Genomic DNA, 111910 nt, shown 5'->3' with positions numbered 1-111910 from the left:
GCGCTGTGCTCTTTCCCAATCCTCCGAGAACAGCGGTCTGGCCAAGATTTCTTGATCAATCGTCATCTGAACCCCCGCCCAGCTGACGTTCAAGCGACTGACGCACAAGCCCGATCACATATGGAAGGTCCTCGGCCTCAGACAGTTTTACCTCGGAGTTGCCGTTCCCCCAGCGTCCGACGCCGGTCACATCCACCACCATCTGTCGTGGGTCCGAGAGCTCATGCGGGTCGATGTTCAGCGACAGCCGCAACGCCTTGGCCTGCGGTACCACATCAACAAAGTTGGTCTCGGCTTTGTAAGCAACATACAGCTTCAAGAACTGCTCGGTGACACAGGCGTCCAATGCCTTCACCTCACGGCGGAAATCATCGAATAGCTGGCGCATCTTGCCGCTTGTCAGATGGGGGTGATCGTCGATCGAATAGTCCGTCGTTGCTTCCTGGGGATCCTGGTAGGTTTCCAGGATGTCCTGGGGCAGATCAGGTGATGTCCAGACACCTGCAGCGTGACGTGCCATTCTGTCAGCTCGTGCCTTGATCTCCACCTCGTTCCAGGTGTCGAGCTGACCAAGCCCCTGATTGACACGCAAGGGGCTCTCCTTGAACCCGCCCTCCATGTCTCGTTTCACAGTGAAAGGCTTGTCGCTGTATTCGGAGTTGTATCCAGTCAGAGTGAGGTTGCCGAGCGTATGCAGCCATTTTTCCTGCACGGCCGCCCATCCGTCCCCAAGTGCCTCCCGCCATTCCCGAGACAGGTTTTCATTCTGCGGCAGGATGTGTTCAATCGTGTAATCGTCGACGGTGACACGTTCTTTCCGGCCATGGTTCTCGAATTTCCGCAGCCAGTATGACCGGTTGCGGAAGTTGTAGAGATCACGTTCCTGAATGCGGGCGATGAATTCCTCGTCGCGGGGAAAGCGGCGGTAGGATCGCATCCGCAGGAAATGTGCTTTGACGCTTTCCAGATATCGATCTTTCTTCAGCTCCCGCCCAAATGTCGCGAAGGTTTTGTTCAGCGAATTCGTGGGAACAGCACAGATGGCCCGGCGGAATACATAGGCTTCAACCAGCCGGATAATCTCCAGAAAATCGGCGGCAGCGATGAGGCCCTGATCATAGTCACGGTAAACTTCCATCAAGAAGGGATAGGCAACATCGACCTTGAGTTCCCGGAGATCCTTGAAGGCCAGCCCAAGCGATTTGTCTTTTTCCTGCCCCAGAACCAATGCCCCATAATACCGAGAGAACTCCCAGACCTCGCGGACCAGCTCTTCGACATCCCGACCTTTGGTGGTCTGTTCGTGCGAATAGGCCTTGTAGGCAACGTAAACATCGCCCTGCCGCGGGATCGCCCCGGTGACAATCGTCAGGTAATGACGCATGAAGCTGTCGAAATGGGCGACATAAGCCCCTTGACCAAAGCCTTCCTCCATCTTGCGCCAATACTGCTCGTAAAGCCGGGTCTGCAACTTCGGCTCCAATCCCATCAGCACGAAATTGCGGATCAGATCGGCCTGTGACAGCTCCTTTCCGGTCGAGTTCATGCTTTCAAAGATCAGCTGGGGGTTATCGTGTTCCCGGCTCAGGGCGACATCGACGATCATCAGCTTGTTCAGGCCCGCGCATATATCGGTAGCGGCCTCCGGGTCTTGTTCCAGCCATTTCAGGAACAGGCCGAAATTCTCTTTGACCCGCAAGGATACCGCATCGGGAAGGTCATGCCCCGCAACAAGGGCATTCAGCGTGATGCGGTCGGTCTTTGACAGTAGCAGCTTGAACGCCCGTTCCCCTTCTTCATCGGGATCAAGCAGATAGCGGTTGCGGATCTTCTTGGCGGAGAAACCGTCAACCGGTTCTCCGTCCTTGATCACCCGGGACAGGGCCGTCAGCAACAGCGTGACCGAGGTCAGACGCTGCTGGCCGTCGATCACCAGTTGCGGCGATCGGCTGGTGTTGGTGGACAGGGTTTCTTCCACATAGACGACCGAGCCAAGGAAATGCACTGGAATATGGGCGCTGCGTCCGGCCCGGCGCACATCATCCCAAAGCTGACGGCATTCCTTTTCGGTCCAGCTATAGGTGCGCTGGTAGATCGGGATCACGAATTGAGGTGATTTGTATATGAAGGGTAAAATGTAGGCCTGTGTTGCTTTCATACCTGCATCTCCTCTTTTGCCAGCTCCGGCCAGCCCTGCGGGCAGGAGGGCCAGGGCAGCATGCGAGCATCAAAGGCCTTCTCGGTGTGGAGCTTGTCGCGGGAAATGGCGGGGCTGGTCATGCTTTTCTCTCAATTACTTTTCTGACAAGGGCGTGCAGGTCGCGAAGATCACGTGCCGCTTTTGGAACGACGTCGATATTCTCGAACGGGGTTCCATGTGCGATGTCGTTTCGAATATTTCGAATTTCACGCAGGCTCGGAACGTGGAGACCTGCAAGCCGACCATGTCGCTTCAATCCCTCGAGAAGGGCGAGCTTTACCCCAAAAGAAAGGGTCAATACCGGCGAACCAAGGTTATCGCGATTGGCCGCCCGCTGCAGACCGGTCTGAATTTCTGCGGCTATTTTGCCTTTAGGGTCATAGACTAATCCTACCCATTCCGAAGGCTCGGGCGCCAGTCGATCAAGCAGACATGCAATGTCTTCTTCCAAGTCGGTCAAGGCCGCGAATAAAGCGATCCGAACAGGAAGCCTCTGCAAATCGTAAATGGTGACGAGGCCGCAAACCTGAGACCCACCGCCGTTCGTAACAAGGGTCAAATCATCCACACGGCCTGCAGAGGCGAAATCCAGAAGGGGCAGCGTTTCGGTAATCGCGTCCCCTGTATAGTCGTTCATCTGCGACAACACTTTCTGACGCATCTGGGCGGGCAGAACCTCACGTCGGTCAATAGTCCCGATGACCTCTGCCGTTATGTCACGCGGATCGTCTCCATCCACAACCGGGAGAATATCATATATATCAGGCACATCCTGAAAGGCTTCGTCTATGCTTTGACCTTCAAGGGCGCAGATAAAGGCCTCTCGCCCGGTCATGATCTGGGACACCGTCAATTGCGCCTGCAATGACGAGTGATCCTGCATGCGATAGCTGTCAACCGATGTAACAGGAGCATTCATCCCTGGATCTCCTCTCCGATCCGCCGCGACCCTTCCTGCGAGCCGTCGAGCCGATAAAGCATGTGGAAATTAAAGGCTTTCCCACTGTGGCGCTTCTCGCGGGAAATGGCTGGGCTGCTCATGACTCAATCACTCTCGAAAATTGTTCTGCATGGAAAGAAAGGGCTGCTGGAGCAAGTTTATGATCCACAACGCGTCCTTGCAGTTTTGCGTAGATGGAATTTTCGAGCTTGGGGGACACCAGGATTTTCCCGGTGACAGGGTCAAGGCCGAGAAGGAAGAGATCAAAAAGCGCATGCACATCACGCCGCAACAAAAGGCTGTTGTCAGGACGCTCGAATTGCGGTTCTCCAGTATGTGGAATCACGTGAGCTGCCTCCAGCACTTCGAGCGTGCTTGTCTTTGTAAAAACGCAGCGACCATTATGCCTTTCTATCGCAGCTTCCCTGAAAGCTGCCTGCCCAGGGCGTATTTTGGCCAGCGCAGATTTGCGTTCTACAATGGCCGCTTTAATATTTTCCGAGCTTTGGAGGAGAGCTTCTGATATCGGGTCAATGTCCGTGCCCAACCGCAAGCCGCCCGCAGTTTCGATGAGCGCCTCAATCGTGTGGATATCGTCTTCTCCAAGTGCCCAGATACGCTCGAGGCGATATCTTTTAAGTTCATTGACAAGCCTTGAAGACGGAAAGGCCGCATAGGCTCGGTTCATGCCGATCCAGTTCTTCAGGATCGCCAGATCGGATAGCTTGAGACGATATCTGTCGGTTTCAGGTTCGATCAGACTGATCGTTGCTACAGCTGTCAGGCCGCCGCCACGGCTATCCTTGCCGTTCTCGTTCACCCAGATATAAACGCGATCACCTTGTTCAGGCTCGGGGCCATTCTTTCCATCTGCGTATGTCGATGGGCTGGGTGTGATGCGTTTGGTGAAGAAATCCCCGTGTGCCCAGTCTTGAATGGAACTTGGAATATTGATGCCGCCGGGGCAACGGGTGTCACCATTGATTTTCAAGATGAAGGCGCTCATCCCTGCATCTCCTCTTCGATCTGGTCGAGGGTGGCCGAGGTTGTCCCGGATTTGCCATAGGTTTCCACGTCGATCTGGCCGGTGACGGCGGCGGTGATCAGGGAGGCGCGGTACTCGCGGAGGCGGTCGATGGAAAGCTTCGTTGCTGAGGCCGTCTTTTCTGTTAGTTCGAGGCGATTGGATAGAGTGACCAAACATTGCTGCATCTCCTCCAATGGCGGAATTGCGATTGGAAACCTCTCGAGGTTGGTCTTCGAAATTGAAGCGAGGTTTGTCGATTGATTTGAGTGCAGATAGAAAAAGTCGCGAGCATACCGAGCGTTAGTCGCGAGCGAAATCCACTCAGAAAAACGGATGTCTTTCGGGCGAACGAAAAATACATGATTTTGCGTGATGCAGGTTTCAAGTGGAGCATTCCAAACTGCGCCCCTTCCCAATTTATCATTATCGCCCCCCTCGTTCATAAGAACATCCCCAAGTTTCAGAGCGTATCGCTTTCGCTCCTTTTCAGTAGCTTCAATCTCCGCAACGTCAGATAGGTTCAACCATCCAGCCTGGACATTCGCAACACGAAGATATGGTGTGGGATATGTAGTTTCCTCAGGATCCAATTTTCGACCCAATGTGATACCGCCGAACGCATGTGCAAGATGCTTTAGCCTCCAGACCCTCCAGCCAGCTGGAATTCTGGGAATATATTTTGATCCAGTGTTTACCAATTTTGCTTCAGGATCTAATCCAACTGTGACAGCTTGAGAGATTACAGCGAAACGGGAGTCGGTTAATACCGCAACCAACCGTTCCTTCTTGGCGATCAGGTCATCAATCCGGGCTGTCTCGCGGTCGAGGAAGGCGGCGATCTGTTTTTGGGTGGGAAGGCCGGGGACCGGCAAAACTAAATCAGCAAATTGCTCATACCTTACGGACTTACCATCTCGGATTCCGGTAACAGCAGTTTGCAAAGTCTGGATGAAAACTGCCGACTTAAGCAGATACTGGAAAAAGTCAGGGTTCACTTTGTCAGAGGCCATCATGACTGTATAGGCCGGGCTTATACAGCCCCGATACCAAGCACGTTCGATCCCCCCTTCAAATGTGCGCAGGCTAATAACGAAATCATCTTTTTCCACGTGAATAAAGCTCTCTGTCCCAGAAAGAGCCGCTGTGGCACGTGTATCTGAAAGTTCGTTATATTTTTCTTGGGGAATCACCCCATAAGCCTGACTTGCAGTTAATTGAATGTCTGTTGGGTCTGATTTTTCTCGGCGTGGCCTGAAAAGGAAGCGGGCACGGGATGAAGGCCATGATGGATTTGCATGAACGGCTTGAAAATTGGTCACGCCACCACCTCTTTCAACAGCCCCGCAATCTCCGCCTCCAAGGCTTTTAATTCCGCATCGATCTCGGCCAGCGGACGGGGCGGGACGTATTGATAGAAATAGCGGTTGAAGTTGATCTCATACCCCACGCGGCCCACCTCGCCATCGGCGGGGTCGGTATGGGTTTCATCCACCCAGGCATCGGCCACAAAAGGGCGCACTTCCCGTTCAAAATAGGTTTCCCAGTCCTCGTCGAGCGGAACGAGTTCATGATCCCGCAATTTCGGGTCAGGTTCCGGGCGGCCCTTGGCGTCATGGCAAATCTCGGCCTCGGGGTCGGATTCTGACAAGGCATCGATCATGGCTTTTTTCAGGGGGGCAGGGATCTGGCGACCGAACAAACCGACCAATTTGTTGAACACCGGCATGAACTCTGCCCTGTCCATCCAGACACGATCGCCCAGACGCTTGATCAGAAGCTCAACGAATTCATCCTTCCGCTCCCCAAGATCGCCGAACCGGTTGTGAGCCTGAATTTTGCGGATTGCATCTGACGTGACCTCAAACCGCAACCGCAAAGGCCGCTCCACCCGGATTTCACGGTAGCCAAAGGCGGTGGTCGGGAAGATCTTGGACACATCGCCATAGCCCGCATCGCCGTTCAGGAACTCATCATAGATGCGGACGATTTCGGCCCGGGCCTCATCCGGGATCAGGCGGCGTTTCGACCCGAGGGATTTGCGCATGGGTTGCCAGAATCGTTCGCTGGAGGCATCGATCAGCTGCACCTTGCCACCGCGCTCCGCGTCCTTCCGGTTCGACAGGATCCAGATATAGGTCTGGATGCCGGTGTTATAGAAGATGTCCGTAGGCAGGGCGATGATCGCCTCGACCCAGTCGTTTTCCAGCATCCAGCGGCGGATTTCGCTTTCGCCCGACCCGGCACCGCCGGTGAAAAGGGGCGATCCGTTCATGACAATGCCGATCCGCGATCCGCGTTCATCGTCCCGCATTTTCGAGATCATGTGCTGGACGAACAAAAGCTGCCCGTCCGAAATCCGGGGCAGACCGGCCCCGAAGCGGCCATCATGTCCGTCGTCTTCCGCCTCTTTGCGGATGGCATCGGCATATTTCTTCCAGTCCACCCCGTAAGGCGGGTTGGACAGCATGTAATGGAAGGTCTCGTGCTTGTGCTGATCGTCGGTCAGGGTATTGCCATAGGCGATCCGGGAGGCGTCATGCCCCTTGATCAGCATGTCGGATTTGCAGGTGGCGAAGGATTCACCGTTCAATTCCTGGCCGAAAAGATCGACATGCAGGCCATCATTGGCCTGCCGCATCGCCCATTCCGCGATGGACAGCATGCCACCGGTGCCGCAAGCGGGGTCATAGACCCGCCGGATGATGCCCTTGCCCGCGAGGGCCTCTTCATCACAACCGATCAGCAGATCCACCAGCAGGCGGACGACCTCCCGCGGGGTGAAATGTTCCCCGGCGGTTTCGTTCGACATTTCCGAGAAGCGGCGGATCAGCTCCTCGAACAGATAACCCATCTCGATGTTCAGAACCTTGTTCGGGTGCAGGTCGATTTGGCAAAAGCGGTCGAAGACCTGCCACAACAGGCCCTTGTCATCGAGATCCTTCAGGATTTCGGTGAACTTGAACTTCTCGACGAAGATATCCCGCACATTCGGGCTGAACCCCAGCAGGTAATCGACCAGGTTTGCCCGAAGATGGCCGGCATCCTCGCCCTTCATCTTCATGAAGGTGAACTCACTGGCGTTGTAAATCTGGCCCCCCGCACCGGCGATCGCAGTCAGGATGGCCGCCCGGGCCTGTTCGTCGGTTTCCTCGGGCAGATCGGCAGCGGTTGCGACAACTTCAGCCTTGGTGCGCTCCAGCAGGCAGTCGAGACGCCGCAAGATCACGAAGGGCAGGATGACCTTGCCGTATTCAGATTGCTTGAAATCACCACGCAGAAGCTCTGCAATGGACCAGATGAATGCGGCGTTGTTGTTGATTTTGTCCTGGCTCAAGGCCGGTCTCCCAATTCTTGCCTATCTATCGGCTGTTCCCGTCAAAGTAGTCGGGATTGCGATCGAATGATATATTGCGGTTGACGAAAGTTGTGGATTGCGAAGCGGTTATCCCGTTGATTGTCCCAGAGTATCGTGCGGCCAATGGGCCGCCCGAAGATCTGCGAGTTGCGCCTGCAAGGCGTCGATCTGATCGTGGACTTGCAGGCGATTTTCGAAGGCGGTCGCGATCTGTGCCTCGGTCACAGCATCGGGGATGGGGATCGGCAGCTTCTTCAGATCCTTCATGCCGAGGCTCAATATTCCTACGCCACCTGCGAGAGATTTCAAGAATTGCTGCATCGTGGAGTTGGACAGGTATTCGTAAAGAGCGAGGGGGCTGATTGGGCACCGCGGCTTTCGGCGCAAGATCATCATGGATTGCCCGGCTGTCCAAATCTCTCGTTCGCCCGCATCCGGGACGTCATGCGAAACCAATCCGACTGATCCAATCGTGCCTTTCACACAGAGTACAAGATCATCGCATCGGAGCTGCTGGGAAACTGCCCGTTGGTATTTCGCCCGGTCGACCCGCACTTTGCGAGAGGGCTGCTGGATGAACCCACGCGGGCCGATATCTGCCGGGGCGCATTCCAGCAAACTGAACTCCGCATCAACTGAATCTGTCAGGCTGACCGGCCGAACGAACTCAACCAGATCAGACAGTTCCGCAACATCCGATGTCGACAGAAGTGCATCGATCCGGCTGCGGGGGCCGATATTGAGGTAACGCTCTGGCATCAGAACGAGATTACTTTCCATGATTTCCAGGTGCGGCACGTCTCGCAGCAGATTGCCCGATCCGGATGGTTCGCAGGTCATTAGATTGGACCAGTTCACGCCATCCCGGATATCGGTACGCCCCCTGCGACCGGTGATCGCGACATCCTGATGGCCAAGATCGATAAATCGTACAGAGTTATGCTGCCGCCCCGAGCCGTCGATGACCAGCAGATTGCCTTCAACTCTTGTGTCAGCAAAGGCCATCCCGGCCGGAACATTCATGACGCTCATGAGGCGACCGCTCTCCATGAGGTTCTTGCGCATGATCGGTTCGGATCCGACCGTGCGAAACATTGCGCTGTCCGATGATAGGACAAGCGCCCGGGCCGAAGACTCTTCGATCACATGGGCGATTGACAGGTTTTCTACGCTGAGACGCACGGACTTGTCATCGGAAACCCCCAATGATGCTGCCAGTCCACGCGGCACTTCCTGCGTGCCACGCATATCCGCACCGAATGGCGGGAGAATGACCTCAAGCTCCGCGGGTGTGCTTGAGCTAAGCCAAACGTGATCCAGATTGAGCGTCACATCGCCAGCAAGACCCAGAAGAACCAGCATCCGCCCCATCAAGTCGATGTCGTTGCGGTTGGGACTGCTGTAGGTCAGGCGTGCTGGAATTTCCTTGGTTTTGAGAGCATGCGCATAAGCCAAGCAGGGCCGAAAGGAGTGACTGTAACTGAACCGGACCTCGCGAGCACCTTCAGCAAGGTCGAGAAGGTGATCGCAGGCCGACTTGCCCATCCAGAAGCCATTACGGTATCCATTTGGCTGGTGATCCAGTAAAGCGCAGAGCGTCTCAAATCTGACCTCGCGACCGGCCTGCAGAAGTTGCACTGATGCCCGCTCGAAGATGGGCGCCAGCCCAAGCTTGTCGGCAGTCCCCATCCGCCTGAGGTCAAGACTTGCTGGGTCCGGTACCGAAGCGGCAACCGCGTATTCAATCAGCGTCAGAAAGGCCTGTTCTGATGGAAGGTCGCGAGCAGCCTGATCCAGTATATGAGATATGTCCATCAGAACCCTCAAAAGTAACGTCTACTTATTCTGGAGTACTCGAGATGATTTTGCCAGCTCAACTTGAGAGAAATTCGAGAGTTTTGTGATTTACAAACAAAAAAGCATCAATTGCTTTTTTGTTTGTAACAAGTTTAACGTAAATCAATTGGCGCACGGATACAGCCAAAAGCCCAGTGCTTACATGTAGGTAATTGTTATATTTGACTATTTCTGTGAGTAAGAAGGGGCGGTGGAGTGCAGAAGCCAAAGGTGTCCCCATTATCTCTCAATGAACGCTTTACGACTTGTGTTTAATGTTTGCATTTGGCAATTATTAAGCGTAGCGATTCGATTTCGAGATCGTCACAGTATTATTTTGCCATGCCTGTGGGAGAGACCAGATGCCGAGCCGGAAAGACACTTTGCACATGGTTGCGCCCTATCTTGGGCAGACCTTCAACTCTCTTGATGTGCTTGATCGCAGTCTTGCAGATAGGAATGTTCGGGCGCCTTTGCGGCGTGGCCGCTATCCGACAATGATGACCGCATATGACATCGCGTTGCTTGCAATGGTGTCCGTGTCCAGCAAGTCAGTGAAGGATGTTGCGGCAGATGTTTCGGAGGTCACCAACCTTCCGCTACGCAGTGGTTTACGCGAAAGCCGAGACTATGATCAGCTTGTTGCAGGCGTCGAATATACACAGGATGGTCCTCGGTTGACCCCACAGGGAATTTTGGAAGGATCGATGTTCCAGCTTTACCCCAGGGACATCCTGCCAATGGCCGCCAGCTTCGGACAGTCACTCGCACTTCTCATCGAACATCTGCCGGATGTGAAAAACTTGGACGCCAACGAGTTCAGCATCGAAATCCGCTGGGCACCGATCTCGGCGTACATCCAGTTCAAGCATGAGCGGTACAGATATCGACTGTTGTTTGGGGCAGAAGGTGGACAGAACCGAATGATGCCCGTGCGTTCGGTCACTTACAGGTTGCCCTTGATGCAGCGGCTTGCCGAAATTTATCGGATGACGACCATTCCCGCAGATTGGAAACCTGACGAATCGATACCGGAATCAAAGGGGTGACGGGGCTTCAGCAAGAGAAGTGAGGTGACTTACGGATGGATATTTTTGGGCCTGCCGCCTTTGCATTTCTTTCTCGCAGACTGCCAACTTTGCGAGAAACGGGACCTCTCATGGGGCAATCGCAAGCCATTGTGTTTCCGCGAGACAGTGGACCCATGATGTCGTGCGCCTTGGCTCAATAGTCATGCCGGAAATCATGTCGCTGCCAATTCTCGCAAGTGCATGATTTAAAACAAAATTTATTCAATATTTCCAGCTTTTCTGGTAGAAAAACTCGACCGGACTGCCCCGAGGAAGCAAAGGAACGACCTATGAGCGAGTAAAAAAAGAAAACGTCCAATCCGCGCCAACGGATGGACGTCTCCCGGACGGTTCGAAAACCACCCTTCTTCATCTGCTTTGATATCACGTGATGTCCCAGCATTCAAGGTTTTCCCCGTCCATCACCAGCTTTCCCTGACCTGTTTTCACAGGAACGGGAAAGGTCTGCGCAGGTCAGTCGATAACGGGTCTTGCCCAACCGATGATGTCGACCGGTTTCGTTGCCGACCGAAGCAGCAAGACGGATCAAAAGAGAACAATGGAATAAAACTATGGACGACCAAGAAAATCACTTGCGGAAAGTGCCAGCGAAAAGCCGTGCTGTGCGGGCGATTCCCAAGGCATCGAAGGGCCATTTTGTTGGAGAGTTGGTGTTTAATCGCGGTGATCATCCACAGCGGTTAGGCTTTGCCAGTCTTCATGAATATCGTGCGGCTTTGTGTTTGATCTACCGGCCGGATTTCCTGGACCTGGAAGAGCAACTTGCACCGCTGTACTTTTCTCTTCCTAATGGAAAACCAAGCAAACACTTCTTCGATTTTCGTCTTACCCAAAAGGGCGGGAGAAGAATCTGCATTTCTGTGAAGCGGGAGTGGGTTGCAAACACTTACAAATACCGTTCGTTAATCAAGTGTGTGCAAGAGGCAGCATGTGGAAATATTTGCGATGCAGTCATTACGATCACTGAACGAAATATTCATCCCATCCGCCTTCAGCATGCAGAATTGTTTCATGCGGCTCGAGATCCAGAACCTGAACTGGATCAAGATATCATCGCAAAGCTCCGTGAGCATGCGGGGCCTGTCTCGATCAATGAATTTCTGACGGAATCCAAGATTGGCGGCAAGGGCTTCTTCAGCGTTGCTCGTGCCATTCGATTTGGCCATGCGAAATTATTTTCATTTGAGAACATTACCGGAAAAGCCCTGATCGTAGGGTGTGAGGCTGCGTAATGGCAGTATCGTTAAAACACCGTGAGAAGATTATTCTCGAAAAGGGCTGTGATTTCTTGATCGGCAGCCGGGCTGGACGTGTGTTGGACCTGCGGCCAGAGGGTTACCTGATTTTCTGGGAGGCCTGGGCACATCCAGACACCGGGGAGGTTATTTCCTCTGATGCGGGAGTTATGTCTTATAAAGATATTGTCATTGAGGACAAAAATGGCACGCTTAAGATCTTAAATCGCCCGGGCGCTCAAATCATCGATCGCGATCGCGATCGAGTACGTCGTAGTCAGCGTACATTGGATGAAATCGCACGCATGCGGTTCAAAAAGCAATTCGTCCTCGCTGTCCATGATCTCTTGGACAACGGTGAGATGAAGCTCACTCGAGATGACTTTTGCCGGATGAGCGTCTCAATCGTAGCCCAAGGCACCCGGAGATACACCGAATATCTTGCATCAATGTCGATGCGTGAAGTCAAACGCGGTGGCGCAAAAGTTGTTAAAAGTAAGGTCGACCAGCAGCGTAGCATTGAGTTTCATCAAGGCTTCAAGAATGGTCAAACTTTTTGGAAGTGGTATCAGCAGTGGCTTGTGAATGGGGAAGAAGGGCTTTTCGATAAGTATCGTAATTGCGGGAAATATGGTCGATACTCGGATCTGACCGAACTTTTTTGTCAAAGGATCATGGATTCCCTCTGGGACCAGGAGCGTCCGACGATCAAGTCTATGGTTGAGAGTGTTCAGGCCGCAATTGATGCTGAAAATGAACGTCGAGAGCGTCTGCCGATTCCTGCCGGAAAACTCCCCATGGTTGGGTATGATTATGTCTTGGGTTTGATCAAAAAATACGCACCGATCGATAGTGCGATCCGCCAAAAAGGTTGGGATCAAGCATACAAGGATATGCATTCCATTGGTGTTGGGGTCGAAGTTTGTCGTCTTCTACAACGAGTGGAAGTTGACGAGTATACTGCGGACCTGTTCGTCCTTTTCGAGAGAACCGGGCTTTTCGATCATCTGCCAGAGGCTGTTAAAAACCTTTTGCAGCTGGACGGCTCGGCAAGACGCTTTACGCTGTCAGCGGCGATCGACGTTCACACAAGATGCCTTCTTGCCCTGCAAATTGTGCCCGCCGGTATTGAGAGCCCGCTCCGCCATACCCTCGAAATGATCTACACGGACAAGTCACCGATTGCCGACGCCGCCGGCGCCAAGTTCGGATGGCCCATGGCGGGCGCTCCCGAGTCAATCGTTCTTGATCGAGGCGCTGGTTATATCACCGATGACGCGTATGATATCCTTGCCGATCTAGGCATTACCAACCTTGGTGCCCCGGCCGGCAAGCCATGGTTGAAACCCTTCATCGAGCGGGTTTTCAGGACGATCCATAGTGATCTTCTGCTTCGTTTTTCCGGCCGAGCCTTCAGCAATGTGGTTGAACGGGGCGAGAACGATGGTGCAGCTCGTGCCACTTTGACTTTGGAAGCTTTTCTCGGCTGGCTGGTCCGTTGGACCGTAGATGCCTATCATACCCGGTCACACACGGCTTTGGGTATGTCCCCGGCGCAGGCCTGGGAAAAGGCGGCCAAGGAGTGCGCCCCGCGATTTTTGAGCAGCGGCGAAATGCGTGAAGTTTTCGGCTCTCGGACAACCAGAAAACTTGGACGGCAGGGCGTTCTGGTCGAGCATGTTCAGTACCAGAATAGCAAGTCCATGAAAATGTTGGCGACGCTTGGTGAGGTCGATGTCGAGGTGCTGCGCTGGCACGGAGATATCGGGACTATCAGTATCAGGGCCAATGGTGGGCAATGGGAGGCTGTCACAGCGGCTAATTCTATGTGGATCGGCAAGACAGGTAGCGAACTCCAGGCTTGGTTATCTGAACGCCAAGGACAAACCGAAGATGAACGGATTGCTCGGCGAAACTTTGTTAACAATGTGAATTCGGAGTCTATCCGTTTGAAAAAGCTGGAGGGACTCATTTCATTACCCAAGTCATTGCCGGATCACGAACACGATTCAAAGCGTTTCTCACGCTTCGCGGATACGGCCGAACGTCGGCACGAATTTGGTCCCTTCGACGACGTTCTGAGTGAACTTGATGCCGCACCCGATGTCGATCACCGCTTTACGGGCGGGGCTGAGGGAACACCTGCTCCGTCCCCTGACGGCTCCGCAACAATTTCTGACGATGATTCAATGGAGTAGGGAGATGACCCAAGAAGCAGAGCTTCAAAACATGACAATTCCACAAAAGCTGAATTGGCTTCAGGATCGATATTGGCGGTTCGGTCAGGATGAGGCTTTTGAAGACCATCTGCGGGATCTTTATGACGTAGATGACAACGGTCTGATGACGGCCAATCCCCGCCGAGATCCACTGACCGACGAGACCGCTGGTTTGATGGTTCTGGGGGGGACTGGAAATGGCAAGTCCGCAATGCTCAAGCGGGCGTTGCGTGCCAATCCAGTCTTAACCGAGTTCAGCGTTGAAAATCCGGGTAACACCTTGTTCATCACCGTGCCGCCGGAGGCAACAATCAAAAAGGTTGCCGAGATCATTCTAGAGAAAACTGGCTACACAAAGATTGACAGAAAGCTGCGTGCTGCTGACGCATGGGAAATTGCACGGCACCGTTTTGGGTTGGTCGGGATCAAAACCCTTATGATTGATGAATGCCATCATATCCTTCGTGCAGGTCCTGGCCGTGACGTCCTGGCTGCAATCCAATCGCTGAAGCATATCATGCAGTCCAAGCCGGGGGTCGCCTTGGTTATTGCAGGTGTACCCAGTCTGCAGCAGGCGATCATGTCCGAACCTTCGGGCGAAACCTATCGGCGGTTCGGGGAATATCACCTTTCACGCATTCGAGAAGGGACCCGCTCTGCAGAATTGTTCGCTGTGAATTTCGCCAAATCAGCCAATCAACTTGGAATTCATGTGACCGAGAAGGATGCCTTTGTTGAACGTGTCCTGTTCGCACAGGGAGGCGAGGTCGGGCTTTGTGTCGCCCTTGCAAAAGACATTCTACGAGATGCAGTCATTCGGAAACTCGATGTGCTTTCCCTCGAACATGCGGAGCGTGTCTACCTGAAAAAGAACGGCGATCGCTCCGTCACGCCATTTGCGTCAAGGGCATGGAGCAAGGTGCTGGAAGATCTTCAGTCAATCGGGTGGGGGCGGTGATGGACTTGTGGCCGCGCCTTCCCATCGACACTGAGGAAACGTTGCTGTCATATGCTGACAGGTTGTCTGTTATGCACACCGGCCGCGGCATGCCGCGTCTGCTCGCGGATCTGGGCATTCACAAGGAACATTTCATTTCGGGTCGGCCAGATGCGATCAGGCAACTGGCAGCCGCCATTAAGGTTGCACCGAAATCCGTGGAAGATGCTTCCATCCGCGTTCTGCAGCGCACTGGATTGTTTCGGGGCGAGGCTATCTCCAAGACGTTCTTGTCGCCCCGCACCGCAAAGTACTGCCCCAAGTGCATCGAGGAAGACGGTGCAAGGCATGATCGAAAATTTCGTTTGATCTGGGGCTTTCGCCACGTCGCCCGGTGCCAAAAGCATGGCCTTTGGCTTGTGGAGGCACCTGTCAAGAACGCTATCGACATGCGTTGCGGTATCGGCGGTGCCCCACTTGGCCCAGTGAGCCAGGCCCACGATCATGCGCCAGAATATCTCGGTTGGTTGCTGACCCAGATTCATGTGGGGCGAGGTGCGCAAGAGGCGTGGCTTCACGGCCAAACACTGGAACAGGTCCTTGCAGCATCGGAGATGCTGGGTGCTGTTCTCGAATATGGGCATGGCGCTCGCGTGACGAAACTGCTGCCTGCGCAGACAGAGGAGGTAACGGATATTGGCTTTTCAATCTACAAGGAGGGTCCGGATGCAATTACAGAAGCTTTGGACACCATTCGCAAAACTTCCCCTGCAACTGCGGTTCAGGCTGGCCCTTTGGCATTTTATGGTAAACTTTATGACTGGCTGGATCGCCGCAGCAATGCGATCGATCCTGGGCCGATCCGCGATATCTTGCGTGATCACATCGTCAAGCATTCCGCTGTCGAGCCTGGAACCAAAGTTCTGGGTGTTGCGATCACAGCACGACGCTATCACACGCTCTACAGCTTGTCAGCTGCCGTCGGGATTGAGCGGCCGCGACTGTCTCGTTTACTTCGAAAGCTTGGGGAAATCCCAGAGACGGCAGGAGAGGTTGAAGCGGGCAACATCGTGTTTGAAGCGGTCAAGACGGTTGACCTTATCAACGCGTTCAAGACGTCAATTCCACTGGACTCTGTCCCCGGCTATCTGGGTGCAAGCAAACGTCAAGTCGAAACCCTATACCGGGAAGGTATCATTTATCCGGTTGTGCCCCGCACAAGCCGGGGTTCCGTCCGGCAAGTTGTGTTTGCAAAAGATCACCTAGATCTGCTGCTCGCGACAATCAACGCCATCCCTGAGTTGCCACGAGAGGTGGACGAAGGCTCGTGGCATTCGGTTTCATATGCTTGCCAGCGAGGGGCTGGCAAATTTGAGTATGTTTTTCGCAAAATCCTTGTGGGCAAGGTCAAGTGCTTCCGCGACCCGGCTCATGATGGGATCGGTGCGATCCGTCTAGATGTAAACGGACTGCTCCGGCGAAGATTGGCAGCCTGAAGTTAATCGAGATTGTTGAACACCAGCCCGCTTCGGCGGGTTTTTTTTATTGTGTTTTCCTGACCTTCGCGGCATCTTTGCCCCGATCCGGTGCAATCTTTGCCCCCAGATCGAAAAAGCCAAAAATAAGGTGTTGATTTCATTTGCCTTTTCAGGACACTTCGTATCAACTTAAGCCGGATTTACACACGTTTCGTCTGATCAGGTTCACACCGCCCCGGCCCCAGAGCCGGGGCCTCTGCGCTGACCCGGCGAGGTCCCGGATCAAGTCCGGGACGGGTGCGGTTTCGATAGGGTGTAACGTGCTTTAAGCAGCCAGCCCCGGCACAGAACGCGAAACGCCCCGGAAATCTTCCGGGGCGGTTTCGTTTTCAGCGTTGATCCTGAACTCAAGCGGCGCGGAACAGGTCCGAGCGTGCCGCAAGATCAGCCACCAATGTGTCGCGCTTAAGACCAAGGGCTGCAAGCCGCTGATCGCTCGCCATTGACAGCGTTTCAACCTCATGGGCGAAGCGGTTGGCGGCAACGACCGACTTGAAGAAACCGTCGATCAGGCGCAGCGGCGCCAATACAAAGCGCCCGACATTCCCAAACCCCGGTGCCGGAACATTACTGTGGGACGAATAGGCCATAACTGTGCTCTCCTGAGAATGCCGCATCTGCAACATAATCTATGTTGCGGCGCAGCATTTTTCCATACCACAGTATGCAAACCCGCTCTGCGCGGGCGGCATGGCTGGCGATGTTTAAACCTCTCCAACCCGTGCCGCGCGCCCACCGCGGCGCTTGCGCAGCAGGGAGGCACGGTCGGGCAGCGCCTCCATGATCGCGCGCCGCTCGTCCGGGGCCATTTTGGTCCAGCGGGTGATCTCGTCGATCGAGCGAAGGCATCCCGTGCAAATCCGCGCCTGCGGATGCACCACACAGATTTTCACGCAAGGGCTCTCGACTTCATTGCGTGCCCATGGGCTTTCATCTGTCATGCTCTGCCCTCATATGCCCCATCCGGTCCAACACCCCTTGCAGGATATAGGCCGCCGCGATGTTGTCGATAACCTGCATACGACGCTTTCGTGTCGCATCCGCCTCCAAAAGCGCCCTTTCCGCGGCAACAGTCGACAGCCGCTCATCCCAATAGCCAATCGGCACCTCTGTCAGGCGAGCCAAATTGCGGGCAAACGCGCGGGTGGATTGCGCGCGCGGCCCCTCGCTGCCGTCCATATTGCGCGGCAGGCCAAGGATGATCCCGCCCACCTCGCGCCCCGCCACGATCTGCAACAGACGCGCGGCATCGTCGGTAAACTTCACCCGCTTCACGGTCTCATGCGGGCTTGCCACCGACCAGAGCCGGTCTGACAGCGCCACGCCAATCGTCTTGGTGCCCAGATCAAGGCCCATGATCGCCCGCCCCTGCGGCAGGGCTGCGGCGAACGCTGCGATCTCCTCAAGGATCATTCCGCGACGCCCGCGCTTGCCGCAGCAGCGCGCACCACCGCCAAACGCTCTGGCGCATCTGCAAAGACCGCCTGCGCCTCGGTCCAGACCTCTTGCGCCTTATCTTGTTCCCCCAACACGCCATAGGCATTGATCAGCCGCGCCCAATCCTGCTCGGTGCCGCCCTGCGTGGCCAGCCGCTGCGCAAGGCCCGCCACCATGCCGCGGATCATCTCTTGCTGCGCTTCCGGGTCCATATCCTGTGCCGCAGCGATATCCGCCGCCGATGGCCCCGGCGCATTGGGCGCGTCCTGCTCGGGCGGCAGCGTATACCGCACCCCGGCGCGCCCCGCCAATTCCTCGATCTGCGCCCGGATGGTGGGCACCCAAGGGGCCTCTGGCGTGCTCTCGTTCAGCAGCGCCTCCCATAGGCGGAACGCCGCATCGGGCCGATCCACCTGCATCATGTAGAGCCCAAGGTAAAACCGCGATGACGGCTCTCGCCCATCCCGCTCCAAGGCCGCGCGCAACGCTGTCTCCGCCTCCGACGACACATAGCCGCCGCTGGCATTGATCATCAGATCCGCCAGCATGGCATAATCCGCCGCACTCGCCGCCTCACCCTTGACCGCAATCAACTGCGCTTGCGCCTGCCGCGCCGCCACCAGATTGCCCAGCGCCGCCTCGCTGCGCACCAAGAACCGCAATCCTTGCTGATCCTCGGGCCGCTCTGCCACGGTCTTGCGCAACTGCTCGATCAGCTTGATGTAATCCTCGTTCGTGCCCTCGGGCACCCCGGTCTCGCCGGGGCCAAATCGCTCCTCTGCCGCCGCCTGATCCAGCCGCGCCGCCCGCGCCGCATCCGAGGCCGCAATCCGCGCCGCCATCGGCAAATCCTGATAGCCCGGCGCGCCGATCCTGTCATAGATCAGAACACCGCCGCCCGCGATCACCGCCACGATCACCCCTGCCATGATCACGCCCGCGCCGCGCGGCTGCCCCCCGCTTTCGCCGCCCTGACGCAATTGCGCATCCGCCGCCAGCACTTTGCGCGAAATCTCGGCCCGCAGCCGCTCGGCATCCTCTGCCGCGATCACGCCGCGCGCGGTGTCGCGCTCGATCTCTTTCAACTGATCCCGGTAGACCTGCAAATCATAGGCGGCAGGCGGCGCTTCGCCGATCCGCCCGCGCAGCAGCACAAGGCCCAGAACGGCACTCACGCCAATCGCCAAACCCGCAACGATGATCCAGAAACCCATGTCTTTTCCTTCTATGTTGCTCTCATGTAACCGCCCATGCGCCCGGAAAAAAGGGCCAAGCCGTCGCATCCGCGCGCCCAGCCCGCGCCCCGATGTCGCAATGTCGCTATTGATACCGTTTCCGCCGCCCGGAGTATCCTTTCAACCGGCCAGCTGACGCATTACGGTGCCAGTCGCATCCAAGCCCGAATCCCGCCAACTCCAGAGAGCGCGCATGAAACACTATTCCGCCTTTGCCGTCGCCCGAGAGGCCCTCCGCTACCACATGGGATGGGAGCGCGCTTGGGCCTCGCCCGAGCCGAAAAAGAAATACGATGTCATCATCGTCGGCGCTGGGGGTCACGGCCTCGCCACCGCCTATTACTTGGGCAAGAATTTTGGCATCACCAATGTCGCGGTGCTGGAAAAGGGCTGGCTTGGGGGCGGCAACACGGGCCGCAACACCACCATCATCCGCTCGAATTACCTGCAAGACCCCTCTGCCGCGATCTATGAAAAATCGCGCAGCCTGTATGAGACCCTCTCGCAGGACTTCAACTACAACATCATGTTCAGCCCCCGTGGCCTGATCATGCTGGCCCAGACCGAACACGAGGTGCGCGGCTACCTGCGCACGGCCCATGCCAACGCCCTGCAAGGCGTCTCGACCGAATTCATCTCGGCAGCCCGCGTCAAAGAGATTGTCCCGATCATCAATCTCGACGGGCCGCGCTATCCGGTGCTCGGCGGCCTCTATCAGGCGCGCGGCGGCACGGCACGCCACGATGCGGTGGCATGGGGCTATGCCCGCGCCTGTTCCGCCATGGGCATGCATATCCTGCAAAAATGCGAAGTCACCGGCATCTCGCGCGAGAATGGCCGCGTGACGGGTGTGACCACCAATCGTGGCGACATCGGCTGCGATAAACTTGGCATCGTCGTCGCGGGCCACTCCGGCCACCTCGCCGATATGGCGGGCTTCCGCCTCCCCATCGAATCCGTCGCCCTTCAGGCGCTGGTGTCGGAACCGATCAAACCCTGCATGGATTGCGTCGTCATGGCCAACACCGTGCATGGCTATATGTCGCAATCCGACAAGGGCGAAATGGTTATTGGCGGCGGCACCGACGGCTATAACAACTACACGCAGCGCGGCTCGTTCCACCATATCGAGGAAACCGTGCGCGCGCTCATCGAGACCTTCCCGATGGTCGCCCGCCTCAAGATGCTGCGCCAATGGGGCGGCATCGTCGACGTCACCGGCGACCGCTCGCCGATCCTCAGCAAAACCCCGGTCGATGGCATCTTCATCAACTGCGGCTGGGGCACCGGCGGCTTCAAGGCCATCCCCGGCTCCGGCTGGGGCTTTGCCGAACTGATGGCCAAGGGCCACTCGCCCCTCTGCGACGAATTCGGCCTCGACCGCTTCTATCAGGGCCGGTTCATTGATGAATCCGTCGCGGCAGGGGTGGCGCATTGATGGCTGAGGTGAGCTTAGAGGACTTTGTTTACGAAACATTGATGGCAATCTCGAAGGCAGTCTCGAGAGCGCAAGATGATAGTAAAGAAGCCAACGCAATTCCAATAGCTTTGCATTCTGTAGGTGCCAAAGAGGTCGAAAAAGGCGAGCAACTAGTTTCGTTTTCAGTGAGCGTGCAAGCCGAAGGAAAAAAGGGAGCAAAAGGCGGAGTGAATGCGAAAGCTAGCATGATTTCCGTGGTGACAGGAAAAGTCAGTGCTGAAGGGCACATCGAAAAGGCCAATTCCCGTCTCCACTCCATTGAGTTTGCCGTGCCAATGTATTTCAACTCCCGTTGGCAGAAGAAGGATGAATCCAAATGCTGATCCTCACCTGCCCCTGCTGCGGCGTAACGGGCGAAGAGACCGAATTCCACCAAGGCGGCGAGGCGCATCTCAAGCGCTTTGGCCCCGGCTCGGCGGACGATGACTTCCACACCTATATGTTCGCCAAGGAAAACCCCAAAGGCGCGCATTTCGAACGCTGGCGGCATAACAACGGCTGCGGCAAGTGGTTCATCATGGCCCGCGATACCGTAACCCTCGAGGTCTACGGCAGCTATCCCGCCCAGACCCACGAGCCGCCCCAGCATATCCGCGATGCGATCACCGCCAAACGCCCCGGCTGGACATGGCGCGACTTCGCATGAGCCTTCACCGTTCCAAACATACTCACAACACCACGCCCGCACCGGGCACGAGGGTTTAAGACATGAGCACGCGTCTGGCCAAGGGTGGCCGCCTCCTCGACAAGGGCCGCGCCCTTCACTTCACCTTCAACGGCAAACGCCTCAAGGGCCATGCCGGCGATACACTCGCCTCGGCCCTTCTGGCCAATGATCAGATGCTGGTCGGGCGCTCGTTCAAATACCACCGCCCGCGTGGCATCGTGGCAAGCGGTGCCGAAGAACCCAACGCGCTCGTCCATCTGGGCGAGGGGGCCCGCATGGAGCCCAACCAGCGCGTCACCACGACCGAGCTTTTCGACGGTCTGACCTGCACCAGCCAGAACCACTGGCCCAGCCTTGAGTATGACATCGGCGCGGTCAACACGCATCTCGCGCGCTTCCTGCCCGCGGGCTTTTACTACAAGATGTTCATCCACCCGCGCCCCTTCTGGAAACATGTCTACGAGCCGTTCATCCGCCAATCGGCAGGCTTGGGTAAGGCCACCAACCCCGGCGATCCTGACCGGTATGAGCATTTCTATCACTTCTGCGACGTGGCCGTGATCGGCGGCGGTGTGGCCGGTCTGCAAGCGGCAGTTGCCGCAGCCGAGGCCGGGGCCAAGGTCATGCTGATGGAACAAACCGCCCATTGGGGCGGCCGCGCGCCGGTTGACGGCGGCGAGATTGACGGCCAGCCCGCCGACGACTGGATCACCGCCACACTCGCCAAACTGCGCGACATGCCCAATGTCACCCTGCGCCTGCGCTGCATGGGGGCAGGGGTCTATGACCACGGCTATCTCTTGGGCTACGAGCGCGTGAATGACCACGCGCCCAGCACCGATACCCCCCGCCACCGCCTCTGGCGCATCCGCGCAGGCCAAATCATCACCGCCACCGGCGCGATTGAACGCCCGCTCAGCTTTGCGGGCAATGACATCCCCGGCGTGATGCTGGCCTCTGCCATCCGCGATTATGCGGTGAATTACGGCGTTTCCATCGGCGACCGCACCGTGGTTGTCACCAATAACGATGACGCCTACCGCACCGCGATCACGCTCAAGAAATTCGGCCTCGAAATCCCCGCCATCCTTGATGCCCGCCAATCGGGCGGCGGCGCGCTTGCGGCAGAGGCCCGCGCGCTTGGCATCCGGGTCGAAAACGGCAAGGGCATCGCCAAGGTCAAAGGCGGCAAGCGCGTGACCGGCGTCGCCATCTGCGCCCAAGCCGGCGAAGGCGCTGTGCTGGAAGAGATCAAATGCGACGCGGTCGCCATGTCCGGTGGCTGGTCGCCCGTGGTCCATCTCTGGTCCCATTGTGGCGGCAAACTCCTCTGGGATAGCGCGCAGGCGCATTTCCGCCCCGACCCCGCCAACCCCCCGCGCGGCGCGAAAGGAGAGGCGTTTGTGGTCGTCGCAGGCTCGGCCAACGGCAACCTTGATCTCGCGGCCACGCTCACCGACGCCGACACCGCAGGCAAGACGGCAGCGGCGGCCATGGGCCACAAGCCCAAATCTACCAAGGCCCCCACCGCCACCGCCACAGATGAGGCGGCACTCGAGGCGGTCTGGCTCATGCCCCAAGGCGCCAATATCAAGCTGCGGATGAAATCTTGGCTCGATTACCAGAACGATGTGAAAGTGTCCGACGTCCAGTTGGCCGCCCGCGAAGGCTACGAATCCGTCGAGCATGCCAAGCGGTATACCACGCTCGGCATGGCCACCGATCAGGGTAAGCTCAGCAATATCAATGGCTTGGCGATCCTCTCGGATGCCCTTGGCCAGCCCATCCCGCAGACCGGCACCACCACCTTCCGCCCGCCCTATACGCCGATTTCCCTGTCGGCCATCGCAGGGGCGGCGCGCGACGCCGTGTTCCAGCCGATCCGCAAAACCCCGATCCATGGCTGGCACGAGGCCAATGGTGCGCATTTCGAACCCGTCGGCCAGTGGCGACGCCCCTATTGCTTCCCCAAGGGCGAGGAAACCCACCGCGACGCCGTCAACCGCGAGATCAACCAGACCCGTGCGCGCCTTGGCCTGCTTGATGCCTCCACCTTGGGCAAGATCATCGTCAAAGGGCCGGACGCAGGCCGCTTCCTCGACATGCTCTACACCAATGTCATGAGCAGCCTGAAGCCCGGCAAATGCCGCTATGGCCTCATGTGTAATGAAAACGGCTTCCTGATGGATGACGGCGTGGTTGCCCGCATCGACGAAGACACCTTCCTCTGCCACACCACCACCGGCGGCGCGGAATCGATCCACGGGCATATGGAGGATTGGCTGCAATGCGAATGGTGGGATTGGAAGGTCTACACCGCCAATGTCACCGAGCAATATGCGCAAATCGCCGTCGTCGGTCCCAAGGGCCGCGAAACGCTGGCGAAACTCACCTCCGATGATCTCAGCAATGACGCGCTGCCGTTCATGGGCTGGGCCGATCTTACGCTCGCGGGCATGCCGGTGCGCGCCTATCGCATCTCCTTCTCGGGGGAACTCAGCTACGAATTGGCCGTTCCCGCCAGCCACGGCCGCGCCCTCTGGGATGCACTCTTAGAGGCCGGGGCAGAGCATAGCGTAACGACCTATGGCACCGAAGGCCTGCACGTCATGCGCGCCGAAAAGGGTTTCATCATGATCGGCGATGAAACCGACGGCACGGTGATCCCGCAAGACCTGGGCATGGGCTGGGCCATTTCCAAGAAAAAAGACGACTACCTCGGCAAACGCGCGCAGGAACGCTCGCATATGGCCGATCCCAACCGCTGGAAATTGGTGGGTCTGGAAACGCTCGACGGCTCTGTTCTGCCCGATGGGGCCTATGCCACCGCCCCCGGTCACAACGCCAATGGTCAGCGCATGACCCAAGGCCGCGTTACCTCGACCTATTTCTCGCCCACCCTCGGGCGCGGCATAGCCATGGGTCTGGTGCATAACGGCCCGGACCGCATGGGCGATGTGCTCGATTTCCCAAAGGTGGACGGCGGCATCATCAAGGCCAAGATCGTCGATCCGATTTTCTTCGATAAGGACGGGGAGAAACAGAATGTCTAACGCCGTGACCGCCCTCAACGGGGCCAACTATCAGGGCCTCGCCACCATCGCGGATCAGGGCCTGACCGGCATGATCACCCTGCGCGGCGATCTTGCCAGCGCGGGGATCAAGGCTGCGGTCAAATCCGCCACCGACCTCGATGTTCCCGCCCAGCGTCAGGCGCTGATGGGCAAGGGCACTGCCGCCCTCTGGATGTCACCCGACGAACTTCTGCTTCTGTGCCCCTACGCCGAGGTGAGCACGCGAATCGCCGGTATCGAAGCCGCGCTCAAGGGCCAGCATTTCCTTGCCGTTAACGTTTCGGACGCCCGCACCTTCCTGCGCATCTCCGGCAGCGGCGCGCGCGAGGTTCTGGCCAAGCTCTGCCCGGTCGATCTCTCGCCCGAGGCGTTCACCCCCGGCATGTTCCGCCGCACCCGCATGGCACAAGTGCCGGCCGCCTTCTGGCTGGATGAAACCGGCACATTCCACCTGATCTGCTTCCGTTCGGTCGCAGACTACGCCTTTGAACTTCTCAAGGTCTCGGCCCAACCGGGCGGCGAGGTCGGGCTTTACGCCTGACCAAGCCTTCCTGACTGAAAAACTCCGATATACGGGGTTGACCTTTGCCGGGTCGCCCCACCATGTAGGGGCATCGGAACGAGAACCTCAACAAACAGGGGGCCCAAATGGCTTTTGAACTTCCCGACCTTCCCTATGCCCATGACGCGCTGGCCGCTCACGGCATGTCTGCTGAAACCCTCGAATATCACCACGACCTGCACCACAAGGCCTATGTCGACAACGGCAACAAGCTGATCGCGGGCACCGAATGGGATGGCAAGTCGCTCGAGGACATCATCACCGGCACCTATGACAAATCCGCCGTGGCGCAGTCGGGCATCTTCAACAACATCAGCCAGCTCTGGAATCACAACCAGTTCTGGGAAATGATGAGCCCGACCAAAACCGGCATGCCCGGCGAATTGGAAAAGGCCCTGACCGAGAGCTTCGGTTCGGTCGACAAATTCAAAGAGGCGTTTTCCGCCGCCGGTGCCGGTCAGTTCGGCTCGGGCTGGTGCTGGCTCGTCAAAGACGCGGATGGCGCACTCAAGGTCACCAAGACCGAGAATGGCGTCAACCCGCTCTGCTTCGGCCAGACAGCGCTTCTGGGCTGCGACGTGTGGGAACATTCCTACTACATCGACTTTCGCAACAAGCGCCCGGCCTATCTGACCAACTTCCTCGACAATCTGGTCAACTGGGAAAACGTCGCTTCGCGGATGTGATCGACCTTCAGTCTTACGCCAAAGCCCCCCACTCCATCGTGGGGGGCTTTTGCTTTTGAAGGTCCTGAAACACCGCTACGCATCCGTTCCCGCGCGACTGGCACCGAAGGTGCCGCGCGGCTCCCGCCCGTGGTGTTAACCGCCTTTAAACATCCCACTGAAGTTAGGGGGCGGTGCGCTCAATCTAGAACACACTCGTCCCGGGCTTGACCCGGGACCTCGCCGAGGCGGGGTGGAGGCCCCGACGCGATGTGACTCCGATCAGACCCAACGTTCTCTAAGGCGCAGGGCCGCGCAAACCGGACTCTGCCGCCAGACCTTACAAAATCACCTTACAAACCTTACAGAGCTTAAGGTTTGCCCTTGCCCCCACCCGCCACATGCGGCAGCACTCGGGCAACGGATCTGAAGGACGACATCACATGCGCGAGGCGACCAAGGGTATTCTGGCGATGGTCGCCACCTGCAGTGTCTGGGGCCTCTCGGGCATCTATTACAAGCTGCTCGATCATATTCCCCCCATCGAAATTCTCGCCCACCGAACCCTCTGGTCCTTCATCTTCTTTGCTCTCGTCCTCTTGGTGCAAGGGCGAATTTCCGTTTTGCGTCAAACCCTTGGCGCTCGAAAATCGGTGCTTTTGATCGGCTTTGCCGCGCTGATGATCTCGACCAATTGGTTCGTTTTCATCACCTCCATTCAGATCGGCAAAGCGGTCGAAGCGTCTTTAGGCTACTACATCTTCCCGCTCGTCGCCGTTCTCTTGGGGGCCATCGCCTTTCGCGAACGCCTTGGAAAGGCTCAGCTTTTTGCCGTGGCCCTCGCCGCGACGGCGGTGATCACGCTGACCATCGGTCTTGGCGTCCCGCCTTGGATCGCGCTGATACTGGCAATCAGCTTTGGTTTCTATGGCCTTGTTAAAAAAGGGCTTTCTGTCGGCCCCGTGGTCTCGGTCACCGCCGAGGTGCTGTTGTTGTCCCCCATTGCCTTGGGCGTTCTGTGGTGGTTCCATTCTGACGGGCACGGGGCCTTTGGCACCAATTGGCACGACAGCCTGCTCTTGGCCTTCTCCGGCATTCTCACAGCCTCGCCGCTCATCATGTTCAGCTATGCCACCAAACGCATCACATTGGCCACCGTCGGGCTGGTTCAATACATGAACCCCAGCCTGCAATTCCTTGTTGCAACACTATTATTTCGCGAAGCCTTCAGCTTCTGGCATGCCATTGCCTTTGGCATGATCTGGTCTGCTTTGGCGATTTACACCACCGCCAGCCTCCGTCAGGACAGGGCGGCGCGCAGGGCGATCCTTAAATCCTGAGTTGTTTCAAGGCTCTGGACAAAGGATTTCACATTCTCACCGGCGAAACCCTGCGCCACCACATGATCCAGTATCTGCATCAAGGGTGTCCAGTATCCATTTGTGTTTAAAATGAAAATCGGCTTTTGATGCAATCCAAGCTGACGCCATGTCAGCACCTCGAAAAACTCATCCAGCGATCCCGCGCCACCGGGCAGAACCACGATGGCATCAGAATTCATGAACATCACCTTCTTGCGTTCATGCATGGTCTCGACCACAATATATTGGGTCAGATCCCGCTTGCCGACCTCCCAAGACACGAGATGCGCGGGAATAACGCCAAAGGTTTCACCGCCTGCGGCCTGAACCGCGCGCGCCGTGGCCCCCATCAAACCGACATCCCCCGCGCCATAGACAAGCCGCCAGCCCTCTGCGGCCAACATCTGGCCCACGGCATTTGCTTCTTGCATATATATAGGGTCGTGGCCGGGACGTGCGCCGCAAAAGACACAGACAGAACGCGCGGCCATGAAATCACTCCGGGCACATGCAGGGTTGTTTTGACCCGTGATAGCCTTGTTGCTATTCTCGGACAACCGGCCAAGGCGCCGCGAGAGGGGGATTTTTAAAAATATGAGCAAATTCGGTGGCTTAGGCACTGGATCGGTTATGGGGCTCGGCGGATTGGCCGTGGTCGGCGCTGTTATTGCGGCTCTTTGGTTCCGCGCTCAACCCGCGCCCACCCCAGAAACACCTCCCGTGGTCGAAACGGTCGAGGCCCCAACCCCCGCGCTGCCTGATCCTGCCCCGACCCCGCCCATGCCCGAAGCACCGACCATCGACACCTTCCGGTTGGAACCCGGCGGCCAGATGATCATCGCCGGTCAGGCAGAGCCGGGATCACAGGTTTCGATCCTTTTGGACAACGTCACGATCGGCTCGGTTCTCTCTGATAATGCAGGGAAATTCGTGCAGTTCCTCGATCTGCCCGCCAGCACCGCGCCGCGTGTTCTCTCCCTGCGGACGCGCTCGGAACCATCGGGGCAAGAGCTTGCGTCGCAAGATGAAATCATCATCGCGCCCACTCCCGTTGACCGCGCCGAGGCTTCGGTGCCCGTTGCGGCCCCGTCTGTAAGCTCCGAGGTGCAAGCCGTTGCAACCGAAGAGAATTCTTCGCCCCCACTGGCCGAGTCACAAGACGCTCCACAACCCAGTCAAACCGTGCTTCTCACCGATGAAACCGGTGTGCGCGTGTTGCAAACCCCCTCTGCGGAAACCCCGCCCGATGTCATGTCAAATGTCGCGCTCGACGCGATCACCTATTCCCCCGATGGCGATGTCGAACTCTCAGGCCGGGCGCAAGGTACTGGATTCGTTCGGATTTATATTGACAATGATCCGGTTGTGACCTCTCCAATATCCTCCGCAGGGGATTGGGCAACTGCCTTGCCCGAGGTTGATACCGGCGTCTATACCCTGCGCGTCGACGAGGTTGACACCACAGGTGCGGTGACGTCGCGGGTGGAAACCCCCTTCAAGCGCGAGGATCAGGATGTGCTGACCGCCGCCCAAACCGCAGAGAGCACACCAATCCGTGCGATCACCGTTCAGCCCGGCTCAACCCTCTGGGCAATCTCCCGCGAGGCCTATGGCGAAGGTCTGCTCTATGTCCGCGTGTTTGAGGCCAATCGCGACCGCATCCGCGATCCCAACCTCATCTACCCCGGCCAAGTCTTTGCCTTGCCACAATAATCCTTTCTGGCAATCTCCCCGCCTCAGGGCTATCTCTCCATAAGGGATTGAAAAGGCCAGCCTATGCGCCACGCCAGAATTACGACATCAGACGCTCCTGCAAAGGGCTGGCGCACTATTCGCCGTGTCGCGCCCTATCTCTGGCCTGCCGATCAGCCTTGGGTCAAACGCCGTGTGGTGTTCGCGCTGATGGCTTTGGTGGTGGCCAAATTGATCGGTGTCGGAACCCCGTTTTTCTATAAAGCCGCAGTCGACATGCTGGCCGGAGAGGGACAGTCCGCTGCCTGGATGTTGGGGGCCGGGGCGGTTGGCCTGACCGTCGCATATGGCATGGCGCGCCTCATGACGGTAAGCTTTCAGCAACTGCGCGATGTGATCTTTGCCCGCGTCGCACAGCGCGCCCTCCGCGCGCTTGCCCTCAAGACGTTCCAACATATCCATGCAATGTCAATGCGTTACCACATCACGCGCAAGACGGGTGGCCTCAGCCGGATTATCGAGCGTGGGGTCAAAGGGGTCGAGTTCCTGCTGCGGTTCCTGCTCTTTTCCATCGGACCTCTGGTGCTGGAACTGGCACTTATCGGGATCGTTCTCGCGGTCATTTTTGATATCTGGTATCTGGTTGTGGTCGTCGCCGTGATCGGCACTTATGTCGCCTTCACCTTCAAGGTCACGGAATGGCGCGTCCGCCTGCGCAAAGAAATGAACGATCAGGATACCGACGCCAACCAAAAGGCGATTGATAGCCTGCTGAACTTTGAGACCGTCAAATATTTCGGTGCAGAACGCCGCGAGGCCAACCGCTACGATGCGGCCATGGCTGGCTATGAGAAAGCTGCGCTTCAGACCTCTTACTCATTGGCCTTTCTCAACTTTGGGCAATCCCTGATCATTACGGGCGGGTTGGTCATCGTGATGGTCATGGCAGCGGTGGGGGTTCAATCGGGCTCTATGACCGTCGGCGACTTTGTCATGGTCAACGCCTATATGATCCAGATCACCATGCCGCTCAACTTTCTGGGCACCGTCTATCGAGAGATCCGGCAAGCTCTGGTCGATATGTCCGAAATGTTTGATTTGTTAGAGCAACAAGGGGATGTTGAGGATAAGTCTGGTGCAGATGTTCTAAAAGTAACAGGTGCCGCAGTTCGATTAGAGGCGGTAGATTTTGGGTATGACACCAATCGACCGATCCTAATGGGCGTTACGCTTGATGTTCCGGCGGGGCAGACGGTTGCGGTGGTTGGGCCCTCTGGATCGGGCAAGTCAACCATCGGGCGTCTTCTTTTCCGCTTTTACGATGTGCAGGCGGGGCGTGTTCTGATTGATGGCCGGGACGTGCGCGATGTCACGCAAGAAAGCCTTCATGCCGCTATCGGTGTGGTGCCGCAGGACACGGTGCTCTTTAACGACACCGTTGGCTACAACATCGGATATGGGCGCGCCGGGGCCACACAGGCCGAGATCGAAGAGGCCGCGCGTGCGGCCCAGATTCACGATTTTATCGCAAGTTTGCCCGAGGGTTACGCGACGCAAGTGGGGGAACGCGGCCTCAAACTCTCGGGCGGTGAAAAGCAGCGCGTGGGAATCGCGCGCACTTTGCTTAAAAATCCACCAATCCTGCTGCTGGACGAGGCGACGAGCGCGCTCGACACTCAGACTGAGCGGGAGATCCAAGGGGCTTTGGCGCGTGCGGCCGAAGGGCGCACCGTGATCATGATTGCGCACCGCCTGTCCACCGTCGCCAATGCGGATAGAATTGTTGTTCTGGATCAAGGGGTTGTTGTCGAGGAGGGGACGCATTCAGACCTCTTGGCACGGCAGGGGCGCTACGCCGCGCTCTGGCAACGGCAGGCCAGTGAGGATGCAGAAGAGGCGGCCTGAGCGACCTGTCATCGGACAGTTACTTTGTCCCATTAGACATCCCGTCATGAAGCGCTACATATCGCACTTGTCAGGGTGCAATGACGATATATAGTGAAGTGAGGACGGGGTCAGGTGCCCGCTCTGGCACCTGCGCCCCCAACGACCGGGGTGAGAGGACAGTCAGTCAGATGGACGGCGATTTCAGGACCGAATTTGTAAGAGAGCCTGCATCCTTGCGGCATTTCCCGGCACTTGTGCTGAATGCGGATTATCGCCCGCTCTCTTATTACCCGCTGTCGCTCTGGACTTGGCAAGAAGCGGTCAAGGCCGCGTGGTCCGACCGGGTGGATATCGTGGCCGAATACGATCACTGGGTCCGAAGCCCAAGCACTGTGATCCGCATACCGTCGGTTATTGTGCTGAAAGACTACGTAAAACCTCAAAAGCGCGTGGCCTTCACGCGCTTTAATTTATTTCTGCGCGATGACTTCATGTGCCAATATTGCGGCTCCAAGGGCGATTTGACCTTTGACCACGTCGTGCCACGCGCGTCCGGCGGGGTTACAAGCTGGGAAAACGTTGTGGCGGCCTGTAGCCCGTGCAACCTGCGCAAAGGCTCCAAAAGCCTGCGCCAATCCGGCCTAAGCCTGCGCAAACCGCCGCGTATGCCGGGGGCAGAGCAGTTGCGCAATCAAGGGCGCAAGTTCCCCCCGAACCACTTGCACGACAGTTGGCTCGATTACCTCTACTGGGATGCCGAACTCGACGCTTGACGCGGGTTCTTTGTTTACTGGCCAACGCTTGCATCTTGCCCCGGTCCCGGCGCAAATATGCGCCCAGAGGCGACGGTGGGGCAAAGGCCCCAAGGGAGAGCAGGATGATTCCGGTCAGAGGATATGCGGGTGCCAAGGTTGCGGTGCTAGGGCTTGGACGTTCCGGCCTATCGGCGGCCCGTGCGCTGCGCGCAGGCCATGCCGAGGTGCTGGCCTGGGACGATAGCGAAACCGCGCGCGACACCGCCGCTGCCGAGGGGTTTGCCATCGTCGATCTGGCGCGTGCCGGTGCGTTTGACGGGGTGGCGGCGCTGATCGTCAGTCCCGGCATTCCGCATCTCTATCCCGTTCCCAACCGTGTCATTGCCGCAGCACAAGAGGCGGGCGTTCCGGTAGACAATGATATCGGGCTCTTTTTTCGCTCGTTGGCCACGGACGATTGGGATGGCTTTGACGTGACGCCCAAGGTGATCGCCGTCACAGGAAGCAACGGCAAATCCACCACTTCGGCCCTCATTCACCATGTGTTGACCGAGGCGGGACGGGCGGCGCAACTGGCGGGCAATATCGGGCGCGGGGTGCTGGACATTGATCCGCCCGAAGACAGCGGCGTCGTGGTGCTCGAACTGAGCAGCTATCAGACCGATCTGGCCCGGGCGCTGACGCCAGATGTGGCAGTATTCACCAATCTTTCGCCCGACCATCTTGATCGTCATGGCGGATTGGGGGGCTATTTTGCCGCCAAACGCAGGCTCTTTGCCGAAGGAGGGCCGGACCGGGCGGTGATCGGCGTCGATGAGGCCGAGGGGCGCTATCTGGCGGGGCAGATGGCCGAGGGGCCGAATGATGACCGCGTTATCCGTATTTCGGTGGATCGCAAGCTGAGCGGTTTTGGCTGGTCGGTGTTTGCGCGTAAGGGGTTCCTCAGCGAATATCGTCATGGGCGTCAGGTGGGGTCGATCGACCTGCGTGAGGTCAAGGGCCTGCCGGGATCGCACAATCATCAGAATGCCTGCGCCGCCTATGCGGCCTGTCGAACCTTGGGTCTGGCCCCCCGCGTGATCGAGGCGGGATTCCACAGCTATGCCGGTCTGCCGCATCGTAGCCAGCGGGTTGCGGAAAAAGATGGCGTCATCTTTGTGAATGACAGCAAGGCCACCAATGTCGACAGCGCGCTCAAGGCGCTCTTGGCGTTTGACAATATCCGTTGGATCTGTGGCGGGCTCGAGAAAGACGGCGGATTGGGCGGGCTAGCCCCCGGCCTTGCGCATGTGCGCCGGGCCTATGTGATCGGACGCGAGGCGGCGCAGTTCGCCATTGGGTTGGGGGCTGTCGATACCGAGGTATGCACCACGATGTCCGAGGCGGTCGCCCGCGCTGTCCGCGATGCAGAGCCGGGGGATGTGGTGCTCTTGGCACCGGCTGCGGCGAGCTTTGATCAATATGACAATTTCGAAAAACGCGGCGAGGATTTCATGGCGCAGGTGCATGCGCAGCTTGGACTAGGGGCATGATCCAGCTCGATCATCTGGCGGTCGCAGCAGAGAGCCTTGAGGCGGGGCGCGCGCATGTCGAGGCGGCGCTTGGGCTGCGCTTGCAGCCCGGTGGCCAACATGCGCATTTCGGCACGCATAACCTCTTGTTGGGATTGGAAGAGGGTCTCTACCTTGAAGTGATCGCGATTGATCCGGACGCCCCTGCGCCAGCATATCCGCGTTGGTTCGATCTGGATCGTTTCAGCGGCGCGCCGCGGCTTCACAACTGGATTTGCGCGGTCGAGGATCTGGAGGCGGCGCTGATCCAATATCCCGGGGCGGGACAGGCCGTGGATCTGGCGCGGGGTGATCTGCGGTGGCGCATGGCGGTGCCGGATACTGGCGTGCTCCCGATGGACAATCTCTTTCCGGCGTTGATCGAGTGGCAGGGCTTGATGCATCCGGCGACCCGGCTTGCGCCCTCGGGTGCGCGGTTGCGACGGTTGGTCGTTTCACATCCAGAGGCGGCGACATTGCGTGACATGATAGGAGCGCAAGTGCGGGATGCGCGCGTGGTGTTCGAGCCGGGCACCGCTGGTCTGCGGGCCGAAATTGAAACCTCCCATGGTGTGAGGGTGCTGCAATGATCCTCAGACAGGCAGAGCCGCGCGACATTGCCCCTATCCTAGCCTTTTGGAACCCACTTATTCGTGACACCTCGGTCACCTTTACTACCGTGGAAAAGACACCCGAGACATTGGCGGCTGACATAGCCAGCCGGGGCGCTGCGTTTCAGGTGGTTGAAAAGGCGGGGGCGGTGCTGGGTTTTGCCAGCTATGGCGCGTTCCGGTCGGGGCCTGGTTATGCCCATACCGCCGAACATACCGTCATTCTGGCACCCGAGGCACGTGGGCATGGTGTCGGGCGCGCACTGATGACGCGGCTGGAAGACGTGGCGCGCACAGCAGGGCTGCATGTGCTGGTCGCAGGGGTCAGCGGCGAGAACGTAAGCGCCATCGCCTTTCACCGGGCTATCGGTTTTGCAGAGGTGGCGCGTATGCCCGAAGTGGGGCGGAAATTCGGGCGCTGGATGGATTTGGTACTTTTGCAAAAGACCCTGTGACGGTTTGCACTGACAGGGCCGGTGAATGGGTCTAGGGTAACGCCCATGTCGATCTGGGTCCGCATCTCCGAAGCCCTATCGGCCCTTGCCAATGGCGAGGGCCTGAGTGCTGTTTTCGACCGTCTTCGCACGCCACCAGAACGCAGCGTGGCCTTTACCATCGCGGTGATCGCACTCTCGGCCAAGATGGCCAAGGCAGACGGGCAGGTGACGCGCGACGAGGTCACGGCGTTTCGCGAGGTGTTCCAGATTGCTGAGGCGGATGAGGGAAACGCCGCCCGCGTCTTCAATCTCGCGCGGCAGGATGTGGCCGGGTTCGAGGACTATGCCCGTCGCATCGCGCGCATGTTCGAAGGCCAGCCCGGAACGCTCTGTGACCTGATGGAGGGGCTCTTTCACATTGCCATGGCAGACGGGGTCTATCACGCGAAAGAGGATGAATTCCTCGCGCGCGTGGCCGAGATTTTTGCGCTGCCCGCGTCGTCTTTTCGCACGCTGCGGACGCGGTTCGTGCCAGATGCCACACCCGATCCATGGTCTGTTCTGGGGGTGACCCCTGACATGCCGATGGAAGACGTGCGCAAAGCCTGGCGGGATTTGGTGCGAGAGAGCCACCCCGATCGCATGCAGGCGCGCGGGGTGCCACCAGAGGCTGTTCGTCTTGCAGAGCGGCGTTTGGTGGACATAAACCGCGCTTGGGAAGAGATTAGGGAGGCCCGCACTCATGCGGATCGCCACCTATAACGTTGAATGGTTCAACGCGCTCTTTGACGATCAGGGCCAACCCCATGACGACGGCAAGTGGTCAGCGCGCTATAATGTGACACGCCGCGACCAGCTTGCCGCGCTTGGGATCGTGTTTACCGCTCTGGATGCAGATGCGGTGCTGGTGGTTGAGGCGCCGGATGACAATGGTCGACGCAGCACCGTCAAGGCGTTGGAGAGTTTTGCAAAACTGATGCAGCTTCGGGCGCGGCGGGCGCTGATCGGCTTTGCCAATGACACCCAACAAGAACTGGCGCTGCTGTATGATCCGGACGTGCTGACTGCGCGGCATGATCCGCAAGGTGCGACGACAGCGGGCGGGGATATGCCACCGCGGTTTGACGGGGTGTTCCGGATTGACCTAGACATCGACGATCGCGCGGATCGGGTCGAGTTTTCCAAACCGCCGCTCGAGGTGGAATTGACCACGATCTCGGGTCGGGTAATCCGCCTGATCGGGGCGCATCTCAAATCCAAGGCCCCCCATGGTGCCGTGGGGCGCGATGAGGCGATCCGCATCGGGATCACCAATCGCCGCAAGCAATTGGCGCAGGCGGTGTGGTTGCGTCAAAGGATCGAGGCCCATCTTGTAACGGATGACTCGCTGATTGTGCTGGGGGATCTCAATGATGGTCCGGGCCTTGATGAATACGAGCATCTTTTCGGGCGCTCGTCGGTCGAGATTATCATGGGCGAAGGGCAAGACGCAGCTGCCGCGCTCTATGATCCGCATGCGCGCGGCGCGCTTTTGCAGCGGTTTGGGGTGGTCCATACCTCGGCCAGGTTCTACTTGCGCGACCAGCGTCGGTATATGCAGGCATTGCTGGATTACATCCTGATTTCGCCTGATCTCATGGCGCGCCGGCCGGTCTGGCGCATCTGGCATCCGTTCGATGATCCGGTTTGTTGGGACAACAAAGAATTGCGCGATGCCCTGCTCATGGCGTCGGATCATTTTCCTGTCAGTCTCGATCTCGAATTGTGATCTTAAATTCGACACTCGGAGCGATTATATGATCTGTATGAGACCGCTAAACATGATCCGAACCGCCTGTCTGATATCCGCGCTTGCGGTATCGCCTGTTGCCGCGCAGGACGCGGCAGAGGAAGAGGGGCGTTCCCTGATGGAAGAGGGGGCGCGCCTTTTTTTCGAGGGAATACAGCGGGAAATGGGACCGGCACTTGAGGGGCTTCGTGAGCGCGCCCAAGAGATGGAGCCTGCTCTGCGTCAGTTTGTTGAGGAAATGGGGCCCGCATTGCGCGACCTGATGGGCGAAATCGGCGACCTCAGCGCCTTTCATGCGCCCGAAGTGCTGCCGAATGGTGATATACTTCTGCGTCGCAAATCACCGCAGGACTTGCAGGATACGCCCGCGCCAGAGGGTGAAATCGAACTGTGATCGCGCTATTTCGGCGTTTTGATCACGATGCGCGCCGAAAGTGTTGCGGCGAGCGAGGCAAACCGCGCCTGCGCCACTTCGCCAAAGAGTGGCACCGCCTCTGCCGATAGGCGTAATTCCAGCACCTTTTTTTGCGGAAACCACCGCAATTCCCCAAGTTGGGCATTGCGCTTGAGCCAGAGCATCGCGGCAAAGCGCATGGCCTTGCCGAGAACTTCGGCTTCGTGACGGTCCTTTTCGGTAAGCAGACCGTCTAAATCGGCAAAACGGCTGCCTTCGCGTTTGTTTGAATAGCGGTGCAAAAGGGCAAGGCCCAGATACACCCTCTCGGAGTGTTTGAGCCCGCCCAGATTGGCGCGCGTGGCATTGTCGAAACAAACCTCGGCCCGGTAATCGGGATGGGCGCGCCAACTGACATCATGCAAGAGGCAGGCCGCGCGGATCAGGCGACGGCGCTCGGGCTTGGCAGACTTAAAGAGCGGCAGGATGAAATGATAGATCACCTTGCCAAAACCGGGCAGGCGCGCATCCTTTTGTTCGGCGAACCGACAGGCTTCGATCAGGGGGTCACGGTCGCGCAGCATCTGCGGCATCTGCTCGTAAAGCAGACCCTCGCGGATACCATAGCTCGATACTGCGATGTCACGCGGCTTGAAGGTCTTGACCAACTCTCCCAGAACTTCGATCGCCTGCGGCACTAGCTCGATCCGCGCCATAGACACGCCGGATTGCGCCCGGAGCGTTTCGAGGTCCAGCTTTTCAATGTATTTTATCGTCGCGCGCACGTCAGCCGGGGTCATGCGGTATTCATGCAGCACATGCAGCGGGTATTTGCGCCGCACCATGTCAATTCGGGCAATCGCCCGCCACGACCCGCCCACCAGAAAGAGGCGATTCTTTTGCTCGCCCAGTTCAGCGCGCATCGCGGTCAGGGTCTTGCGAATATAAGCACGGCGTTCTTTCTTGCCGCCCTTGAGGTCGCGCAGTTTGAGAGGGCCAAGCTGTGCCGACACCCGAGTGCCCACGGTGCCGCCATTGATTTCGGCAAGCTCCATGGACGAACCGCCGATGTCGCAGACAAGGCCGTAAGAGCCGGGCCAACCCAAGAGCACGCCTTGCGCTGATAGTCGTGCCTCTTCGCGCCCGTCGATGACCCAGAGTTTGAGGCCCGTTTCCCGCTCGACATCGGCGCAGAACTCTGCGCCGTCGCTGGCCTCGCGCACGGCGGCGGTGGCGACAATAACGAGGGGTCCCGTGTCCATTCCCTCGGCCAGCATCTTGAACCGCTTGAGCGCCTCTAGGGCGCGCTTGCGCCCCGTTGGGTTTAGCCGACCGCTTTCAGACATGCCTGCGCCAAGGGCGCACATGATTTTTTCATTGTAAAAATAGGCAGGGCTACGGGCGGCACCGTCAAAAACCACAAGGCGCACGGAGTTGGAGCCCACATCAACCACGCCCACGCGGCTAAGCGCGCGCGCCGTTGGGCTATCGAACAGGGGGCGGCCAAACGGGCCGCCGTCGGGTTCTTTTGGATCGTTGGTGCCGTCCATGTCCGTCCCAGTCTTTCGCGCCCCCTCTATGCGACAGAGGCGCGCGTGGGTCAATCATCCGTGTGCGTCAGCTTGGGCACATCTGACGCCCCGGCAGAACCCCGGCCCGACAAAGAGGGGTTTTCCATAAAGAAGCGATGGCAGTTAAATGCAAACGTGCCCTCGATCGCTGGCGGACGAGAAAAGCTGCCATCGGGCGCCATGACCCAGCTTTGCGCCACATCCGCCATATTCGCGGCCATGACCTGACTGACGATCTGTGCTTTGACGGTCGGGTTCTCGATCTCGACCAGGGTTTCCACCCTGCGATTTAGATTACGCCCCATCCAGTCGGCTGACGAGATGAAGACACGCGCCTTCTTTGACGGCAGTCCCGCGCCATTGCCAAAACAGACGATGCGAGAATGTTCGAGGAACCGACCAATGATGGATTTTACCCGGATGTTGCTGGACAATCCCTTGATCCCGGGGCGCAACCCGCAGATGCCACGCACCACGAGGTCAATCTTGACCCCCGCCTCAGAGGCGGCATAGAGCGCGTCGATGATATCGGGCTCAATCAGCGAATTCATCTTGGCCCATATCGCAGCCGGTTTGCCTGAGCGGGCATGTTCTGCTTCGCGATCAATCAGTTCCATCAGGCGCGGTTTGAGCGATTTCGGCGAGATGGCGAGATTTTCAAGCCCCTCCGGCTCTGCATAGCCCGAGAGGTAGTTGAACACTTTGGTCGCGTCGCGTCCCAGTTTGGTATCACAGGTGAAAAAGCTAAGATCGGTGTAAATGCGTGCGGTGATCGGGTGATAATTGCCGGTACCGTAATGGGTATAGGTTACCAGATTGTCGCCCTCGCGGCGCACGACGGTGGAAATCTTGGCATGGGTTTTGAGGTCTATAAACCCATAGACCACATGCGCCCCCGCACGTTCCAGCCGCCGAGATTGCCGGATATTCGCCGCTTCGTCGAACCGTGCCTTGAGTTCGACAAGCGCGGTGACCGATTTGCCATCCTCCGCCGCCTCGCAGAGCGCCTCGACAATGGGCGAGTTCCGAGAGGTGCGATAGAGCGTTTGCTTGATCGCGACAACATCGGGATCGTGCGCCGCCTGCGTCAGGAACCGCACCACCATGTCAAAGGTCTCGTAGGGGTGGTGCAACAGCATATCTTTTTGCCGGATCGCCGCGAACATGTCGCCGCCGTGATCCTGCACCCGTTCGGGCACTCGCGGTGTAAAGGGCGGCCACAAAAGATCGGGGCGCGAGTCGAGCACCAGTTCCTTGAGATCGGCCAGACCGATCATACCCTCGACCTCGACCACCTCTTCCGGGATGACATGCAGTTCCTGCATGATGACGCGGCGCAGATCCTCGGGCGCATTGGCCGAAATCTTCATGCGGACCACTTCGCCACGGCGGCGGCGCTTCAACGCCACCTCGAACTCGCGCACGAGGTCTTCGGCCTCTTCCTCGACCTCGAGATCGCTGTCGCGTAACACGCGAAAGGCACAATGGCTCTTGTAGCGATAGCCGGGAAAAAGGCTGTGAAGATGCAACAAGAGCAGCTCTTCTAGGGGCAGAAACCGATACGTGCCCTCGGGCGCGGGCAGGGGGACGAACCGGGCGATCTGTTGCGGGATCGGCAAGAGTGCTTGAAGTGGGCGTTTGTCTGCCTTGCGTTCAAGCTGAAGCGCCAAACTATACCCGAGATTGGGGATGAACGGGAAGGGATGCGCCGGGTCAATCGCCAAGGGTGAAAGTACCGGAAAGGTCTTGTTCAGAAAGACATCGGCGAGATACTCCTGATCTCCCTCCTCAACGGAGCTGTGATCGAGGATCGAAATCTTTTCGGCTTCCAAATCGCGGCGGAGCGTATCGTAGGTCTGCTGCTGAGATGCGAGCAGCCTGCGGGCGTTTTCGTTGATCAACACAAGCTGCTCTGCCGGCGATAAACCATCCGCCGCCGGGGTTGTGTTACCCGCCTGCGCCAACTCCCTTAGACCGGCCACGCGCACATTGTAGAATTCATCAAGATTGGTGGCGGAAATCGACAAAAACCGCAGCCGTTCCAACAAGGGAACGCGGCTGTTTTGCGCTTCTTCAAGAACTCGCCAATTGAACCCTAGCCAACTGAGTTCACGATTAAAAAAGCGCCCCGGTCCGTGCAGGTCCAGATCGGACAATTCGACAGCTTCGGGCGTGGGATGTTTGAGAAAATCTGCTTGGGTCATGGGGGCCTTATGGCGCTGACATGTAACGGAACGGTGACGTAGCGTGGCGTTAATGCGCCAATTTGTCCAGCACTTGCGAGGCGAGTACACGGGTGATTGCGCGGCCTTCCGCGAGTGCTGCCGCATCGAGCGCCGCGACCACCTCGCGTGCTGCGTCAAACGAGCGATCCATCCGCCGCGCGAGATAGGGGATCGTGTCCGGGCTGGGGGCAATCTGGCGGTCGGCAAAGAGCTTGGTCAGCACGGCCGCCAAGAGCGTATCATCTGGCGTGCGCAGTTGGGTAAGCATCGTGCCCTGCATGCGGCTTTGCAGATCAGGCAATACGAGCGGCCATAGGTTCGGTGGCTGCCTCGCTGTCAGCAACAGCGAATGCCCCTCGGCCAATACGAGATTGTGGAGATGGAAAAGCGCCTCTTCGGAGGGGCGATCCCCTGCTATCTGATCGGCATCCTCAACCACAATTGGGCGGCTAGCGAAGTTCGGGATATCTGCCTGAGCTATGTGCTTGGCGGCGATCATCTGAGCTCCGGACAGGGCTGCCCAGACATGCGCCAGATGGGTCTTGCCCGCCCCCGAAGGTCCGGCAAGAATAAGTTTGCGTCCGGGCCAACCTTGCCAGCCTTCGATCATAGCCACAGCTTCGGCATTCGCGGGTGACACAAAGAAATCCTCACGCCCCAGTGCGGCGCGCACCGGCAGGTCAAAGCTGAGTTGGCGTGGCATCATTCGCGATCAATGCTTTCCAATCCGCGATAGAGACGGCTGTCGCGGTATTGTTCCAAAGCAAAGCGGGCAATGACACCAAGCGATGCCGCGACCGGCACAGCAACCAGCATGCCGACAAAGCCAAACAGCGCACCAAAGGCCGAGAGCGCGAATATGAGCCATACTGGGTGCAGGCCCACCGAAGACCCCACCAGCTTGGGTGTCAGGAAATTCCCCTCGATCACCTGTCCCGATACAAAGACGGCAGCCACCAGACCAACGCTGACCCAATCCCCCCAGAACTGGAACAAGGCAAGACCCACTGCCAGCACGCCGCCGACGATAGACCCGACATAGGGAATAAAGGTGATCAGGCCTGCAATCGCCCCCACCACAAGGCCGAACTGCAGCCCGACAAGCATCAGGGCAACGGCGTAATATGTCCCTAAGATCAAGCAGACCGTTCCCATCCCGCGAATAAAGCTCGCCAGAGTATTGTCAATCTGCCCCGCAAGACGGCGGATCACCGGCGCATGGTCGCGCGGCAAGAGATGGTCAATCTCGGCGATCATATTATCCCAATCATAGAGAAGATAAACGGCCACAACGGGAACAATCACCAAAAGGATCAAGATGTTGACCATAGAGGCCGCAGAGCTGAGCAAGGTTTCCAGCAATTGCCCGCCGCGTTCGCGAATGGTTTCGCCCAAGGACAGCAGGGTCTTGTTCAGCGCCGAGTCTGGCTCGAACAGGGCGGGAAAGTGAGTGCTGAGAAAGCCGTGCAAATCGCGGGCCAGTTCCGGTGCCACATTGAATAGCGCCACCGCCTGATTGACGAGGCTTGGCACGATCAGCAGAACAATAACCACAAACGCGAGAATGGCGATCAGCGTGATGACCACGACCGACGCTGCACGGCTGAGGCCCATTCGCTCGAGGCGATCTGCGACTGGATCAAGGAAATAGGCAATTGCCCCGCCGAGGACAAAGGGCAAGATCACATCCCCCAGAAACCAAAGCAGCACAAAAAACACGGCCGTAGCCGCGCCCCAGTATTTCATTTGTTCCCGGACGGGGAGCGCCATGGTTCGCCTCCTGATGCCCGCCCTATGTCATGGTTTGGGCGGTAGGTTTCAAGGGGAAAGGCAGGGGGGGCGAAAACCCCGGATGCTGTGTATCGCGCCGTGTTGGGCGCGATACATGTGTGGTGGGAGAGATAACTCTCTGTCGGTCGCTGCAGTCGCTCAGGCGAGAACGATATTGGATGCCGACTCGCGGCCGTCGCGGCCTGCCTCAATGTCAAACTTGACCTTTTGGTTGTCGGCAAGGCCGGTCAGGCCTGCGCGCTCAACCGCGCTGATGTGTACAAAGACATCCTTGCCGCCGCCGTCGGGCGCAATGAATCCATATCCTTTGGTGGCATTGAACCATTTCACGGTGCCAGTCGCCATCTTACTGATTCCTTCTGTAACTGTTGCCCGCGGGAGTGCGGCAACCCGGCAAAGTCATACAAGATCGAGTGACTGAGCCGAAAAGGACAGATGGTCGATAGTTGTAGCGTCGCACGGGGAAATATGCAGTTTCCCCGTGCAAAAATCAAGATTACAGAACCGTGACGACCGTACCGATTGGAACGCGATCATAGAGATCCTGCACATGCTCGTTGATCATTCGGATGCAGCCATTCGAGACGGATTGACCGATCGACGATGGCTGCGTGGTTCCATGGATGCGGTAATAGGTGTCACGACCATTCTGGAACAAGTAAAGCGCACGAGAGCCTAGCGGATTGCCAGCACCGCCGGGCTGGACATAGTCATTGCCTTTGAAACGGCCATAGGTGCGCGGATCACGCTCAATCATCTCATCGGTGGGGCGCCATGTTGGCCATTGTTTCTTGACGGCGATGGTGGCGGTGCCGGTGAATTCCAGCCCTGCCTTGCCCACGCCTACGCCGTAGCGGCGCGCGCGACCGGGTTCTGTCACGAAATAAAGAAAATGCGCGCGCGGCAGCACAATAAGCTGGCCGGGTTGATAGACGGGATCAAACGCCACCTCTTGTGGCAGGAATCTCGGGTCAAGTTCAAAGGCATTGGCAAGGGATGCGGTGCCCAAGACGGCAAGGCCGGTGGCCATGAATGTGCGGCGATGGATCATCAGAACCTCCTGAAATAATGCCTCGGTTATACGATGGGTCGCAGCGGCGTTAGAAATCAAAACGCGCAGAAGCCCCGCGTTCTAACCAAAACTGTTGCACTCGGGTCGCGCACACGCCCTGAACACTGGTGGGATGGCTGGAACGAGAAGGTGAAAGCTGGCGATAGATGGGTGCGTGATCATCAAGTTTTGGCATTGGCGACGGGTCTTGCAGGGAGCCGCAGCGACCGGCCCAGTTATGTTGATAGCCCAAGTCTGCGTTCGCGGCGGATCACGGCGAGGATCGTCGCAATCGCCGCTAGCGCCGTCGACAGCATCAGCCCCAGCAGGGCAAAGGCCCCACTGCCGGGGGTCAGCATCGTTCCTGCGATCGCCGAGAGACCTGCCCCGATGCCGATCATCAGCGCGCCCGACAGGCCGCTTGCTGTGCCTGCGAGGTCAGGACGGATCGAAAGGGCACCAGCAGTAGCATTCGGGATGACCATGCCATTTCCAAGCCCCATGAATGTCATGAGCCCAAAGAACGTGAGCGGTGTGCCAAGGCCCACAAGGAACAGCATAAGATTGAGAGCTATGCCGCCTGCATTGAACAGTGTGCCCCAAAGCACCATGCGGTTGATGCCAATTCGGGTGGAAAACCGCCCTGAGACGAAATTGCCAAGGAAATAACCAATCGCCGGAGCACCGAACAATAGACCGAGCGTAGACGGGGGCAGCCCGAACACCCGGTCTCCTACAAAGGGCGCACCGCCCAGATAGGCAAAGAATGCACCTGAACTCAGCCCCGCCGCTAACGCATATCCCCAGAACCGGCGCGAGGTCAGAAGAGCTGGATAGTCACGGAACTGCTGCATCAAGGTTCGGCCCGACAGCGGCGCTGTCTCGCCCAAATCTCGCCAGCAGACGAAGAAAAGCGCAGCCCCCAGAACGAAAAGCGCCCAGAAGTTCGCTTGCCAGCCAAAAGCCTCGTCCAAGAGCCCGCCAAAGGCCGGGCCGATCATCGGTACCACCGCCATGCCCATGGTGACGTAGCCGATCATCGATGCGGCGCGGTCTTGGGGCACCATGTCGCGCACGATGGCACGAGATAGCACCATGGCGACCACCACGCTTGCCTGAACCATGCGAAAGGTCAGAAACACCGTGATATTCGGAGCAAAGATGCAGCCCAAGGTGGCGACTAGAAAGAGGCCAAGACCCCAGAGAATCACCGGTCGCCGCCCCCATCGATCCGAAATCGGCCCCATCAGCAGTTGCAGCCCGGCATTGACCCCAAGATAAAGTGCCACTGACAACTGGATCAGCCGGTATTCGGTGTTGAAATACGCGGTCATCCCCGGCAGGCTGGGGAGGAAAATGTTCATGGCGAGGGCCGACAGCCCCGCCAACAGGATCAGTGTCGTGATATGCGGCGGGGTGGTGCGGTCGAGATACTTGGGTGTCTGAACGCGGGTCATGCGGCATGGCTAGGAGTGACCCGCGGGGAAGTCCATGAGGCAGAGCGAAAATTCGCAAGTTTACAGATTTCCAAATTATGCTTTGCGATGATTTGCAAATTTGCCCGATTCTGCTTTGAGCCACTCCTCACAAACTCTATGCTGCGCGCAACATCGCAAGGGGAGTGCCATGAAAGACATCCTTCAGGAATTGGAAAATCGCCGCGCCGAAGCCCGTAAAGGCGGTGGTGAGCGCCGTATCGAAGCCCAGCACGCCAAGGGAAAGCTGACAGCGCGCGAGCGGGTCGAATTGCTGCTCGACGAAGGCAGTTTTGAAGAGTTCGACATGTTCAAGGCGCATCGCTGTACTGATTTCGGCATGGAGAAAGAGCGGCCCTACGGCGATGGTGTCATCACCGGGTGGGGCACGATCAATGGCCGGATGGTTTACGTCTTTTCCCAGGATTTCACCGTGTTCGGTGGGTCTTTGTCGGAAACTCATGCCGAAAAGATCTGCAAGATCATGGATATGGCGATGCAGAACGGCGCGCCTGTCATCGGTATCAACGATTCGGGTGGCGCACGGATTCAGGAAGGTGTTGCAAGTCTTGCGGGCTATGCCGAGGTTTTTCAACGCAACATCATGGCCAGCGGTGTGGTTCCCCAGATCAGTCTGATCATGGGCCCTTGCGCGGGTGGCGCGGTCTATAGCCCGGCTATGACCGATTTCATTTTCATGGTGCGCGACAGTTCCTACATGTTCGTGACTGGCCCTGATGTGGTCAAAACCGTCACCAATGAGGTGGTTACGGCCGAGGAGCTGGGGGGCGCATCGACCCATACACGCAAGTCGAGCGTCGCCGACGGGGCCTTTGAAAACGATGTAGAAGCCTTGGCTGAAGTTCGGCGCCTTGTGGATTTTCTGCCGTTGAACAACCGGGAAAAGCCGCCGGTGCGGCCCTTCTTCGACGAACCGGGCCGGGTTGAGCAAAGCCTCGATACGCTGATCCCCGACAACGCCAATACGCCCTATGACATGAAGGAATTGATCCTCAAGGTTGCGGATGAGGCGGATTTTTACGAGATTCAGGCCGAGTTCGCCAAGAATATCATCACTGGGTTCATTCGTCTTGAAGGGCAGACCGTGGGTGTCGTGGCCAACCAACCCATGGTGCTGGCCGGTTGCCTCGACATCGACAGCAGCCGCAAGGCTGCGCGCTTTGTCAGGTTCTGCGATGCCTTTGAGATTCCGATACTTACTCTTGTGGATGTGCCCGGGTTCCTGCCGGGGACAGGGCAGGAATATGGCGGTGTAATCAAGCATGGCGCGAAACTTCTGTTTGCCTATGGCGAGGCGACAGTGCCGAAAGTGACTGTCATCACCCGCAAAGCCTATGGTGGGGCCTATGACGTGATGGCCTCCAAGCATCTGCGCGGTGATTTCAATTATGCTTGGCCAACGGCAGAGATTGCGGTCATGGGGGCAAAAGGTGCCACCGAGATCATTCACCGGGCCGACCTTGGATCGCCAGAAAGGATCGCGGCGCATACCAAAGATTACGAAGCCCGCTTTGCCAACCCGTTTGTGGCCGCCGAGCGTGGCTTTATCGACGAGGTGATCCAGCCGCGCAGTACACGCATGCGCGTGAGCCGTGCCTTTGCATCCCTGCGCAATAAGAAACTGAGCAACCCATGGAAAAAGCACGATAACATTCCGCTCTGAAACGGGCGAGAATTGGGGCCAGATGAAGCACGGAGGGCAGGATGGGGCGCAGCCGCTGGCATGTGATCGAAGACGAAGATGGCGCTCTGACGGTGACGCGGAGACTGCCTGTGCGCTTCGATTTGGCGGTGGAGACCATTCTGGATGGAACGACTGGGCGACGGAGACTGGCGCATTTGGTGCGGCAAGATCTGTGGCGGTCGCTGCAATCGCTGCGCGGCTTTGCCCCAGCCGTGCGGGTGTACCGGGATGGGGCGGTGATGCAGGTGCGGGCTGGAGGGGCCGTGGCCGGGCGGTTTGATCGCGCCGCATGCGAGGCGTTGATTGCCCGTGTGCTAGAGGATGCGGCGAATCGCGCGCGCTGGACGGCGCGGCTGTGAGGAGACGGGTGAGACATGCTGTGGCGCTAAGCGTCGGGTTGGCTCTTGCCCAAGGGGCGGCAGCGCAGGAGGAGGCGCTGCCGCTACCCTCGGGACTGACGGCGCAAGTTCAGGAGGTGCTGACCGACCGTCCGGGTCTGGGCCTGACCTATCGCTTTCGTTTTGTGGCTGAAGGATTCGCTGGGGTTGGTGACAGCGAGGCGGAGTTGGAAACGGTGCTGGCCGATCTTGTTTGGCTATGCGAGAGCTACGCCTTGCCGCGATTGGCAGTAACCGGGCCTGTGCCCGCACAGGTTGTTATTTCATTGGCGGATCGACCGTCGGAATTCGGGGTTTTCGACCCTGATGTCACTCAGGTCTTCGAGGCCTACAGGCCGCAGGAAGGCGCCTGCATCTGGGAGATGTTTTAATGAGAACGCAAAATCTTGCGCCACGAAATCAACGCCTTGGAGGTACTGAGGCTTTGGGGACACAGCCGCACGGGATTGGTGATGACAGATGTTCAAATCCTGAAATTTCCGATAAGCTGCGTCGAGGTTGCACCCAAGCGACCTTTACCTCGCCCTTGAGACGGGCAGGGACAACGTGTCCTTGCGCGTCTCTTCATGAAGTTACGAGAGACAGGAGAAATACATGTCGAAGAGCCTTAAGAGCATTCTCGCAATCGGTTTCATTGCCGTTGTCGCAGCATGCGCACAGCCTGCCGAAGAAGAGTTCGTTGTGGTTGAGCCGATCACAACCGAGCCCGTTCAGACCGGCAAGTACAAGTAAGCCCATTGGGCTAGGCGCGGGACGGGCTCAAGGGTCCGTCCCGCCCACAAGACCATATACCGCGTGGCGCCTCTTTGGTTCGGAGGGCGCAACATGTTGAAACATCGCGGTTTTCCCGGTCGTCTACCAAGCACGGACTTTCAATTCACAATCAGACGCGCGAATGCCAAAGGGGCCACTCCCTTGGTTGCGCGTGAGCGTTACCGCGACCGTAAGCCTGCTGATAAACGGGCAGACGCGGCTTTTGTGCGCGCGATTTGGGAGTGTTTTGGCGAAGAGCCGTTTGAGCGCGGCAATCTTGATGCCGGGCGGTTAAGCTGGCTTTTGGGCCGCGAGGTCAAGCCGGTCGATGACCCCTTTGATCCCACAAGTTACGAGGCACTCTTGGTCTTGGACCTAGATGTTGCGCGCGAGTCATTTCCCGAGGTGTTCGTGTGACCCTAGCGCGCCCTCATCACCCCAGGGCGAGGACCCCGCGCTGCAGGATGCGCGGCGTTCTGCCTAGAGGCATTGAAAATCGGCAAAGCTCTGCTCATGCGAGTATCGCTGCGAGACTGTGTTTGGCCTGTGGATCGAATGCAGGCAGAGTGACCTTAGTGGCGGGAGTCCTTTCCCCAGAGGTATTGACATTGCGTCGGTCCTGCCGCCCTTCCCCCTGGGGGCGATCCTGTACGGGCGTGCATGGATCGCCCTCTTTTTCTGTTGAACATTCGATACTTGCGGTTTCCGGCGCAGATGGGCGGGGGTTCGCCGATGGTGTGTGGAGACGATGCAATCGCTTTGACGCGGCCCGCTTGGTGACGTTCTATGGCGTGGATTTTTCATGCGATCTGACAAGAGGACATCCCATATGCAAAGACTTCGAACACATCTCCTGCCGCGTGGCCTTGCTCCGACCCTTGGTGTTTTGGCGCTTGGCGCTTTGGTGGCCTGTGGTGACACGGTTCCAGAGCAGGCGCTTATCGGCGGCGGTGCGGGCGCTCTTACAACTGCGGTGGTTGGCGGCAGCGTCATCACCGGTGCCGCAGTTGGGGCCGCGGGCAACGTGGTCTTTTGTCAGGCCTATCCGAGCCGCTGCTGATGATCTGAGCCCGAACCGTTCTGCGAGCGGTCTGCCAGCCATCCAAGACCAGTTATTTAAAACCACCGGTGCGTTTCGCGCCGGTGGTTTTCTTGTTGTGCCAGAAGAAATCCGGCGCGCCGCCTAAAGGCCGCGCCGATAAGAGAGGAAGGGACGGAAGATGTTCAAGAAGATATTGATTGCCAACCGGGGCGAGATCGCCTGTCGCGTGATCAAGACCGCGCGCAAGATGGGGATTGCGACGGTGGCGATCTATTCCGATGCGGATCGCAACGCGCTGCATGTGCGCATGGCCGACGAGGCGGTTCATATCGGTCCGGCGCCTGCGTCCGAGAGCTATATCGTGATCGACAAGGTGATGGCCGCGATCAAGGCCACCGGGGCAGAGGCGGTGCATCCGGGCTATGGATTTTTGTCCGAGAACCCCAAATTCGCGCAGGCGCTGGAAGCGGCAGGCGTGGCCTTTGTCGGGCCTCCCGTAAAGGCGATTGAGGCGATGGGGGACAAGATCACCTCGAAGAAAATCGCGCAAGAGGCAGGCGTTAGCACCGTGCCCGGCTATATGGGCCTGATCGCCGATGCCGAAGAGGCGGTGACCATCTCAAATCAAATCGGCTATCCCGTCATGATCAAGGCCTCTGCGGGCGGCGGCGGTAAGGGGATGCGCATCGCTTGGAATGACGAGGAAGCGCGCGAGGGCTTTCAAAGTTCCAAGAACGAGGCGGCGAGTTCTTTTGGTGATGATCGCATTTTCATTGAGAAATTCGTCACCCAACCGCGCCATATTGAAATTCAGGTGCTCTGCGATACCCACGGTAACGGCATCTATCTTGGCGAGCGCGAGTGCAGCATTCAGCGCCGGAACCAGAAGGTGATCGAAGAAGCGCCGAGCCCGTTTCTTGATGAGGCCACACGCCGCGCAATGGGTGAGCAGGCCGTGGCACTCGCGCAGGCGGTGGGTTACGCCAGTGCAGGCACGGTGGAGTTTATCGTGGATGGACAGAGGAATTTCTACTTTCTCGAAATGAACACGCGCCTCCAGGTTGAACATCCTGTGACGGAATTGATCACTGGCGTCGATCTTGTGGAACAGATGATCCGGGTTGCGCATGGCGAGGCGCTGAGCCTCAAACAAGCGGATGTAAAGCTGACAGGCTGGGCGATGGAGAGCCGTCTCTATGCCGAAGACCCGTATCGCGGGTTCCTGCCATCCATCGGTCGTCTAAGTCGGTATCGCCCGCCCGAGGAGTTGGCGATGGACGGTGCTGTGGTGCGCAATGACACGGGCGTGTTCGAGGGCGGCGAGATCAGCATGTATTACGATCCGATGATCGCCAAGCTGTGCACTTGGGGCCATACCCGCGCCGAGGCGATCGAGGGCATGCGCGTGGCTCTGGACAGCTTTGAAGTTGAGGGCATTGGGCATAACCTGCCGTTCCTGAGCGCCGTGATGGATCATCCGCGCTTTGTTAGCGGCGATATCACCACGGCCTTTATCGCCGAGGAGTATCCCGAGGGTTTCACTGGCGTAACACTGCCGGAAGAGGCGCTGCGCGCGATTGCGGCAAGCACGGCGGCGATGCATCGGGTGGCTGAAATCCGACGTACGCGGGTATCGGGGCGGATGGACAATCACGAACGCCATGTCGGTGAAGACTGGGTTGTGTCCTTGCAGGGCAAGAGCTTTGCCGTGGTGGTGGCGGCGGATCGTGAGGGGGCGACCGTGCGCTTTGAAGATGGTGACACCCTGCGCGTCACTAGCGACTGGACACCCGGCGATCAACTGGCGCGGCTTGATGTGGATGGCCGGGCGCTGGTGCTCAAGGTCGGAAAAATCAGCGGCGGGTTCCGCATCCGCACGCGGGGCGCCGATCTCAAGGTCCATGTGCGCACGCCGCGTCAGGCGGAACTGGCCGCGTTAATGCCCGAGAAACTCCCACCTGATACATCCAAGCTGCTGCTCTGTCCGATGCCGGGGTTGATCGTAAAGGTCAATGTGGCAGCGGGCGAAGAGGTGCAGGAGGGGCAGGCACTCTGCACGGTGGAGGCGATGAAGATGGAAAACATCCTGCGCGCCGAGCGTAAGGGCGTGGTGGCAAAGGTGAATGCGGGGCCGGGTGACAGCCTTGCAGTCGATGATGTGATCATGGAGTTCGAGTGAGGGAATGCACCTGACCCTGCGCCATGACCTGCGGCTGCTTTCGTGCCTTGCTGCTATCGCTGTCGTTGCCGCTTGTGCGCGTGACGCAGAGGCGGCGCAGCGCGGGCGGCTGGCAGCGTGGTTTGCGTTGGGCGAAACCGTGGAATTTGCGGCGACGATGCAGTGTGCCGTGGGCCTCTATCGCGTAACGGATGGGCGGATCAAGGCAGCGATGCCCGTGGTCGGGTCAGCGTCAGAGATGGCGCGCGCCCTCGCCGCGCGTGGTCAGGCGGCTTGGATCGCGCCGGGGCTGGCCCCCGATGCGGCCATGGTGGCCATGGCCAATTTCGACCGGCCTATCGGTATGGCTATGCGACGCGCAGGCCTTGAGGCGCGCGCCTGCATGGAAGCGACAAGCGAGAGCGCCTTTCATCACATCTTGGGTCAGCCGGGTGCCGTGATGGCATGGGAGGCGCATGTGGGCGCGCTCATGCTGATGGACCCTGCCACAGGGCTTTTGATTGTGGCGATTGGGGCCGGATGATGGTGTGCGAGCATCAGCTATCGCCCGGACGCTCCCGCAGTTCCTGTTGGCGCATTGGCAGTTTGTCGATGGTGCGGACGATCTCGCGCACATGCCAGGGCGCGGGCTTGCGCAGGTATATCACCCCGTCCTTGCCGATAAGCACAAGGCCAAATCCACGAGGGCGCAGCATCTTGCGCAGGTCCGAGCGCGCGTCAGGATCAGTGTCGGTGATCACCACCACATCAAGCGAATTGAGCACATCAAGCCGCTGGGTGATATACGCCATCTGTTCAACATATCGCGGATCGGCGGGCGTATCGGCAAAAATCACAAGTGGGCGCTTGAGCCAGAGAAAATCCTTCAAATTGACAGTATCTGCCGAGAGGATCGAGGCAGACGCGGGGCCCGTATCGCTGTCCTGCGCGGTCGCTGGCAGCGCGATAAAGAGAGCCAAAACAAGGGATAAGATCGTTTTCATGGGGTCTCCTGTCGGTCAAGATATAGGCTGGATGACGACGATTGCGAAGGGTGAATGGCAAGCGCACGGAAATTTTCCGAAGTTAAGCGCATGGTCAGGAATGGCAGGCAGGATCGAGACCAATCGTTTGCGGTCGCAAGGGGCGGCCAATCGAAAGGTCAGACCTGACATGGACATCATCCTGCATCTGGGCGCGCATCGCACCGCCTCAACCTCGTTTCAACACTATATGCGCGCCAACGCGCGTACTTTGGCAGCGCAAGGCCTGTGCTATTGGGGCCCAGAGGTGACACGGGACGGTGTGTTGAGTGGGGTCATCCCGGCATCGGGCCTTGCCACTGCCACCCAACAGTTGGACCGCGCGCGTGGGCGTATCGCCCTTCGACTTGAAGAGGCGCGCACGCAGGGCATGACCCGTGTGTTGATCAGCGATGAGAACATGATCGGCTCAACCCGGCGTAACCTGCGGCACGCGCGGCTCTATCCCGGCATTGGCGAGCGTGTGGCGCGGTTCGCCCATGCTTTTGACGGGCGGATCACGCGTGTGGCGCTGTCCGTGCGCGGACAGGATAGTTGGTGGGCGTCGTCGCTGGCCTATGGCGTGGCGCGGGGGCACGGTGTGCCGGGGGTCGATGACCTTGACCGGCTGGTGACGGTCAACTGGCATTGGCGCGAGGTGATCACTGATCTGGCCTGTGCGCTGCCCGGTGTCGATCTCGTGATCCTTCCGCATGAGGTGCATGCTGGACGCCCCGAGGGGCGGCTGCGCGCGATAACCGGGCTTGCAGAGGTGCCGGTCAAGGCGGCGCGGCTCTGGCTCAACCGCGCGCCGGATCTGGCGGCGTTACGCCGTGCTGTGGCCGCGCGTGGCGGCGATTTGACACAATTGCCCGAGTGCGAAGGGCGTTGGCAGCCCTTTGACCGGGCACAGCGTTTGGCCCTGCAAGAGGCCTATGCCGACGATCTCTTCTGGCTTTCGGCCGGGGCAGATGGGGTGGCGCGACTATCAGAAGAAACCGGATCAGATGAGGCGGGGAAACACCTGCCCTCTGGCCAGATTGGAAGAGGACATCGGAATGGCGACGAAGAAAGACGATTGGCGTAAACTCGCGGCGGCTGAGCTGCGGGGGCGCGCACCCGAAGACTTGACGTGGAACACGCTCGAGGGGATAGCGGTTCAACCGCTTTATACCGCAGAGGATGTGGCGGAGCTGCCGCATATGGGGAGCATCCCCGGAAAGGCGCCCTTTACGCGCGGCGTCAAGGCCACGATGTACGCAGGCCGCCCCTGGACGATCCGGCAATATGCCGGGTTCTCGACAGCCGAGGAATCGAACGCCTTTTACCGCCGCAACCTTGCAGCCGGACAGCAGGGGGTCTCGGTCGCCTTCGATCTGGCCACGCATCGCGGCTATGATAGCGACCATCCCCGCGTCGAGGGGGATGTCGGCAAGGCAGGTGTGGCGATTGACAGCGTCGAGGATATGAAAATCCTCTTTGATGGCATCCCGCTCGACAAGGTTTCCGTGTCGATGACGATGAACGGCGCTGTGATCCCGGTTTTGGCCAGTTTTATCGTCGCCGGAGAAGAGCAAGGCCATGATCGGGCGCTGCTCTCGGGCACTATTCAGAATGACATTCTCAAGGAATTCATGGTTCGGAACACCTATATCTATCCACCTGCACCCAGCATGCGGATTGTGTCGGATATCATCGGCTATACAGCCCAACACATGCCAAAATTCAACTCGATCTCGATCTCGGGCTATCACATGCAAGAGGCGGGCGCGAACCTTGTGCAGGAATTGGCCTATACGCTGGCCGACGGGCGCGAATACGTGCGTGCAGCCATCGCTGCGGGCATGGATGTAGACAGCTTTGCGCCGCGTCTTTCGTTCTTCTTCGCCATCGGCATGAACTTTTTTATGGAGGCCGCCAAGCTGCGCGCTGCGCGCCTGCTCTGGCACCGGATCATGACCGAATTCGGTGCCAAGGACGAGAAATCCAAGATGCTGCGCACCCATTGCCAGACATCCGGGGTGAGCCTTCAGGAACAAGATCCCTATAACAACGTGGTGCGCACCGCCTACGAGGCGATGAGCGCGGTTCTGGGGGGCACGCAGTCGCTGCACACCAATGCCCTGGATGAGGCGATTGCCCTGCCTACAGATTTCAGCGCGCGCATCGCCCGCAATACGCAGTTGATCCTGCAAGAAGAGACCGGCGTCACCAAGGTGGTCGACCCGCTGGCGGGGTCTTACTACGTCGAGAGCCTGACGCATGAGTTGGCCGAAAAGGCCTGGGCCCTGATCGAAGAGGTCGAGGCCATGGGGGGCATGACCAAGGCGGTGGAATCTGGCATGCCAAAGCTCCGCATCGAAGAAACCGCGGCGACCCGGCAGGCCATGATCGACCGGGGTGACGAGGTGATCGTCGGCGTCAACAAGTATCGCAAGGACAAGGAAGACCCGATCGATATTCTGGATATCGACAACGACAAGGTGCGCGAGGCGCAGATCGCCCGGTTGGAGCGTATCCGCGCGCAACGCGATGAGACGGCTTGTCAGGCCGCCCTGAACGAAATGACGCGCCGTGCGCGTGAGGGCGGCAATCTGCTCGACGCAGCGGTTGAGGCAGCGCGTGCGCGCGCCACGGTAGGAGAGATCAGCATGGCACTGGAAAAAGAGTTTGGACGGCATCGCGCCGAGGTCAAGACTTTGGCCGGGGTTTACGGTGCCGCCTATGAGGGCGACGCAGGCTTTGCCGCCATTCAGAAATCCGTCGAGGATTTTGCCGAGGTTGAGGGGCGCCGTCCGCGTATGCTTGTCGTCAAGATGGGGCAAGATGGGCATGACCGCGGTGCCAAGGTGATTGCCACCGCCTTTGCCGATATCGGGTTCGATGTGGATGTGGGCCCGCTCTTTCAGACGCCAGAAGAGGCGGCGCAGGATGCCATTGATAATGACGTACATGTGGTGGGCATCAGCTCTCAGGCGGCGGGGCACAAGACATTGGCACCGAAACTGATCGCGGCGCTTAGGGCGCGGGATGCGGGCGACATTATCGTTATCTGCGGCGGGGTGATCCCACAACAGGATTACGATTTCCTCAAGAAGGCAGGGGTCAAGGCAATCTTTGGTCCAGGCACCAATATTCCTGAGGCAGCCAAGGATATTCTGCGGCTGATCCGCGAGGCGCGCGGATAACGGCAGGGCGCTGCAACAAACGGCAAGAAAAACAACGACCCCGTGCAGACATGCGCGGGGTCAAGTTCTACATAATACCCGGAAAAAAGGTTTCGCCCGGACGCGAGAGCGACCGGGCGACAACACTTTGCAAGCTCTGGAGGGAGGCTTAGCCCAAAACCGAGAGAAGTGCGGAAATGATCCAGTACCACATCACAACGCCGAGACCGACCATGGGGGCAATCCACCATCCACTGGGGAGATGGAGGGGGGTATTGGCGTCTTGCCCAAACCGATGCGTATCGTTCACTGTCATTTGCGGTGCCAACTGTTTCATTTCCGTATCTCCTGGCAGCCTTGGAAGTACAACCACAATCCCATGATCTGACTGAAATAGAAAGCGCGCGAAGGTATTTGCGAGGGGGCGAAAGAGAGGGCTGGTATCCAAAGATAGCGGCGTTGAAGGGGTTCAGTCATCGCCAAAGAAATCATCCTCTGCGTCTTCGCCGCTTCCCAATTCGCTCATCATCATGGAAAGAGCGCCGCCTGCCAGATCTAGACTGACGAGCTTGGCTGTCTTGGCGGGTTTTGGGGGTGGTGCGGGTTCTGGCTCTGGCTCCGGCATTGGTTCCGGCATCGGTGGGGGCAGCTGTTCGGGTTCGGCTTTGACCGGCGGGACGGGTTTGTGCGGGGCATCGAGAGCCTCTTGCAAGAGGCGCAGGCGCAGGCGCATCGCGAGCGCGCGCTGCACCGGATTGCTGGTTTGGGCGTAGACGTTGTTTGCGAGGGGCAGGCTCTCGGTGGCGGGAAGGATCAGCAGGCGCCCCAGCACACGACTAAAGCTTCGGGGCAGGGTGAGCGACTTGCGCATGGCGGGGCGGGCGGCGGTCTCTGACATCGGCGTTCCTTGGTTTCGGGCGGGTTGGCACCAGAATTGCAGGGATGCGGGCAGGGCCGGAGCATCCACGATGCACGTCACCCTGCAAGGACTGGACCAACTGCGCTGACCACCCGGGAAAGGATCTCGCGCCATGACAGATGCGTTCCGCGATCACCTGAGCCTCTTTGCCTCGGCTCTGAACCTGCGCGAGCAGCGTGGCGCGATGCTGGCCTCCAACATCGCCAATGCGGCGACTCCGGGCTTCAAGGCGCGCGACATGGATTTCGAAACGGTGCTGAATGCTGAAACTGGTGGCGGTGCCCTCGCCACCAGCAACGGCCGCCATTTCGCAACCAGTGGTCCAAATGCGGGGCAGGCGGGATACCGCGTTCCGGTCAATCCTTCGCTCGATGGCAATACGGTCGAACTGGCTGTGGAGCAGATGGAATTTGCGGAAAACAGCCTGCGTTACCAAACCAGTCTTACGCTGCTCAACCGGCGGATTTCTGGTTTGAACACGGCGATCAAGGGAGAATAAGCCATGATGATCAAGAATATCTTTGATGTCGCCAGCTCTGCCATGTCGGCGCAGATGGTGCGCTTGAATACGGTGGCCTCCAATATGGCCAATGCGCAGGCGGTGAGCACCACCAAAGAAGAGGCCTATCGCCCGCTGCGCCCGGTGTTCGAGACGATCTATGCCGATCAGACCGGCCAGTCTGGCCTTTCGACCACGCATGTCACCGACGTTGTTCAGCTTGATCGAGAGCCTGTGCGTGCCTACCGCCCCGATCATCCGATGGCCGATGAAGAGGGCTTTGTCTACGAATCCGTCGTCAATCCAGACGAGGAAATGGTCGAGATGGTCGAGGCCAGCCGCCAGTATCAGAATGTTTTGGAAACCGTCTCGACCCTGCGCACGCTGATGGCACGCACGGTCATGATGGGTCAGGGCTAAGGAGCACTGCAATGCCTGAAGTCAATACAGCAACCGGCGCAAGTGCCACGTTCACGGCCGCCGCCGCCGCCAATTCCGCCCCAACACGGACAGGCAATGGCGATCTGGGGCAGCAGGATTTTCTGGCGCTGATGACGGCGCAGTTACAGAACCAAGACCCGTTCGCGCCAATGGAAAATGGCGAATTCCTCGCACAGATGGCGCAATTTTCGACCGTGGCGGGGTTGGACCGGGTGAACACCACCTTAAGCGATATCGGCAGCCAGATCGGGGGCAATCGGATTGCGACCGCTTCGTCGCTCTTGGGGCAACAGGTTTTGGTGCCGGGTTCGCTCGCGCGGCCAGATGCGTCGGGCGGGGTGCACGGTGTGGCAGACCTTCCAGAGGCGGCAAGTGCTGTCACAGTGATCTATTCCAACGCCGAGACGGGCGCGGAACTCCACCGAAAAGATATGGGCGCACAGCCTGCCGGGCTGATGGGCTTTGACTGGGACGGCCTGCCGCCTGAGATCGTCGCCGCGCGCGGTGCGGTGCGGGTGGCGATCGAGGTGGATGGCGACACACCGGCAGAGCCCTTTGTCTATGCCCGGGTTGTGGGGGTGCAGATGCCCGAGGGCGGGCAGGACATGACCCTCAGGGTCGAAGACTATGGGCTGCGTAGCAGTCTCGAGATCACCGACATTCGCTAATCCCAACCAACACCAGACCCTTCAACGACCTGACAGGACCAGATTCATGAGCTTTCACACTGCACTTTCCGGGCTGAACGCCGCGCAGACCGACATTTCGGTGACTTCGAACAATATTGCCAATGTGGGCACCCTCGGGTTTCATGGCAGCCGGGCGGAATTCGCCGATATCTATACCACCAGCCCGTACAGCCGCCCTGCGTCACAGATTGGATCAGGCACCGAAGTCAGCCGGATTGGTGTAGATTTCAAACAGGGGTCTTTGACGGCGACCGGCAATGTGCTGGACCTGTCTTTGCAGGGGCCGGGGTTCTTTCAGGTCCGCACCGGGCCGGATGCAGGGGCCGATGCGGGCTATACCCGTGCCGGTGCCTTTGGCATGAACCGCGAAGGGTTTGTGACCAATGCGGCGGGGCATTTCCTTACGGTCTTCCCGACCTCAGAGAATGGCGACACGCTGTCCACTACACAGACGCAACGCCTGCAGATCCCGCAACAATTCGGCACGCCTCAGGCGACGACGGCCGTTGATCTATCGTTCAACCTGTCGCTGAGCAACAATGGTGGTCTGGGCGCGCAGGCGGCCATTCCTGCCGCTGCCTTTGATCCAGCGGATCCAACGACTTATGCTGCGACCACGCAAATCCCGGTGCTGGATGCTGCGGGGCGTGCCGTGCCGGCGCAAGCCTATTTCGTGATGTCCGATGCGCCCGACGCGCTGGATGGCGGGTTGGCCTATACGGTGCAACTGGTGGTCGACGGCGTTATCACCGCCCCCACCAACCCGCTGGCCACATTGTCTTTTGATGCGGGCGGCGCGCAGACCGGCGGTCTTGAGGCGATGAACTTTGATTTTGGGGAGCAGGCGCTGTCGCTTTCTCTTGGTGGCTCGCGGGTGTCTGAGGGCCCGTTTGGCGCGATTGCTGTGTCACAGAATGGCACCCGCCAGCTTGACCTGTCCTCGGTTGATGTGCGTCAGGATGGCACCGTTTGGGCCAGCTATGGTGCCGAGACTTCGGTTGCAGTCGGTCAGGTTGCTGTTGCGAATTTCTCGGATATCCAAGGTCTTGGCAGCATCGGTAGCGCGACTTACCGCGCCTCGCGAGAATCCGGTGACGTCCGTTTGGGTGTGCCGGGGACAAGTGGCTTTGGTGCGATCAGGGCTGGCTCGGTCGAACGCTCGAATGTCGATCTGACTGAGCAATTGGTCAACTTGATCATGGCGCAACGGAACTATCAGGCCTCTGCCAAAGCGCTCGAGACCAACGGAACCTTGGCCGACACGGTTCTGAACATCCGCAGCTAACGCAAGGCGCCTCCATGGACCGCATGATCTATACCGCGCTCAACGCATTGGGCGTCAATCGCGACAGTCAGGTGGCGCAGGCGCAGAACCTCGCCAACCAGACCGTTCCGGGTTATCGCCGCGACCTGCCCAACGAGGGCGGGGTGCGGTTCCTCGACATGATGGAGGGGTTGACCACTCGTGCCTTTCAGGTCGAGACCGGGCCCGCCGGGTTCTCGCAGGAAACGGGCAGGCTCACCCGCACCGACGAGGAACTGGATGTGGCGATTGCGGATCGGGGCTTTTTCTACGTGATGCCCGAGTCCGGCGATCCGGCGCTCAGCCGTCGTGGCGATCTGCGGCGTGATACGGATGGCACGCTGCGCAATGGTGCGGGCGATGCGATGCTGGGTGCGGATATGGCCCCGCTTCAGGTGCCCGCTTATCGCAATATCCGGATCACGGATATTGGCGAAATCTACATACAGCCGCTTGATGATCCTGAGGGTGATCCGGTCTTGGCCGGTGTGCTGGCCACCGTGATCCCGCCTGAGGATGTTGCGCTGACCAAGGGTGCAGACGGTCAGATCCGAACCGTGGAGGGCGTGTTGCCGCCGCCCAATCAACAGGCGGAGGTGTTGCAGGGCACGCTGGAGAGCAGCAACGTCAACCCGGTCGAAGAGCTGCTGTCGACGATGCAGATGCAGCGGAATTTCGAATTGGGTATGCGCATGGTCCTGACTGCGCGCGAACTGGATGAAAGCGGCGCAAGGACAATGCAGGCCCCCGAAGGCTGACGTTGAATTGCGCGCGGGCTTAGCCATCCCCGGCTTGAGCAATCGCTTTGCCTGCAGCCCAACCCGACGACCATGCCCATTGAAAATTGTAACCGCCAAGCCACCCGGTGACATCTACGGCCTCGCCAATGGCATAGAGGCCGGGCATGTGATTGGATTCCATTGATTTTGACGAAATCCCGTTAGTGTCGATGCCGCCCAAGGTGACTTCGGCGGTGCGATAGCCTTCGGTGCCGGTCGGCTTCATCTGCCAGCCGCGCAACGCCCCGGTGATCTCGGCGAGCCGCGCGTCGGAGTGATCTGCGAGATTGCCCACAAGACCCAAGCTCGCCGCCAGATGCGTTACCAGTTTCGCGGGTAGGTAATGGCCAAGGTCGGTTGTGATATTACGGCGGCCTGCGGTCTGACGCTGCTGGCGGAGCATGTCATAAAGTCTGGCGTTGGGATCGAGATCGAGGGTGATCGCCTGCCCCTCGCGCCAGTAAGAGGAAATTTGCAGGATGGCGGGGCCCGACAGCCCGCGATGCGTAAAAAGCGCCGCTTCATCAAAGCTGACCCCATCGCAACTGGCCCGCACGGGTAGGGCGGTGCCGGAGAGTGCGGTAAAAGGGGCGTCGGAAAAGGTGAGTGGTACAAGTGCCGGGCGCGTTTCGGTGATTTGGTGGCCGAATTGGCGTGCAATGTCATAGGCCATGCCCGTGGCGCCCATCTTGGGGATGGATTTGCCGCCCGTGGCCAGCACGAGGTTGCGCGCGGAGACAGTCATGCGCCGCCCTTCGCGGTCAAGCGTGGCGTGAAACCGGCTGCCGTCATGGCTGATGTCCGACACATGCGTTGAAAGCCAAAGATCGGCCCCCGATTGACGCAGTTCCTTGACCAGCAGCGTGACGATCTGTGTGGCCTTGTCGTCGCAAAAAAGCTGGCCAAGGGTTTTCTCATGCCAAGCGATGCCGTGACGCGCGATGAGATCAAGAAAATCCCACTGGGTATAGCGCGAGAGGGCGGATTTACAGAAATGCGGGTTGGCCGAGATGAAATTCGCCGGTGTCGTGCCAAGATTGGTGAAGTTGCACCGCCCACCACCTGAGATACGTATTTTCTCGCCCGGTGCGCGCGCATGGTCGATGATCAGCGTGCTTGGCCCGGCATGGGCCGCGCACATCATGCCGGCGGCCCCGGCCCCAAGGATGAGCGTGTTGCAGTTGTGGCGCATGTGCGTGGCTCTGACGCGAAAAGCCGCCGATTGGCAAGGGGATAGTTCTGGTATTAAGGCGAAAACAGCGCTAGAATATGTGTCAGACCCCGAAAAGGGGCGCAAGATGCATGAGGCGGCAGGCAGATGACAGAAATGGTCTATGGGGCTGTGCCCCTGCGGGACGCAGAGCCCGTCATTCCCAAATGGTGGCGCACGATCGACAAATGGTCGCTGACATGCGTCTTGATCCTGTTCAGCATCGGTATGTTGTTGGGGCTGGCCGCCTCGCCACCGCTTGCTGAAAAGAATGGGCTTGGCGCGTTTTACTACGTGCAGCGTCAGGCGCTCTTCGGAGGCATGGCACTGGCGGTGATGGTGCTGGTGTCGATGATGCGCCCGGAAATGGTGCGGCGCATGGCGGTTCTAGGGTTTCTCGCTGCCTTTGCCGCGCTGATGGCGCTGCCGTTTCTGGGGACAGACTTTGGCAAGGGGGCGGTACGGTGGTATAGCCTCGGTTTTGCGTCGGTGCAGCCGTCGGAGTTTCTCAAGCCCGTATTCGTGGTCGTGGCCGCTTGGATGATGGCGGCAAGCCAGCAGGTGAATGGGCCGCCGGGTCTGAGTTGGTCGTTTCTTTTGACCCTCGTGATCCTCACCTTTCTGGCGATGCAGCCCGATTTCGGGCAGGCCGCGCTTGTTCTCTTTGGCTGGGGCGTGATGTATTTCGTGGCAGGGGCCCCGGTGACGTTGCTTTTGGGGATGGCAGGGGGCGTGGTGCTCGTGGGTAGTTTCGCCTATGCCAATTCCGAGCATTTTGCGCGCCGGATTGACGGGTTTCTCAGCCCTGAGGTCGACCCGACCACACAGCTTGGCTTTGCCACCAATGCGATCCGTGAAGGCGGTTTCTTCGGCGTGGGCGTGGGAGAAGGGCAGGTCAAATGGAGCCTGCCGGACGCGCATACGGATTTCATCATCGCGGTCGCCGCCGAAGAATACGGGCTGGTTCTGGTGCTCTGCATTATTGCGCTTTATGCCAGCGTCGTGGTGCGCTCGCTTTTGCGCCTGATGCGGGAACGTGATCCCTTCATCCGCCTTGCGGGCACCGGCCTTGTGGTGATGTTCGGGGCACAGGCGATGATCAACATGGGCGTCGCCGTGCGCCTTCTGCCAGCCAAGGGCATGACCCTACCCTTTGTCAGCTATGGCGGTTCGTCGGTGGTGGCGGGAGGGATCGCCGTGGGTATGCTTTTGGCCTTTACCCGAACGCGGCCTCAGGGACAGATCGGGGATATCCTGCGGGGGCGCTCATGACTGCGCGACAGCCGCTGTTGATCATCGCTGCGGGCGGCACGGGTGGACATATGTTTCCCGCGCAGGCCCTGGCCGAGGTGATGCTGCGGCGTGGTTGGCGGGTGCGATTGAGCACGGATGCACGCGGTGCGCGCTATGTTGGCGGCTTTCCTCATTCGGTCGAAATTGAGCAGGTGGCAAGCGCCACCTTCGCGCGCGGCGGCCTGCTCAACAAACTGCTGGCACCGTTTCACATCGCGGGCGGCGTGTTGGGGGCAAGCCTGCGGATGATGCGGGACAAACCGGACGTGGTCGTGGGATTTGGCGGCTACCCAAGCATTCCGGCGCTCACGGCGGCGTGGCTGCTGCGCCGTCCGCGTATGGTGCATGAACAAAATGGGGTGCTTGGTCGGGTCAACCGGTTCTTTGCGCGCCGGGTCGATGTTGTTGCCTGTGGCACTTGGCCCACCACCCTGCCCGAGGGCACGCAGGCGGTGCATGTGGGCAATCCGGTGCGGGCCGCGGTGTTGGAGCGGGCGGGCGCGGGCTATATCGCGCCGGGCGATTATCCAATGTCGGTGCTGGTGATTGGTGGCTCACAAGGGGCGCGTATCCTCAGCGATATGGTGCCAGCCGCTGTCGCAGCACTGCCGGAGGCGATCCTGCGCAATGTCCGGGTCAGCCATCAGGCGCGCGAGGAAGATATGGACCGCGTGGCGCGGTTTTATGCCGGGGCGGGGATTGATGCCGATGTGCAGCCATTTTTCCGCGATGTACCTCGCCGCATGACCGAGGCACAATTGGTGATCAGCCGGGCGGGCGCGTCGAGCATCGCTGATGTTTCGATCATCGGGCGGCCTGCGATCCTCATTCCTTATGCTGCTGCCGCTGGCGACCATCAGGCTGCCAATGCTCGTGGTCTGGCGGCGGCGGGTGGGGCAATCGTGATCCCCGAAAGCCGCTTGACTGAAACGGTGCTGCGCGAGCAGATCGGTGCTGTACTGGGCGATCCGACCGGCGCGTCGATGATGGCGCAGGCGGCGTTGAGTTGTGGCATGCCGGACGCCCCCCAACATCTGGCCGATATGGTCGAAGACCTTGCGAATAAAGGGCAAAAGCAATGAATGCAGCCACCAAGCTTCCGACTGATATCGGCCCCATCCATTTTGTCGGGATCGGCGGTATCGGGATGTCGGGCATTGCCGAAGTGTTGATCAATCATGGCTACCAGGTTCAGGGGTCTGACCTCAAATCCACGCCGATCACCGTGCGGTTGGCGGGCATGGGGGCTACGGTCTTTGAGGGGCAGCGCGCCGAAAACCTCGAGGGTGCTGCGGTGGTGGTCATCTCATCTGCCATCAAGCCCGGCAATCCTGAATTGGACGAGGCGCGCAAGCGCGGCCTGCCCGTCGTGCGCCGCGCCGAGATGCTTGCCGAACTGATGCGGCTCAAATCCAACATTGCGGTGGCGGGCACCCATGGCAAGACCACGACGACAACGCTGGTTGCAGAGCTTTTGGTCAAGGGCGGAATTGATCCCACGGTCGTCAATGGCGGCATCATCCATGCCTATGGCAGCAATGCGCGCATGGGGCAGGGCGAATGGATGGTGGTCGAGGCCGACGAGAGCGACGGCACCTTTAACCGCCTGCCGGCGACCATCGCCATCGTGACCAATATCGACCCCGAACATATGGAGCATTGGGGCAATATCGAGCGGTTGCGGCAAGGCTTTTACGACTTTGTCAGCAATATTCCCTTTTATGGGCTGGCGGTCTGTTGCACCGATCACCCCGAGGTGCAGGCCCTTGTGGGCCGCATCACCGACCGCCGCGTGATGACCTATGGGTTCAACGCGCAGGCCGATGTGCGGGCGGTCAATCTGCATTACGAAAAGGGTGTCGCGCATTTCGACGTGGCGCTTCAGGCTGAGGGGCGGATGATCGAAGGCTGCACCCTTCCAATGCCCGGCGATCACAATGTCAGCAACGCGCTGAGCGCGGTTGCAGTGGCGCGGCATCTGGGGATGAAAGGCGATGAAATTCGCACCGCTTTGGCAAGTTTCGGAGGCGTCAACCGGCGCTTTACCCGTGTGGGCGAAGTGAACGGCGTGACCATCATCGACGATTACGGCCATCACCCGGTCGAGATTGCCGCTGTGCTGCGTGCGGCGCGGCAGGCCACGACGGGGCGGGTTATCGCGGTACATCAACCGCATAGGTACACCCGGCTTTCGAGCCTTTTTGACGATTTCTGCGGTTGTTTCAACGAAGCCGATGTGGTGGCCATCGCCGAGGTCTATGCTGCGGGCGAAGACCCCATTCCCGGGGCCAGTCGCGATGATCTGGTGGCGGGGCTGATCCGCCACGGCCACCGCCACGCCCGTGCCATCCGCGACGAAGACGATTTGGAGCGTCTGGTGCGTGAGCAGGCGGGACCAGGGGATATGGTTGTCTGTCTTGGCGCGGGCACGATCAGTGCTTGGGCGAATGGTCTGCCAGCACGCCTTGAAGGGTTGGGATGACGCTCTCTTTGGTTCTGGCGTGTTGTTGGGCAGTCGCTGCGAATGTGCTGGCGATGCTGCCTAGCCGCAACAATTACTGGCGGCGGGCCTATGTGCTGATGGCCCTTGGTGTGCCGATCCTTGGCTTTGTCACGTGGCAAAATGGGCCGTGGGTTGGCCTATTTGTCATGGTTTGCGGGATGAGCGTGCTGCGATGGCCGGTGATCTACCTTGGGCGGTGGATGCGGCGGAAACTGGGGTAGGGAATGCGCAGGGCTTTACCTTGGGCGCGGCAAAAGGCAGAAGCGCTGTCATGATGACGATGCCACAGACACGGGGCGCGCTGACGCCCGACCGGCCCTTGGCTGACCTGACCTGGCTGCGTGTGGGCGGGCCTGCGGATTGGTTGTTTCAACCGGCAGATCTTGACGATTTGGCAGGGTTTCTTGCGGGGCTTGACCCCAGCCTGCCGGTGTTTCCCATGGGCGTGGGCAGCAACCTGATTGTGCGCGATGGCGGGGTGCACGCGGTGGTTATCCGGTTGGGGCGCGGGTTCAATAGCATTCGTGTTGAGGGCAGCCGCGTGATCGCCGGGGCTGCTGCCCTTGATGCGCATGTGGCACGGCGGGCGGCGGAGGCGGGCGTTGATCTGACGTTCTTGCGCACCATCCCGGGGAGCATCGGTGGCGCGGTGCGGATGAATGCGGGCTGTTACGGGGCCTATGTGGCCGATCATCTGATTGAGGCGAAAGCCGTGACACGGGGCGGCGAGGTGGTGACCCTCGCGCATGATGCGCTGCACTTCGCCTATCGGCACAGCGCTGTTCCTGACGGGTGGGTGATCGTAGAGGCAACCTTTGAGGGGGGCTTGGGCGATCCGTCGGCGCTGGAGGCCAAAATGGCCGACCAAATCGCCAAGCGTGACGCCACGCAGCCGACGAAAGAGCGCAGCGCAGGCAGCACTTTTCGCAATCCGGCGGGATTTTCCTCGACCGGGAGGGCGGATGACGTGCATGATCTGAAGGCGTGGAAAGTGATCGACGAGGCGGGATTGCGCGGCACACGGCGCGGTGGGGCGCAGATGAGCGAGATGCATCCCAATTTCCTGATCAACACCGGTGGGGCGTCTGCCGCCGATCTGGAAGGTCTTGGCGAAGAGGTGCGAAAAAAGGTTTTTCAAATGCGTGGAATAGAGTTAGAGTGGGAAATCATGAGGGTCGGCGAACCGGCTCCGGGCGCAAGCCCACAGGCAGACTAACAAAAACAAATCGACAACAGGGCTGGTGAACCAGCCCGGGACATTGAGGCACATGGTGGTTGGTTCGAGCAGAACAACCCCGAAAGTGGCGGTGATCATGGGCGGCCCCTCAGCGGAGAGGGACGTGTCGCTCTCTTCAGGGCGTGAGTGCGCCGTCGCATTGCGGGAAGCAGGGTTTGAGGTGGTTGAGGTGGATGCCGCGGCCGACCTCTGCACATGTTTACAAGCGATAAAGCCGGACGTGGTATTCAATGCCCTGCATGGGCGTTGGGGCGAGGATGGGTGCGTGCAGGGGATGCTGGAATGGTTGCGCCTGCCTTACACTCATTCGGGCGTGCTGTCCTCAGCACTTGCCATGGACAAGGAACGCACCAAGGCGGCCTATCGCGCGGCTGGCCTGCCGGTGGTCGAGAGTGTGCTGGCGCGGCGCGATGAGGTGCGCACGCGCCATGTCATGCCCCCGCCCTATGTGGTGAAACCATGTAACGAGGGCTCTTCCGTCGGCATCTATCTGGTTGAGGCGGGCGCCAACAATCCACCCGCCCTGTCCGATGACATGCCCGAGGTGGTGATGGTTGAGGCCTATGCGCCGGGGCGCGAATTGACCACGACGGTGATGGGCGACCGTGCCCTGACCGTGACGGATATTCTGACTGATGGCTGGTATGACTACGACGCCAAATACAAACCTGGTGGGTCGCGCCATGTGGTGCCCGCTGAAATTCCGCAAGAGATTTTTGATGCCTGTCTGGATTATGCGCTGCGGGCGCATGCGGTGCTGGGGTGTCGCGGGGTCAGCCGCACGGATTTTCGTTGGGACGCGGCGCGTGGGCGTGATGGGTTGATCCTGTTGGAAACCAACACGCAGCCGGGAATGACCCCCACGTCGCTCGCCCCGGAACAGGCGCAAGCGGTCGGCATTACCTTTCCCGAGTTGTGTCGTTGGATGGTGGAGGATGCGTCATGCAACCGGTAATTCCGCGCGCTGATCCTGCGCCGTCGCGCATGTCCTACCGTCTTCAGCGCCTGATGCTGACGCCGCTCTATCGGCGTCTGATCCGGTTTGGCTTGCCGATACTGGTGGTGGCGGGGATCGCCGGCGGATATCTCAGCAGCGAGACGCGGCGCACCGCCCTTGTCGAGCAGGTTGCCGAAATCCGCCACCAGATCGAAACCCGCCCCGAGTTCATGGTCAATCTGCTATCGGTCGAGGGCGCGAGCACCAGCGTTCAGGAGGATATCCGCGAGATTTTCCCCTATGACCTGCCCGCGAGCTCGTTTGACCTTGTGCTCGATGATATCCGCGTGATGATCGAAGAGCTGCCGGCGGTCGCGCGCGCCGAAGTACGCATCCGTCAGGGCGGTGTTCTGGTCGCCGAAATTACCGAGCGGGTTCCGGTCGCTCTTTGGAAAACGCGCGACGCGCTCAATGTGATCGACATCGAAGGGCAGGTGATCGGCGTGGTCAAAGCCCGCGCCGAGCGTGCTGACCTGCCGGTGGTGGCGGGTGATGGAGCCCCGGATCAGGTGGCTGAGGCGATTGAACTTCTACGGGCGGCTGTTCCGCTTGGCATGGACCTGCGCGGTCTTGTGCGGATGGGAGAGCGGCGGTGGGATCTGGTGCTGGCGGATGGCAAACGCATCCTGTTGCCCGAAACTGGGGCGGTGCGCGCTTTGGAGCGTGTGATCGTGCTGCACGGGGCGCAGGACATGCTGGGGCGTGATCTGGCCTCGGTCGACATGCGCATTGCCGCACGCCCGACAATCCGCCTAAACGAGAATGCCATGGAAGACTGGTGGACCATAACACAGATGAGTTTGGGGACGAACTGAACCATGATCGAGCTCTACGAATCCCAACGGGCGATGCGCAACATGCGCAAGGCGGCGATGCAGCGGGGGGTGGTCGCTGTCTTGGATGTGGGCACCTCCAAGATAGCCTGCCTTGTATTGCGCTTTGACGGCACCGAGCGGCTGCACGAGGCCGAAGGCATCGGCCGGATGGCGGGACAAGCTGGCTTTCGGGTGATCGGTGCGGCCACGACACGGTCGCGCGGGGTGCGCTTTGGCGAGATCGACGCCATGGCCGAGACCGAGCGCGCCATTCGCACCGCCGTTCAGGCGGCGCAAAAGATGGCCAACATTCGTGTTGATCACGTCATTGCCTGTTTTTCGGGCGCAGGGCCGCGCAGCTATGGGTTGGCGGGGCAGGTCGAGCTTGAGGGCCATACCGTCAGCGAGCAGGACATCAGCCGCGTTCTGAGCGCCTGTGATGTGCCAGATTTCGGCGAGGGGCGTGAGGTGCTGCATGCGCAGCCGGTCAATTTCGCCTTGGATCACCGCAGTGGATTGATTGATCCGCGTGGGCAGATGGGGCAGGTGCTGGCCACCGATATGCATATGCTGACCGTTGATGGTGCGGCGATCCAGAACCTTGCCTATTGTGTCAAGCGCTGCGATCTGGAACTCGCAGGGGTTGCCAGCTCTGCCTATGTGTCGGGCATTGCCGCTTTGGTCGAGGACGAGCAGGAGTTGGGCGCGGCCTGTATTGATCTCGGTGGCGGCACCTCGGGCGTGTCCATTTTCATGAAGAAGCATATGATCTACGCCGACAGTGTGCGGATGGGTGGCGACCACGTCACCAACGACATTTCCATGGGCCTCCAAGTGCCGCAGGCCACCGCCGAGAGAATTAAGACCTTTTATGGCGGAGTGGTTGCCACTGGAATGGACGACCGCGAGATGATCGATATCGGTGGTGATACCGGCGATTACGAGCATGATCGCCGCCGCGTAAGCCGGGCCGAATTGATCGGCATTATGCGCCCTCGGGTCGAGGAAATTCTCGAAGAGGTGCGCGCACGGCTTGATGCGGCCGGGTTCGATCACCTGCCAAGCCAGCAGATCGTGCTGACCGGCGGCGGTAGCCAGATCCCCGGCCTTGACGGGCTGGCCAGCAAGATATTGGGACAGCAGGTGCGGCTTGGGCGGCCTTTGCGGGTGCATGGTCTGCCGCAAGCGGCAACCGGTGCAGGCTTTGCCAGTGCCGTGGGCATGTGTCTCTTTGCGGCCAATCCGCAAGACGAATGGTGGGATTTCGAGATTCCGGTGGATCGCTATCCGGCGCGGTCGCTCAAGCGGGCAATGAAATGGTTTCGGGACAACTGGTGATCGCAAGATATGGCGTAGTCGGCGAAATCCCGCGAAAAAGGCTGGAAATATGACCATATTTAGTGGTCAAAACGTGTTTTTTAGGTGACGATTGGGCTAACCATCGGTAAGAATGGGCGCAATCAGGCGGAAAACAGCCCGCGAATGTGGGCATCAGGACAGGCGGACAAGCTATGACACTCAACCTCACTATGCCCGGACATGACGAGCTGAAGCCCCGTATCACCGTTTTCGGTGTGGGTGGGGCGGGTGGCAACGCCGTGAACAACATGATCGAAAAGCGTCTCGATGGTGTGGATTTCGTGGTGGCCAACACAGATGCGCAGGCCCTGAGCCAGAGCAACGCAGAGAGCCGCATCCAACTGGGTGTGAAGGTGACAGAGGGTCTGGGTGCAGGCGCACGGGCTTCTGTCGGGGCCGCCGCCGCTGAAGAGAGCATCGAGCAGATCGTTGATCATCTGGCTGGTGCGCACATGTGCTTTATCACTGCGGGCATGGGCGGCGGCACCGGAACCGGTGCTGCACCGATCATCGCGCAGGCCGCGCGGGAATTGGGCGTGCTGACGGTGGGTGTTGTCACCAAGCCGTTCCAGTTCGAAGGCGCCAAGCGGATGCGTCAGGCAGAAGAAGGCGTTGAGGCGCTGCAAAAGATGGTCGATACATTGATCATCATCCCCAACCAAAACCTGTTCCGTCTGGCGAACGAAAAGACGACCTTCACCGAAGCGTTCAGCATGGCCGATGACGTGCTCTATCAGGGCGTCAAGGGTGTGACAGACCTGATGGTGCGTCCGGGCCTCATCAACCTCGATTTCGCCGACGTGCGCGCGGTGATGGACGAGATGGGCAAGGCGATGATGGGCACAGGCGAGGATAGCGGCGAAGATCGCGCCATCCAGGCCGCCGAAAAGGCGATTGCCAACCCGCTCTTGGATGAAATCAGCCTGCGGGGCGCCAAGGGTGTGTTGATCAACATCACGGGTGGGCATGACCTCACGCTGTTCGAGTTGGACGAAGCCGCCAACCGTATCCGCGAGGAAGTGGACCCGGATGCCAATATCATCGTGGGCTCGACCCTTGATCCGTCGATGGAAGGCTCGATCCGTGTCAGCGTTGTGGCAACGGGCATCGACGTAAGCCAGGTGGCCGCCGATCTGCCAGTACCGCGCCGCTCGATGGCGCAGCCGCTCAAGCAGCACGTCAGCGCCGAGGCTGCCCCGGTGGCCAAGCCCGAGCCTGCACCGGTCGCCGCGCGTGTGGCAGAGCCGGAGCCGTCGCTCTTTGCCGCGATGGAGACGCAGCGCGCAGCCGCCGAAGATCAGATGGAAGATATTTTCGAAGAGGAAATCGCAGAAGACGATCTTCCGCCGCCTGCCTATCAACCGCGCGTCGAAGAGTTTGCGCGCAACACCTATGACGATGAAGACGAGCTCGAAGCCTACCTTGCGCCGCGTGCACCGGCCCCCGGCACCCCCTCGCCCGAGGCGCTCCAACGGTTGCAGGCGGCTGTCGGTCGTGCCCCGGTACAGCCTCAACAGCGCCGCCCCGAGCCCGAGGCACGGGCCGCAGAAGAGCGTCCGCGCTTTGGCATCAACTCGCTCATAAACCGCATGACCGGCCATTCTGCCGAGCCAGAACGTGCGCAGCCTGTCGCGCGCCCGAGCCGCCAACAGCCAACCATGGGCGGCGCACAGCCCCAGCAGGCCCCGGCGCGTGCCCATGACGAGGACGAGCAGATCGAAATCCCAGCCTTCCTGCGTCGTCAGGCGAACTGATTATCGTTTCAAGCCAAATGAAAAAGCCGCCCATTTGGGCGGCTTTTTTGTTTCATTTCGGTTTGGTGCGTCTCTTCACATCCGCAGGAGGATCTTGCCGTGGTGTTCGGCGGCCTCCATCAACCGATGCGCTTCTGCCGCCTCGGCCATCGGCAGGACGCGGTGCGTTACCGGGCGCAGCTTCTGAGCAGCGAAGAGGGGCCAAACCGTCTCGTGCAGGGCTTCGGCCACTTGCGTCTTGAAGCCTTCGGGGCGCGAGCGCAGAGTAGAGCCGGTATAGCTCAGGCGTTTGAGCATCACAGGCATCAAATCAATCTCGACCTTTGAGCCCATGTTGAATGCCAATTGGATGATCCGGGCATCGTGCCGCGCGGCTTTGATGTTTCGCGCTACATAATCTCCGCCTATGATATCGAGGATGATGTCGGCCCCGCCAGCCTCGCGAGTGAGAGCGACGAAATCCTCGGTGCGGAAATTGATGGCTCGGTCTGCGCCCAATTCGGTCACGAATTGCGCCGCTGCGTCATCGCCAATCGTCGTCAGCACCGTGAGGCCCATAGCCTTGCCCAATTGAACTGCGGTTGAGCCGATCCCACCTGCTCCGCCATGCACAAGGAAAACGCCGTCCTTGGGCAGATTGTGCCTCAGAAACACATTGCTCCAGACGGTAAAAAAGGTCTCGGGCAGGCCCGCGGCCTCGACCTCGTCCACACCGTTCGGGATGGGCAGGCAATGGCTCGCGTCGACCGCCACAAATTCGGCATAGCCCCCGCCGTTGGTCAGGGCGCAGATGCGGTCTCCGGGGTGCCATTTGGTGACACCCTCGCCACAAGCAACCACTTCGCCAGAAACCTCAAGGCCAAGGAGATCTGACGCGCCCTTGGGTGGAGGGTAATGCCCGCGTCGCTGCACAAGGTCCGGACCGTTGACGCCAGCGGCGGTGACGCGGATCAGAACCTCGCCTGTGCCGCAGCCGGGCAGGGCGCGCGTGCCGGGGATCAGAACCTCGGGGCCACCGGGGGCGGTCATTTCGATAACGCGCATGGTTTCGGGCAAGGCGCTCATCGGGCAGCCGCCTTTTGCGGTGTCTTGGCGCTCGCGCGCGCTACGGCGGCCACCACGTCATCGGCATGGGTTGCAATCTCGACCCCGGCACCGCGCAGACGCGCGATCTTATCCGCTGCCGTGCCACCGCCCAGAACCGAAAGCGTGCCAGCATGGCCCATCCGCCGCCCGCGCGGCGCATGGCGTCCGACCACAAGGGCAACGACGGGCTTGCCATAGTCCACCGCTTCGAGATACGCGGCGGCCTCTTCTTCGCCGCGCCCGCCAATCTCGCCGATCATAACGACAGCCTCGGTCTCTGGATCGTCACGAAATGCCTTAAGACAGTCGACAAAGCCCACGCCATGCAATGTGTCACCCCCAATGCCCACGGTGGTCGATTGTCCAAGCCCCGCCTTGCTACATTGTGCAAGGATTTCCGAGGTAAGCGAGGCCGAACGCGAGGCAATACCGATATGGCCCGGCATTGCATTCACCGTCGGCATGACGCCGATTTTGCATTGGCCCGGCGTCAGGATGCCCTGCGAGTTGGGGCCAATCAATATGGTATCGGTGCCCGCAAGCGCCTGTTTGACGCGGCTCATGTCATGTTGTGGCACGCGCTCTGTCACGCAGACGACTACGCTGACCCCGGCCTCGATCGCCTCGATCATCGCGGGTCCAGCCTGAGGTGCGGGCACGATCACGAGGCTGGCGTTGGCCTGTGTCGCTTCAACCGCCTCGCGCACGGTGTTGAAAAGCGGCAGGCCCAGATGCCGCGCACCGCCCTTGCCGGGGCGCACGCCGCCCACGCAGGTGGTGCCATAGCGCGTCGCCTCATCGGTGTAGAAGGTGCCGGAGCGCCCGGTCATGCCCTGAACAATGAGCCGTGTTTCGGAATTGACAAAAATCGCCATCAGCGCGCCCTCCTCTGGCCTGCCAGCTCTACTACCCGTCCAACCGCAGCCGACAGCGTGTCGCAGCTCTCAACCGGCACTTTGCGTTCGCGCAGGATGCGGTGGCCCCAATCGGCATGTTTCCCCGAGATATAGGCAATCACCGGCAGCTTCCGCGTGGCTTTAGCATAGGCAAAGTTTACGCCTTCGGCTACCGTATCGGCAGAGGTCATGCCGCCGCCGTGAATGGTGAGCAGGATCGCCGATACTCGATCATCGGCGAGAAGTATTTCGACCCCGCGCGCCACATCCATACTGCTCGCGGTCGTGCGGATATCCATGAAGTTTGCAGCCTTGCCGCCAGCGTCTGTGATCATGTCATTGGTAGCAAGGCCAAGCCCCGCGCCATTGGCAACAACGCCGATGTTCCCTTCGAGCCGTACAAGGTTGATATTGTGTTTCTGCGCGGCCAACTCATCCGCTGGCGCGGGACGATCCGCGACCATGGAGGCGAATTCGGGGCGGCGAAAGCCGGCGTTTGGATCAATCGCAACCTTGGCATCCACGGCCATCCAGCGGCCATCGGTCGTTCGGGCAAAGGGATTGATTTCGATAAGTGTCATGTCGTTTTCGGTAAAGGCGAGGCGGGCGGCAAAGATCGCGTCGATGGCCGCGTCTTGCGCTTCGCTGATCCCCACACCAGTCAGAAAGGTTGCAATCTTGGCGCGCGCCTCGGGGCTATCCGAAGGTAGCGGGCAGCTTTGAGCCGTGTCCTCGTCCATGCGGGCGCGCTGCTCGAATTCCACCCCGCCCGCACCCGAGGCCAAAAGCATGGGCTGCCCTGTTTCCGGATCAAAGGCGATGGCGACGAAACAGCTTTGTGCGATGTCAATCGCCGCCTCGATCTGCACGAGGGTTACGGTCTCTCCTGCCGGTCCGGTCTGGTCTGTTACCAGGGTCGATCCAAGTAGGCGGCGCGCCTCGTCAGCCACCGCAGAGGGCGTAGCGGCAAAGCGGATACCCCCAGCAAGCCCGCGCCCACCTGCGCCAATCTGGGCCTTCACCACGTATTTTCGCGCGTCAATTTCCTTGCACAGGCGTTGCGCTTCGTCCGGGCTACGCGCGGGACGCCCGTCGGGGGCAAGCACGCCATATTGCGCGAGCAGCTCTTTAGACTGATATTCGGCGAGAAACATGGGATGTGCCTCCTGTTCGGCTATGGTTCTTGGTATACCAGGTGCCAGGTCTAGTCAACGGATGCCATTCCATTCTGGGGACCGGCAGGCGGTTTCGGCCAGGATCTTTCCTCGTGCCGGTCTACCATGCGCTCGCCCTGCTCATTTGGCAATTTCTTGCAAGGTCAACTGTTCTACGGTGCGTTGCAACGCATCAAAGCCATGGCTTGCCCCTTTGACAGGAACATATGCGGCGGGAAGTCCACGCGCCTTGGCGGCGGTGACGAATGCTTCTGAGAATTCAGGGTAGGTATTCGTGTCCTTATCGCCCACGACCGCAAAAATACGAGTGCCACGCGCGATGGAACCGACATAGTCAGAAGGAGAGAGGCTGTTTTTCCAAGCGGATTTGCCACGTTTGGCACGCCATGCGGGAATGTTGCAGGGGCAGGAGACAAGAATCACGCTGTCTAACAGACCCGGATACAGACCGGCAATCGCCCCAAGTTGCGCGGCCCCGCCTGAATGGCCTACGCCGATTACCTTTGATGCTCCGACGGTTTTTGCAAGATTCTGGATTGTCTGTGCCACCAGTGCATTATTCTGCTTGGTGTAGTGATCGCTGCGCCCGTTGTTGGAGCCGGGGGATTTCTGACCCTTTTCACCCGTGTATCCGGGCCTTATGAGAGCAAAGACACTGGCCCCTTTGCCTTGCTTTGCGACCTGTTCCGCGAAATCATAATGATAGGTGGCTGGCCCGCCCTTGCTGACATCGCCGTGAACCACGACCACGAGAGCGCGGTTGCCTGCGCCAAACATCTGACCGTTCAGAGGCCCGGGGGACTGGGCCATCGCCATATTGGCGAGGCCCAGAACCAATAATGCACTTAGACGGAACAATGAGAGCGGTAGCGGCATGGTGAATTCCCTTCACGTTGTGCATGCGCTCCCATTGTTACCGGTCTTAAGTGATTCAGCCAATCGCCTTGAGCACGGCCTCGCCCAGCCCAGCGGGGCTTTCGGCGACGGTGATGCCGGCGGATTTCATGGCTTCGATCTTGCTCTCGGCGTCGCCTTTGCCGCCCGCGACGATGGCGCCGGCGTGGCCCATGCGGCGGCCCGGCGGGGCGGTGCGCCCGGCGATAAAGCCTGCGACAGGTTTTTTACGCCCGCGTTTGGCCTCGTCTTTCAGGAACTGCGCCGCCTCTTCTTCCGCGCTACCGCCGATTTCGCCGATCATGATGATCGACTGCGTTTCGTCATCGGCGAGGAACCATTCCAGCACGTCGATATGTTCGGTGCCCTTGATCGGGTCGCCGCCGATGCCGACGCAAGTCGACTGGCCAAGGCCCACATCCGAAGTCTGCTTGACCGCCTCATAGGTCAGCGTGCCAGAGCGGCTGACCACGCCCACAGAGCCGCGCCGGTGGATATGGCCGGGCATGATGCCGATCTTGCAGGCGTCGGGCGTGATGATGCCGGGGCAGTTCGGGCCGATGAGGCGCGATTTCGACCCTTCGAGCGCGCGCTTGACGCGCATCATGTCCAAAACCGGGATGCCTTCGGTGATGCAGACGATCAGCTCCATCTCGGCATCAATCGCCTCGAGGATACTATCGGCGGCGAAGGGCGGCGGCACGTAGATGACGCTCGCATTGGCCTCTGTCACATGCTTGGCCTCATGCACCGAGTTGAACACGGGCAGGTCGAGATGCGTCGTGCCGCCCTTGCCGGGGGTCACGCCGCCGACCATCTTGGTGCCGTAAGCGATGGCCTGTTCGGAGTGAAATGTGCCCTGAGAGCCGGTAAGGCCCTGACAGATCACGCGGGTATGTTTGTCGACGAGGACTGCCATTTTGTTTGGCTCCTGAGTTCTGCGGCGGGGCCGCGTTAGGGTATGGTCGGATGATCCGGGGCTCCGCCCGTTCGCGCCTCAAACGCTCCACCGGAGCGTTTGCCGGGGCCAAGGCCCCGGACCGGCGCTCACCCCTTGACGGCCTTGACGATCTTCTGCGCGCCGTCTTTCAGATCATCGGCGGCGATGACGTCGAGGCCGGAGGTGTTGATGATCTCCTTGCCCTTTTCGACATTGGTGCCTTCGAGACGGACCACGAGCGGCACTTTCAGCCCCACCTCTTTGACCGCAGCCACCACGCCCTCGGCGATCACATCGCAGCGCATGATGCCGCCGAAGATATTGACGAGGATGCCTTTGACCTGCGGATCAGAGGTGATGATCTTGAAGGCTTCGGTGACCTTTTCCTTGGTCGCCCCGCCGCCCACGTCGAGGAAATTGGCGGGCTCGGCGCCATAGAGCTTGATGATGTCCATCGTCGCCATCGCCAACCCCGCACCATTGACCATGCAGCCAATCTCGCCATCGAGCGCGATGTAGTTGAGGTCGTATTTCGACGCTTCCAGTTCCTTGGGGTCTTCTTCCGAGGTATCGCGAAGTTCGGCGATATCGGCGTGGCGGTAGATCGCGTTGCCGTCAAAGCCAAGTTTGGCGTCGAGCACCATTAGATTGCCGTCGGTGGTAACGATCAGCGGGTTGATCTCGAGCATCTCCATGTCTTTTTCGACAAAGGCACGGTAGAGCAGGCCCATCAAAGATACGCATTGTTTAACCTGACCGCCGGTCAAACCAAGCGCAAAGGCGATGCGTCGTCCATGATAGGGCATGTAGCCTGTGGCGGGATCGACAGCGAAGCTGAGGATTTTCTCAGGCGTTTCTGCGGCGACCTCTTCGATATCCATGCCGCCCTCGGTCGAGCAGACAAAGCTGATGCGGCTGGTCTGGCGGTCGATCAGCAGGGCAAGATAGAGTTCGCGCGCGATGGCCGAGCCGTTTTCGATGTAAATGCGGTTGACTTGTTTGCCCTCAGGTCCGGTCTGATGCGTGACAAGTGTACGGCCCAGCATGCGCTTGGCCTCTTCTGCCGCCTCGTTCACAGACTTGGCAATGCGCACGCCGCCTTTTTCTCCGGCACCCGCCTCTTTGAACTTGCCCTTGCCACGGCCACCGGCGTGGATCTGCGCTTTGACCACCCAGACGGGGCCATCGAGCGCACCAGCGGCGGTCTTGGCCTCTTCGCCGCGCAAGACGACCCGGCCCTCACTGACCGGTGCGCCATAACTGCGCAACAAGGCCTTTGCCTGATATTCATGGATGTTCACGCTCTTCCTCCCTTGGATAATACGACCGCGGCCGTCATTTGATCAGTGGCAACAGTTTCTTGAAGGCCGGTGTTCCAGCCTGGCCCAGCCATTCGAACACGACCATTTCCGTGGTGGCGATACCTGCACCCGCTGCGCTGAGCCGCGCGATGCAAGCATGTTCACTCTCCAACGTGCGTGAGGCGGTGGCATCTGAGACAACAAAAACCTCAAATCCCTCTTCGATCAGGCTTGCGGCGGTTTGCAGCACGCAGACATGCGCCTCCATTCCCGCAAGCACGGCTTGTTTGCGGCCAAGGGCGCGGAAATGCGCTGCAAAATGGGTGTCTTCCATACAGGAGAAATGCATTTTGCTGAGGACGACGGCATCTGGCCCCGGTTTGAGATCCGGGACGGTGCGACCAAGACCTGACGGATATTGCTCGGTCATCACCACGGGTACAGCCATTTCTTGCGCGCAGGCCATGAGAGTGCGCGCATTGCGAATCGTGCGCGCCGGAGCCTGCATGGCGGGGACGAGCCGCTCTTGCATATCAATGATCACAAGCGCGCTGTCGGCGGCACGGATAAGCATGATCGTCCCCCTGATGTCATCCACAAATGTGGTGTTCATTCTTGTGGTATTCCAAATACCACAGATGATTTTGCCCAGCAACCCAGCAATTTTCAGGCGTGATCCGCAGGTTTCAAGCTAAGACAATGCAAGACCCGGTGATGCGGTTTCATTGTGCGATACGATGCTGCAGTGCGACACGCGCGATGTGATTCGGTGAGAGTGGGCATCCTCTCTAGATTGCAATAAAGTTAACAAAAAACAAATATAATCAAATATTTATCACTGCTTCGATAGGATTGAGCCGTCGTCGATGACCGTTAGATCCGCACGCCTGAATTCTGCTTGATAAACAAGGCTGTCATGGTCATTTCCGGTGAGTCATGCTGCACCTGCGGCGACGAATCTTGGAAAAATGATTTGCCCGACCTGATATGCTGGTCTATGGTATACCACAGAAATGAGCATGGCCGCCGAAGGGCGCGGGCGCATTGGAGGGATAACATGAAGCTACGCCCGATCGCGTCGAAATTCACGCTCAAGGATCATGTTTACGACCGTCTGCGCGAGGCGATCCTAGAGATGGATATCTACGATCAGAACGCAGAACTTCGGTTGGACGAGCGTTCGTTGGCGGAGCAACTGAATATTTCGCGCACCCCGCTACGGGACGCGATTGCGCGGCTTGAATCTGATGGGCTGGTGACGGTGGTCCCGCGCAAAGGTGTGTTTGTTCAGCGCAAGAGTCTGGAAGAGATCCTGGAGATGATCGTGGCCTGGGCGGCGCTTGAGAGTATGGCGGCACGGCTTGCGGTTGATAATGCGAGTGACACAGAGATTGCGACACTGCGCAAGATCGCCTCGAAATACAATGACGAGCTCTCCGCGACGCGGATCGCTGAATATTCTGACGACAACCTAAAGTTCCACATGCACATCTTGGAAATTTCGCATTGTGGCTTGCTCAAGACCATGGCGGAGGGGCTGTTTCTGCACATCCAAGCGGTGCGGCTTCGGTCTATGTGGGAGGGTGATCGCGTCAAGCGATCGGTTGTCGATCATGCTGAAATCATCGAGGCGTTGGAGCGTCGCGATGCCGAGGAGGCCGCTGAACGGGTGCGGGAGCATACGATGCAGTTGCATCAGCACCTTCGCAGAACTTGGGGCCGGCTGGAATTGACCCGCAACGCTGCGGCGAACACGGGCTGAACATCATCCTCACACCCGGCAGCATAGACGGGGTGAGACAGATTTGAAACGGGAGGGAAACCATGGCAGTCGCCAGCGCACACGTAGCACATAGCAAGGCACCTGAAGGGGATATCGAAAATCTCACAGATGGGTTTCACCTGCTGATTGATGCACTCAAACTCAACGGGATTGAGACGATCTATAACGTCCCCGGCATCCCGATCACCGACCTTGGCCGCTATGCGCAGGCACAGGGAATGCGGGTGATTTCCTTTCGGCATGAGCAGCATGCGGGCTATGCCGCGTCGGTTGCGGGGTTCCTCACGAAGATGCCCGGCGTATGCATGACAGTGTCTGCCCCCGGTTTCATGAACGGGCTGACCGCTCTTGCGAATGCGACCACGAATTGCTGGCCGATGATCCTGATTTCCGGCTCGTCCGAGCGCGAGATCGTGGACCTTGCCCAAGGCGATTACGAGGAAATGGACCAATTGGCCATGGCGCGGCCATTCTGCAAGGCGTCCTATCGTCTGACATACGCGCAGGACATCGGCATTGCTGTGGCCCGTGCCATTCGTTCGGCCATTTCCGGTCGGCCCGGTGGGGTCTATCTCGATATTCCCGGCGCGATGCTGGGGCAGGTGATGGATGCAGCTGAGGGCGCGCGCTCGCTGGTCAAGGTGATCGAGCCTGCGCAGCGGCAAATCCCGGCGAAATCCGCAATTGATCGCGCCATCGAAGTGATGAAGACCGCGAAGCGCCCGCTGATCGTGCTGGGCAAGGGCGCGGCCTATGATCAGTGTGATGATCTGATCCGCGAGCTTGTTGAAAAGTCTGGCTATCCTTTCCTGCCGATGTCGATGGCCAAGGGTCTGTTGCCTGACACCCATCCGCAATGTGCCGCGGCGGCGCGTTCGATGGTGCTCAAAGATTCTGATGTGGTCATCATGATGGGCGCGCGGATCAACTGGCTGCTCAGCCACGGTAAGGGCAAGCAGTGGGGCGAACCGGGGGCCAAACGCTTTGTCCAGATGGATATCGAGGCCGAAGAGATGGACTCGAACGTCGAGATTGCAGCCCCCATCGTGGGGGATGTCGGATCGTGCTGTGAGGCGCTGCTCAAGGCGATGGACGGGGCTGGGATCGCCCCGCCGAAAGAGTGGCTTGATGCGGTGAACTCCAAGGCCACGGCCAATATGGAGAAAATGGACGCTCGTCTGCGCAACAACAATGATCCGATGGATTATCACGGCGCGCTCGGGGTGATCAAAGACGCGATCAACGACAATCCCGATACGATCCTTGTCAACGAGGGGGCCAATACGCTCGATATGTGTCGCTCTATCGTCAACATCCACAAGCCGCGTCACCGGATCGACGTGGGCACCTGGGGTGTGATGGGGATCGGCTTGGGTTCGGCCATTGCGGCCGCCATCGAGACCGGCAAGCGTGTGCTGGCGGTTGAGGGCGACAGCGCCTTTGGCTTCTGCGGAATGGAGATCGAAACGGTCTGCCGCTACAACCTGCCGATTTGTACGGTCGTGTTCAACAATGACGGTATCTATCGCGGTGATGGCGAAAATTGGGGCGGCGGCGATGATCCCGCGACCACGGTTTTTGTCAAAGGATCGCGCTATGACCTGATGATCGAGGCTTTTGGTGGCGTCGGTGTCATCGCACGCTCGCCGGATGAACTGCGCAAGGCGGTTTATGAGGCGCTCGACAGTGGCAAGCCGACGCTGATCAATGCAATCATTGACCCGGCAGCGGGCAAGGAAAGCGGCAATATCGGCAATCTCAACCCGCAATCTGTGGTGGCGCAACGCCTCTATCCGCAGGCGCGTAAAGACTGAATGAAAACGAAACTGGGGCGTGGGCACTAGGCCCACGTGACTCAGAAGATGGAGAACTCAATGAAAGCTCTTGAAGGCGTCAAGATCCTCGACTTTACCCATGTGCAATCAGGCCCGACCTGCACGCAATTGTTGGCATGGTTCGGCGCGGATGTGATCAAGGTGGAGCGCCCCGGTGTTGGTGATGCCACGCGCAAGCAGCTCGTGGACGTGCCGGGGGCGGATAGCCTCTATTTCACAATGCTCAACCACAATAAGCGCTCGATCGAGCTCAACCCCAAGAATGAGGCAGGTAAAGAGGTGTTGACGCGCCTTGTCGAGACTTGCGACGTGCTGGTTGAGAATTTCGCGCCGGGTGCTCTTGACCGTATGGGCTTTAGCTGGGAGCGGATTCAGGAAATCAATCCGCGGATCATCATGGCCTCGGTCAAAGGGTTTGGCCCCGGCAAATACGAGGATTGCAAGGTCTACGAAAACGTCGCGCAATGCGCAGGCGGTGCGGCCTCGACCACTGGCTTCCTCGATGGTCCGCCGCTTGTGACCGGCGCACAGATTGGCGACAGTGGCACCGGCCTGCATCTGGCACTTGGCATCGTGACCGCGCTCTATCAGCGCGAGCGTTCGGGTCGGGGGCAAAAGGTGCTGGCGCCGATGCAGGACGGGGTGATCAACCTCTGCCGCGTCAAGCTGCGCGATCAACAGCGCCTCTCTGTTGGTCCCCTGACCGAGTATTCGCAATATGGCGCAGGTATCCCGTTTGGCGACTCGACGCCGCGCGCGGGCAACGATTCAGGCGGTGGTCAGCCGGGCCGCATCCTGAAATGTAAAGGATGGGAGACCGATCCCAACGCCTATACCTATTTCATCACTCAGGCGGCTGTCTGGGAAAAGGTCTGCGACGTGATCGGCGAGCCTGATTGGAAAGATGCGCCCGGTTATGCCACACCGGCCGAGCGGCTGGACAAGCTGGATGCGATTTTTGCGCGCATTGAAGAATGGACCATGACCAAGACGAAGTTCGAGGTGATGGACATCTGCAACCCGCATGACATCCCCGTGGGTCCGATCCTGTCGACCAAGGAAATCATGGAGGATGAGGGCCTGCGCAAGACCGGCACCATCGTTGAGGTCGATCACCCGACGCGGGGCCGCTACACCAGCGTCGGTTGCCCGATCAAGCTGAGCGATAGCCCGGTCGAGGTTACGCGGTCGCCCCTTCTTGGGGAACATACGGCGGAAATCCTGAAGGATGTGCTGGGCTATTCCGGCGAGGATCTGGCGCGGATCATGGAGTCCGGTGCCGTTGGCACAGCCAAGCAGGCTGCAGAATAACGAATAGGTGTCGGTAAGGCCGGCGTAGACCGGCCAACCGCACAAACGGGAGGAGCGAATGCGACTTATAGTGATGGGGCAACAGGCCTTTGGCAAAGATGTTCTGGCCAAATTGCTCGACACCGGGACAGACGAAGTTGTCGCGGTCTATTGCGAACCTGATCGGGATGGAAAACCTGTCGATCCGATCAAGGAGCTTGCGCTGGAAAAGGGCCTGCCGGTCCACCAGCCTGCCAATTTCGATGATCCTGCCTCGCTTGAGGTGTTGGCGGGGCATAAGGCGGACCTGATGGTCATGGCCTTTGTGAATGTCTTTGTCCCTGAGGCTGCGCGCGATACGCCGACCCATGGCTCGATCTGCTTTCACCCCTCTTTGTTGCCGCTGCATCGTGGGCCGTCTGCCGTCAACTGGCCCATCATCATGGGGTCCACCAAGTCTGGCTATTCGTGGTTCTACCCGTCGGATGGGTTGGACGAGGGCGACAGCCTTTTGCAGTGGGAATGCGAAATCGGGCCCGATGACACGGTGATCGACCTCTATTTCAAAAAGATCTATCCGCATGCTGTCGACAGCGTACTGACTGTCTGTGATCTCTTTCGGGCAGGTAATCCGCCGCGCATCGTGCCCGACGAAGATCAGGCCACGTACGAGCGCCGCTGCACGCGCACCCATGCGCGGATCGAATGGCACCGGCCGGTCAAACAGGTCTATGACCTAATCCGGGGAACCAATCCGGCACCCGGGGCCTGGACCACGCTGAATGGCGCAGAGGTTGATGTTTACGACTGCGCGATCGTGGCGGGAGACGGGATTTCGGGCCGCGTGCGTGACGTGTCTGATGCGGGCGTTGCGGTGCAATGCGTGGGCGGGCGTATCCTGATCAAGCGGGTGCGACCGGCAGGCGGAGCCAAGATGCCCGCAAGTGATTGGGCGGCATCGGTCGGGCTTGCACCGGGGGCCACCCTCGGAAGCTGATTTCGACACCAGAGCAATGGGAGCGCATCATGGCTGATTTAGACCATTCCCACGCCACCACAGGAGGGCCGAGGCAGATTGCCGATAGCCCAAAGGGTCAAGGTCTGACAGGCTGCACCATCGTGACCGCGCCGATTTCGGGCGATATGCCTTTGGCGCGGTTCCTATCCACCAACGCCGCAGGCGTTCCCAACGGGTTCTATTGATCATGGGCAAGAGCACACTTCACACCATCATGATGCCGGTTCGCGAAGACGGGCGGGGGCCGATCCTGTTTGCCCATGCCGCAGCCCTCGCCAAGCGCTATGACGCCCATGTGCGGGTGGTTCATTGTCACCCTAAGGCCGAAGATATGATGCCCTATGGCGTGGTTATTCCCGCGTTCCTGCGAAAGCAGTTGGAAGAAGCCAGCCAGAAACGGGCGGATTACGAGCAAGGCTATATGCGCGACAAGTTTCTTGAGGATGCCAAGCGTCACGGCATCAGCGTAGAGCCGCGCGCCATCGGCAAGGCCACGGCTGCCTTTCGCGAATACGAGGGCAAGCAAGTCGAGGTGGTGCGCCACTACGGACGTCTAGCCGATCTAATCTGTGTGGCGAAGCCGAGCCAAGAAGAGAACCTTGGGTATAACACATTGAAATCGGCACTGTTCACGTCAGGGCGCCCAGTTCTTGTGTGCCCCGAAACCGAGGTAGTGGCCCCGGATATCGGCAGCCATGTGGCGATTGGCTGGAACGGCTCACTCGAGGCCTCGCGGGCGGTGGCCATGGCGATGCCTCTCATCGAGGGTGCGGACCAGGTGACGATCCTGACGGGGGGCCGAATCGATCACACCGCCACGCCCGAGGAATTCCGCCATTATCTCGCGCAGCGGGGGATAACATCGCAGATTAACACCTTTGAGCGCAGCGGAAACGTTGGCCGGACGCTTTTGGAAAAATGCACCGAAGTAGGGGCAAACATGCTGATCATGGGTGCCTATCATGAGAGTTATGAGCGGGAGTCGCTCTTGGGCGGCAATTCCGCAACGATTGTCGCGGAAGCGAAAATCCCCGTCGTCATGGTGCATTGAGGCCGCGAGCAAGCGGGTCGGAAAAGTTCTGGACAGAAAAGGGAGGACGACAGCAAACTAAAATCTGGTTCGGATAAGCCCCAAAAAACATGGCCGAGGAGGGTCAAGGGCATGTCAGAACCTCTAACGCATCTGGCCAAACAAACAGGCCATCAACGGGAGGAAGACATGAATATTCTAAAGACGTTAGCAGTCGGCATCGCCGCGCTCGGGCTCTCTGCCCCAGCCGCCATGGCCGAATGGCAGCCGCGCAAGCCCATCGACTTTGTCATCATGGCGGGTCCGGGTGGTGGTGCAGACCAGATCGCCCGCTTTATTCAGTCTGTGGCTGAAAAGAAGGACATGACAAACCGTCCGCTCATCCCCAACAACAAGGGTGGCGGTTCTGGTGCAGAGTCGCTGATCTGGCTCAATTCTACCAATGATCCGGATCACACAATTCTGGTGACGCTGAACTCGTTCTTCTCTACGCCGATCCGTCAGCCAGAGCTGGGCATCGACATCCAGACCTTTACGCCGATTGCGATGATGGGCGTTGATCCTTTCGCCCTCTGGGTCCACAAGGACAGCGGCATCGAGACCTTCGAGCAGTGGCTTGATGCGGTCAAGGCGGCGGATGGCGAGTATGTCACTGGCGGCACCGGAACGGGGCAGGAAGACAGCATCGTTTTCGCCTACATGAACAACGCGTTTGACCTTAAGACGAAGTATATTCCCTTCGACGGTGGTGGCGCGGTTGCGGCGGCCCTTGCAGGCAAGCAGATCATGGCGACTGTGAACAACCCGGCTGAAGCGCGCGGTTTCTTCCAGTCGGGCGATGTACGTCCGCTTCTGGTGTTTTCGGACGAGCAGATGAGCGCCTATCCGGGCATTCCGACGCTCAAGGAAAAAGGCCAAGACTTCAGCTACTACAACCAGCGGGCCGTCGTGGGCGCGCCGGGGATGTCGGACGAGGCTGCAGCCTATTACCAAAAGCTGTTTGAGGACATCTTCAACTCGGAAGAGTGGCAGGGTTACCTGGAAGCTGAATCTCTCTCGCCGCTGTGGATGAACGCCGACGAGCAGCGTGCATACTGGCAGTTGCAGGTGGAAAACCACACCAAGCTGCTTGAAGGCATGAAGTGATCTGAACCGAAACTGAAAACAAGGAGGGCTGGCCATGCGGGTTGGCGAACTAGTGACGGCGGGCGTGCTGGCCCTCCTCTCCATCTATCTGATGTACAAGTCATCGGCGAACGGGATCGGCTTTGTTGCCGGAACCGGACCACAGGGCGGCTTCTGGCCATTCTGGCTGTCGCTTGGCATGCTGATCTCGACCGGTTTTATCGCCCTGAACTGGGTGCGGGGCACGTCTCCGCAATCTCAGTCGGACGAACCGGTTCTCGACTCTTACGGGCTCAAGACATTGTTGCTCGTAGGGGGCGGTATCATAGGCTTTGTTGCCCTGATCGACATTGTGTCGATGTATGGCGCGGTTGCGATCTTCATGATTTACTACCTCAAAGTCCTCGGCCGACATGGCTGGTTTCTGACCAGCATGATGGTCGTGATGTTCCCGCTCGGACTGTTCTTCTTCTTCGAAGGGCTGATGCAAATCTCGATGCCAACAGGCATGGGATTCACCGAGCCGGTGTTCAATGTCCTCTACGAAATCATCTACTGAGCCGGTCACGGCCTAGCTGACAAAAAGGGCGACCAAACCCATGGAAATTCTATCTCTACTTGGCGACGGCATATTTGTCGCATTGCAACCTCTTAACCTTTTGCTCATCTTTGTTGGCGTGACTCTCGGGCTCTTTATCGGCGCAATGCCGGGTTTGGGTTCGGTGAATGGTGTGGCAATCCTGTTGCCGATCACCTTTCTTGTCCCGCCGGGATCAGCAATCATCTTCTTGGCCGCCATCTACTATGGCGCCATGTATGGGGGGGCGATTTCGTCGATTACCTTGGGTATTCCCGGGGCCTCGACGGCGGTCGCAACCACCTTTGACGGACGACCACTGGCCCTTCAAGGCAAGGCGCGTCTTGCCCTCGTGGCGGCAGCGATCGCGTCTTTCGTCGGGGGAACGGTATCTGTTGTTCTCTTCACCGGTTTTGCCCCGCTCTTGGCAACGGTGGCGCTCAGCTTTGGTCCGCCAGAAATCTTTGCGCTGATGCTTTTGGCCTTTGCCACATTCGTGGGCCTCGGCGGCGACGATATCCCCAAGACGGTGTTCTCGATCTGCTTTGGCCTCGTGCTGGCAACAGTGGGCTTTGACCAGATTTCCGGTGCGCCGCGTTTGATCCTGCTCGACATGAACGGGTTTCTGGGCGGTATCAGCTTTCTGGTTCTGGCCATCGGTGTCTATGGCATCGGCGAGATGATCTGGACGATTGAATCGACACGCGGGGAAGTGACCAATACCGAAGCAAAGATCTCGGTTAAAGGGATCATTGAGGATAGTGGCACGACCATCAAAAAGGGGTGGAAAGGCATATCTGTCGGTTCGTTCCTTGGCTTCTTTGTTGGCGTGCTTCCTGCTGCAGGGGCAACCCCGGCGTCGCTCATGTCCTATGGCGTGACCAAGATGCTCTCGAAACGCCCGGACGATTTCGGCAAGGGCCATGTTGGTGGTGTGGCCGCCCCTGAAGCGGCAAACAATTCTGCTTCGACCGGGTCCATGCTGCCGATGTTGACCTTGGGTATCCCAGGGTCTCCGACCACGGCCATTCTGCTCGGCGGGATGGTCATCTGGGGTCTGACACCCGGTCCGCGCCTCTTTGTGGAGCAGTCGGATTTCGTCTGGGGTCTGATTGGATCGTTCTATGTGTCCAACCTGTTTGCCCTGATCGTGAACCTTGCCTTCATCCCGCTCTTTATCTGGATGCTGCGCATGCCCTTTACGGTGCTGGCACCACTGATCTTTGTGTTGTCGGTCGTTGGCGGCTATGCGGCGATGCAGGATATGTTCGACATCTGGTTGCTGCTGATCTTCGGCTTTGGCGCGTTCTTCCTGCGCAAGTTCGACTATCCGGTGGCTCCTGCGGTTCTGGCCATCGTGCTGGGTCCGATTGCCGAACCGACGCTGCGCCAATCGCTGCTGTTGTCTTCGGGTGATCCCTCGATTTTCTTCACCCGTCCGATTTCGGCACCGATCATGATCATCGCAATCATCCTGATCCTGATGCCTGCGTTCAAATACTTGCGCCCGCGCCGGGCCAAGCCGGCCGAATAAAGACCTATCGAGTAAAATGGAAAGGGGGGCCAATCGGCCCCCCTTTCAGCTTTCATACCGGGTGCTGCCGCGCCGGTTCTCGTCAATCGGCAATTCCATCAACAAGGGCTGATGTGCGCGCTGCGAACAGGCCTGACGCGGGCAGAGGTTGCAATTGAGGCCGATAGGCGCATAGAGCTTGGGGTCGTCGAAATTGTAGCTCGATGCATAGCGCAGGCGGTGCGCGTATTTCGCCTCGCATCCAAGGGCAAGTGTCAAGCGGCGGTCTTGCGTTTCCTCACTGAAAACGGGGCGGTGCACCGTGCGGCTGACCGTGAAATAGCGCGCGCCATCGGGCATTTCGACGAATTGCGGCATCATCACGCCGGGTTGGTAAAACGCCGTGTGAATATTCCAGACCGGGCAGGAGCCGCCATATTCCGCCAAGTGGAACGAGGTGGAATTGAACCGTTTGGTAACATTTCCAGCCTTGTCGATCCGCAAGAAGAAGAACGGCACACCACGCGCGCCCTCACGTTGCAGAGTGGTCAGGCGCTGACAGACCTGTTCAAACGAGGTGCTGAAGACGGCGGCAACGCGGTCGATGTCATAAGCGGCCAACTCAGCTTCGCGCAGAAAGGCGTCATAGGGCATGAGAAACGCGGCGGCAAAGTAATTGGCCAATTCCACCCGGAGCCGCGCCAATGCATGCTGTGAGCCAAGCCCGCTGCGGTCCACGACCCCTAACAATACGTCAGGATAAGCGACAAGGCAGAGCACATGCGCCAGCTGAAAGGCGCGGTTGGAGGTATCAAGCGCCTGTGACAGATGCACAACGCCCGTTGCCTCATCGTAGTAGCGCAGCGCGTCGCCCATCTCTCCGATCCGTCGAATGCGTACGCTGATGCCATGGCGTGTTCTCAGGCGTTCGCGCAGGTCGAAATAGCGATCTTCGGGCGAGGAAAAGTCGCCTTCGCGCGCGCTCTCAGCGGCGCGTTCCAACTCGGGAAAGTGGTTTTCGTGGTCGCGGAAGAAGTTGTGGATCACGGTCTCGGGCGAACTGCGCAAGAGTTCATCGGCGGCGTTCTCTCCGGCGAGGCTCAGGATCTTTTCCAGCGCGGTGCGATAGGCGCCATGCAGTTCAAGAAAAAGATCGACAAGCCGGGGGGCGTGATCGACGGCACCGCGCAATTCCTGCAGGTCTGGGCGGTCTAAGGCAAATACTGGATCGCGCACAGCATGGCGCAGATCCGCCACCCGTCTTGCGGTCTCGTCTCGGGTCAGGTCACGCCAGTCGACCGCATAGGCATCGGCAATCGACATCAGCATCTGGACGGAAAGGCTACGCTGGTTGTTTTCCAGTAGGTTGATGTAGGACGGGCTGACGTCCAGCTTGCGCGCCATATCGGCCTGAGTTTGCCCGCGTTCGCGCCGCAACTGCCGCAGACGAGGACCAATGAGGGTCTTTGCCATAGAGAAACCTTACAACATTACAGATTTTTGCATTGTAAAGTTTACCGTACACACATTGACATAAATTTCGTAGTGAAATCGCGGGGCTCCTGTATAGTAAATTCATCACCTACACGCGCAAGATTCTTTCGAAAGGACTATCATGGCATATCGTATCGTTATCCTAGGGGCCTCTTATGGCTCTTTGCTTGGCACCAAGCTCTTGATGGCCGGGCAGGATGTGACGCTCGTCTGTCGTCAGTCCACCGCTGACCTCATCAATTCAGAGGGCACGGATGTGCGTATCAAGCTGCGAGATGAGGCAGAGCACCGTTCGTTCCGCTCCCACGACCTTCCGGGCAAATTGAATGCCTTGACGCCTGAGGATGTGAATCCTGCCGATTATGATATGGTGGCGCTTGCCATGTCAGAACCGCAGTATTGTGCTGACAATATCGTTGATCTGTTGGGCCGGATCGCGGCTGCGGGCACGCCGTGCCTGTCGATCATGAACATGCCGCCGCTGCCCTATTTGCGTCGGGTGCCGGGGCTGGATACCTCGAAACTTGAGGCCGCTTATACCTGCCCGCGGGCATGGGCTGCGTTCAAACCGGGCACTGTGACACTTTGCAGCCCGGATCCGCAGGCCTACCGCGTCGCAGAGGATGGTGCCAACACCCTGCATGTTGGATTGCCCACCAATTTTAAAGCCGCGATTTTTGAGGATGAAGCCCATAACCGCATCTTGCGCGACCTTGAGGCGGCGATTGATGCGGTGACGGTTGAAGGCAAAGATGTGCCGGTCAAGCTGCGCGTGTTCGACTCGATCTATGTGCCTTTTGCCAAGTGGAGCATGCTTCTTACGGGCAATTATCGCTGCGTGCTGCCCGAAGGGGCGCGGCCGATCAAAGAGGCGGTGCATGGTGACGTGGCGCTGTCGGAAAAGATCTATAGCACGGTCGACGAGGTTGTGCGCCGCTTGGGTGCAGAGGCGGACGACGCCGTGCCCTTTACCAAATATGCAAGTGCTGCCAATGGCTTGCTCAAGCCGTCCTCAGCCGCGCGTGCGATTGAAGGTGGGGCAGACCGGATCGAGCGCGTGGATATGCTGGTCAAGCTGATTGCCGATCAGCAAGGGCTTGATTGCGCAGAATTTTCTGGGATCGTTGACACCGTTAATGCACGGCTCAAGGCCAATCGGCGCGACGCCGCTTGAGAATAGATCAGTGCTCGCGGCTCAGGCCGCGAGCCCTTTGGTTCCCATTCGCAGGAATTTTTCGCGCCGATCCTTTATAAGGGCGGCGCGATCCTTTTTCGCCAACTCGCTGAGCATGGCTTCGATCGTTTTACCCACGGCGGCGATGGTGCGGGCGGGATCGCGATGCGCGCCGCCCAACGGTTCGTCAATCACCCGATCCGCGACGCCCAGTCGTGTCAGATCCTGTGCCGTCAGGCGGAGTGCTTCGGCAGCCTCGCGCATTTTCTCGGAATCTTTCCACAAGATTGAGGCGCAACCCTCGGGGGAGATGACGGAATAAACGGAATGTTCCAGCATCGCCACACGGTTGGCCGAGGCAAAGGCCACGGCACCGCCTGATCCACCCTCACCGATGATCACACTGACCAACGGCACACCGATGGCAAGGCAGGTTTCAGTGGCGCGGGCAATCGCTTCGCTTTGGCCGCGTTCCTCTGCCCCTTTGCCGGGGTAGGCGCCAGGGGTGTCCACCAGCGTGACAACCGGAAGGCCGAAACGGTCGGCCATCTGCATCAGGCGGACGGCCTTGCGATAGCCCTCGGGGCGGGCCATGCCGAAATTACGGGCGATCCGGCTTTTGGTATCATTGCCTTTCTCATGGCCGATCACCATCACGGGATTTCCGTTGAGCCGGGCAAGACCACCCATGACCGCGTGATCCTCGCCAAAGGCGCGGTCGCCGGCCAGCGGGGTGTAATCGGAAAACAGCGCCTCGACATAATCGCGGCAATGCGGGCGGTCAGGGTGACGGGCCACCTGACATTTTCGCCATGGAGTCAAAGTCTTATAAAGATCGCGCAACATTTCGGCAGCCTTCGCATCCAGTGCTGCAGCCTCTGCCTCGACGTTCATTTCGGCATTTCCGCGCGCAATGGCGCGCAGCTCTTCGGCCTTGCCTTCAATCTCGGCCAGCGGCTTTTCGAAATCGAGGTAGTTGGTCATCGCAATGCTGTCTCCACGGTTGCCGTGGCGTTATATGGCTGCAAGAGCGGTGATTTGCAATCACAACCCGGTCAGGTGGGCCAAAGGACGGGGATAAGGGTTGCGATCAGTAGGCTGGCCATGATCCAATTGAAGATGCGTAAGCGAGTTTGGTTCTTGAGGAGGCGGCGGAGTTGTTGGCCGAGCAGGGTCCAGCTTGTGGTGCTGACCATGGATACCGCAACATATACCCCTGCCACCCAGAGAACCGAGGCCAGATCACGGCCAGTAGCATAGAGGGTGATGGCCGAAAGAGCCATGCTCCACGCCTTTGGATTGACCCATTGAAACGCCGCAGATTGTAGGAAAGTCAATGGCTTACCAGACGCTTCTGCATCGCGGGGCGGGGCGGCGTTGGCGATTTTCCACGCCAGATAGACGAGATAGGCGACAGAACCGATCTTGAGCAGGGTGTAGCTGAGCGGCCATAGGTCAAAGACTTGCATCACGCCAAGGCCCACAAAGGCCACCATTAGCGGAAAGCCCAAACCGACCCCCAACATATGGGGAATTGAGCGGGAAAAACCGAAGTTTGTCCCCGATGCCATGAGCATGAGATTGTTCGGTCCCGGTGTCATGACCGTGACAAAGGCGAAAGTGGCGAGGGCGGTGAGCAAATCGAGTGTCATAGCCGCAATCCTATGCGATAACAGCAGGCATGGAATTGCGTTTCGTTGTGATGGTAATCAAAACATGCAATATAATTCGGCCATGGACAAAATCAGTGAACGTATATTGCAAGAGTTAACGCGCGATGGTCGGATCAGCAATCTGGAGCTGGCCGAGCGGGTGGGGTTATCGGCTTCGGCCTGCTTGCGGCGGGTGCAAGACCTGGAGCGGCGCGGGGTGATTGCAGGCTATCGTGCCGTGCTGGATCGGGGCGCGCTTGGCATCGGATTTCTGGCCTATGTCACGGTCGGTTTGAACAGCCATACCAAGGCCAGTCAGGTGGCGTTTGAGCAGGCAATGGGCCGGGCACCCGAGGTGGTGGAATGTCACAACATCACCGGTGCGGTGGAGTATATCCTGCGGGTCGAAGTGGCGGATCTGGTGGCCTACAAACGGTTTCACACCGATGTTCTGGGCACCTTGCCGCAGGTCAATGCAATCACGTCTTATGTGGTGATGGGATCGCCAAAGGATGGCCGCGGATAAACTGAGCGCCTAAAAATGAAAGGGGGCCGTTGGTTCGGCCCCTCGATCATTCCTGCCATCGTAACTGTGAAACCCTGTAAGATCAGGGTGTTGGAAGGTTGAGAACCTGACCCACGCGCAAGCGATCAGTCGGTTGCATTGTGTCTGCGTTGGCGGCGAGGATATCAGCCTGCCGCCCGAAATCACCATAAAAACGATAGGCGATAGAGGCGAGACTGTCGCCTGTGGCCACGGTGTAGCTATTTGGCACGCGAGGGCGGGCGGGCTGTGACAGGGCGCTGAGCAGGAGGGCCGTATCAACCCGGCCTTCGGCGGTCACAAGACCCTGGGGAACCTCGACCTTGCCCTTCTTCGCGGCATCATTCACGAGCGCGTCAATGTAGGTTTCGGACTGGCCTTGTTGCAGGGCCCCAAGCACCATGGATTCAAGCGCTGGCCCAACCGGCATGGAAGCCTGAGGTGCGGCAGCGGGGGTGGGTGTGGGGTCTGGTAGCGCCGGACGCGTGGCAACGGTTGTGCCGTTTACCAATGGCTCAGGGGCCAAGGCGGGCGCGGCGAGCGTTGAGAGGTCTGGCGCTGCGCGGGTGACATCGCTGTCGGTCACGGGGGGCAGGTCCGCCAAAGTGCGCGGTTTTCCGGGTTGAATGAGGATCAGCGCAAGGGTGATGGCGACAAAACCCGCCGCGATCAGTGTCGCACGCAACATATGAAAACCTCACTAAAATCAATACATTGGGAAAGGCTGGTCCGGGATGGGCAGCGGCCATAGCCTAGCGCCGCTTGGCCAGTGACGTGATAGTGCACGGCGCTTCCCCCCTTGGTGATTATGCAGCCCGGCAGGCACGAAAGCCGGTTTTTATTGCCTATATCTAGTCTGAATTTCACGATTTCGTCAATATGGGGTGATTCGGAAATAGCCCAAAACGGCCCGAAAAGCCGTTAAATGCGCCGATTTCTGTCGCGGCGTCGCAGGGAGGCGGTGACCTTACAATCTGTAAGGTTGTTACATGGATTTTGTAAGCTTTTTGCGTGTGTCTGGTTCGTTCCGCTTTGCCAAAAAGCGCCTAGCCGTTCTCGCGCAGAATTCCGCCAGCGAGATAGAGCGACCCGCAGATCAAAATTCGCGCCTCGGGGCAGATTTTCACGATGTCGGTGACAGCGGCAAGGGCGGTATCGGCGGTGTTGGCGGGAAGGCCTGCGGCGCGGGCGGCCTCTGCCGTTACTTCGGCGGGTAGGGTGTTGGCCTCGCCGGGAATGGACAGGGCGGTGAGGGCGGTGGCATGGGCGGCCAGCGGTGTGAGATAGCCCGCGATGTCCTTGGTGTTGAGCATGCCGCAGATCAGATAGGTCGGGCGTGCAGGCAGGCTGGCCAGATGCCGGGCGAGCGCCTGCCCGGCGGCGGGGTTATGGCCCCCGTCCAGCCACACCTCGGCGTGCGGGGCGGCATCGGTCAGCGGGCCGGTTTGCAGGCGTTGCATGCGGGCAGGCCAGAACGCACGCGTAACGGCGGCCTCAAAGGCGGCATCGTCCATGGTCAAATGGCGCAGGGCCGCAAGGGCGGCACCGGCATTCTCGATTTGATGCGCGCCGGGAAGATTGGGCAGGGGCAGATCAAGCAAGCCAGTTTCGTCCTGATAGATCAGGCGGCCGCGTTCTTGGGTGACGTGCCAGTGCTGGCCGTGGGCCAAGAGAGGCGCGCCGTGGCGGGCGGCGACGGCCTCGATCACCTCCAGAGCCTCATCCGGTTGCGGGCCGACAACGCAGGGCACGCGGCGCTTGATGATCCCGGCCTTTTCGCCAGCGATTTTGGCCAGCGTGTCGCCCAGATATTGTTCGTGGTCGATGGAAATGGGCGTGATCACGGTGAGCGCCGGTTGGTCGATCACATTGGTGGCGTCAAGCCGCCCGCCAAGACCCACCTCAAGCAAGGTATAGTCGGCGGGTGTTCGGGCCATGGCGAGAAGGGCGGCGCAGGTGGTGATCTCGAAATAGGTGATCGCATCGCTGCCATTGGCGGCGTAGCATTCATCCAAGACGGCAGTCAGGTGCTCTTCGGTGATCAAGTTGCCGGCAAGGCGGATGCGTTCGTGAAAGCGCGCAAGGTGCGGTGAGGTATAGGCATGCACGGTCTTGCCCGCCGCCTCGAGACCGGCACGGATCATCGCCTGAGTGCTGCCTTTGCCATTGGTGCCTGCGATATGGATCACGGGCGGCAAATCGTTCTGGGGATTGCCCAAAGCATCGAGCAAACGCCAGACGCGATCGAGCGTGAGGTCGATGATCTTGGGGTGCAGCGCCATCATCCGGGCAAGGATGGCGTCAGATGTGGGAGCGGTCATTTCTGGGTGGCGTCCTGCGGTTTGGCATCGGGCGTGGGCGCGGGCAGGTCGCCCTTGATCGCGGGGGGCAGGCCCATGAGCATGCGGGTGATTGTGATCAACTCGTCGCGCAATTGGGTGCGGGGGGTCACGCGGTCGAGCATGCCGTGATCCAGCAGGTATTCGGCGCGCTGAAAGCCCTCGGGCAGTTTCTCGCGGATGGTTTGTTCGATGACGCGCGGCCCGGCAAAGCAGATGAGCGCGCCCGGTTCGGCAATCTGGACATCGCCCAGCATCGCATAGGATGCGGTGACGCCGCCGGTGGTGGGGTGGGTCAGCACGACGATATAGGGCAGGTTCGCCTCTTTCAGCATCTGCACGGCGACGGTGGTGCGGGGCATTTGCATGAGGCTGAGAATCCCCTCTTGCATGCGCGCGCCACCGGCGGCGGAAAAGAGGATGAGCGGGCGCTTGAGCTTAACGGCTGTTTCGGCGGCGGCGATGATGGCATTGCCCACATACATGCCCATGGACCCGGCCATGAAGCTGAAATCCTGTGCGGCGGCGACGATGGGCGTGCGGCCCATTTCGCCGGTGGCGACGAGCATCGCCTCTTTCTCGCCGGTGGCCTTTTGGGCGGCGCGCAGGCGGTCGGGGTATTTCTTTTGGTCGCGGAAATGCAGCGGGTCGGGGGTAGGGGCGGGCACGTCCACCTCGGAGAAGATGCCGCCGTCAAACAGCCCCACGAAGCGGGCGCGCGGGGTGATGCCCATGTGGTGGCCGCAGTTGGTGCAGACGTTGAGATTGTCCGAGAGTTCGCGGTGGAACAGCATGGTTCCGCATTCGTCGCATTTGGTCCAGAGGTTTTCGGGGATTTCGCGGCGCGAGAAGATCGAGTTGATCCGCGGGCGCACGTAATTGGTGATCCAGTTCATCGGGTCAGGTCCCTCTGGTGACGATTGCGCCCTCACATAAGCGGGGCGCGGGTGAAATGCAATCAGCGGCGCAAGCTGAGGCGAATGGCGAGCCAGCCGCAGACGAGGATCAGCAGGTCGAGCGGCATCATGGCCCAGAGGGCCTCGGCATTGTCGAGGGTGAAGGGGTAGGCGTAGAGCGCCAGCCCGTCGAATTGCCCGCGCGGGGCCGCGATCATGATGGCACTGAAATTGTTGACGAAATGCAGCGCTGTGGCGGGGCCAAGCGTGCCGGCGCGGGCGGTCAGGTCTGCGGCGGCAAGGCCAAAGGTGGCGGCCCAGGCGACGACGACCCAGGCGTTGGCGCCAAAGCTGACGGGATCGTAATGCAGAATGGCAAAGCTGAGGGAGGGCAGCACCATCCATACAAGAGGCGATGCAAAGCGCGCGGCAAGCTGGCTTTGCAAATAGCCGCGAAACACCAGTTCTTCGGCAAAGACCTGAAGGAAGAGGCCGGTGAGCGCGAGCGGCAGGAGCATGAGCCAATGCGCCGGGGTGAGATTGGCAACGGGGTCCATCCCTTCGGGCATCGGCAAAAAGAGGAGGGCACCGTAGAGCAGCAACATGACGCCCATCGCGCGGGCGAATTGGCGGATGGCTAGGGCGCGGGGGCCGATAATGCTCCAGAGGCTGCGGCGGTGGATGATGCGCAGGGTCAGGCCAAGCGCCACGATCAAGAGGCCGAAGACGAAGAGGTTGATCAGCACGCCTTGGGGGTTTGAGGCGGTCTCGATTCCCGGTGCGATTTGCGCCCAAGCCTCGGGGCCAAAGAGAATGGGGAGCAGCGCGGCATAGCCAAAGCTGAGCGCCACGAAGACCGGCACGCCAAGCGCAATGCCCGCCAGCAGGCGGGCGGGATGGGCGGTGCTGCGGGCGGGGCCGACAAGGATTTCATGGGCGTCATATCTCATGGGCGCACGCTATAGGCAGGGCTGAGGGGTTGCAATCGGCTTGCCCCCGTCGCGTCGCTGGCCTAGACCGATTTCAGCAAATTTCGGGAGGCCCCTCATGACCAAGTTCGACAAAGCCAAACTGCCCAGCCGTCACGTGACCGAAGGGCCCGAGCGCGCGCCGCATCGGTCCTATTACTATGCCATGGGCATGACTGAGACGGAGATTCATCAGCCGCTCGTGGGCGTGGCGACCTGCTGGAACGAAGCAGCCCCCTGCAACATCGCGCTGAACCGTCAGGCGCAGGCGGTCAAGGGTGGCGTGAAAGAGGCGCATGGCAGCCCGCGTGAGTTCACTACGATCACGGTCACGGACGGGATTGCGATGGGGCATGAGGGCATGCGGTCGAGCCTTGCGAGCCGGGAGGCGATTGCCGATACGGTGGAATTGACCATGCGCGGACATTGCTATGACGCGCTGGTTGGTTTGGCGGGTTGTGACAAATCCCTGCCCGGAATGATGATGGCGATGGTGCGGTTGAACGTGCCGTCGGTGTTCATTTATGGCGGGTCGATCCTGCCGGGCAAGGCCCCGCAGGTCGAGGAAATTCCGGCGGATTTCCGCAGCCGCGACCTGACCGTGCAGGACATGTTCGAGGCGGTGGGGCGGCATCAGAACAACGAAATGTCCGACAAGGCGCTGGATATGCTGGAGCGGGTGGCCTGCCCATCGGCGGGGGCCTGTGGCGGGCAATTCACCGCCAACACCATGGCCTGTGTCTCTGAGGCGATTGGTCTGGCGTTGATGAATTCCTCGGGGATGCCCGCGCCCTATGAAAGCCGCGATCAATATGCCGAGGCGTCTGGTCGTGCGGTGATGCATCTTTTGGAGCGCAACATCCGGGCGCGGGACGTCGTAACGCTCAAGTCGTTGCAGAATGCGGCGCGGGTTGTGGCCTGCACCGGCGGCAGCACCAATGCCGGTCTGCACCTGCCTGCGATTGCGCATGAGGCGGGGATTGATTTCTTTCTCGAAGATGTCTGCGATATCTTCCGCGACACGCCCTATTTCGTCGATCTGAAACCGGGCGGGGCCTATGTGGCCAAAGACCTTTATGATGCCGGTGGTATCCCGGTTGTGATGAAGGAATTGCGCAAGGCCGGTCTGATTCATGAGGATTGCATCACCGCGAGCGGGCGCAGCATCGGCGAGGAGCTGGACCTGATCGAGCGCGAAGCCGATGGCAAGGTCATCTATCCGATTGAAACGCCGATCACCAAGACGGGGGGCGTTGTCGGTCTCAAGGGCAATCTGGCCCCGACCGGCGCGATTGTGAAAGTGGCGGGCATTGCGCCCGAGCATCAGGTCTTTACCGGCCCGGCGCGGGTGTTTGAATGTGAAGAAGACGCATTCGAGGCCGTCAAAGCGCGCGCCTATAAAGAGGGCGAGGTGATCGTCATCCGCAATGAAGGCCCGGCAGGCGGCCCCGGCATGCGCGAGATGCTATCAACCACAGCGGCGCTGAGCGGTCAGGGCATGGGCAAGAAGGTGGCGCTGATCACCGACGGGCGGTTCTCTGGGGCGACACGCGGGTTCTGTGTGGGCCATGTTGGGCCAGAGGCCGCGCATGGTGGCCCGATTGCCTTGATTGCCACGGGCGACATGATCACGATTGACGCGATCAAGGGGGAATTGTCGGTTGATCTCAGCGACGAGGAACTGGCCAAGCGCAAGGACGCTTGGGGCGGGCCGCGCGAGACGATCTATACCAGCGGGGCGCTGTGGAAATATGCGCAATTGGTGGGCGAGACCTATAAAGGGGCTGTGACCCATCCCGGCGCAGCGTTCGAGCGGCATGTCTATATGGACCTCTGAGCAAGGTAGGGTCCGGGCGCATGCGTTCCGGACCCTGCTGGGGCTGGGGATGATGGCCCTTGCGGGCTGTCTGGCCGTGCCTGTGGAGAAAAAGCCGCAGGCCATGGCGGCGGTGGCGTTTTATGACGGTGATGTGGTGGTCACGGGCCCCCGTGGCTATTGTGTGGATGCCGCGAGTGTGCGGCGCGGGGCGTCGGGCAGTTTTGCGCTGATGGCCAGCTGTGTGAGCCTAGGCCAGACCGGGGGCGTCTATGCTGATCCAGCGGTGATGACGGTTTCGGTGCTGGCCCGCGCGGCGTCGACCCAAAAGCCCGATGCACAGGCCATGGCGCGGGCCCTGGCCCCGGCCAAGGTGCGGGTGGCGCAGGACGATGAGGGGCTGGCGCTGGTGCAGGTGATGCAGGGCGGCGATGCCGCGTTGCCAGGGGGTGACCCGGTGCATTGGCGCGCGGGGCTGGTGATCAACGGGCATCTGGTGGGGTTGGCGGTTTATGGACCTGCGGGGCAGGGCGTGTCTGGGTCTGACGGGCAGGCGTTGTTGCAAGCCTTGGCGCGGGCGATGCGGGCGGCAAGCCCGAAATCCTGATCTTTGGGATGGATTGTTTCCTCTTTTGAATTAATGCTATGCAAGGATTTGGGACGTAGCATTGCGGCACGACCGCGCGTGCGAAGATTGGCAAGGGTGCGCTCTGCATGAAATTACTGGACGTGTTGACGCATCGCCACAGCCTGCGCAAATGGCGTCAGACTGCGCGCAATGCCCCGATGATGGGATTGGCGGAGTTGCGGCGCGCGCGGGCGCGGGCGCGCAAGCTGATGTATTCGCTGAACGAGGTGATCTCGATTTCCGATAACCGGCTGGCGCTGCCGATGATCGGATCAAATTCGTTTTCCCGCCCGCATGGCACCGATTGGGCCTGGCGGCCCGAATTGTGGCGCGAGCCGCTGCCTGTGCCGGGCATGGCCTCGGTTCGGTCCAAGTCTATGCTGGGCCGCGAGGTGACGCTGTTTCACGATTGCGCCCGGTCGGAGCTGTGTTTGCGCCAATTGCGCAACAGCCGCGAGGCGGATCTGGCGCCTTACGGCTTGCGGATGGATGTGTTTGCCTTTGACGGATCGTTTCTGTCGGTGGTGCTGGATTTCCCGCAGCAGGCGGTGAACGGGCTGACCAAGCGGCATCTGTTGCGGATGGATACGATCGTGGAACTCGAAAAGCCGCTGGAGATTTTTGCGCGGCTCAATATCAAACATGGGCCGAACACCGAACAGATCGTGCGGGAATTGCCGCTGAATGCAGAGGAAATCATGGTTGAGTTCGATCTGGCCTATTCCAACCTGAACGAAAAGCGGGTGGAGCGGGCGTGGATCGACCTGATTTTCGAGAATCCGCAGATGAGCCAGCTTGTGTTGCGGGATGTGACGTTCAGTCGCCGTCCGCGCGCGGCGCTATAGGGGAGTGCGGCGATGAACGAGTGGACATTGACCAAGACGCGCCTGTTTGAAGGCGTTTGGGAAGGTGTTTTGACGCGGGCGGGCGAGGCCGAGGCCGCGCCCGAGATCGAGGTCACGCATCAGCAAGAGCCGGTAGCGGGGGTTGCGGTGACCGCCAAGCCTGAGGAAAAGCTATGGGTGGTGCGGGTGCCGGTGCCGGTGGAAAAGATCGCGGATGGGGTGCAGACCTTTGTTATCCGGGATCGGCGGAGTGGTGAGGTTCTGGACAGTTTCGCGCTATTGTCGGGGGATGTGCTGAGCTATGACATCCGCGCTGAAATGGCGCTCTTGCGCGAGGAATTGGACCTGCTCAAGCGGGCGTTTCGGCGGCATTGTCTGGATACGATGTAGGGGGCCCAAGGCCAGCCGCGATCTGCGCGTCAAAGCCGGTCGAGATCGCCCTTGCGCGGCAAAAGCTGTTGCACGATGCCCGCAAAGAGCAGGTAGATACTGGTAACGACAAGCCCCCAATGTGCCCAGCTTTGGGGATCGAAATGCACCCACGCGGCCCAGCCTGCGAAGAAGGTCCAAGCCAAGGCCATCGGCAGGGTCAGCCAGCGCCAGCGTTCGGTGCGCACGGGGTGCACGAATTTGAGCGGCAGGAACATCGCCACCGCCAGCACCACCACCAGACCGAGGATGATCCAGAAATTCGGCTCGAGCGCGAAGAGCACCAGAACCAGCATGTTCCAGCAGCCGGGAAAGCCGGAAAAGGAATTGTCCTTGGTTTTCATCCGTGTGTCGGCGAAATACATCGCACTGGCAAAGGTAATGACGATGATGGCAAGCCAGCCCGTCCAGCCCGGCAGGAGGTCTGATTTGAAGAGCGCGAAGGCTGGGATAAAGACGTAGGTGAGATAGTCGATGATGAGATCAAGCAGCACGCCATCAAATTCGGGGGCGTGTTGTTGTACATCGTATTTGCGTGCCAATGGACCGTCGATACCATCCACCGCAAAGGCCACCACGAGCCACAGGAACATCAATTCCCATTTGTGATCAACCGCCGCCAGCATCGCCAGCATGGCAAACACGGCGCCGGTGGCGGTGAAAAGGTGAACAAGAAGGGCGCGCATCTGCTGGGTCATCCGGGTTTAATGACGCAGAGATGAGGGATTTGCAAACAAAAGCCCGGCCCCCAAGCGGGGACCGGGCCAATTTTCTGACAGGGTGCTTAGTTTGCCAGCCGGACCTCTTCCAGCGGATAGGCCATCATGTCTTGTGCCTCCCATGCGACGTGGCAGTCATGGCAGAAGCTTTGCTTGAATTTCATCGGCTTGCCGTCCGGCTGAATGCCGGCATAGACCCAATCGGCGGTCTCTGGCGCGCTGCCGGCTTCGCCCTTGGTCATGATAAAGAGCGGGCCTGTCACGGCGGCTTTTTTCTTGGCGCTGATGGTGATGCTTTCCTTGGCCAGCTCAGACCCGACGGGCATGATGACGCCGTCGTCTGCATATTTCAGGTATTGCTCGGCGGCGATGTCATTGGCGAAGGTGTAAAGCAGGCGGTTGCCATGGGCACCGGCCACGGCGGGGCGGCTCGACGTTACGGTCCAATCGCGATAGGCACCCGCCACGGCATCGCCCTCTTTGGTGTAGCTTGCAACCATCTCGTCCTTGATGCAGGCGTAGATTTCTTCGATTGCGGCGGCTTCGAGGGCAAAGGGATCCTCGACCGCGACGGCACAATCGGCCGCGTGGGCGGTCTGAGCGACGCTGAGGCTGGCTATCACGGTTGCGGCGGCGAAAAGCTGGCGTTTCATTTTATATCTTCTCCATTGAAATCATGTGTCAGGCGTTAATCCCCGCAGACCTATGCACGAATTAACTGTAACGGAACTTAACTATTGTGTGAGGCATTGAAGGAATTGGCCCCTGGGTGGGGCTGGGTTTGCGCGATTGCTGCAATGCAGCAACACTCTGCGGTCGCTGTGTGGGGATGGGCGATTTCCGAGGGGATTCGCGCTATGTTATCCCAAGGGAGGGAACCTGTCCGATCCGGGAAAGGGAACCCAAATGGGCGATACCGACCTGACGACCCGTTTCATGCCCGCCAATTGGCGGCACGATCTGGATCTTTTTCTGGTGGAGCGCGCTGCCGGAATGAATGGCTATCTGCTGGCGCGGCCACGGCTGGCAAGTGTGGCGCATCTCCAAAGTCTGAGCGCTTCGGAGTTGGAGGCGATGGGGCTGACGCGCGCCGATATCGCCGCCTTTGTATTCGAGGACATTCTGCCTGACTGAGCGCGTCGCGCGGGCGTTGATGCAGCTTGACAGTTTCGGCGGCAACGGCCAACTCTCGCCCCATGTTCGACATGCGACCCGTGGGATATCTCGTTGGCCTGATGGTCATGGCCATGGGCCTGACCATGGCGCTGCCGCTCTTGGTGGATATTGCCGAGGGGCGCGAGCATTGGCCTGTGTTTGCCGAGAGCATGATCGTGACCTGCATCGCGGGCGGATTGGTGGCGCTGTCGTGCAAGAATTCGATGGGCCAGCCGCTGACGATCCAACAGGCGTTTTTGCTGACCACGCTGGTCTGGGTGGCGCTGCCGCTGTTCGGGGCGTTGCCATTCATGCTTGGCGAGACCGATCTGGAGTTCATCGACGCCTATTTTGAAGCGATGTCAGGCGTGACCACGACCGGCGCGACGGTGATTGAGGGGCTGGATACCCTGCCCAAGGGGCTTTTGCTGTGGCGGGGCATCTTGCAATGGCTGGGCGGTCTGGGGATTGTGATCGTGGCCTTGGTGTTCCTGCCCGAAATGCGGGTTGGGGGGATGCAATTTTTCCGTGCCGAAGGGTTCGACACCTTTGGCAAGGCCCTGCCGCGCACCATCGATATCTCGAAGGGTGTGTTGAACATTTATCTTTTGCTGACCGCAACCTGCACGCTGACCTATCTTGCGCTTGGGATGGGGGCGTTTGACGCGACGGTGCATGCGCTGACCACCGTGTCGACGGGTGGATTTTCCAGCATGGATAGCTCGTTTGCGGCCTTTCCCGGTGGGCCTCAATATGCCTGTGTGCTGTTCATGGTGTTGGCCAGCCTGCCTTTTGTGCGGATGATGCAGGGGGTGCAGGGCAACCTTTTGCCGCTTTATCGCGATACGCAGGTGCGCACCTATCTGCGCTGGATTTTCTACGCCGTCGCCATGGTGGTGGGCTATGATTTTGTGATGAACGGGCAGTTTACGGAAGAAAGCCTGCGCTTGCGTCTTTTCAATATCGTCTCGATTTTTACCGGCACCGGCTATGGCGATGGCGATGTGACCGCCTGGGGCACATTCCCCTTTGTCGTGCTGATCGTGGTGGGGGCGATTGGCGGCTGCACCGGGTCTACGGGCTGTTCGATCAAGATTTTCCGCTACCAGCTGATGATGCGGGCGATGGGCCAACAGGCGCGGCGGATTTTCAACCCGTCGAGCGTGATGATCCTGCGCCATGAGGGGCGGCGGGTTGAGGATGAGGTGCTGCAATCGGTGATGCTGCTATTCACCGTCTATATTCTGTCGCTCGGGTTTTTCTCGGTCGCGCTGGAGTTGACGGGGCTGACGCTGATGGAATCCGTCACGGGGGCCTGGACGGCGATTTTTAACGTGGGGCCTGCCTTTGGTCCCAGTGTTGGGCCGACTGGGTCGCTTATTGCGTTTCCGGATTCGGCCAAGGCGCTGATGATCCTTGCCATGCTGATGGGGCGGTTGGAGATTCTGGCCGTGATCGTTCTTATCCTGCCGTCGTTCTGGCGTCCGTGACACCCTGATCTGAAAAGGAGCCTGAGATGGCTGAGAAATCCGTAGAGTTCCGCGCCCAAGCGCCTTTGGGGGCGCAGATCAGCCATATGCTGAAATCGCGCGGGGTCGCGGTGATTTTTGGCATTCCGGGGGTGCATAACCAAGAGATGTATCGCGGGATCGAAGAGGCCGGGATCACGCATGTGTTGGCGCGGCATGAGCAGGGGGCCGGGTTCATGGCCGATGGCTATGCGCGGGCCACGGGCCAGCCGGGGGTGGCCTATGTGATCACCGGGCCGGGGCTGTGCAATATCCTGACGCCGCTCGGGCAGGCGTGGTCGGACAGTGTGCCGGTGCTGGTGCTGTCGTCCTGTCTGGATGAGACCGCGGCGCAGCAGGGGCAGTTGCACCAGATGCGCGATCAGCGCGCGGCGGCGGGCTGTGTTACAGAATGGAGCGTTGAGGCGCGCGATGCGGCCAGTGCCTATCGGTTGATTGACCGCGCGCTTGTGGAATTTGCCACGCGGCGCGGGCGGCCCCGGCATATTCAGGTGCCGATTGCGACGCTGGAAGGGATGGCCGAGGCGGCGCCTGCGGCCCTGCCATTGGTGGATGTGCCCGAGATCGCCACCGAGGTGGTGGCAGAGGTGGCCGAGGCGTTGCGGGCAGCGCGCAAGCCGTTGATCATCTTGGGCGGCGGGGCTGCGCAGAGTGCCGAGGCCTGGCGCGAGATTGCGACGCGGTTGGGGGCGGCAACCTTTACCACCTATGCCGGGCGCGGGATCATGGGGGCGGCGGCCCCGCTTGATTTCGGGGCCTATCTGGCGCGGCCTGATAGCGCGACGGTGATCGGCGAGGCCGATCTGGTGCTGGTGGTGGGCAGCGAGTTGTCGCAAAACGATCTGTGGCGGGCAGAGTTGGGGCATCGTGCGCCGCTGATCCGGGTGGATATGGACCCGGATGTTCTGGGTGGTGCTGTGGCCGGTGATCGCCGGGTTTTGGCAGAGGCCGGGGCGTTGGCGCGGGGGCTCTTGGCGCAGGATTTGCCGTCACGCGGCGGTTGGCGGCCCGAAGAGATCGCTGCCGCGCGGGCGCGCTGGCGCGCTGAGAGCGACGCGGAGCGGCCGGGGATTGCCAGCATTTGCGATGCCCTGCGCGCAGCCTTGCCCGAGGACACGATGATCTATTCCGACATGACGCAATTCGCCTATGTCGCCAAAGAGGTCTGGCCGATGGCGCGGCCCGGTCATTGGCATCATCCCACAGGCTTTGGTACGCTCGGCTATGCGCTGCCTGCGGCGATTGGCGGCGCGATGGCGCGGCGGGGCAAACCCACCGTCGCCATCGCGGGCGATTACGGGTTTCAGTATACGGTGCAGGAACTGGGCACGGCGGTAGAGCAGGGGCTGGCCCTGCCAATTCTGGTCTGGGACAATACCAAGCTGAAAGAGATCGAGGACAGCATGGTGCGGGCGCAGATCGCGCCCAATGCGGTCAAGGCGCATAACCCCGATTTCTGCGCGCTGGCGCGGGCCTATGGCGCCCATGCCGAGGCCCCGCAGAGTGTGGCGGCGTTGCAAGAGGCGGTGCAGGCGGCGCTGCGCGCGGACCGCCCCACGTTGATCCATATGACGCCGATTCTGTCGGTGCCGGCTTAGTAAACATCGCCGCGACCGGTCACCGAAATATAGGCCGGGCAACCGGGCCGGGCGGTGTTGATGATCAGATACCAGACGGTTTCGCCGGGCCGCCCGGTGCGCGAATATTCGCAGCCCGAGGGATGCGTCCACCATTGGCCCTGATGGCTGACGGGGGGCATGACGCTGGATTTGCCGACCTTGATCTGGCTGGCGCGGCCGATCGTTTTCGACACATCCGCCTGAGCGATGCCGGTGAGGCCGAGCGTGAGGGCGGTGACGAGTGTGAGGATGGTTTTCATTGGCGGGACTCCGTTACAAGTTTTGCATTCCGGCCTTCACTCCACTGCCCGCCGGGGGCGCGTTGGCGTCAGGACCATGTCAAAAGAACGGCGCTTGCCGAGGATTATTCCCAAATTTTTGCAAAGAGTGCGCAGTGTTGCGCGCGCAAACCCGTGGTATAAGAGGGGCATGTCGCTCTTTTATGGGCTGACACGCTTTGAACACGGATCACAGGCGCGATCATGCCCATTGTCACCTTTCATATCGGCATGCCGAAATGTGCGACGACCACGATCCAGAGCTTTCTGGCGGAGGGTGCCACGTGGCTGGCGGCGCAGGGGCAGGTCTATGAGCATCATCCCGAGGACCGCACGCGCAATCAGGGCAATGCGGCGCAACTGGCGGCCTTTGGAGTGGCACAGGATAGCGCGCGGATGGCGGCGCATCTGGGCTATTTCCTGCGCTCGGGGCGCGATGTGGTGCTGAGCAGCGAGGTTTTGTTTGACCTTTGGCGTCAAGACAGGTTCGTGCCGTTGCGCGATGCGGTGCAGCGGTTGGGCTATGAGCTGCGCGTGGTGGTCTATCTCAAGCGGCAGGATCTGTGGATCGAGAGCGATTTCAAGCAGCATGTGAAGGGGCGGAGCGACTGGGCTGGCAGCTTTGAGCACCTGCTGGAGCGGCGGCTGTCGCGGGGGACGCTGGACTATCATCGGCTTTTGGGGGCATGGGCGGCGCAAGTGGGGCGCGAGGCGATGACCGTTGTGCCGCTCAACCCGTCGCAGCCACAGGATTTTGCCGTGCGGCGGTTTTTGGAGATCATCGGCGTGGCCCCGCCCGAGGGGGCATTGGGACTAGCGCCGCAGAATGTGAGCCCGCCTGCGGCGATGATCGAGGCTGCGCGGCACATCAAGGCCGCCCTCCTTGCGCGGGGGCTGAGCGGGCCAGAGATTGCGCCGCTCTTGGCGCAGTTCATGGCGCAGATGCCAGAGCGGGCGCAGACCGGCGCGGCGCAAGAGATCCTGAGCCCTGAGGCGCGGCGCGACCTTTTGGAGCGCTGCGCGGCGTCCAATGCGGCACTCGCGCAAGAGTTTCTTGCCGGGCAGGTGCCCTTTGATCCGCCAGAGCCGGTGGGGGCGTGGGTGCCGCTTTCGGAGCGGGCGGTTGCGATCCTGGCAGAGCGTGTGTCGCAAGAGATGCTTGGATCTGCGCCCGAGGCCAAGCCTGATAGCTCGCTTATCGGGCGCTGGCGGGCGGCGCGGCGCGGCAAGACGTAGTGTAATCTTTTGCCGGGGTGGCGCAAATTGGGCTGGTCTCGGGCCGGTGGCGCGATTAGGTAGATGGGCGATAGCGACGCAACGGAGTGAGCCCAGACATGGCTAAAATCACCTATATCGAGCATAATGGCACCCGGCACGAGGTCGAGGTGGCCAATGGCCTGACCGTGATGGAAGGCGCACGCGACAACAATATCCCCGGCATCGAGGCCGATTGCGGCGGGGCCTGCGCCTGTTCCACCTGTCATGTCTATGTCGATCCGGCTTGGGTGGGCAAACTGCCTGCCAAGGATGACATGGAAGAGGACATGCTCGATTTCGCCTATCAGCCGGACCCGGCGCGCTCGCGTCTGACCTGTCAGCTCAAGGTGACGGAGGCGCTGGATGGTCTGGTGGTGCAGATGCCGGAAAAACAAATCTGAGATGTGCGGCGCGGCGGCGGTCTTCGGGGCGCTGCTGCTTGAGGGGCCAGTTCTGGCCGAACCTTGGGTGACGAGCGGCGGTGGCAGCATCGCCGCTGCGCGCTTTGAAGGCCCTGATGACAGCTATCCGCATCGGATCATGGGGCAGATACACGAGCGCCGTGTCTTGGCGGTGCGCGATGCCTCTGGAATGGAAATCCGGTATGACCTGCGGCAGGGGTCGGAACCCAGCAATGTGTTCGAGGATATCGCCCCGCGTCTGGTGGATGCCGATGGCGATGGGCAGACTGATGTGGTGGTTGTGGAATCCAGCCCCACGCAGGGCGCGCAGCTGGCGATTTACAGTCTGCGGCGCGGGCACTTGGTGAAATCCGCCGCCACGCCCCACATCGGGATACGGTTTCGCTGGCTGGCGCCTGCTGCGATTGCCGATCTGAATGGCGACGGGATCACCGAAATCGCCTATGTCGAGACGCCGCATCTGGGCAAGACCCTGCGCGTCTGGAGTTGGGCACCGGGGGGCTTGACGCAGGTTGCGAGCCTGAAGGGCGTGACCAATCACCGGATCGGGGATGAGGTGATCTGGGGCGGGTTGCGCGACTGTGGTCTAGGGCCTGAGATCATCGTCGCGGATGCCGGATTTCGCGAGGTTGTGGCGGTGGCGTTTGACGGCGCTGACCTGACGGCGCGGCCCTTGGGGATCATGGCCACCCAAGAGGGGTTCGCACAGGCGCTGGCCTGCGGCTGAGGTTCATCTGGCCAAAAATACCTCGGGGGTGTGGGGGCTGGCCCCCACGCAGGGCGCAGTTCAGAGTGCGCGCCAGCCGATGTCGCGGCGGCAAAACCCCTCGGGCCAGTCGATCTGGTCTACCATGGCATAGGCGCGCTCTGCCGCCTCTTGCAGGGTGGTGCCACGGGCTGTGGCGGCCAGAACGCGGCCGCCTGTGGCGGTGATTTGCCCCTCTGCGCGGGTGGTGCCTGCATGAAAGACCATGTGAAAGCTGTCCTCGGGGCAGGTCTCTAGCCCTTTGATGACGCTGCCTTTTTCATAGGTGCCGGGATAGCCGCGGGCGGCCAGAACGACCGTCAGGGCGTGATCTTCGGCCCAGTTGACCGAAATATCGCCCAGTCGTCCTTCGGCGGTGGCGAGCAGCAGGTCGAGCGCCTGCGCGCCCAAGCGCATCATCAGCACCTGACATTCGGGATCGCCAAAGCGGCAGTTGTATTCGACAAGGCGCGGTGTGCCGTCCTTGATCATCAGCCCGACAAAGAGCACGCCTTGGTAGGGCGTGCCGCGCCGTGCCATTTCGGCCAAGGTGGGGCGGACGATTTGATCGAGCGCCTGTTGGGTCACGGCGTCGGTCATCACGGGCGCAGGGGAATAGGCCCCCATGCCGCCGGTGTTGGGGCCGGTGTCGCCCTCGCCCACGCGTTTGTGATCTTGGGCGGTGCCGATGGGGAGCGCCGTCTCGCCGTCGCAAAGGACGAAAAAGCTGGCCTCTTCGCCGTCCATGAATTCCTCGATCACCACTTCGGCCCCGGCAGCGCCGAATTCGCCGCCGAACATATCCTCCAGCGCGGCGAGGGCCTCATCCTCGGTCATGGCCACGATGACGCCTTTGCCAGCGGCCAGACCGTCGGCCTTGACCACGATGGGGGCCCCTTGGGCCGTGACATAGGCGCGGGCGGCGGCAAGGTCGGTGAAATGGGCATAGGCGGCGGTGGGCGCGTTTGCCGCGTCGCAGATGGCTTTGGTAAAGCTCTTGGACGCCTCAAGCCGGGCGGCGGCGGCGGAGGGGCCAAAGACCAGCAATCCCGCTTCGCGCAGGCGGTCGGCGACACCGGCGGCAAGCGGGGCCTCGGGGCCGATGATGACGAAATCAATCGCCTCGGCCTCGCAGAAGCCTGCAATCGTGCCGCCGTCGAGGATATCGAGTGCGGCACATTCGGCGATTTCTGCAATGCCCGCGTTGCCGGGGGCCACGATCAGCCGGTCGCATTTGGGATTTTGCAGCACGGCCCAGCCAAGCGCATGTTCCCGCCCGCCCGATCCGAGGATGAGAATATTCATGGCGGCAACTCCTGCTTGGCCTTGGTTGGCCTGCGTTCTAAGGTGGCAGGCAGGCAGACACAAGGCAGGAGGGGCGCGCGCATGTCCGATCTGATCGACGATCCCCAAGAGGGCGGGAATGCCCCGGAGTTTTCCGTCTCGGATCTGTCGGGGGCGATCAAACGGATGATCGAGGGCGAGTTTTCGCATGTGCGGGTGCGCGGCGAATTGGGCCGTATTTCGCGGCCACGGTCGGGGCATATCTATCTGGACCTCAAGGACGATTCGGCGGTGTTGGCTGGGATCATCTGGAAAGGTGTGGCCACGCGCCTTGCGGTGCAGCCCGAAGAGGGGATGGAGGTGGTGGCCACGGGCCGTTTGACCACCTTCCCCGGTCAATCGCGCTATCAGATCATCATCGAGGATATGAAGCCAGCGGGCATGGGCGCGCTGATGGCGATGTTGGAAAAACGCAAGGCGGCGCTGGCGGCGGAAGGGCTGTTCGCGCCTGAGCGCAAGCAGGCGCTGCCCTATCTGCCGGAGATCATCGGGGTTGTCACATCGCCCTCGGGCGCGGTGATCCGCGATATTCTGCACCGGCTGCGGGATCGGTTTCCGCGCAAGGTGCTGATTTGGCCCGTCGCCGTGCAGGGTGACAAATGTGCGCCGGAGGTGGCGCGGGCGATCCGGGGGTTCAATGCGATGACGCCGGGGGGCGCGCTGCCCCGCCCTGATTTGATCATCGTGGCGCGCGGTGGTGGATCGGTCGAGGATCTGTGGGGGTTCAACGAGGAAATCGTGGTGCGCGCGGCGGCGGAAAGTGCGATTCCGCTGATCTCTGCCGTGGGCCATGAGACGGACACCACGCTGATTGATTTCGCCTCGGACAAGCGCGCGCCGACGCCGACGGCGGCGGCGGAATTGGCGGTGCCGGTGCGGATGGACCTTTTGGCCTGGGTTGAGGGGCAGGGCGCGCGGCTGAGCCATGCGCTGAGCCAAGGGGTGCGTTTGCGCGGTCAGCGGTTGCGCGATCTGGCGCGGGCCTTGCCACGGGCCGAGGTCTTGCTGGATGGGCCGCGGCAACGGCTGGACGCCTTGGGCGAGCGCCTGCCTGCGGCGCTGATCCGGTCGGTGCAGGTGCGGCGGGTGCATCTGTCAGAGACGGCGGGGGCGTTGCGCCCGGCGCTGTTGCGGCGGGCGGTTGAAGGGGATCGGCGGCGGTTGCAGGCGACGGCGGCGCGGCTGAATGTGCATGCGCTCAACCGCGATATTGCGCAGAAGCGGCGCGATTTGGATCAGGTCTCGGCGCGGTTGTCGGATGTGGCGGGGCGGCAGGTGCGGGGCTGGCAGGATCGGCTGGCGGCGCTGGAGCGGTTGCGCGAGACGCTGGGCTACAAGGCTACGCTGAGCCGTGGCTATGCGGTGGTGCGCGGCGACGGGGCCGTGATGACGACACGGGCGGCGGCAGCAGGGGCGGCGGCGCTGCAGATTGAATTTGCCGATGGCGTGCTTGATGTGTCGGGGTCGTCCGCCGCTGCGCCCAAGCCCAAGCCCAAGACCCCGCCCGCGGGGCAAGGCAGCCTGTTCTGACGGGGTCAGTCCGGTTTTTGCCCGCCAATGCGCTGGGTGAGTTCGGCTGCGGCCTCGGCGACTTGACGCCCGACGGTGTCGAGCCGGGCATCAGGCAGACGTGCGGCCAGACCCGAGACCGAGATGGCGCAGACCGCTTCGGCCTGTGGCGACCAGACCACGGCGGCCAAGCAGCGTAAGCCCGTCACATGTTCCTCGTCATCGAGTGCAAAGCCTTGGGCGCGGATGCGTTTGATATCGACCATGGCTGTGGTCAGGCTGCGGTGTGAGCGTTTGGTCATCGGGTGAAACCCGGTGCGGGCCACGAACTCGGCGATATCGGCATCGGGCCATGTGGCGAGAATCGCCTTGCCCATGCCAGAGCAAAAGGCGGGCACGCGCCCGCCGGGGGGCGAGATGGCGCGCATGATTTCGCGGCTTTCGACCTGTGAGAGGGTCACAAGCTCGTCCTGATCGAGAATGCCGAGATTGGCGGTCTCGCGCGTGGCATCGCGCAGGTGGCGCAAGAGCGGCAGGGCCGGGGTGACGAAATTATGCCGCCGGGCAAAGGCGGTGCCAACGGAAAACGCGCCCCGTCCGACATGCCACAGCGCGCGCTCTGAATCGAATTGTGCGAAGTGCTGCAATTCGAGCGTGGTCAGCAGGCGGTGCGTGGTCGAGACCGCAAGACCGGCCAGCCGGGCCAAATCCGACACGCGCGCGCCTTCGTCCTGCTGGCTGAGCAGGTGCAGCAGGCGCAGGGCACGGGCGACGGACTGGACGCCTTGGGATTGGGGATCGGTCATGTTCGGTATACCTTTCCATACAATGGAAAACATTTTTCCCGTTCTTACAAGTCCCGCAGCACTGAAGTAGCTGCAAAACCCGATGATTTCCTGAAATACTGGAGCGATACCATGACCACCTATGTTGACCGTCACGGCCTGAGCGTGGCCGCACCGCTGGCCCGTTTGATCGAAGATGAGGTGCTGCTTGGGCTGAGTGCCGATCAGTTCTGGTCCGGCTATGCCGCGCTGTTGCGGGATCTTGCGCCCAAGAACGCGGCGCTTTTGGCCAAGCGGCGGGAGCTGCAGGTGCAGATTGACGGCTGGCACCGCGCGCGGCGCGGGCAGCAGTTTGATGGTGAAGCGTATCGCGAATTTCTGACCGAGATCGGCTATCTGGTGCCGGAACCGGAGGCGTTTGAGCTGGGCACGCAGAATGTGGATGCCGAGATTGCACAGGTTGCGGGGCCGCAATTGGTGGTGCCGGTGATGAATGCGCGGTTTGCGCTCAATGCCGCCAATGCGCGCTGGGGCAGTCTTTATGATGCGCTTTATGGCACGGATGCGATTGCGGGCCGGGCAGAGGGGCCGGGCTATGATGCTGCGCGGGGCCGCCAAGTGATTGCCTGGGCGCGGGCGCATCTGGACAAGGTGGCCCCCTTGACCGCCGGGTCTTGGGCCGATGTCGCGGCGTTCGAGGTGGACGGCGCGTTGCGTGTTACAGTGGGCGGGCACGTCACGGGGTTGGCTGACGCAGGGCAATTTGCAGGCACTACGGCGGGCGGCAACGTGATGTTGCGGGTCAATGGGCTGATGATCGAGATCGTGATTGACCGGGCGTCGGCCATTGGCCGCGATGATCCGGCGGGAATTTCGGATGTGCGGATCGAAAGCGCGCTGACCGCTATACAGGATTGCGAGGATTCGGTCGCGGCGGTGGATGCTGACGATAAATGCGTGGTCTATGGCAATTGGCTGGGTCTGATGCGTGGCGACCTGCAAGAGCGGTTCGAGAAGGGCGGGCGTCTGCTCACCCGGGCGCTGAACCCGGATGTGACCTATCTTGATCCGCAGGGGAACGAGGTGGTGCATCCCGGACGTGCGCTGATGCTGGTGCGCAATGTCGGGCTTTTGATGACCACTGATGCGGTGCTGCTGGACGGCAAGGAG

The 111910-nt window shown here is 59.8% G+C and carries 111 protein-coding genes (2 of these 111 only partly in view); 68 read left to right on the top strand and 43 right to left on the bottom strand.

What is annotated here, in order from left to right:
* The 8 genes from GC127_RS22425 to GC127_RS22395 all read right to left on the bottom strand — a co-directional run.
* Window positions 1-66, bottom strand: the beginning of a protein-coding gene (locus GC127_RS22425; protein WP_151979616.1) for a hypothetical protein. 549 nt of this gene lie to the left of the window's left edge; 66 of the gene's 615 nt are visible here — the first part of the coding sequence; the start codon lies at window positions 64-66; its stop codon lies beyond the left edge, outside the window.
* The gene (locus GC127_RS22420; RefSeq protein ID WP_151979617.1) at window positions 56-2158 is read right to left on the bottom strand and encodes a DUF262 and DUF1524 domain-containing protein; all 2103 of its coding nucleotides are present in this window, start codon (window positions 2156-2158) and stop codon (window positions 56-58) included. The genes GC127_RS22425 and GC127_RS22420 overlap by 11 nt, the downstream gene beginning before the upstream one ends.
* Complete coding sequence (locus tag GC127_RS23295; RefSeq protein ID WP_302848613.1) at window positions 2155-2280, bottom strand: hypothetical protein; 126 nt, start codon at window positions 2278-2280, stop codon at window positions 2155-2157. Before GC127_RS23295 ends, GC127_RS22420 begins: the two co-directional genes overlap by 4 nt.
* A complete protein-coding gene (locus tag GC127_RS22415; RefSeq protein ID WP_151979618.1) occupies window positions 2277-3119 on the bottom strand; it encodes a hypothetical protein in 843 nt (280 codons plus the stop codon). The genes GC127_RS23295 and GC127_RS22415 overlap by 4 nt, the downstream gene beginning before the upstream one ends.
* A gap of 118 nt (window positions 3120-3237) precedes the next feature.
* Window positions 3238-4146, bottom strand: a complete 909-nt coding sequence (locus tag GC127_RS22410; RefSeq protein ID WP_199861310.1) for an HNH endonuclease signature motif containing protein — start codon at window positions 4144-4146, stop codon at window positions 3238-3240.
* A complete protein-coding gene (locus GC127_RS22405; RefSeq protein ID WP_151979620.1) occupies window positions 4143-5486 on the bottom strand; it encodes a restriction endonuclease subunit S in 1344 nt (447 codons plus the stop codon). Before GC127_RS22405 ends, GC127_RS22410 begins: the two co-directional genes overlap by 4 nt.
* Window positions 5483-7501 carry a class I SAM-dependent DNA methyltransferase gene (locus tag GC127_RS22400; RefSeq protein WP_151979621.1) on the bottom strand — a complete coding sequence of 673 codons (2019 nt, stop codon included), beginning with the start codon at window positions 7499-7501 and terminating at the stop codon, window positions 5483-5485. Before GC127_RS22400 ends, GC127_RS22405 begins: the two co-directional genes overlap by 4 nt.
* A 108-nt stretch (window positions 7502-7609) precedes the next feature.
* Window positions 7610-9349, bottom strand: coding sequence for a restriction endonuclease subunit S (locus GC127_RS22395; protein WP_151979622.1), 1740 nt, complete (start codon window positions 9347-9349; stop codon window positions 7610-7612).
* Between the two features lie 398 nt (window positions 9350-9747).
* Here GC127_RS22395 and GC127_RS22390 point away from each other — a divergent pair, with 398 nt between their 5' ends.
* The 5 genes from GC127_RS22390 (at window position 9748) to GC127_RS22370 (ending at window position 16336) form a co-directional block, all read left to right on the top strand.
* The gene (locus GC127_RS22390; RefSeq protein WP_151979623.1) at window positions 9748-10407 is read left to right on the top strand and encodes a hypothetical protein; all 660 of its coding nucleotides are present in this window, start codon (window positions 9748-9750) and stop codon (window positions 10405-10407) included.
* A gap of 593 nt (window positions 10408-11000) precedes the next feature.
* Window positions 11001-11681: a hypothetical protein gene (locus tag GC127_RS22385; protein WP_151979624.1), complete on the top strand. Its 681-nt coding sequence runs from the start codon at window positions 11001-11003 to the stop codon at window positions 11679-11681.
* On the top strand, window positions 11681-13882 hold the full coding sequence (locus tag GC127_RS22380; protein ID WP_151979625.1) for a DDE-type integrase/transposase/recombinase: 2202 nt from the start codon (window positions 11681-11683) through the stop codon (window positions 13880-13882). The genes GC127_RS22385 and GC127_RS22380 overlap by 1 nt, the downstream gene beginning before the upstream one ends.
* A 4-nt stretch (window positions 13883-13886) precedes the next feature.
* On the top strand, window positions 13887-14861 hold the full coding sequence (locus GC127_RS22375) for a TniB family NTP-binding protein (RefSeq protein WP_199861311.1): 975 nt from the start codon (window positions 13887-13889) through the stop codon (window positions 14859-14861).
* Entirely contained in the window at window positions 14813-16336 is a 1524-nt protein-coding gene (locus GC127_RS22370) for a TniQ family protein (protein ID WP_151979627.1), read from the top strand. The genes GC127_RS22375 and GC127_RS22370 overlap by 49 nt, the downstream gene beginning before the upstream one ends.
* Window positions 16337-16725: 389 nt before the next feature.
* On the opposite strand, the gene GC127_RS22365 is transcribed toward GC127_RS22370, so the two are convergent.
* From GC127_RS22365 to ccmI, 4 genes are all read right to left on the bottom strand, one after another.
* The gene (locus tag GC127_RS22365; RefSeq protein WP_112303047.1) at window positions 16726-16968 is read right to left on the bottom strand and encodes a hypothetical protein; all 243 of its coding nucleotides are present in this window, start codon (window positions 16966-16968) and stop codon (window positions 16726-16728) included.
* A 114-nt stretch (window positions 16969-17082) separates the two neighbouring features.
* On the bottom strand, window positions 17083-17319 hold the full coding sequence (locus GC127_RS22360) for a DUF1289 domain-containing protein (protein ID WP_081506670.1): 237 nt from the start codon (window positions 17317-17319) through the stop codon (window positions 17083-17085).
* The gene (ruvX, locus tag GC127_RS22355; protein WP_151979629.1) at window positions 17309-17791 is read right to left on the bottom strand and encodes a Holliday junction resolvase RuvX; all 483 of its coding nucleotides are present in this window, start codon (window positions 17789-17791) and stop codon (window positions 17309-17311) included. Before ruvX ends, GC127_RS22360 begins: the two co-directional genes overlap by 11 nt.
* A complete protein-coding gene (gene ccmI / locus GC127_RS22350; RefSeq protein ID WP_151979630.1) occupies window positions 17788-19029 on the bottom strand; it encodes a c-type cytochrome biogenesis protein CcmI in 1242 nt (413 codons plus the stop codon). Before ccmI ends, ruvX begins: the two co-directional genes overlap by 4 nt.
* A gap of 214 nt (window positions 19030-19243) precedes the next feature.
* Here ccmI and GC127_RS22345 point away from each other — a divergent pair, with 214 nt between their 5' ends.
* The 7 genes from GC127_RS22345 to rarD all read left to right on the top strand — a co-directional run bounded on the left by GC127_RS22345 (window position 19244) and on the right by rarD (window position 26838).
* Window positions 19244-20488 carry a sarcosine oxidase subunit beta family protein gene (locus GC127_RS22345; RefSeq protein WP_037297457.1) on the top strand — a complete coding sequence of 415 codons (1245 nt, stop codon included), beginning with the start codon at window positions 19244-19246 and terminating at the stop codon, window positions 20486-20488.
* A complete protein-coding gene (locus tag GC127_RS22340) occupies window positions 20488-20853 on the top strand; it encodes a hypothetical protein (RefSeq protein ID WP_151979631.1) in 366 nt (121 codons plus the stop codon). Before GC127_RS22345 ends, GC127_RS22340 begins: the two co-directional genes overlap by 1 nt.
* Window positions 20847-21176 carry a sarcosine oxidase subunit delta gene (locus GC127_RS22335; RefSeq protein ID WP_151979632.1) on the top strand — a complete coding sequence of 110 codons (330 nt, stop codon included), beginning with the start codon at window positions 20847-20849 and terminating at the stop codon, window positions 21174-21176. Before GC127_RS22340 ends, GC127_RS22335 begins: the two co-directional genes overlap by 7 nt.
* Before the next feature lie 62 nt (window positions 21177-21238).
* Window positions 21239-24250, top strand: a complete 3012-nt coding sequence (locus GC127_RS22330; RefSeq protein WP_151979633.1) for a sarcosine oxidase subunit alpha family protein — start codon at window positions 21239-21241, stop codon at window positions 24248-24250.
* Window positions 24243-24812: a sarcosine oxidase subunit gamma gene (locus GC127_RS22325; RefSeq protein WP_151979634.1), complete on the top strand. Its 570-nt coding sequence runs from the start codon at window positions 24243-24245 to the stop codon at window positions 24810-24812. The genes GC127_RS22330 and GC127_RS22325 overlap by 8 nt, the downstream gene beginning before the upstream one ends.
* 107 nt (window positions 24813-24919) lie before the next feature.
* A complete protein-coding gene (locus GC127_RS22320) occupies window positions 24920-25519 on the top strand; it encodes a superoxide dismutase (RefSeq protein WP_151979635.1) in 600 nt (199 codons plus the stop codon).
* 422 nt (window positions 25520-25941) lie between these two features.
* The gene (gene rarD, locus GC127_RS22315) at window positions 25942-26838 is read left to right on the top strand and encodes an EamA family transporter RarD (protein WP_151979636.1); all 897 of its coding nucleotides are present in this window, start codon (window positions 25942-25944) and stop codon (window positions 26836-26838) included.
* Here the strand turns inward: rarD and GC127_RS22310 are convergent.
* Entirely contained in the window at window positions 26799-27350 is a 552-nt protein-coding gene (locus GC127_RS22310) for a TIGR00730 family Rossman fold protein (RefSeq protein ID WP_151979637.1), read from the bottom strand. The two genes, rarD and GC127_RS22310, sit on opposite strands and share 40 nt — an antisense overlap.
* A gap of 103 nt (window positions 27351-27453) precedes the next feature.
* Between GC127_RS22310 and GC127_RS22305 the strand changes: the two genes are divergently transcribed.
* The 9 genes from GC127_RS22305 to GC127_RS22265 all read left to right on the top strand — a co-directional run bounded on the left by GC127_RS22305 (window position 27454) and on the right by GC127_RS22265 (window position 35974).
* Window positions 27454-28572, top strand: coding sequence for a LysM peptidoglycan-binding domain-containing protein (locus tag GC127_RS22305; RefSeq protein WP_254700825.1), 1119 nt, complete (start codon window positions 27454-27456; stop codon window positions 28570-28572).
* Between the two features lie 63 nt (window positions 28573-28635).
* Window positions 28636-30456, top strand: coding sequence for an ABC transporter ATP-binding protein/permease (locus GC127_RS22300; protein WP_151979594.1), 1821 nt, complete (start codon window positions 28636-28638; stop codon window positions 30454-30456).
* 170 nt (window positions 30457-30626) lie between these two features.
* Complete coding sequence (locus GC127_RS22295) at window positions 30627-31211, top strand: HNH endonuclease (protein WP_037297452.1); 585 nt, start codon at window positions 30627-30629, stop codon at window positions 31209-31211.
* Between the two features lie 104 nt (window positions 31212-31315).
* Window positions 31316-32725 (top strand): UDP-N-acetylmuramoyl-L-alanine--D-glutamate ligase, encoded by a 1410-nt coding sequence (gene murD, locus GC127_RS22290; protein WP_151979593.1) that lies wholly within the window; start codon window positions 31316-31318, stop codon window positions 32723-32725.
* Window positions 32722-33333 carry a VOC family protein gene (locus GC127_RS22285; RefSeq protein ID WP_151979592.1) on the top strand — a complete coding sequence of 204 codons (612 nt, stop codon included), beginning with the start codon at window positions 32722-32724 and terminating at the stop codon, window positions 33331-33333. The genes murD and GC127_RS22285 overlap by 4 nt, the downstream gene beginning before the upstream one ends.
* Window positions 33330-33809: a GNAT family N-acetyltransferase gene (locus GC127_RS22280; protein ID WP_008280553.1), complete on the top strand. Its 480-nt coding sequence runs from the start codon at window positions 33330-33332 to the stop codon at window positions 33807-33809. The genes GC127_RS22285 and GC127_RS22280 overlap by 4 nt, the downstream gene beginning before the upstream one ends.
* 45 nt (window positions 33810-33854) lie before the next feature.
* Window positions 33855-34553 (top strand): molecular chaperone DjiA, encoded by a 699-nt coding sequence (locus GC127_RS22275; RefSeq protein WP_151979591.1) that lies wholly within the window; start codon window positions 33855-33857, stop codon window positions 34551-34553.
* Window positions 34534-35559, top strand: coding sequence for an endonuclease/exonuclease/phosphatase family protein (locus GC127_RS22270; RefSeq protein WP_151979590.1), 1026 nt, complete (start codon window positions 34534-34536; stop codon window positions 35557-35559). The genes GC127_RS22275 and GC127_RS22270 overlap by 20 nt, the downstream gene beginning before the upstream one ends.
* A 52-nt stretch (window positions 35560-35611) precedes the next feature.
* Window positions 35612-35974, top strand: a complete 363-nt coding sequence (locus GC127_RS22265; protein WP_151979589.1) for a hypothetical protein — start codon at window positions 35612-35614, stop codon at window positions 35972-35974.
* A 5-nt stretch (window positions 35975-35979) separates the two neighbouring features.
* Here the strand turns inward: GC127_RS22265 and GC127_RS22260 are convergent, their stop codons facing one another.
* The 7 genes from GC127_RS22260 to GC127_RS22230 all read right to left on the bottom strand — a co-directional run bounded on the left by GC127_RS22260 (window position 35980) and on the right by GC127_RS22230 (window position 44069).
* Complete coding sequence (locus GC127_RS22260) at window positions 35980-37524, bottom strand: Ppx/GppA family phosphatase (protein WP_008280549.1); 1545 nt, start codon at window positions 37522-37524, stop codon at window positions 35980-35982.
* Between the two features lie 50 nt (window positions 37525-37574).
* Entirely contained in the window at window positions 37575-39749 is a 2175-nt protein-coding gene (locus tag GC127_RS22255) for an RNA degradosome polyphosphate kinase (protein ID WP_081506655.1), read from the bottom strand.
* 49 nt (window positions 39750-39798) lie between these two features.
* On the bottom strand, window positions 39799-40476 hold the full coding sequence (locus tag GC127_RS22250) for a DnaA/Hda family protein (protein ID WP_199861308.1): 678 nt from the start codon (window positions 40474-40476) through the stop codon (window positions 39799-39801).
* Entirely contained in the window at window positions 40473-41540 is a 1068-nt protein-coding gene (locus GC127_RS22245; protein WP_081506654.1) for an AI-2E family transporter, read from the bottom strand. Before GC127_RS22245 ends, GC127_RS22250 begins: the two co-directional genes overlap by 4 nt.
* 159 nt (window positions 41541-41699) lie before the next feature.
* Entirely contained in the window at window positions 41700-41906 is a 207-nt protein-coding gene (locus tag GC127_RS22240) for a cold-shock protein (RefSeq protein ID WP_008280544.1), read from the bottom strand.
* Between the two features lie 151 nt (window positions 41907-42057).
* The gene (locus tag GC127_RS22235) at window positions 42058-42612 is read right to left on the bottom strand and encodes a L,D-transpeptidase (protein WP_008280543.1); all 555 of its coding nucleotides are present in this window, start codon (window positions 42610-42612) and stop codon (window positions 42058-42060) included.
* Between the two features lie 236 nt (window positions 42613-42848).
* A complete protein-coding gene (locus GC127_RS22230; protein ID WP_151979588.1) occupies window positions 42849-44069 on the bottom strand; it encodes a multidrug effflux MFS transporter in 1221 nt (406 codons plus the stop codon).
* A gap of 169 nt (window positions 44070-44238) precedes the next feature.
* On the opposite strand from GC127_RS22230, the gene GC127_RS22225 reads away from it, so the two are divergent.
* From GC127_RS22225 to GC127_RS22195, 8 genes are all read left to right on the top strand, one after another.
* Entirely contained in the window at window positions 44239-45771 is a 1533-nt protein-coding gene (locus GC127_RS22225; RefSeq protein WP_008280540.1) for an acyl-CoA carboxylase subunit beta, read from the top strand.
* Between the two features lie 41 nt (window positions 45772-45812).
* Window positions 45813-46151: a hypothetical protein gene (locus GC127_RS22220; RefSeq protein ID WP_151979587.1), complete on the top strand. Its 339-nt coding sequence runs from the start codon at window positions 45813-45815 to the stop codon at window positions 46149-46151.
* Window positions 46152-46159: 8 nt separating this feature from the next.
* Window positions 46160-46561, top strand: a complete 402-nt coding sequence (locus GC127_RS22215; RefSeq protein ID WP_232279178.1) for a DUF6497 family protein — start codon at window positions 46160-46162, stop codon at window positions 46559-46561.
* Between the two features lie 223 nt (window positions 46562-46784).
* Window positions 46785-46922, top strand: coding sequence for a hypothetical protein (locus GC127_RS22955; RefSeq protein WP_008280537.1), 138 nt, complete (start codon window positions 46785-46787; stop codon window positions 46920-46922).
* Window positions 46923-47015: 93 nt separating this feature from the next.
* Complete coding sequence (locus tag GC127_RS22210; protein ID WP_037297538.1) at window positions 47016-47360, top strand: hypothetical protein; 345 nt, start codon at window positions 47016-47018, stop codon at window positions 47358-47360.
* Between the two features lie 412 nt (window positions 47361-47772).
* Entirely contained in the window at window positions 47773-48003 is a 231-nt protein-coding gene (locus tag GC127_RS22205; RefSeq protein WP_151979586.1) for a hypothetical protein, read from the top strand.
* 160 nt (window positions 48004-48163) lie between these two features.
* Window positions 48164-50164, top strand: coding sequence for an acetyl/propionyl/methylcrotonyl-CoA carboxylase subunit alpha (locus GC127_RS22200; RefSeq protein ID WP_151979585.1), 2001 nt, complete (start codon window positions 48164-48166; stop codon window positions 50162-50164).
* A gap of 4 nt (window positions 50165-50168) precedes the next feature.
* Window positions 50169-50687: a hypothetical protein gene (locus tag GC127_RS22195; RefSeq protein ID WP_081506650.1), complete on the top strand. Its 519-nt coding sequence runs from the start codon at window positions 50169-50171 to the stop codon at window positions 50685-50687.
* 13 nt (window positions 50688-50700) lie between these two features.
* Here GC127_RS22195 and GC127_RS22190 read toward each other — a convergent pair whose 3' ends face one another.
* Window positions 50701-51147 (bottom strand): DUF4174 domain-containing protein, encoded by a 447-nt coding sequence (locus tag GC127_RS22190; RefSeq protein ID WP_008280532.1) that lies wholly within the window; start codon window positions 51145-51147, stop codon window positions 50701-50703.
* A 169-nt stretch (window positions 51148-51316) separates the two neighbouring features.
* Here GC127_RS22190 and GC127_RS22185 point away from each other — a divergent pair, with 169 nt between their 5' ends.
* Complete coding sequence (locus GC127_RS22185) at window positions 51317-52252, top strand: hypothetical protein (protein WP_199861307.1); 936 nt, start codon at window positions 51317-51319, stop codon at window positions 52250-52252.
* Window positions 52224-54353: a methylmalonyl-CoA mutase gene (gene scpA / locus GC127_RS22180; RefSeq protein WP_081506648.1), complete on the top strand. Its 2130-nt coding sequence runs from the start codon at window positions 52224-52226 to the stop codon at window positions 54351-54353. Before GC127_RS22185 ends, scpA begins: the two co-directional genes overlap by 29 nt.
* Window positions 54354-54501: 148 nt before the next feature.
* Here scpA and GC127_RS22950 read toward each other — a convergent pair whose 3' ends face one another.
* On the bottom strand, window positions 54502-54669 hold the full coding sequence (locus tag GC127_RS22950; protein ID WP_157132402.1) for a hypothetical protein: 168 nt from the start codon (window positions 54667-54669) through the stop codon (window positions 54502-54504).
* A 132-nt stretch (window positions 54670-54801) separates the two neighbouring features.
* Window positions 54802-55230 carry a hypothetical protein gene (locus GC127_RS22175; protein WP_151979583.1) on the bottom strand — a complete coding sequence of 143 codons (429 nt, stop codon included), beginning with the start codon at window positions 55228-55230 and terminating at the stop codon, window positions 54802-54804.
* A gap of 133 nt (window positions 55231-55363) precedes the next feature.
* Between GC127_RS22175 and flgB the strand changes: the two genes are divergently transcribed.
* Genes flgB through GC127_RS22150 form a run of 5 tightly spaced genes read left to right on the top strand, consistent with a single transcriptional unit; the run spans window position 55364 to window position 58941 of the window.
* Complete coding sequence (gene flgB / locus GC127_RS22170; protein WP_081506647.1) at window positions 55364-55750, top strand: flagellar basal body rod protein FlgB; 387 nt, start codon at window positions 55364-55366, stop codon at window positions 55748-55750.
* A 3-nt stretch (window positions 55751-55753) separates the two neighbouring features.
* Complete coding sequence (flgC, locus tag GC127_RS22165; protein ID WP_008280526.1) at window positions 55754-56170, top strand: flagellar basal body rod protein FlgC; 417 nt, start codon at window positions 55754-55756, stop codon at window positions 56168-56170.
* A gap of 11 nt (window positions 56171-56181) precedes the next feature.
* The gene (locus tag GC127_RS22160; protein WP_008280525.1) at window positions 56182-56859 is read left to right on the top strand and encodes a flagellar hook assembly protein FlgD; all 678 of its coding nucleotides are present in this window, start codon (window positions 56182-56184) and stop codon (window positions 56857-56859) included.
* A 46-nt stretch (window positions 56860-56905) separates the two neighbouring features.
* A complete protein-coding gene (locus GC127_RS22155; protein WP_199861306.1) occupies window positions 56906-58165 on the top strand; it encodes a flagellar hook protein FlgE in 1260 nt (419 codons plus the stop codon).
* A 14-nt stretch (window positions 58166-58179) separates the two neighbouring features.
* The gene (locus GC127_RS22150; RefSeq protein ID WP_008280523.1) at window positions 58180-58941 is read left to right on the top strand and encodes a flagellar basal body rod protein FlgF; all 762 of its coding nucleotides are present in this window, start codon (window positions 58180-58182) and stop codon (window positions 58939-58941) included.
* A 19-nt stretch (window positions 58942-58960) separates the two neighbouring features.
* Here GC127_RS22150 and GC127_RS22145 read toward each other — a convergent pair whose 3' ends face one another.
* Window positions 58961-60154 carry an NAD(P)/FAD-dependent oxidoreductase gene (locus GC127_RS22145; protein ID WP_151979581.1) on the bottom strand — a complete coding sequence of 398 codons (1194 nt, stop codon included), beginning with the start codon at window positions 60152-60154 and terminating at the stop codon, window positions 58961-58963.
* Between the two features lie 126 nt (window positions 60155-60280).
* Between GC127_RS22145 and GC127_RS22140 the strand changes: the two genes are divergently transcribed.
* From GC127_RS22140 to ftsZ, 9 genes are all read left to right on the top strand, one after another.
* Window positions 60281-61444: a putative peptidoglycan glycosyltransferase FtsW gene (locus GC127_RS22140; RefSeq protein WP_081506644.1), complete on the top strand. Its 1164-nt coding sequence runs from the start codon at window positions 60281-60283 to the stop codon at window positions 61442-61444.
* Window positions 61441-62547, top strand: coding sequence for a UDP-N-acetylglucosamine--N-acetylmuramyl-(pentapeptide) pyrophosphoryl-undecaprenol N-acetylglucosamine transferase (locus GC127_RS22135; RefSeq protein ID WP_151979580.1), 1107 nt, complete (start codon window positions 61441-61443; stop codon window positions 62545-62547). Before GC127_RS22140 ends, GC127_RS22135 begins: the two co-directional genes overlap by 4 nt.
* Window positions 62544-63947, top strand: a complete 1404-nt coding sequence (gene murC, locus GC127_RS22130) for a UDP-N-acetylmuramate--L-alanine ligase (protein WP_008280519.1) — start codon at window positions 62544-62546, stop codon at window positions 63945-63947. Before GC127_RS22135 ends, murC begins: the two co-directional genes overlap by 4 nt.
* Window positions 63944-64189 carry a DUF2484 family protein gene (locus GC127_RS22125; protein ID WP_151979579.1) on the top strand — a complete coding sequence of 82 codons (246 nt, stop codon included), beginning with the start codon at window positions 63944-63946 and terminating at the stop codon, window positions 64187-64189. The genes murC and GC127_RS22125 overlap by 4 nt, the downstream gene beginning before the upstream one ends.
* A 50-nt stretch (window positions 64190-64239) precedes the next feature.
* Window positions 64240-65184, top strand: coding sequence for a UDP-N-acetylmuramate dehydrogenase (murB, locus tag GC127_RS22120; RefSeq protein ID WP_198385579.1), 945 nt, complete (start codon window positions 64240-64242; stop codon window positions 65182-65184).
* A gap of 52 nt (window positions 65185-65236) precedes the next feature.
* Window positions 65237-66160, top strand: coding sequence for a D-alanine--D-alanine ligase (locus GC127_RS22115; protein WP_198133582.1), 924 nt, complete (start codon window positions 65237-65239; stop codon window positions 66158-66160).
* Window positions 66148-67017, top strand: a complete 870-nt coding sequence (locus tag GC127_RS22110) for a cell division protein FtsQ/DivIB (RefSeq protein ID WP_008280515.1) — start codon at window positions 66148-66150, stop codon at window positions 67015-67017. Before GC127_RS22115 ends, GC127_RS22110 begins: the two co-directional genes overlap by 13 nt.
* Window positions 67018-67020: 3 nt before the next feature.
* Window positions 67021-68355, top strand: coding sequence for a cell division protein FtsA (ftsA, locus tag GC127_RS22105; RefSeq protein WP_008280514.1), 1335 nt, complete (start codon window positions 67021-67023; stop codon window positions 68353-68355).
* A 173-nt stretch (window positions 68356-68528) separates the two neighbouring features.
* Window positions 68529-70130: a cell division protein FtsZ gene (ftsZ, locus tag GC127_RS22100; RefSeq protein WP_037297441.1), complete on the top strand. Its 1602-nt coding sequence runs from the start codon at window positions 68529-68531 to the stop codon at window positions 70128-70130.
* A 75-nt stretch (window positions 70131-70205) separates the two neighbouring features.
* Here the strand turns inward: ftsZ and GC127_RS22095 are convergent, their stop codons facing one another.
* The 7 genes from GC127_RS22095 to GC127_RS22065 all read right to left on the bottom strand — a co-directional run bounded on the left by GC127_RS22095 (window position 70206) and on the right by GC127_RS22065 (window position 77035).
* Window positions 70206-71195 (bottom strand): NAD(P)H-quinone oxidoreductase, encoded by a 990-nt coding sequence (locus GC127_RS22095; RefSeq protein WP_151979578.1) that lies wholly within the window; start codon window positions 71193-71195, stop codon window positions 70206-70208.
* Window positions 71192-72091 (bottom strand): succinate--CoA ligase subunit alpha, encoded by a 900-nt coding sequence (gene sucD, locus GC127_RS22090; protein ID WP_081506639.1) that lies wholly within the window; start codon window positions 72089-72091, stop codon window positions 71192-71194. The genes GC127_RS22095 and sucD (GC127_RS22090) overlap by 4 nt, the downstream gene beginning before the upstream one ends.
* A complete protein-coding gene (locus tag GC127_RS22085; protein ID WP_151979577.1) occupies window positions 72091-73266 on the bottom strand; it encodes an ATP-grasp domain-containing protein in 1176 nt (391 codons plus the stop codon). Before GC127_RS22085 ends, sucD (GC127_RS22090) begins: the two co-directional genes overlap by 1 nt.
* A 141-nt stretch (window positions 73267-73407) precedes the next feature.
* Complete coding sequence (locus GC127_RS22080) at window positions 73408-74031, bottom strand: S9 family peptidase (protein WP_199861305.1); 624 nt, start codon at window positions 74029-74031, stop codon at window positions 73408-73410.
* Between the two features lie 187 nt (window positions 74032-74218).
* Window positions 74219-75100 (bottom strand): succinate--CoA ligase subunit alpha, encoded by an 882-nt coding sequence (gene sucD / locus GC127_RS22075; RefSeq protein ID WP_151979575.1) that lies wholly within the window; start codon window positions 75098-75100, stop codon window positions 74219-74221.
* A 128-nt stretch (window positions 75101-75228) separates the two neighbouring features.
* The gene (sucC, locus tag GC127_RS22070) at window positions 75229-76422 is read right to left on the bottom strand and encodes an ADP-forming succinate--CoA ligase subunit beta (RefSeq protein ID WP_151979574.1); all 1194 of its coding nucleotides are present in this window, start codon (window positions 76420-76422) and stop codon (window positions 75229-75231) included.
* Between the two features lie 34 nt (window positions 76423-76456).
* Window positions 76457-77035 (bottom strand): hydrolase, encoded by a 579-nt coding sequence (locus GC127_RS22065; RefSeq protein ID WP_008280505.1) that lies wholly within the window; start codon window positions 77033-77035, stop codon window positions 76457-76459.
* A gap of 444 nt (window positions 77036-77479) precedes the next feature.
* On the opposite strand from GC127_RS22065, the gene GC127_RS22060 reads away from it, so the two are divergent.
* From GC127_RS22060 to GC127_RS22025, 9 genes are all read left to right on the top strand, one after another.
* A complete protein-coding gene (locus GC127_RS22060; protein WP_081506636.1) occupies window positions 77480-78184 on the top strand; it encodes a GntR family transcriptional regulator in 705 nt (234 codons plus the stop codon).
* 62 nt (window positions 78185-78246) lie between these two features.
* Window positions 78247-80019: an oxalyl-CoA decarboxylase gene (oxc, locus tag GC127_RS22055; protein ID WP_008280503.1), complete on the top strand. Its 1773-nt coding sequence runs from the start codon at window positions 78247-78249 to the stop codon at window positions 80017-80019.
* A gap of 60 nt (window positions 80020-80079) precedes the next feature.
* Window positions 80080-81351 (top strand): formyl-CoA transferase, encoded by a 1272-nt coding sequence (gene frc / locus GC127_RS22050; RefSeq protein WP_008280502.1) that lies wholly within the window; start codon window positions 80080-80082, stop codon window positions 81349-81351.
* A 58-nt stretch (window positions 81352-81409) separates the two neighbouring features.
* Window positions 81410-82327, top strand: a complete 918-nt coding sequence (locus GC127_RS22045) for a methionyl-tRNA formyltransferase (protein ID WP_232279177.1) — start codon at window positions 81410-81412, stop codon at window positions 82325-82327.
* Between the two features lie 29 nt (window positions 82328-82356).
* Entirely contained in the window at window positions 82357-82533 is a 177-nt protein-coding gene (locus GC127_RS22945; RefSeq protein ID WP_199861304.1) for a hypothetical protein, read from the top strand.
* A 2-nt stretch (window positions 82534-82535) separates the two neighbouring features.
* Window positions 82536-83399 carry a universal stress protein gene (locus GC127_RS22040; RefSeq protein ID WP_008280500.1) on the top strand — a complete coding sequence of 288 codons (864 nt, stop codon included), beginning with the start codon at window positions 82536-82538 and terminating at the stop codon, window positions 83397-83399.
* Window positions 83400-83567: 168 nt separating this feature from the next.
* Entirely contained in the window at window positions 83568-84524 is a 957-nt protein-coding gene (locus GC127_RS22035; RefSeq protein ID WP_037297528.1) for a tripartite tricarboxylate transporter substrate binding protein, read from the top strand.
* Between the two features lie 34 nt (window positions 84525-84558).
* Window positions 84559-85062, top strand: coding sequence for a tripartite tricarboxylate transporter TctB family protein (locus GC127_RS22030; RefSeq protein ID WP_008280498.1), 504 nt, complete (start codon window positions 84559-84561; stop codon window positions 85060-85062).
* A 40-nt stretch (window positions 85063-85102) separates the two neighbouring features.
* Entirely contained in the window at window positions 85103-86614 is a 1512-nt protein-coding gene (locus GC127_RS22025; RefSeq protein WP_151979573.1) for a tripartite tricarboxylate transporter permease, read from the top strand.
* Window positions 86615-86659: 45 nt separating this feature from the next.
* Here the strand turns inward: GC127_RS22025 and GC127_RS22020 are convergent, their stop codons facing one another.
* Entirely contained in the window at window positions 86660-88066 is a 1407-nt protein-coding gene (locus tag GC127_RS22020) for a short-chain fatty acyl-CoA regulator family protein (RefSeq protein ID WP_008280496.1), read from the bottom strand.
* A 142-nt stretch (window positions 88067-88208) separates the two neighbouring features.
* On the opposite strand from GC127_RS22020, the gene GC127_RS22015 reads away from it, so the two are divergent.
* Window positions 88209-89261, top strand: a complete 1053-nt coding sequence (locus tag GC127_RS22015) for a ketopantoate reductase family protein (protein ID WP_081506634.1) — start codon at window positions 88209-88211, stop codon at window positions 89259-89261.
* Between the two features lie 21 nt (window positions 89262-89282).
* Here the strand turns inward: GC127_RS22015 and GC127_RS22010 are convergent, their stop codons facing one another.
* On the bottom strand, window positions 89283-90245 hold the full coding sequence (locus tag GC127_RS22010) for an acetyl-CoA carboxylase carboxyltransferase subunit alpha (RefSeq protein ID WP_008280494.1): 963 nt from the start codon (window positions 90243-90245) through the stop codon (window positions 89283-89285).
* A 71-nt stretch (window positions 90246-90316) separates the two neighbouring features.
* Window positions 90317-90913, bottom strand: a complete 597-nt coding sequence (locus GC127_RS22005) for a LysE family translocator (protein ID WP_008280493.1) — start codon at window positions 90911-90913, stop codon at window positions 90317-90319.
* 82 nt (window positions 90914-90995) lie between these two features.
* On the opposite strand from GC127_RS22005, the gene GC127_RS22000 reads away from it, so the two are divergent.
* Window positions 90996-91439 (top strand): Lrp/AsnC family transcriptional regulator, encoded by a 444-nt coding sequence (locus GC127_RS22000; RefSeq protein ID WP_037297527.1) that lies wholly within the window; start codon window positions 90996-90998, stop codon window positions 91437-91439.
* Between the two features lie 82 nt (window positions 91440-91521).
* Here the strand turns inward: GC127_RS22000 and GC127_RS21995 are convergent, their stop codons facing one another.
* The 4 genes from GC127_RS21995 to GC127_RS21980 form a co-directional block, all read right to left on the bottom strand.
* Window positions 91522-92145, bottom strand: a complete 624-nt coding sequence (locus tag GC127_RS21995) for a LysM peptidoglycan-binding domain-containing protein (RefSeq protein WP_151979572.1) — start codon at window positions 92143-92145, stop codon at window positions 91522-91524.
* A gap of 358 nt (window positions 92146-92503) precedes the next feature.
* Complete coding sequence (locus GC127_RS21990; protein ID WP_151979571.1) at window positions 92504-93778, bottom strand: folylpolyglutamate synthase/dihydrofolate synthase family protein; 1275 nt, start codon at window positions 93776-93778, stop codon at window positions 92504-92506.
* The gene (accD, locus tag GC127_RS21985) at window positions 93775-94692 is read right to left on the bottom strand and encodes an acetyl-CoA carboxylase, carboxyltransferase subunit beta (protein ID WP_081506630.1); all 918 of its coding nucleotides are present in this window, start codon (window positions 94690-94692) and stop codon (window positions 93775-93777) included. Before accD ends, GC127_RS21990 begins: the two co-directional genes overlap by 4 nt.
* Window positions 94693-94754: 62 nt before the next feature.
* Window positions 94755-95642 (bottom strand): CPBP family intramembrane glutamic endopeptidase, encoded by an 888-nt coding sequence (locus tag GC127_RS21980; RefSeq protein WP_008280488.1) that lies wholly within the window; start codon window positions 95640-95642, stop codon window positions 94755-94757.
* A gap of 97 nt (window positions 95643-95739) precedes the next feature.
* On the opposite strand from GC127_RS21980, the gene ilvD reads away from it, so the two are divergent.
* The 4 genes from ilvD to GC127_RS21960 all read left to right on the top strand — a co-directional run bounded on the left by ilvD (window position 95740) and on the right by GC127_RS21960 (window position 99339).
* Window positions 95740-97497 (top strand): dihydroxy-acid dehydratase, encoded by a 1758-nt coding sequence (gene ilvD / locus GC127_RS21975; RefSeq protein WP_008280487.1) that lies wholly within the window; start codon window positions 95740-95742, stop codon window positions 97495-97497.
* Window positions 97498-97546: 49 nt separating this feature from the next.
* Window positions 97547-98083, top strand: coding sequence for a hypothetical protein (locus tag GC127_RS21970; RefSeq protein ID WP_081506629.1), 537 nt, complete (start codon window positions 97547-97549; stop codon window positions 98081-98083).
* A gap of 107 nt (window positions 98084-98190) precedes the next feature.
* Complete coding sequence (locus GC127_RS21965; RefSeq protein ID WP_008280485.1) at window positions 98191-98949, top strand: DUF6478 family protein; 759 nt, start codon at window positions 98191-98193, stop codon at window positions 98947-98949.
* 12 nt (window positions 98950-98961) lie between these two features.
* Window positions 98962-99339 carry a hypothetical protein gene (locus tag GC127_RS21960; RefSeq protein ID WP_008280484.1) on the top strand — a complete coding sequence of 126 codons (378 nt, stop codon included), beginning with the start codon at window positions 98962-98964 and terminating at the stop codon, window positions 99337-99339.
* 29 nt (window positions 99340-99368) lie between these two features.
* Here the strand turns inward: GC127_RS21960 and GC127_RS21955 are convergent, their stop codons facing one another.
* Together GC127_RS21955 and GC127_RS21950 are read right to left on the bottom strand one after the other, a co-directional pair.
* Window positions 99369-100076, bottom strand: coding sequence for a phosphatidylcholine/phosphatidylserine synthase (locus GC127_RS21955; protein WP_008280483.1), 708 nt, complete (start codon window positions 100074-100076; stop codon window positions 99369-99371).
* Window positions 100077-100162: 86 nt separating this feature from the next.
* On the bottom strand, window positions 100163-100750 hold the full coding sequence (locus GC127_RS21950) for a cytochrome P460 family protein (protein WP_151979570.1): 588 nt from the start codon (window positions 100748-100750) through the stop codon (window positions 100163-100165).
* Between the two features lie 253 nt (window positions 100751-101003).
* On the opposite strand from GC127_RS21950, the gene GC127_RS21945 reads away from it, so the two are divergent.
* From GC127_RS21945 to GC127_RS21935, 3 genes are all read left to right on the top strand, one after another.
* Window positions 101004-101231, top strand: coding sequence for a hypothetical protein (locus GC127_RS21945; RefSeq protein ID WP_008280481.1), 228 nt, complete (start codon window positions 101004-101006; stop codon window positions 101229-101231).
* 62 nt (window positions 101232-101293) lie between these two features.
* Window positions 101294-102742, top strand: a complete 1449-nt coding sequence (locus GC127_RS21940; protein ID WP_151979569.1) for a TrkH family potassium uptake protein — start codon at window positions 101294-101296, stop codon at window positions 102740-102742.
* A gap of 26 nt (window positions 102743-102768) precedes the next feature.
* Complete coding sequence (locus GC127_RS21935; RefSeq protein ID WP_151979568.1) at window positions 102769-104379, top strand: thiamine pyrophosphate-binding protein; 1611 nt, start codon at window positions 102769-102771, stop codon at window positions 104377-104379.
* Here GC127_RS21935 and GC127_RS21930 read toward each other — a convergent pair.
* On the bottom strand, window positions 104376-104660 hold the full coding sequence (locus tag GC127_RS21930) for a hypothetical protein (RefSeq protein ID WP_008280478.1): 285 nt from the start codon (window positions 104658-104660) through the stop codon (window positions 104376-104378). The genes GC127_RS21935 and GC127_RS21930 overlap by 4 nt on opposite strands.
* A gap of 222 nt (window positions 104661-104882) precedes the next feature.
* Here GC127_RS21930 and GC127_RS21925 point away from each other — a divergent pair, with 222 nt between their 5' ends.
* From GC127_RS21925 to GC127_RS21915, 3 genes are all read left to right on the top strand, one after another.
* Window positions 104883-105914 (top strand): hypothetical protein, encoded by a 1032-nt coding sequence (locus GC127_RS21925; protein WP_151979567.1) that lies wholly within the window; start codon window positions 104883-104885, stop codon window positions 105912-105914.
* Between the two features lie 98 nt (window positions 105915-106012).
* Window positions 106013-106336 carry a 2Fe-2S iron-sulfur cluster-binding protein gene (locus GC127_RS21920; protein ID WP_008280476.1) on the top strand — a complete coding sequence of 108 codons (324 nt, stop codon included), beginning with the start codon at window positions 106013-106015 and terminating at the stop codon, window positions 106334-106336.
* 1 nt (window position 106337) lies between these two features.
* Window positions 106338-107084, top strand: a complete 747-nt coding sequence (locus GC127_RS21915) for a VCBS repeat-containing protein (protein ID WP_151979566.1) — start codon at window positions 106338-106340, stop codon at window positions 107082-107084.
* 60 nt (window positions 107085-107144) lie between these two features.
* On the opposite strand, the gene purD is transcribed toward GC127_RS21915, so the two are convergent.
* The gene (gene purD, locus GC127_RS21910; RefSeq protein WP_151979565.1) at window positions 107145-108407 is read right to left on the bottom strand and encodes a phosphoribosylamine--glycine ligase; all 1263 of its coding nucleotides are present in this window, start codon (window positions 108405-108407) and stop codon (window positions 107145-107147) included.
* An 81-nt stretch (window positions 108408-108488) separates the two neighbouring features.
* Between purD and xseA the strand changes: the two genes are divergently transcribed.
* Window positions 108489-109976 carry an exodeoxyribonuclease VII large subunit gene (gene xseA / locus GC127_RS21905; RefSeq protein ID WP_151979564.1) on the top strand — a complete coding sequence of 496 codons (1488 nt, stop codon included), beginning with the start codon at window positions 108489-108491 and terminating at the stop codon, window positions 109974-109976.
* 5 nt (window positions 109977-109981) lie between these two features.
* On the opposite strand, the gene GC127_RS21900 is transcribed toward xseA, so the two are convergent.
* Window positions 109982-110761 (bottom strand): IclR family transcriptional regulator, encoded by a 780-nt coding sequence (locus tag GC127_RS21900; RefSeq protein ID WP_008280471.1) that lies wholly within the window; start codon window positions 110759-110761, stop codon window positions 109982-109984.
* 111 nt (window positions 110762-110872) lie between these two features.
* Between GC127_RS21900 and GC127_RS21895 the strand changes: the two genes are divergently transcribed.
* Window positions 110873-111910, top strand: partial view of a malate synthase G gene (locus GC127_RS21895; RefSeq protein ID WP_151979563.1) — the 5' end (the start) only. The gene runs 1089 nt beyond the window's last position; only the first 1038 of its 2127 coding nucleotides appear in the window; the start codon lies at window positions 110873-110875; its stop codon lies beyond the right edge, outside the window.

This window comes from Roseovarius sp. EC-HK134, from assembly GCF_902498815.1.
Lineage (GTDB): Bacteria > Pseudomonadota > Alphaproteobacteria > Rhodobacterales > Rhodobacteraceae > Roseovarius > Roseovarius mucosus_A.
The sequence above is the reverse complement of the archived record's forward strand: the minus strand, read 5'-3'. Positions and strand labels throughout refer to the sequence as shown.

What these genes read in the sequence shown, in the direction of transcription:
- GC127_RS22420 (WP_151979617.1), bottom strand. Translation starts at nt 2,158, where the DNA reads ATGAAAGCAACACAGGCCTACATTTTACCCTTCATATACAAATCACCT.
- GC127_RS23295 (WP_302848613.1), bottom strand. Translation starts at nt 2,280, where the DNA reads ATGACCAGCCCCGCCATTTCCCGCGACAAGCTCCACACCGAGAAGGCC.
- GC127_RS22415 (WP_151979618.1), bottom strand. Translation starts at nt 3,119, where the DNA reads ATGAATGCTCCTGTTACATCGGTTGACAGCTATCGCATGCAGGATCAC.
- GC127_RS22410 (WP_199861310.1), bottom strand. Translation starts at nt 4,146, where the DNA reads ATGAGCGCCTTCATCTTGAAAATCAATGGTGACACCCGTTGCCCCGGC.
- GC127_RS22390 (WP_151979623.1), top strand. Translation starts at nt 9,748, where the DNA reads ATGGTTGCGCCCTATCTTGGGCAGACCTTCAACTCTCTTGATGTGCTT.
- GC127_RS22385 (WP_151979624.1), top strand. Translation starts at nt 11,001, where the DNA reads ATGGACGACCAAGAAAATCACTTGCGGAAAGTGCCAGCGAAAAGCCGT.
- GC127_RS22380 (WP_151979625.1), top strand. Translation starts at nt 11,681, where the DNA reads ATGGCAGTATCGTTAAAACACCGTGAGAAGATTATTCTCGAAAAGGGC.
- GC127_RS22375 (WP_199861311.1), top strand. Translation starts at nt 13,887, where the DNA reads ATGACCCAAGAAGCAGAGCTTCAAAACATGACAATTCCACAAAAGCTG.
- GC127_RS22370 (WP_151979627.1), top strand. Translation starts at nt 14,813, where the DNA reads ATGGAGCAAGGTGCTGGAAGATCTTCAGTCAATCGGGTGGGGGCGGTG.
- GC127_RS22365 (WP_112303047.1), bottom strand. Translation starts at nt 16,968, where the DNA reads ATGGCCTATTCGTCCCACAGTAATGTTCCGGCACCGGGGTTTGGGAAT.
- GC127_RS22360 (WP_081506670.1), bottom strand. Translation starts at nt 17,319, where the DNA reads ATGACAGATGAAAGCCCATGGGCACGCAATGAAGTCGAGAGCCCTTGC.
- ruvX (WP_151979629.1), bottom strand. Translation starts at nt 17,791, where the DNA reads ATGATCCTTGAGGAGATCGCAGCGTTCGCCGCAGCCCTGCCGCAGGGG.
- ccmI (WP_151979630.1), bottom strand. Translation starts at nt 19,029, where the DNA reads ATGGGTTTCTGGATCATCGTTGCGGGTTTGGCGATTGGCGTGAGTGCC.
- GC127_RS22345 (WP_037297457.1), top strand. Translation starts at nt 19,244, where the DNA reads ATGAAACACTATTCCGCCTTTGCCGTCGCCCGAGAGGCCCTCCGCTAC.
- GC127_RS22340 (WP_151979631.1), top strand. Translation starts at nt 20,488, where the DNA reads ATGGCTGAGGTGAGCTTAGAGGACTTTGTTTACGAAACATTGATGGCA.
- GC127_RS22335 (WP_151979632.1), top strand. Translation starts at nt 20,847, where the DNA reads ATGCTGATCCTCACCTGCCCCTGCTGCGGCGTAACGGGCGAAGAGACC.
- GC127_RS22330 (WP_151979633.1), top strand. Translation starts at nt 21,239, where the DNA reads ATGAGCACGCGTCTGGCCAAGGGTGGCCGCCTCCTCGACAAGGGCCGC.
- GC127_RS22325 (WP_151979634.1), top strand. Translation starts at nt 24,243, where the DNA reads ATGTCTAACGCCGTGACCGCCCTCAACGGGGCCAACTATCAGGGCCTC.
- GC127_RS22320 (WP_151979635.1), top strand. Translation starts at nt 24,920, where the DNA reads ATGGCTTTTGAACTTCCCGACCTTCCCTATGCCCATGACGCGCTGGCC.
- rarD (WP_151979636.1), top strand. Translation starts at nt 25,942, where the DNA reads ATGCGCGAGGCGACCAAGGGTATTCTGGCGATGGTCGCCACCTGCAGT.
- GC127_RS22310 (WP_151979637.1), bottom strand. Translation starts at nt 27,350, where the DNA reads ATGGCCGCGCGTTCTGTCTGTGTCTTTTGCGGCGCACGTCCCGGCCAC.
- GC127_RS22305 (WP_254700825.1), top strand. Translation starts at nt 27,454, where the DNA reads ATGAGCAAATTCGGTGGCTTAGGCACTGGATCGGTTATGGGGCTCGGC.
- GC127_RS22300 (WP_151979594.1), top strand. Translation starts at nt 28,636, where the DNA reads ATGCGCCACGCCAGAATTACGACATCAGACGCTCCTGCAAAGGGCTGG.
- GC127_RS22295 (WP_037297452.1), top strand. Translation starts at nt 30,627, where the DNA reads ATGGACGGCGATTTCAGGACCGAATTTGTAAGAGAGCCTGCATCCTTG.
- murD (WP_151979593.1), top strand. Translation starts at nt 31,316, where the DNA reads ATGATTCCGGTCAGAGGATATGCGGGTGCCAAGGTTGCGGTGCTAGGG.
- GC127_RS22285 (WP_151979592.1), top strand. Translation starts at nt 32,722, where the DNA reads ATGATCCAGCTCGATCATCTGGCGGTCGCAGCAGAGAGCCTTGAGGCG.
- GC127_RS22280 (WP_008280553.1), top strand. Translation starts at nt 33,330, where the DNA reads ATGATCCTCAGACAGGCAGAGCCGCGCGACATTGCCCCTATCCTAGCC.
- GC127_RS22275 (WP_151979591.1), top strand. Translation starts at nt 33,855, where the DNA reads ATGTCGATCTGGGTCCGCATCTCCGAAGCCCTATCGGCCCTTGCCAAT.
- GC127_RS22270 (WP_151979590.1), top strand. Translation starts at nt 34,534, where the DNA reads ATGCGGATCGCCACCTATAACGTTGAATGGTTCAACGCGCTCTTTGAC.
- GC127_RS22265 (WP_151979589.1), top strand. Translation starts at nt 35,612, where the DNA reads ATGATCCGAACCGCCTGTCTGATATCCGCGCTTGCGGTATCGCCTGTT.
- GC127_RS22260 (WP_008280549.1), bottom strand. Translation starts at nt 37,524, where the DNA reads ATGGACGGCACCAACGATCCAAAAGAACCCGACGGCGGCCCGTTTGGC.
- GC127_RS22255 (WP_081506655.1), bottom strand. Translation starts at nt 39,749, where the DNA reads ATGACCCAAGCAGATTTTCTCAAACATCCCACGCCCGAAGCTGTCGAA.
- GC127_RS22250 (WP_199861308.1), bottom strand. Translation starts at nt 40,476, where the DNA reads ATGATGCCACGCCAACTCAGCTTTGACCTGCCGGTGCGCGCCGCACTG.
- GC127_RS22245 (WP_081506654.1), bottom strand. Translation starts at nt 41,540, where the DNA reads ATGGCGCTCCCCGTCCGGGAACAAATGAAATACTGGGGCGCGGCTACG.
- GC127_RS22240 (WP_008280544.1), bottom strand. Translation starts at nt 41,906, where the DNA reads ATGGCGACTGGCACCGTGAAATGGTTCAATGCCACCAAAGGATATGGA.
- GC127_RS22235 (WP_008280543.1), bottom strand. Translation starts at nt 42,612, where the DNA reads ATGATCCATCGCCGCACATTCATGGCCACCGGCCTTGCCGTCTTGGGC.
- GC127_RS22230 (WP_151979588.1), bottom strand. Translation starts at nt 44,069, where the DNA reads ATGACCCGCGTTCAGACACCCAAGTATCTCGACCGCACCACCCCGCCG.
- GC127_RS22225 (WP_008280540.1), top strand. Translation starts at nt 44,239, where the DNA reads ATGAAAGACATCCTTCAGGAATTGGAAAATCGCCGCGCCGAAGCCCGT.
- GC127_RS22220 (WP_151979587.1), top strand. Translation starts at nt 45,813, where the DNA reads ATGGGGCGCAGCCGCTGGCATGTGATCGAAGACGAAGATGGCGCTCTG.
- GC127_RS22955 (WP_008280537.1), top strand. Translation starts at nt 46,785, where the DNA reads ATGTCGAAGAGCCTTAAGAGCATTCTCGCAATCGGTTTCATTGCCGTT.
- GC127_RS22210 (WP_037297538.1), top strand. Translation starts at nt 47,016, where the DNA reads ATGTTGAAACATCGCGGTTTTCCCGGTCGTCTACCAAGCACGGACTTT.
- GC127_RS22205 (WP_151979586.1), top strand. Translation starts at nt 47,773, where the DNA reads ATGCAAAGACTTCGAACACATCTCCTGCCGCGTGGCCTTGCTCCGACC.
- GC127_RS22200 (WP_151979585.1), top strand. Translation starts at nt 48,164, where the DNA reads ATGTTCAAGAAGATATTGATTGCCAACCGGGGCGAGATCGCCTGTCGC.
- GC127_RS22195 (WP_081506650.1), top strand. Translation starts at nt 50,169, where the DNA reads ATGCACCTGACCCTGCGCCATGACCTGCGGCTGCTTTCGTGCCTTGCT.
- GC127_RS22190 (WP_008280532.1), bottom strand. Translation starts at nt 51,147, where the DNA reads ATGAAAACGATCTTATCCCTTGTTTTGGCTCTCTTTATCGCGCTGCCA.
- GC127_RS22185 (WP_199861307.1), top strand. Translation starts at nt 51,317, where the DNA reads ATGGACATCATCCTGCATCTGGGCGCGCATCGCACCGCCTCAACCTCG.
- scpA (WP_081506648.1), top strand. Translation starts at nt 52,224, where the DNA reads ATGGCGACGAAGAAAGACGATTGGCGTAAACTCGCGGCGGCTGAGCTG.
- GC127_RS22950 (WP_157132402.1), bottom strand. Translation starts at nt 54,669, where the DNA reads ATGAAACAGTTGGCACCGCAAATGACAGTGAACGATACGCATCGGTTT.
- GC127_RS22175 (WP_151979583.1), bottom strand. Translation starts at nt 55,230, where the DNA reads ATGTCAGAGACCGCCGCCCGCCCCGCCATGCGCAAGTCGCTCACCCTG.
- flgB (WP_081506647.1), top strand. Translation starts at nt 55,364, where the DNA reads ATGACAGATGCGTTCCGCGATCACCTGAGCCTCTTTGCCTCGGCTCTG.
- flgC (WP_008280526.1), top strand. Translation starts at nt 55,754, where the DNA reads ATGATGATCAAGAATATCTTTGATGTCGCCAGCTCTGCCATGTCGGCG.
- GC127_RS22160 (WP_008280525.1), top strand. Translation starts at nt 56,182, where the DNA reads ATGCCTGAAGTCAATACAGCAACCGGCGCAAGTGCCACGTTCACGGCC.
- GC127_RS22155 (WP_199861306.1), top strand. Translation starts at nt 56,906, where the DNA reads ATGAGCTTTCACACTGCACTTTCCGGGCTGAACGCCGCGCAGACCGAC.
- GC127_RS22150 (WP_008280523.1), top strand. Translation starts at nt 58,180, where the DNA reads ATGGACCGCATGATCTATACCGCGCTCAACGCATTGGGCGTCAATCGC.
- GC127_RS22145 (WP_151979581.1), bottom strand. Translation starts at nt 60,154, where the DNA reads ATGCGCCACAACTGCAACACGCTCATCCTTGGGGCCGGGGCCGCCGGC.
- GC127_RS22140 (WP_081506644.1), top strand. Translation starts at nt 60,281, where the DNA reads ATGACAGAAATGGTCTATGGGGCTGTGCCCCTGCGGGACGCAGAGCCC.
- GC127_RS22135 (WP_151979580.1), top strand. Translation starts at nt 61,441, where the DNA reads ATGACTGCGCGACAGCCGCTGTTGATCATCGCTGCGGGCGGCACGGGT.
- murC (WP_008280519.1), top strand. Translation starts at nt 62,544, where the DNA reads ATGAATGCAGCCACCAAGCTTCCGACTGATATCGGCCCCATCCATTTT.
- GC127_RS22125 (WP_151979579.1), top strand. Translation starts at nt 63,944, where the DNA reads ATGACGCTCTCTTTGGTTCTGGCGTGTTGTTGGGCAGTCGCTGCGAAT.
- murB (WP_198385579.1), top strand. Translation starts at nt 64,240, where the DNA reads ATGATGACGATGCCACAGACACGGGGCGCGCTGACGCCCGACCGGCCC.
- GC127_RS22115 (WP_198133582.1), top strand. Translation starts at nt 65,237, where the DNA reads ATGGTGGTTGGTTCGAGCAGAACAACCCCGAAAGTGGCGGTGATCATG.
- GC127_RS22110 (WP_008280515.1), top strand. Translation starts at nt 66,148, where the DNA reads ATGCAACCGGTAATTCCGCGCGCTGATCCTGCGCCGTCGCGCATGTCC.
- ftsA (WP_008280514.1), top strand. Translation starts at nt 67,021, where the DNA reads ATGATCGAGCTCTACGAATCCCAACGGGCGATGCGCAACATGCGCAAG.
- ftsZ (WP_037297441.1), top strand. Translation starts at nt 68,529, where the DNA reads ATGACACTCAACCTCACTATGCCCGGACATGACGAGCTGAAGCCCCGT.
- GC127_RS22095 (WP_151979578.1), bottom strand. Translation starts at nt 71,195, where the DNA reads ATGAGCGCCTTGCCCGAAACCATGCGCGTTATCGAAATGACCGCCCCC.
- sucD (WP_081506639.1), bottom strand. Translation starts at nt 72,091, where the DNA reads ATGGCGATTTTTGTCAATTCCGAAACACGGCTCATTGTTCAGGGCATG.
- GC127_RS22085 (WP_151979577.1), bottom strand. Translation starts at nt 73,266, where the DNA reads ATGTTTCTCGCCGAATATCAGTCTAAAGAGCTGCTCGCGCAATATGGC.
- sucD (WP_151979575.1), bottom strand. Translation starts at nt 75,100, where the DNA reads ATGGCAGTCCTCGTCGACAAACATACCCGCGTGATCTGTCAGGGCCTT.
- GC127_RS22065 (WP_008280505.1), bottom strand. Translation starts at nt 77,035, where the DNA reads ATGAACACCACATTTGTGGATGACATCAGGGGGACGATCATGCTTATC.
- GC127_RS22060 (WP_081506636.1), top strand. Translation starts at nt 77,480, where the DNA reads ATGAAGCTACGCCCGATCGCGTCGAAATTCACGCTCAAGGATCATGTT.
- oxc (WP_008280503.1), top strand. Translation starts at nt 78,247, where the DNA reads ATGGCAGTCGCCAGCGCACACGTAGCACATAGCAAGGCACCTGAAGGG.
- frc (WP_008280502.1), top strand. Translation starts at nt 80,080, where the DNA reads ATGAAAGCTCTTGAAGGCGTCAAGATCCTCGACTTTACCCATGTGCAA.
- GC127_RS22045 (WP_232279177.1), top strand. Translation starts at nt 81,410, where the DNA reads ATGCGACTTATAGTGATGGGGCAACAGGCCTTTGGCAAAGATGTTCTG.
- GC127_RS22945 (WP_199861304.1), top strand. Translation starts at nt 82,357, where the DNA reads ATGGCTGATTTAGACCATTCCCACGCCACCACAGGAGGGCCGAGGCAG.
- GC127_RS22040 (WP_008280500.1), top strand. Translation starts at nt 82,536, where the DNA reads ATGGGCAAGAGCACACTTCACACCATCATGATGCCGGTTCGCGAAGAC.
- GC127_RS22035 (WP_037297528.1), top strand. Translation starts at nt 83,568, where the DNA reads ATGAATATTCTAAAGACGTTAGCAGTCGGCATCGCCGCGCTCGGGCTC.
- GC127_RS22030 (WP_008280498.1), top strand. Translation starts at nt 84,559, where the DNA reads ATGCGGGTTGGCGAACTAGTGACGGCGGGCGTGCTGGCCCTCCTCTCC.
- GC127_RS22025 (WP_151979573.1), top strand. Translation starts at nt 85,103, where the DNA reads ATGGAAATTCTATCTCTACTTGGCGACGGCATATTTGTCGCATTGCAA.
- GC127_RS22020 (WP_008280496.1), bottom strand. Translation starts at nt 88,066, where the DNA reads ATGGCAAAGACCCTCATTGGTCCTCGTCTGCGGCAGTTGCGGCGCGAA.
- GC127_RS22015 (WP_081506634.1), top strand. Translation starts at nt 88,209, where the DNA reads ATGGCATATCGTATCGTTATCCTAGGGGCCTCTTATGGCTCTTTGCTT.
- GC127_RS22010 (WP_008280494.1), bottom strand. Translation starts at nt 90,245, where the DNA reads ATGACCAACTACCTCGATTTCGAAAAGCCGCTGGCCGAGATTGAAGGC.
- GC127_RS22005 (WP_008280493.1), bottom strand. Translation starts at nt 90,913, where the DNA reads ATGACACTCGATTTGCTCACCGCCCTCGCCACTTTCGCCTTTGTCACG.
- GC127_RS22000 (WP_037297527.1), top strand. Translation starts at nt 90,996, where the DNA reads ATGGACAAAATCAGTGAACGTATATTGCAAGAGTTAACGCGCGATGGT.
- GC127_RS21995 (WP_151979572.1), bottom strand. Translation starts at nt 92,145, where the DNA reads ATGTTGCGTGCGACACTGATCGCGGCGGGTTTTGTCGCCATCACCCTT.
- GC127_RS21990 (WP_151979571.1), bottom strand. Translation starts at nt 93,778, where the DNA reads ATGACCGCTCCCACATCTGACGCCATCCTTGCCCGGATGATGGCGCTG.
- accD (WP_081506630.1), bottom strand. Translation starts at nt 94,692, where the DNA reads ATGAACTGGATCACCAATTACGTGCGCCCGCGGATCAACTCGATCTTC.
- GC127_RS21980 (WP_008280488.1), bottom strand. Translation starts at nt 95,642, where the DNA reads ATGAGATATGACGCCCATGAAATCCTTGTCGGCCCCGCCCGCAGCACC.
- ilvD (WP_008280487.1), top strand. Translation starts at nt 95,740, where the DNA reads ATGACCAAGTTCGACAAAGCCAAACTGCCCAGCCGTCACGTGACCGAA.
- GC127_RS21970 (WP_081506629.1), top strand. Translation starts at nt 97,547, where the DNA reads ATGATGGCCCTTGCGGGCTGTCTGGCCGTGCCTGTGGAGAAAAAGCCG.
- GC127_RS21965 (WP_008280485.1), top strand. Translation starts at nt 98,191, where the DNA reads ATGAAATTACTGGACGTGTTGACGCATCGCCACAGCCTGCGCAAATGG.
- GC127_RS21960 (WP_008280484.1), top strand. Translation starts at nt 98,962, where the DNA reads ATGAACGAGTGGACATTGACCAAGACGCGCCTGTTTGAAGGCGTTTGG.
- GC127_RS21955 (WP_008280483.1), bottom strand. Translation starts at nt 100,076, where the DNA reads ATGACCCAGCAGATGCGCGCCCTTCTTGTTCACCTTTTCACCGCCACC.
- GC127_RS21950 (WP_151979570.1), bottom strand. Translation starts at nt 100,750, where the DNA reads ATGAAACGCCAGCTTTTCGCCGCCGCAACCGTGATAGCCAGCCTCAGC.
- GC127_RS21945 (WP_008280481.1), top strand. Translation starts at nt 101,004, where the DNA reads ATGGGCGATACCGACCTGACGACCCGTTTCATGCCCGCCAATTGGCGG.
- GC127_RS21940 (WP_151979569.1), top strand. Translation starts at nt 101,294, where the DNA reads ATGTTCGACATGCGACCCGTGGGATATCTCGTTGGCCTGATGGTCATG.
- GC127_RS21935 (WP_151979568.1), top strand. Translation starts at nt 102,769, where the DNA reads ATGGCTGAGAAATCCGTAGAGTTCCGCGCCCAAGCGCCTTTGGGGGCG.
- GC127_RS21930 (WP_008280478.1), bottom strand. Translation starts at nt 104,660, where the DNA reads ATGAAAACCATCCTCACACTCGTCACCGCCCTCACGCTCGGCCTCACC.
- GC127_RS21925 (WP_151979567.1), top strand. Translation starts at nt 104,883, where the DNA reads ATGCCCATTGTCACCTTTCATATCGGCATGCCGAAATGTGCGACGACC.
- GC127_RS21920 (WP_008280476.1), top strand. Translation starts at nt 106,013, where the DNA reads ATGGCTAAAATCACCTATATCGAGCATAATGGCACCCGGCACGAGGTC.
- GC127_RS21915 (WP_151979566.1), top strand. Translation starts at nt 106,338, where the DNA reads ATGTGCGGCGCGGCGGCGGTCTTCGGGGCGCTGCTGCTTGAGGGGCCA.
- purD (WP_151979565.1), bottom strand. Translation starts at nt 108,407, where the DNA reads ATGAATATTCTCATCCTCGGATCGGGCGGGCGGGAACATGCGCTTGGC.
- xseA (WP_151979564.1), top strand. Translation starts at nt 108,489, where the DNA reads ATGTCCGATCTGATCGACGATCCCCAAGAGGGCGGGAATGCCCCGGAG.
- GC127_RS21900 (WP_008280471.1), bottom strand. Translation starts at nt 110,761, where the DNA reads ATGACCGATCCCCAATCCCAAGGCGTCCAGTCCGTCGCCCGTGCCCTG.